Raw genomic sequence first — 115,343 nt, forward strand, 5'->3', positions numbered from 1 at the left:
ACGTCCTGTAATTAATTTATGAGGGTAACCTTGATGGCCTACATCCCAAACAACTTTGTCAAAATCAAGGTCAAGAGTTTGATATAAAGCCAATGTCAACTCAACTACACCTAATCCAGGACCAAGATGTCCTCCACTAGTAGATACTACCTGAAGATGTCTTTCTCTAATTTGACAAGCAATTTCCTCTAATTGTGAAACTGTTAAGCCATGAAGTTGATTTGGATGACTTAACTCACTTAAAAGCATTTAATAAAAATTGGTATCTATATAATCTAAAACGCCGAGGTGCAAAATGAGTATTTTTTTTGAAATAGATCATGTAATGTTTTATTAGATTAATAATTAATGCTAAAAATATATATATGAATGATTATTTTGAAAAAATACTTCAAGCTGAAGTCTATGAAGTTGCAAAAAAAACACCACTTGAGAAAGCTTATAATTTAAGTAATACGCTTAATAATGAAGTTTTTCTAAAAAGAGAAGATCTTCAGGATGTATTTTCATTCAAAATAAGAGGTGCATATAACAAAATGAGCAAGCTCACTAATTCACAGCTTGCTCAGGGAGTAATTACTTCTAGTGCTGGTAATCATGCTCAAGGGGTTGCACTTAGTGCCCTTAAGTTAAATTGCCAAGCAACTATATTAATGCCCATTACCACACCTCTAGTAAAAGTTAATGCAGTAAAAAATTTAAAAGCAAAAGTTATATTATATGGCGATAACTATGATGAAACATACAAAGAGGCAATAAGGATAAGCCAAGAAAGAAATTTATGCTTTATTCATCCCTTTGATGATCCAGAAGTAATAGCAGGACAAGGAACTATAGCTATAGAACTTGAACAGCAGCTTAAGGAAAAACCTTATGCAATTTATATTGCTGTAGGTGGTGGTGGATTGATTTCAGGAATTTCTTTGTATATTAAAAAAATATGGCCTGAAGTAAAAATAATTGGCGTAGAACCAGAAGATGCTGACGCTATGACAAAATCCTTGGAAGAAGAAAAAATTGTGGAATTACCCTCTGTTGGTCAATTTGCAGATGGGGTTGCGGTTAAAAAGATTGGTAAAAATACTTTTAATATTGGTAGAAAATATATAGATAAGATGATTAGGGTTAATACTGACGAAATATGTGCTGCTATAAAAGATGTTTTTGAGGATACAAGATCAATACTAGAGCCCGCAGGTGCCTTATCAATAGCAGGAATGAAAAAAGATATTTTTAATTCGAACCATTCAAATAGAAAAATGGTTGCGATTGCATGTGGTGCAAATATGAATTTTGAGAGGCTTAGATTTGTAGCAGAAAGAGCAGAATTAGGAGAATGTAAAGAAGTAATGATGGCTGTTGAAATTCCTGAACGTGCTGGTAGTCTAATTGATTTTTGTAAGTTACTTGATAATAGAAATTTAACTGAATTTAGCTACAGGATGTCGAATTCTAAGAATGCACAGATTTTTGTAGGAGTTCAAGTCTATGGGTTAAATGATAAAAAAAATCTATTAAATGTATTTAGAAATTCTGAGTACTCATTTATTGACATAAGTGATGATGAATTATCTAAAAATCATCTCAGACATATGGTAGGTGGAAGATTACCAAAGGATTTTAAAGAAATGGATTATAGAAACTTTGTAGAACTTTTATACAGATTTGAGTTTCCTGAAAGGCCAGGCGCATTAATAAACTTCTTAAATAATATGAAATCTAATTGGTCTATAAGCGTATTTCACTACAGGAATTATGGAGCTGATGTAGGAAAAATTGTTATTGGAGTTTTGATTGATAAAAATGATATTTTAGAGTGGAATAATTTTGTAAGAATTTTAGGCTATAAATTCTGGGATGAAACTCAAAACGATACATATAGACTTTTCCTTGGTGCATCAGATTAAATTTAAGGTAAATTAGGAAAGATTTCGGTAATTAAAATCAATCAATCTGATCTAAATACCACGCCAATATCTGATATAGATCTAGTTACTAAAGTTGAAGCTGTTCTATATTTGAAAGGTAGACCAATAACAAAAAAAGATCTTTCAGAAATTACTAATTCTGATATAAATTCAATAAATGATGCAATTAAAGATCTAAAAAATAAATACTCTAATCCCAACTCAGCTATTGAATTAAATGCTGTTAATAACAGTTTTTCTCTCGAACTAAAATCTAGTCTTAATGAATTCGTCGATGATTTACTTCCTTCTGATTTAAAAACATCCGAATTAAGGACATTGGCAACTATTGCGATCAAAAAAAAGATCCTGCAATCGGACCTCATACTTCTTCGTGGTTCAGGTGCTTATGATCATATTAAAGAATTATTGGAAAAGAAATTCATCGTCAAACGTAAGCAAAAAGATGGTAGATCATATTGGCTATCATTATCAGAAAAGTTTTTTCAAACTTTTGCTGTAAGTAATGAATATCTCTCAAATATAGGAAGTGATAACAATAAGCAGCAATAATAAGTAAATGTTAGGATGTATTAAATTACGAGAAGATAATGTTATCTGAGATTTTTGCAGTTCTGGGTCAAACTTTATCAATTTATTCTTTCATATTGATAATAAGAATTTTACTTACATGGTTTCCAGGTATTGATTGGAGTAACGGTGTTTTATCTGCACTAACTTCTATCACAGATCCATATTTAAACATTTTTAGAGGGATTATCCCTCCAATAGGTGGATTTGATATTTCATCTTTGTTAGCTTTTTTACTTTTAAATGTTATTCAAAATTTAATTACAAATCTCCAGTATGCAAGCTTAGGTTATAGCTGAATTTATCTATCATCTCCAGAACCTCCTATTTTGCCTTTAGAAGCTCTTAATTTTAATTTTTCAAGGTTTTGTAATGCAACATCCTCTAAATTGAAATTTAATTCTGTACAAAGATTTGATAGATACCACAAAACATCTCCTAACTCTTTTTTTATACCTAATTTTGATTCGTTATCAAATATTCCATTTTTATCTCTTATAACCTTTTTCACTTTTTCCGCCACCTCACCAGCCTCTCCCACTAAACCAAGAGTTGGATAAATATTATTTGAACCTAAATCTGGATATTGTGCTGTTTCTCTAGCTTTTTTCTGATAAGTTTTAAAATCCATGACTTAAATAACTAACTTTGGGTATGGTAAATTTATTTATATCTAGCAATATTATCTATATATGTCGAATATTGATTTAAAAAGAAGAACAAAAATAGTGGCAACTATTGGCCCTGCAACTCAATCTGAAGAGATAATTACAAATTTAATTAAAGCTGGAGTAACAACATTCAGATTAAATTTCTCACATGGGGATCACAAAGATCATGCTGCAAGAATAAAAACCATAAGAGAAGTTTCAAAAAAGTTAGACATAGATATTGGAATATTACAAGATCTTCAAGGACCTAAAATAAGATTAGGGCGATTTAAAGATGGTCCAGTAAAAGTTAAAAAAGGTGATAAATTTACACTTACATCGAATGAAGTTGAGTGTACAAATACTATTGCAAATGTAACCTACGACAAACTTTCTGAAGAGGTTAGCGAAGGTAAAAGAATACTTTTAGATGATGGCAAAATAGAAATGATTGTAAAAAAAGTAGATATAAAGGCTAATCTTTTGGAGTGCCTCGTAACTGTAGGGGGGGTTCTTTCAAATAATAAAGGTGTAAACTTTCCAGATGTTCAATTATCAGTAAAAGCATTAACAGAAAAAGATAAAGAGGATTTACAGTTCGGTTTATCTGAAGGAGTTGATTGGATAGCCCTAAGTTTCGTAAGAAATCCATCCGATATAAACGAGATAAAACATTTAATTAACAAAAATGGTCATTCAACCCCAGTAGTCGCAAAAATAGAAAAATTTGAGGCAATTGATCAAATTGATACTGTTTTACCCTTATGTGATGGGGTTATGGTTGCAAGAGGTGATTTGGGAGTAGAAATGCCTGCTGAAGAAGTTCCTCTTTTGCAAAAGGAATTAATAAGAAAAGCTAATACATTAGGTATCCCAATAATTACAGCGACTCAAATGCTTGATTCTATGGCTGCGAATCCAAGACCAACTAGGGCCGAAGTTAGTGATGTCGCCAATGCAATTCTGGATGGTACAGATGCTGTAATGCTTTCAAACGAAACTGCAGTAGGTGATTATCCAGTAGAGGCAGTAGAAACGATGGCCACCATCGCGAGGAGAATTGAAAGGGATTATCCACTAAAAGCTATTGACAGCCACTTACCTAGTACTATCCCAAATGCCATTAGTGCAGCAGTAAGTAATATAGCTAGACAACTTGATGCAAGAGCAATAATTCCATTAACAAAATCAGGTTCTACAGCTCGAAATGTAAGTAAATTCAGACCACCAACACCTATCTTGGCTACTACTACAGAGAGGAGTGTAGCGAGAAGATTACAACTTGTTTGGGGAGTTACTCCCATAGTAGTTAACAATGATGAGAGAACAGCTAAAACTTTTAGTTTAGCTATGCAAATTGCACAGGAGATGGGGATCCTAAATCAAGGAGATTTAGTAGTACAAACTGCAGGCACATTAACTGGTATTAGCGGATCTACAGATTTAATAAAGGTCGGTATAGTAAGGAAGATTGTATCAAGAGGGATTTCAATAGGAGAAATCGGCGTTACAGGTAAAGCAAGAATAATAAAAAATAATCTTGATATGTCCTTAATTTGTCCAGGAGAAATAATATTTGTGCCAAAGGAATTAATGGAATATATCCCACTAAGTAAAAATATTGCTGGTATAGTTACCAATCAAAATGTAGATAATGTTTACGAATTGTACAACAAGAATAATAAAAAGATTTCTACAATTTGTAACTTAGAGAATTTAGATAATCATCAAATTAGCAATGGTGACCTTATTACATTGCAGCTTAATGAAGGTGTTGTATACATGGGCCAAATTGAAGATGATGATGATGCAATAGATAAATATAAATATGTCTAGAAATATCTCAATAAAAGAAGCCTTAGGAATGGCTACAAAAACCCTAGTATCGAACAAATTAAGAAGTTCGCTAACAATGCTGGGAATTATTATAGGAAATGCTTCTGTTATTACACTTGTTGGACTTGGAAGAGGAGCTCAAACATTAGCAAAAAACCAATTAAGTAATTTAGGTGCGAATGTTTTATTCATTGTGCCTGGAAATAATGATACAAGAAGGAGAGGTATTTCATTTCCTAAAAACCTTGTTTTAGAAGATGCAATAGCAATAAGTAATCAAGTCCCAACAGTTAAAAAAGTAGCCCCTCAAATATCTGCTAACGAAATTGTGCAATCAAATTCTAAAAGCCTAAATATATCAATTGCAGGAATTACTCCTGAATTTCTTGAGGTAAGGAGCTTCGAAGTAGACAAGGGAAGATTCATATCACAAAGTGATGTCAATAGTGCAAGAAGTTATGTTGTAATAGGTCCTGATCTAAAAGACGAATTTTTCATAGATAAATCTTCCTCACTTGGAAAAAAAATCAGAATTAAAGATCATACTTATGAAATTATCGGAATCTTAAAACCAAAAGGTGCTGTCTTTGGAAGTAATCAAGACAAAAATGCTTATATTCCATTAACCACTATGGTGAATCGGATTACCGGGAAAGATCCCACATTTGGTGTTAGTTTAAGCTTCATTAGTGTGGAAGCTATAAATAAAAAAGCGACCAGTGCAGCTAAATTTCAAATCACTAACCTATTAAGGCAAAGACATAAAATAATAAGAGACGATGACTTTGCCGTTAGATCACAAGAAGATGCATTAAATATAGTAACTAACATTACAAGTGGATTAACTTTTTTATTGGCAGGCATTGGAGCAGTATCATTAGTAGTTGGAGGAATAGGAATCATGAATATTATGCTCGTTTCTGTTAGTGAAAGGACTGAAGAAATTGGACTTAGAAAGGCAATAGGAGCTAAACAGTCAGACATATTAGTTCAATTTTTAATTGAAGCATTGATTTTATCAACAATTGGAGGATTAATAGGAACAACAACTGGATTATCAGGTGTTTTTCTTTTATCTTTGACAACACCTCTTCCTGCATCTGTAGGAATTACCACAACTTTTTCTACCATGATCATTTCAGGATCTATAGGTTTAATTTTTGGAGTTTTACCTGCAAAAAGAGCCTCAAAATTAGATCCAATTGTTGCATTGAGAAGTTTATAAATTAATTAATAATCATGCTCAATTTTTATAAATTAATTGAGATACTGGTAACTCTTCAATCACTTGTAATAGCAACAATGCTACCTATTTATATTCCCTTACAATTTATCGACAAATCTAGTAATAACTTTGAGTTACCAATAACATGGCAAGTTCCAACTATAATACTATTAACACTTATTTTTCATAAAAAAGTTGTTTTCATAGCATTTTCTATATACATATTTTTAGGATTATTTATTGCTCCAGTCTTTCATCAGGGAGGTTCAATAGGATATTTGCTCACTCCAAATTTTGGTTATTTATTGGGTATGTATCCATTAATCAAAATAATTGATAATTTAAATACTAAAAATAAAATACATTTTGGCAACTTTATAACAAATGGTTTTATTGCGATAAGTGCGATGCATTTAACTGGAATATTTTACAACTTTATACAAATTATATTTTACAGTGAATATAATTTATTTTTATATAATTTAGGGAAATACTCCGCAGGTAAAATTGGGTATCATTTTATAATGCTTTTTCCACTTTTAATACTTATTAAACCTATAGAAGGTTTAAAACGTGACAAATAATGATTAATAAAATACAAACAAAATTATATTTTTTATCCTTAAGTTTTTTTATTGTTCTAATAGATCAATTTACAAAATATTTAATGTTTTATAATAAACAACTATTTATAAATAAAGATTTTCTTTTATTCAAATTAGACTTTGTAAAAAATTACGGGGCAGCATTTAACATTTTTAATGGTAGTAGAATATTTTTATCTTTAATAAGTATTTTTTTTTCAATATTACTTATTTATTTAATAGTTCGTAAAAATACCTTAAACTTAATTGACCTATATTCTTATAGCTTTATTCTTGGTGGAACTATTGGTAATGGTATAGATAGGATATATAAAGGTTTTGTGGTTGATTTTATAAATTTAAATATTATAAATTTTCCAGTATTTAATATTGCTGATATATCAATTAATATTGGTTTTATTTTTTTACTGTATACAGTTTTTAAAAATAATCGATAAAATGAATTACTTTAAATTAAAGTATACAAAGTATATTTTATTAATAATATTTCTATATATTTTATTTTCGATATTTGTAAGAATAGTAAATATTTATACCCTTTTATTTTTAATAATAATTATTTATATATTTTATAATATTGATAAAAAATTATTTAAAAAAATAGTTTATAAAGTTTTATATAAAAATAAAAAAAATACACTTTCATTCAAAAATACTTATGGTGCTGCCAAGATAAGTTTGGAAGGAGTAGAGAAAATTAATAAAAAAATCAACGATAAAGTAAAAGTTGAATTGTTAAATTACCAAAAAAATAAACTAGAGTCCCAATTAAAAACAGGAGATTATAATGTCACTCTTTTTGGAGCAGGTTCCTCCGGGAAAACATCTATAGCTAGATCTTTATTGAAAAATATTGTCGGACAAACTTCAGCAAAAATAGGTACAACAAAGCAAATTAATAGCTATAAAATTCGTATCCCAATCTTAAAAAGAAACATTAATATAGTGGATACTCCAGGTTTATTTGAGCCATCTAAACTAGGAGAAGAAAGAGAAAAAGAAACGATTATACAAGCATCAAATTCTGACTTGGTTCTTTTTGTGTTAGATCAGGACATAAATAAATACGAAAATTTTTTAATTAAAGAATTATTAAAATTAAGAAAAAAAATAATAATAGTTCTAAATAAATGTGATTTGAGATCTAGAGATGAAAATAACATCATCAAAGAAAATATAATTTCTATAACTTCCGCTAGAAAAAATAAAATTTCAGTTGTTAAAACAATTGCAGTACCTCAAGGATCTCCCTATATAAATTCAGATGCTTTAAATTTAGTTCCAGAGGTAGGAAGTTTATTTAGAGAAATAATTGAAACGCTCGATAATAATGGTGAAGAGTTATTGTCGGATAATATTCTATTTCGCTCAAATAAGTTAGGTATTAAAAGTAAAAATTTCGTCCAAGAACAAAGATATTTAATGTCAAATAAAGTTATTAATAAATATATGTGGATAACAGGAGGTGTGATACTAGTTAATCCACTACCAGCTGTTGATTTCCTTACTACTACCTCAGTAAACCTTCAAATGATAATGGAATTATCAAAAATATATGAAATAAAGCTTACAAAAAAAGATGCAAAAGATTTAGCGACTTCATTGCTAAGCGCATTGGCTAAACAAGGAATACTAAAAGGGGGACTCGCCATACTATCTCCTGTTTTATCTACAAGCTTAACTAAAATAATATTATCTAAATCTATACAATCAGTTACAGCAGGCTGGTTAATAAGAATAGTAGGACTAAGTTTGATTGAATATTTTAAAAATGGTCAAGATTGGGGAGATGGAGGAATTCAAGAAGTAGTAGATAAGATCTATAGAATAAGTAAGAGAGAGGACATCTTAAACAAATTCGTAAAAGAAGCTATTTCAAAAATTGAAATGAAAAAATATTTTAAATCAAATAAAAGGTTGCCTCCATTTACTACGTAAAATTGGATAATTGATCATTAAGATATGTTCTGAAATCAAAAATAGTTATTAAGAGTAAATAAGCAATACAAATAGCTATAGATAAAAACCCTGTTATAATTGCAATAATTTTTTGTCTACCCATATTCACTATTTAAGCATTTAAAAGTCTCAAAAGTTCCTCAATATGAGATTCTTCTGTATTGTAATTTCCCATGACAACCCGTAAAAAATATTTATCTTTAAATTTTGGTCTAGAAAGCATAAAATTATTTTTAATTAGTTCATTAACTTTAGTTTGAGTCCATGCATCAGAGTCTTTTGGCTCAAGTTTCTTAGGTAAGAATGAGACAATATGAAGAGGACCTGAATATATATCAAATTTATTGTTACTAATATTTTTTATAAAAAAATCTTTTCTTTTAATTGAAGACTTTAATATATTTTCTATTCCATTAAGACCTAAAAAGCGTAAACCAAGCCATAGTTTGATAACCTCTGCAGGTCTAGAACCTTGTATGCCTATCTCTCCTCTATTTAAAATATTTTCTCTTGATGATATGTAAGGTAGTCCAGTATTAAAAGTATTTTCTAAAGTATTCATATTTGATACTAATAACAAAGATGAAGTCTTTGTAATACCAATAATTTTTTGTGGATTTATCGTTATCGAATTAGCTTGATTAATATTATTTAGACCTTCTACTGGGATAGAAGTTATAGCAAAAATCCCTCCAATTGAACCATCAATATGTAACCATATATTTCTTTTTTTACAGATTTCACTAATTTCTTTAATAGGATCAATGGCTCCTCTTACAGTTGTTCCAAGGGTGGCAACAATAGCAAATATTTTTTTATTTTCTATTGAACATTTATCTAAAGACTTTCTGAGATCGTTTATATCCATTCGACCTTGATTATCAGTTTTAATCCTGACAAGATTCGCTGTATCAAGACCCATTACTCTTATACATTTAACGAAGGAAGAATGAGCATCTTCACTAACAAGTAATACAGAATTAGGATTTGTACCTAATCCAGCATTATTTCTAGCTGCTATAAGTGCATTCAGATTACTTAATGTACCTCCGCTAGCAGCTATACCACCTGAGAAATCATTAAACCCTATTTTTTTGGCAAACCATTTGCATAATGCTTCCTCAAGCAAAGTTACACTTGGTGATAACTCGTAAGCGAGAAGATTATTATTTAAACCAGCAGCAATTAAATCTCCCAATATAGAGAAAATTAAAGGTGGGGGATCAAGGTGAGCTAGTGAGCCGGGATGAACAGGATTAAATGAATTTTTCAAAAGAGATTCAATCTCTGAAAACAAATCTTCTTCAGAGTTACCATCCTCCGCAGGCATAATGCACTTGAAGCTCTCATCAAAAGGTAAAGGACCATTTTTATCAGCTTTAGAGAACCAGTCGCAGAGAGATTGACTTGCTCTATTAAGAAGAGTAATCAATTTGTCATTAGTCCCTAAATATGAGGGAAAATATATATCTTTTTTATTAATTAAATCTTCAGCCATCAGATAAAATATCTATTAATAATTCTATTCTCAATATTGGTAAATGAGATATATTTTTGAAAATGGAAATAGTAATGAAGATCAACAAAGAAAAACAAATAATTCAAAATACACTTTTTGGATGAATTCGATATTAAGAAGATCCAAAGAAATTGGAAAAGTTGAGCTGCCAATCTGTTCAATAATTTTAGATGAGGGAGGAAGATGTATTGGGAGAGGGGTTAACAGGAGGAATATAAATAAAGACCCATTGGGTCATGCTGAGATAATGGCACTTAGGCAGGCATCTCTAATAAAAAATGATTGGAGATTTAATGAATGTACTATAATCACAAATTTAGAACCTTGTACTATGTGTTCATCTGCTCTTATTCAAGCGCGGATGGGTAAAGTTATTTTTGGGGCTTACGATAAGAAAAGAGGTGGATTGGGTGGCTCAATTGACCTTTCAAAACATGAAAGTGCTCATCACAAAATGGAAATAATTGGAGGTATCCTAGAAGAAGAATGTAGTCAAATTTTACAGATTTGGTTCAAAAAGCTGAGGACTCAAAAATAGAAAATTTCTTTAACTCTGTATCAAATAGGTTTAATAATCTATCAACATTCTCCTCACATGAATTAAAACCCATTAGCCCTACACGCCACACCTTACCGGATAATTCTCCAAGTCCATTTCCTATTTCAATTCCAAAGTTTCTTAAGAGATGATTTCTAAAACCATCCCCATCAACTGCTGGAGGTATTTTAACTGTTGTTAAAGTTGGCAATCTATAATCCTCTGATACATGTAATTCCATGCCAAGACTTTCTAAGCCATTCCAAAGTTTCTTTGCATTAGTATTGTGTCTATTCCAAACATTTTCTAAACCCTCATTAGCAATTAATCTTAAACCTTCACGAATAGCAAAATTCATATTTACTGGGGCAGTATGATGGTAAACACGATCAGAACCCCAATACTTATTTAATAGAGATAAATCTAAATACCAGTTAGGTACTTTTGTTTTTCTTGAACTTAGTTTTTCTTCAGCTCTTTTATTCATTGTAAAAGGGCTTAATCCTGGTGGACAACTTAATCCCTTTTGACTACAGCTGTATGCTAAATCAATTTTTCATTCGTCAATCAATAATTCTAATGCGCCAAGTGAAGTAACTGCATCAACTAAAAACAAGCAATTATTTTTTCTACATATATCCCCAATACCATCAAGAGGTTGTAAGACACCACTTGATGTTTCAGCATGGACGATAGCAAAAATAGCTGGTTTTTTAGTCTCTATTTCATACTTAATCTCCTCATAAGTAAAAGCCTCACCCCATGATTTTTCAATAACGGAAACTTGAGCTTTATATCTTGTTGCCATATCAACTAATCTATCTCCAAAATATCCTTTTTTAGCAATAAGAATTTTTTCGCCTTCTTCAATAAAATTAGCTATTGAAGCTTCCATCGCTGCACTGCCAGTGCCACTCATTGGGAGTGTAAGACGATTATTGCACTGCCAGGTATACCTTAAAAGTTGCTGTACGTCAGACATCAATGAGATATATGCTTCATCTAAATGACCAATAGGATTCAAAGAAAGAGCGCTTAATACTTCTGGATGTGCATTTGAAGGTCCAGGTCCTAATAAAAGTCTAGAAGGAACATAAGTCTTTGAAAAATGAGATAAATTCTCTTCATTTAAAGCCGAAATAAGTTTTGCTTCTGTCAAAGCATTAGATCCAATTACTTTTAAATTAGACTAATATCGCCTCATAAGCGATATTTATTTAAAGAAATTCATTCAATTTAAATATTTAGGTAAACAATTATTAAACTTATGACTTGAAATACTAAAAGAAGACATCAAGTCTTAAGAAAAGTTACCGTTGATACATAACAAGAATCATCAAGTTATTAATTTCATATAAGGTATTACAAAATTATGTCTAAATCTCCTCAAGATGTTTTAAGTCAAATTAAAGACGAAGGAATTGAACTCATCGATTTAAAATTTACTGATATTCATGGAAAATGGCAGCATTTAACTCTTACATCAGACATGATAGAGGAGGATTCTTTTACAGAAGGCTTGGCATTTGATGGTTCATCAATAAGAGGTTGGAAAGCAATTAATGCCTCGGATATGTCAATGGTGCCCGACGCAAGTACAGCATGGATAGATCCTTTTTATAAACACAAAACTCTAAGTATGATTTGCTCTATTAAAGAGCCAAGAAGCGGAGAGCCTTATGATAGGTGTCCAAGATCTTTAGCTCAAAAGGCATTAAAATATCTAGACTCCACAGGTATTGCAGATACTGCATTCTTTGGACCAGAACCAGAATTCTTTTTATTCGATGATGTTAGATATGACTCTAAAGAAGGAGGTTGTTTTTATAGTGTAGATACTATTGAAGCGCCATGGAATACTGGGAGAATTGAAGAAGGGGGAAACTTAGGATACAAAATACAATATAAAGAAGGATATTTTCCAGTAGCTCCAAATGATACTGCGCAAGATATCAGATCAGAGATGCTTCTTCTTATGGGTGAATTAGGTATCCCTACCGAAAAACATCACCATGAAGTTGCTGGTGCCGGTCAACACGAACTTGGAATGAAATTTGATTCGTTAATAAATGCTGCTGATAACGTTATGACTTATAAATACGTTGTCAGAAATGTTGCAAAAAAATATGGTAAAACAGCAACATTTATGCCCAAGCCTGTTTTTAACGACAACGGAACAGGAATGCATGTTCATCAAAGTTTATGGAAGAGTGGACAGCCACTTTTCTTTGGTGAAGGTTCATATGCAAATTTATCTCAAACAGCAAGATGGTACATCGGAGGCATACTTAAACATGCACCTTCATTCCTAGCATTTACTAACCCAACTACAAATAGTTATAAACGATTGGTTCCAGGATTCGAAGCACCTGTGAATCTAGTTTATTCTGAGGGTAATAGATCAGCCGCGGTAAGAATACCTTTAACAGGTCCAAGCCCTAAAGCTAAAAGATTAGAATTTAGATCAGGTGACGCACTTGCAAATCCTTACTTAGCATTCTCTGTAATGATGCTTGCTGGTATTGATGGAATTAAAAATCAAATTGATCCTGGTGATGGAGTAGATGTAGATTTGTTTGAACTTCCAGCTGATGAACTTGCAAAAATCGATACAGTACCTTCATCTCTAAATGACTCACTTAATGCGCTAAAAGCAGATAAGGATTATTTATTAGCTGGAGGAGTATTTACTGAAGATTTTATTGATAACTTTATCGATATAAAATACGAAGAGGTACAACAACTAAGACAAAGACCTCATCCCCATGAATTCTTCATGTACTACGATGCATAATTTAAAGAACTAATTAGTTTAAATTAATCAATTTGAGAAATATCACAAAAATATTCTCAAATTGATTTTTTTTTTGTTGGAATATATATATATAAAATCAAAAATGGCTAGAGAATCTATTTCAAAAATTGCATATAAAACTCTACAACAAAGTAAAAGCATTGCAGGTTTCGCTCACAAGCAGATCAGTTCAAGATTAATGAATTTTATTCTTCCCGATTCAAATCTTGAAAATTTTGATATAGATCGGGATCTTCTAATGAAAATCCAAAATTCTATGGATATCTTAAGAGAAGAAGATTGGAATGATGCAGAAAAAAATATGTATCCAAAAAAATTATTGTTTGACGAACCATGGCTTAGATATCTAACTCAATATCCTAAAATTTGGCTCGATATGCCCAATACATGGGATAGACGCAGAAAACAAAACTTTGATGATCTTCCAAAATCAATTGATAAAGATAATTATCCTCAATATTACTTGAGAAATTTTCATCATCAAACAGATGGTTATTTGTCTGATTTTTCAGCTAGCATTTATGACCTACAAGTAGAGATACTTTTCAATGGAAGTGCCGACTCAATGAGGAGAAGAATAATTAAGCCAATAAAAGAAGGACTTGAAATTTTTAGCGATAGAAAAAAAAGTTCTATAAAAATACTTGATGTGGCTACAGGATCAGGAAGAACATTAAAACAATTAAGAGCTGCATTTCCTAAAGAAGAAATTACAGGAATTGATTTATCTGATTCATACTTAAAAGAAGCAAGTAGATATATTTCAGATTTAGATGGAGATTTAATTCAGTTAATAAAAGGTAATGCTGAGGAATTACCTTTTGAAAATGATAGTTTTCAATGTATTTCTTGTGTTTACTTATTTCATGAATTACCTAGAACAATTAGGGCTAAAGTATTAAATGAATTTTTTAGAGTTCTTGAACCTGGGGGAATACTAGTTTTAGCTGATTCAATTCAAATAAGTGATTCACCTGACTTTACATCCGTTATGGAAAGCTTCTATAAATCTTTTCATGAGCCTTTTTATTGTGATTATATAAAAGAGGATCTAGATCATAAAATAAGTGATGTAGGGTTTAAAGATGTAAAATCAAATTCCTTTTTTATGACTAAAGTATGGTCTGCTATAAAGTAAATAAAAACTCTTATGACCTTTTGGGATAAAGATACTATTCAACTTGTTCAAAGTCTTAATGACAAATTAAGAATTGATCATTCTAAATGGCATAAAGATAAAGGAAACAAATATAAACGATCTGCAGAACTGATTTCGGCTGGATTATGCCACTTAATTGTTTCTTGTAATGAGAAGGAAACTATTGAGTATATAGAAGAAAGTATTAAATGGTTAAAAGATATTAACGTAGATAAACCTTGTCCTAGTAAAAATCACCTTTTTAAAGCCAACTGAAGCCTATTACCTTTACTACTCCATCTAATGTCATCAAAACATTGATTAATGATATATAGGCCACGGCCATTTACACTACTTATTTTTTTTGGTAATTTGTAGTCTCTTTTTTTTATTTCTAAACCATTACCTTGATCTTGAATTTGCCAAACACACCAATTAGGAGTAATTATTCTTCTTACTCTAATATTTTTATTAGGATCTAATTTATTTCCATGTTTAACTGCGTTAACTAAAGCTTCATGTAAACCAAGTTTTATAAGATAGCTTGATTGAGAATTTTTGATAGGTTCTAATAATTGATCGACAAATTCATTTAACTGTAATGATGATTCGAATTCGTAGTTTGACCAATTAATCTTTGGTCTTTTAAAAAATTTTTTTAAAATATTTTTGCCCCGAATTAAGGACATAATAATATTTTGGTACTTTCTTAATATTAACTTATTAAATACCTCAATTTAAAGAATATTTTTATGTCTCTCTGAAATAGCAGGATGTCGTAGTATAGAGTCCATAAGTCTTACTCCTCTTAGTTGATTTATTAAAGGCATATGTCCATCAGGAGCATCCAATGACCAAAGAAAAGATCCTGGATATCTAGTCCATAAACCCTCTTTTTTCCAACCTATTTTCGGCCACAATAATTCATATTTTTTCCCTACTGATTTTAATATCTTTGCCTGAATTGAGAATCCAAATCTACCAGTAGAATAAATAGTCCATAATCTATCGATTGTTTGTAGATCTTTACCTGACATGTTCTTAACTTCACTATAGAAAACATATCCACGTTTCTCAGCTAATTTACCAGCTAATTTCCTTAAGTAGGAACTTGTTAATCTATCTGCCTCCTCAAATTTTTGCTCAACCAACATCAATTGCAAATCCTTATAATTAATTTCAATATCTGAATATGTACTGAACCAATTATTGAATTTAGAGTTTTCAAAGAATTCAGGTTTAAATTTTTTTAAAACTTGCAATATCCAACCAGCAGCCCAGTCATCGCCTTCATCATCAAAGATATCAAAAAGTGAAGGCCCAAGTTTAAAAATATTTTCTACTTCAGATTCGATTTGAGATAATAAATTTATTCTTTTTCTTTGATTAGAATCTACAAATTTTTTGATCAGGTCTAATGTAGCATTACTATAGTTATCTTGTTCTTTGTTAATCATTTTAAAAAATCAATCAAAAAATAAAAACTATCCATGTATTTCAAAAGAGAAGAACTAGAGAAATTTAGAAGTTTTAAAGGACCACTTATAGATGTTAGGAGTCCAGGTGAATATTATAAAGGACACTTGCCTAATTCTATTAACATTCCACTATTTGATAATGATGAGAGATCAATAATTGGCACGATTTATAAAAAAGAAGGAAGAAAAAAAGCTGTGATAGAAGGATTAAAATTTCTTGAAAAAAAAATAGAATTACTTCTTGATAATTTTTTCATGAGTATTGACTCTTATAAAACTATTACTAAAAAAAATAATAATGCTTTATATATCAGAATATATTGCTCAAGAGGAGGTATGAGGTCACAAAGTATTGCTTGGTTACTAGAAAAATTTAAATTAAATGTCGTTACATTAAATGGGGGATACAAAATATATAGGAGATGGGTATTAGATAGTTTTTTGAAAAAGTTGAACATTGTAGTTATTGGCGGAAAAACAGGGACAGGGAAGACAAGATTATTATCATTACTTGAAAAAAATAATTATCAAACTATTGATCTTGAAGGATTAGCTTGTCATAGAGGAAGTACATTTGGAGCTTTAGGAATGAAAGAGCAACCTTCAAATGAACAATTTGAAAATATGATTTCAGAGAAATTAAATTCTTTTAGATGTTCAAATTATATTTTTGTAGAAGCTGAAAGTGCAAATATAGGTAAATGCAAAATCCCACATGAATTCTTCAATCAGATGAAAAATTCTAGGAGAATTGAAATTTTAAGAAGCGAATCTAACAGGTTAGATGAGTTGATAGATACTTATAGTGTTTATAAGAAAGATGAACTACAAGAATCTGTATTAAGGATTAAAAAAAGATTAGGACCGCAAAGAACAAAAATAGCTCTTGAATCAATTCAAAGTGAGAAATGGGAATTAGTTTGCAGATCAGTTCTAGATTATTACGATAAGTGTTATGAATATGAGAAGGTTGGCAAAACAAATGTAAAGATATTAGATTTGACCGACAAAAAATATGATGAAAGTATCTTAGAGTTAATTAATAATGTTTTATGAAAAAATTACAAACGAATGTGAAAAATATTTCCTAAGATAGGAAATTATTAATCGAATATTATGACTGCAAATAAGACAGCAAAAATACAATTTTATGAAGGAACTGATGAACCAATAGTCCCTGAAATAAGACTAACTAGGAGTAAGGACGGCACCACCGGCCAAGCTTTATTTTTGTTCGAAAAACCTCAGGCATTATCTTCAATTACAGATGGGGAAATCACAGGTATGCGTATGATTGACTCTGAAGGTCAAATACTAACTAGGGAAGTTAAAGTAAAGTTTGTTGACGGAGAACCAATATTTTTAGAAGCAGTATACATTTGGAAGAACACATCTGACTTTGATAGATTTATGAGATTTGCAAATAGTTATGCCAAATCAAATGGATTAGGATATTCTGAAAAGAGGTAAAAAATTTTGAAAATTGAGTAGTGCATCATATTTCAAGTTAGTAGTAATTTTAATCACTTCGTTAGTATTATGGACTCTAAGAGATTTTCTCCTCTTAATAATTTGTTCCTTAGTGATATCAAATATTGTATGTAATTTATGTAATCAAATACAGAAGGGGTTGAAAATTCCCCGAACGCTTTCATTGTTTCTTGTCTTAACTTTTATATCAGTAATAGTATTTACTATTTTTATTCTTGTATTGCCTCCATTTATAAAAGAATTCAATGAAATATTAGTTGATATTCCAAATGGTTTATCAAAAATAAATATTTTGATCAATACAAATCTGAACAAATTAAATAATTTATTTTATGGCGAACAATCAGAAAATGTTATAGACATTTTCAGTCTTATAAATAATGTAGTAACCATTCCAGAGGCCTCTACCATTGCAAAAGCTATTCAAGAAAGTTTTAAAAATTTAATCAACATAGCGGGGAATCTGGGTTCAGGTCTTTTGAAATTAATTTTCGTATTAGCAGTGAGTTTAATGATTTCTATTGAACCAAAACAATATAAAGAAAATATACTTCTATTAATTCCAAAAAATTATCGCAACAAATTTAGAAATATTCTGGAAAAATGCAATACCGCATTAGCTAATTGGACCTTTTCTGTGGTCATAAGCTCATTATCAGTAGGTCTATTATCATTAATAGTTCTGTCTATATTAGATGTCAAATATGTTGTCTCAAATGCTTTAATAGCAATGGTTCTTAATATTATTCCAAATATAGGTCCAGTTATTAGTGGTATATTTCCAATCTCAATTGCACTACTAGATAATTTTTGGAAACCACTGGCGGTTTTTGGAGCATATGTAATCATTCAAAATATTGAAAGCTATATAATAATGCCATCTATAATGAAGAAAAAAGCAAACATACTTCCTGGTCTAACATTAATTTCACAATTTGGATTCACCTTCATTTTTGGTCCTTTAGGCTTAATTCTATCTCTTCCATTAGCTGTAATAATACAGGTTATAATCAAAGAATCACTTAAAGATATTTAAAAACTACTTAATTATTTTTTTATATAAATATGGATATGAAAGAAGAATAAAGAAGGCCAAGGGATGTTTACCAATAGCAAAATATAATGAGCTAAAAGTAAAATGATCAAATAATATTCTTATCTCAGTAGAAAGATCTATAAAAACTAAAGAAAATAAAATTATCAAATAGTAATTTAATTTCATAAAACTAGAAAGTTAGGCTTTGTCTTTCAGCAACAAAGATGGAGCTAATAAAATACTTGAATAGCTTCCAACTATAATTCCTAAAGATAAGGCCAAAGAAAACCAAAATAGTGAGTAAGATCCAAATAAAATTATGCTTAATAAAGGGAAAAGAGTTGTAATACTAGTAAATGTTGTTCTCCTAAATGATTCGTTAACTGATAATTGAATAGTTTCGTTATAACCTTCATTCTTTAATTTTAAATTCTCACGAATCCTATCAAATATAACGACAGTATCATTTACAGAATAACCGGCAATAGTTAACAATGACACAGCAAATAAACTATTTACCTCGACAGATAAAATAACTCCAAGCCAGGAAAAAATGCCGAAAACAATTACTAAATCATGGAATAAAGCTAACAATGCAAATAATGCATATTTTTTATCAAATCTAATTGTTATATATAAAGATATTGCAAATAAAGAAACTAATAATGATGTAACGCAATTAGTAAGTAATCTTTTACCAAGCTTTGGACCTATTAATCTTGAATCCTTACTTTCATAATTTAGAGGACCAACTATATTATCAAGATTATTAATAAGATTATTTGATTCTTCGATACTCAAATAAGGGGTTCTTATTGAAATTAATTTATTATTATTTTGGAATTGTAATTTAATATTATTTAATACGTTTTTATTTTTAGAGATCTCTCTTAACTTTTCTAAAACTGAATCAGGGGAGAAATTAGAACATTCTTCTTCACAAACTCTCTCTATTCTTAATTCATTTCCCCCAACAAAATCCATCCCTAAATTTATAGGTTTCTTATAAGAAGTATTAAAAGTAGAATAAAAAATCCCTAAAAGACTCAACAAAATAAGAACAGTTGAGAAACCAATTATTTTTCTTTTATTTTTTATAAGTTCAAGTTTGTATTTCATGGGAAGATTAGTAATAAAAATTTAGTTTGAAAAATTATTCCTTGGCAGATAGAGATTTTTTTGTCTTAAAGATTGATATGTTGTAAAAAATCGCAAAATAGTTTTGGAACAATTTAATGATGTAAACAAGCTTATTAAGACTCCAATACCTAATGTTGCAGCAAAACCTTTAACAAAATTAGTTCCTAATAAAAACAATACAAAACAACTAAGAAGAGTTGTAATATGGCCATCAACTATGGATGAATTAGCTCTTTGAAAACCACTATCAATAGATCTTGTAAGAGTATTACCATCATATAATTCTTCTCTAATTCTCTCAAATATTAAAATATTTGCATCAACAGCCATACCAATGCTAAGTATAAGCCCAGATATTCCAGGTAAAGTTAAAGTTACCGGAATCAAAGAATATAGGGCTAAGTTAAAGAAACCATAAAGTACTAGAGAAAGAACTGAAACAAAACCTAAAATTCTATAATTAAAAATCATAAATATACCAACAAAAATTAATCCACTAATAGCTGCATAAAGACTTTTTAAAATATTATTAGATCCCAAAAGAGCCCCTATAGTGTTAGTTTCTACTATTTCAATTGGCAATGGCAATGAACCTCCCTTAAGTTGAACTTCTAATTCTCTAGCATTTTCAGCACTAAAATTACCACTTATTGTTGCTGATCCCCCTGTAATCCCAGTATTAGCAAATTGACTACCAACACTTGCTTCACTTATTGATTCGCCATCTAGAACGATAGCCAGTAGTTGATTAGTGCCAGCAATTGACTTTGTAATTTCTGCAAACTTTTCACCTCCTGAATTACTAAAAGTTAATAAAACTTCCCAATTATTATTTGTTTGTTCTTGTCTCCTACCTGCGTTAATAAGATCTTTACCAGATAAATCAGTTTTAATAAATAAATTTGTAATTTCTTTATCAACATACTTTTTGATTTCAATTAACTTCTCATATAAATCTTTACTAGTAGATGTGTAATTTAATTCTTGCTCTTTCTCTTTAAGATCATCCTGAATAACTTTTAAGAAATTATCATCATTTTGACTTTTTTCTGCAGAGGAATATTGTTCAATTAATTCTTTAATATTCAATCTCTGTAGTTGTAGGGTTTTTAAATCTGTAGATGTTCCTTTTTTTTGAGTTCTAAATTCTAATAAAGCAGTCTTACCTAATACCCTTGAAGCAACTAATGGATTTTGTTCTCCAGGTAATTCTAATATCAATTGATCACCACCTAAGGTTTGCAAGTTAGACTCAGAAACTCCTAAATTATTAACGCGTTTATCTATAACCGAATTAACTGCTTCAAGTTCATCCCTTGTTACCTTCCCTTCTTCTTTAATAATTTGTAGTGTAAGTTGAGAACCTCCTTTTAAGTCCAATCCCAGCTGCAAGGGATAATTTATTAATAGATAAACGGACAAAGTAAATAGAAATAAAATAAAGAAAAGCCAACCTTGCCTTCTTTTCATTATCTATATACTCCCACTAATTAAATCTTCAACTTTTTCAACTATTTGATGTGGTTGGATTATTGTCAAATTCTCAAGATTTCCATTATAAGGAGTTGGAATATCTTGACTAGATAATCTAATTGGTCGAGCATCAAGATCATCGAAGCACTCTTCTGTTATCAAGGCAATTAATTCTGCACCAATACCTCCAGTCTTCATACATTCTTCAACAATAATTACTTTATTTGTTTTTCTTATTGATTTTGAGATGGTTTCCATATCAAATGGTTTTAAACTTATTAAATCGATCAACTCAACATCTATTCCTTTTTTTTCTAATTCTTCAACAGCTTTAAGGCAGTGATGTCTCATTCTTGAATAAGTCAACAAAGTAATATCTTTACCTTCTTTCACAACGTCAGCCTGATCTAGAGCGCAAGTGTAATCTCCCTCAGGTAATTCTTCAGACAAATTGTATAGAAGAACATGTTCGAAAAATAGAACCGGATTATCATCTCTTATAGCTGCTTTCATTAATCCTTTAGCATTTGTAGGTGTACTGCATGCAACAATCTTTATGCCAGGAACTGCATGAAAATACGCTTCAAGTCTTTGACTATGCTCAGCACCAAGTTGGCGACCAACTCCTCCAGGTCCTCGAACTACTGCTGGTATTTTATAATTTCCTCCACTTGTATATCTAAGCATACCCATATTATTTGATATCTGATTAAAAGCTAAAAGCAAAAAACCCATATTCATTCCTTCTACTATTGGTCTTAAGCCAGTCATTGCTGCACCAACAGCCATACCCGTAAAACTATTCTCTGCAATTGGAGTATCTAAGACTCTTAACTCTCCATATTTTTCATATAAATCCTTAGTTACCTTATAAGATCCTCCATATTGACCAACATCTTCCCCCATAACGCAAACATTTACATCATTTGCCATTTCTTCATCTATTGCCTCTTTCAAAGCATTAAATAATAATGTTCCAGCCACAATTAATTACCTAATTAATCACATATATAATTTTACCACTTTGAATAATTCAACCACCTTCAGCAAAGGTTATAAGTAGTAATATTGACAAAATCATTCCTGGTGAAAGCAAAAGTACTAAAAGTCCTAGATCATGTAAAGACATTCAAATAACTTATTTTCTTAATGATATTCGCAATTCAACTTTTCTTCAGAAAAAAACTGCGAATAAATACAATAAAAAGTCCTATACCTATAAAAGCAAAAGAAAAAGTTAGCAAAAAAGATAATCCAATTATTAAGGTATTAATACTTGAAGTAATATTTTGAACAATTTCTGATGAATTGGATGGTTTATGTATTGAAAAATAAATTGCAATTTTGTTACTTACAAAATAAAAAAATATAAATAATAAAAAACTGGTTAATGATCCAACAATAAAATTTAATGGTCCTTTTTCAGGAATATTTTTTTCAATATTCTCATTACTATTATCAGCCACAATAAATTTTTGTTTAAAAAAATTTAAATGAATGTTATTCCCTTTTTAAGGAAAGTGCAAACCCATGAATCGTAACCATTATCTTTAAATAATTTATAATTTGCATTTAATTCTTTTTTAGCAGTTTCAACATCTTTAAAAAGTGCAAAGCATGTTGGACCTGATCCACTCATTGAAAATGTAAGACTATTCTCTAATTTAGAAAGTAAATATAATGCCTGCTTTACAGAATCATTGTCATTTTCAACAACTACCTGCAAATCATTTTTTATAGTTAAATGTTGATTATCAAAATTTAAGTTATTTAAACCATTATCTCTTAAATTTTTTCTTATGTTCTCAATCATTTCTATATTAGTAAGATATTGATCACAAAATCTTTTACTATATTTTTTATAAGTTTCAGCAGTAGATACTGATATATTTGGATTTTTTAAAAGAATTACTCCATATTCGAAGTTTAAATCTAATTTCTCTAAAATTTCCCCTCTCCCAAAACATAATTGAATACCACCATTTATAAAAAAGGGAATATCAGATCCTAAAGTTGATGCTAATGAAGTTAATGTTTGTTGATTTAAGTTCAAATCCCATAACTTATTAAGACCAATTAATGTTGCTGCTGCATTACTGGATCCACCGGCTAATCCGGCACCAATTGGAATATTTTTTCTTAAAAATATATTTGCACCAAAATCTATATTTGATTTTTTCTTTAATAGATTTGCGGATTTAACAATCAAGTTATCGCTAGATAAACTTAAATCATTACAATCTGATTCAAGTTTAATTAAACCTTCATTATTAATTTGAAATTCTAAATAATCAGAAAGATCAATATTTTGCATAATCATTGCCAACTCATGGAATCCATCCTCCCTTTTACCAATAACTTCAAGGTGCAAATTAATTTTGGCGGGAGATTTTATAATAATTTTCGTTTTAGCTATATCTTGCATATATTTAAATTTTTATTTTTTAATTTTAATACAATTCTCTGCAAGCTTAATCCATTGATCAATTGAAATATCTTGTGGTCTTAAATTAAAACAAACTTTTGAAGTTTCAGATAATTCATTTATCTCTTCATTTGAAAGTATTGAATTAAGAGTATTTCTAAGCATTTTTCTTCTTGAATTAAATGAAATTCTGAGAAGTTTATCTATATATTTTTCTAAACCAATATCTAATCTCAAATCGTTTTTAATTGGTTCGAAAACTACTAAAGAAGAAAAAACTTTTGGAGGCGGACTAAATGATGAAGGCGGTACATCGCAAATTCTTTTAATTTTTGATAGAAGTTGCATTCTTATACTAAGAGCACCAGCATTGGGACTACCTTCTTTTGACAAAATCCTATCTACAACATCTTTCTGCATTAAAAAAATTATTTTTTCGTAATTATAGTTTCTTACAATGCCCAATCGCCCTATAAAAATATCCAAAATTGGGCCAGTTATATTGTAAGGAATATTTGCAATTACTTTTGTAACCTTTATATTAATCGAATCTAAATTTACAGAAAGAATATCTCCCTGCTGAAGTGAAAACTTATCATTATTATTGAATTTATCATTTAGTAAATTTATTAAATCTTTATCTAATTCAATTGCATGTAATTTTTTAATTTCTGAATCTAATAACTTAGATGTTAAAGCTCCTTTACCTGGACCAATTTCTAAAATAAAGTCATTTTGATTAAGAACAGCAATTTCCTTAATTTTTTCTAATATTTTTTTATTTACCAACCAATGTTGTCCAAATCTTTTTTTTTGATGATAGTTTTTAGAATTCATCTAAAAGATAAATAATATGTTTAAATTAAATATGATCTTATTTAATACTTATATCATGAGTTTATCAAAAAAAAATTTAGATAAACTCAATAAATTTAAAAAAAATAAAAATTTAAATAATGAAAGTAAAGATATAAATAATTACACAAATAGACACAACAATGATAATTTAATCCCGAATCCACTTAAGTCAGAAGATCCCAATAAAATTTTTTATTCGTTAATTGATAATTCAGAATCTTTAGAAGAGACTTCAAACGTTAATAATTCACTAAGAAAAAGTGAGCTTAATCAAATTAATATGAATTCTAGAAAAGCTAATTTTTCTAAGAAATTAACAACCGAAGAGGAACTATATGATGAATTTAATTATCTTCTTGACGAATAATTTGTTTTAATATTTACTTATGCTTCAGAGTAATAGATTAACAATTTATGCTATCGGCAAAATAAAGAAACTTTGGATTAGAGATGGAATTAATCAATACAAAAAAAGAATGCCTGAACTTGTCATTAATGAGTTAAAGACTTTTAATTTAAATAATCTTAGATCCAATAATAATATTATTATCTGCCTAACTGAAGAAGGAAAACAATTTAATTCAGTTGAACTATCTTCTTTTCTTTTAAGTTTTAAAAATAAAAAAATTAGTTTCTTAATTGGTGATACTGATGGGATTAGCTCAGATATAAAACGAAAATCCGATCTTCTACTAAGTCTCTCTCCTTTAACTTTTCCTCATGAATTAGCTAGATTAATTTTACTTGAGCAAATCTATAGGGCTATTTCCATATCTACTAACTCCCCCTACCATCGTTCTTAATAAGATTATATTTAACCTAAAATTAATATATAAAACTTTAACAACCAACCAATCCCTAGGTTTTATTATATAGTACATATATACTATTAATTGAAGCCTTGGATTTTTCTGATTCAACCACTAAAAAGTTTAAAGTCCCCTTGTTAACTGATTCAGTATCTGCAGGATTCCCTTCTCCTGCAGATGACTATACAGAAGAAAGTATTGATTTAAATGAACATTTAATATCTAATCCGTTTAGCACCTTTTTTCTTAGGGTTAAAGGTGACTCAATGATAAATGCAGGAATTAAAGATAAAGATTTAATAATAGTAGACAAGAGTTTAACTGCCAGGCCAGGGAATATTATCATTGCGATGATAGACGGGGAGTTTACAATAAAAAGATTATCTATAAAAAATAATGAATTATATTTAAAAGCAGAGAATCATAATTACCCTGATTTTAGATTTAAAAACCATATTGATGTACAGATATGGGGGGTTGTTATTTATTCAATACATAGCTATTTATGAGGATTTCAAGTATTGAGGCAATAGCTCTAATAGATGCTAATAACTTTTACGCGTCGTGTGAACAAACTATTAATCCTCATTTAAGAAATAAACCAGTAGTAATTTTATCTAATAATGACGGATGTATCATTGCGAGAAGTCCTGAAGCACGTGCTTTAAAAATCAAAATGGGAACTCCATATTTTAAGGTCAAAGAAAGATTAAATAAATTAGATGTAGCAGTTCTAAGCTCAAACTACTCGCTTTACGGCGATATGAGTAGAAGACTAATGAATCTAATAAAAAACCAATGTGAACAGATAGAAATTTATTCCATTGATGAAGCATTTATCTCTATTTCTAGACCTAATGATAAAAATCTATATCCTTGGGCAAGAAGCGTAAGATCATTAATATATCAGAATCTAGGAATTACCATAACTATAGGAATAGGAGAAAATAAAGTAAGAGCAAAAATTGCAAATAAATTAGCTAAAAATATTGATTCCTCCGCTGGAATATTTGATTTAGCTGAAACCAAAAATGAGAATAATTATTTGAAAAAAATTGCTGTAGATAAGATCTGGGGAGTCGGTAAACAAACCTCTAGTTGGTTACAAAGTAAAGGTATTAAAAATGCAAGAGAATTAAGAGATATAGAAGAAAATGAAATCATTAAGAAACTAGGTATTGTAGGGAAAAGATTGCAATTAGAACTGAAAGGTCATAAGTGTCTACCTATAGAAAAAAATAAAAAATCAAAAAAAGAAATTCAGGTAAGCAGAAGTTTCAGCACTCCTATCACAAAATTAGAAGACTTAACTCAAGCACTGGCGACTTACGCAATAAAAGCGTCTGAAAAGATGCGAAGTCAAAATTTACAATCATCTAATATTAGAGTATTTGCCAGAACCAGTAAATATTCAAGTCAAAATTACCAACGCAGTGCTCATAGACAACTTATAAATGCAACAGACGACACAAACAACATTTTAAAAATAGTAGTCGAACTATCTAAAGAAATTTATAATCCCGAATATAAATTTTCAAAAGCTGGTGTTTTAATGCAAGATTTAACAAATAGCGAATATTTACAGCAATCGGTTATCAATTACAAATCTCAAAAAGACCTAAAAAAATCAACAAGTCTTATGAAAACGATTGATTTCTTAAATAAAAGATTTAATAAAAATGCAATTACATGGGCGATCACAAAAAAGCAACAAAGTTGGTCGATGAATAAGAATTTCTTAAGTCGCTCATCAACAACCGACATCAGGCAGATACCAACTATATTAAAGTAAAAAAATAAAATGGAATTTATTATATTTTTAAGCAAAATAGACAAAGAGATTCTTGATTTATTGATAAAAGCAAATTACATGGTTGAAGAAAATAAAGTTGAGTGTCTATTAAACAGAAAGATAAAAGGACTACACAAATTTGAAGAAAATAAAATCATAATATGTACTGAAAATGCAAAAAGGAAAACAAATTATAGAGATAAGAATCAACAACCAAATAAAGATAACTTCAAAACAGAAAGAGCAATAAGAAAAGCATTAAGACACGAGGCAACTCATGCGATACAAAAATGTAATGACAATAAAACAATAGGGGATATAAAAAAATTAGAAAGCAAATTGCATCAAAGTAAAAGAAAAGCATTAGAGTTCTCTAGTTCAAATTTTTCTGGGACTTATGCGAAAGAAGTAGAAGCTTATGTTCTTGAAGATAAACCCAAAAAAGTTAAAAACTTGATTAAAAAATACTGCCTATAAATTAAAATTTTTTATATTAACTAGCCATGAAATTGCCACAACGTTGTTTATCTAAAAAATTAATATGTTGCCTTTCTAAGTAATATAATTCCTGAAATTTTATCGCATCTGAGTTTAAATCCTTAAAAAGTTCATCTATCTCTTTATTTGTATTTGAAGAACCTGAAGAAGGATTATCAATTAAAATAGATATACAATTTTCTAAAGTTTTTAATCTTTGAGATCCCCAAGATTCGATTAAGTGTCTACATCTTTTAAGAGAATTATATTTCTCAAGAAGTGATAATGTTCCTAGTAAATTATCCTTAGGATTACTCAGCAATGTTAAAAACAACTCATTTGGATTAATAAAAATATTAATTTTATTTGATAATTCAAGATTATTGAGAGCTAAGTAATCAGGCAGAAGTGAAATTAAGTTAATAGAAGAAAAATCTTTTTGAAGATTTTGACTATTGGATTGTTTTAAATCATTTAAATAATTTAAACCCAAATTATTTTGTTCAATTTTTGAAATAGCTTCCCATAAACTTTGAATATAACTAGTATTAAAACCATTAATATCTCTTTTAAGAAATTCATCACGAATAAATTGCCTGAGATCTGGACAATGTAAATAATAAAAAATTATTTCCGATTCATTTTTCTCCCTTCGGGATATTTCATTTGGTTGTTCAAATTTTTTTGATCTACCATGCCAACGAAATCCCTTTACTTGATTTCTTAAATCTTGTTCAAACTGTATTGCTAACCTAGCTTGTCCCTTACTTAATTGTTCGGACACTTTTTGTAGATAATGGGTTCTGGTTGATGATTGAGGTAATTTACTCAACAATTTTACCAATGACGAAATAACACTCTGGAAAATTTCAGACTTAGTTAAATCTTTATCTTTAAAGATCTGATCAATCTCCCAATCAATCCAATAGGATGAATTATCAATTAAATTAAAGTAATCTTCAGGCGTATGACTATTCAAATATTCGTCAGGATCTTTAAAATCTCTTAGTTTAAGTATCTTAAGATTAATTTGATCATGAAGGGATAGACTCTCGACTTCTTTAATTACTCTTTTTGTAGCTAAAATTCCTGCATTATCAGAATCAAAATTCAAAATTATATTTTTATTATCCGTACATCTACAAAGTTGAGAAATTTGATACTTATTTAATGCGGTACCGAGAGAAGCTACTGAATTAGTAATACCCTTTGAATGAAGTGAAATCACATCAAAGTAGCCTTCAACAATAATAGCTTTATCTCTTTTCCTAATATTGCTAGAAGCTTTTTCGAATGCAAACAACATTTTACCCTTTTCAAATATCTCCGATTCAGGAGAATTAAGATATTTGGGTTCCTGTCCATCAAGAGACCTTCCACCAAAAGCAACTACTCTTCCCTGCATATCATGTATTGGAACAATTAATCTATTTCTAAAACGATCATAAATCTTGTCAGAATTATCTTTAGAAATTGCAAGGCCTGAAGCTAAAATAAGTTTGATAGGAAATTTTTCTACCTTGGATAGATAGTTGAATAAATCATTCCATGAATTTGGGGCAAAACCTAATTCAAAGTTATCAATAATCTTATTACTCAAGTTTCTCTTTGATGTTAAATATTGCATAGCTTCAATACCAAGAGAATTATTTAATTGAGACTTAAACCAATTTTTAGTGACTCTTAATATTTTATAAAGTTCTTCTTTTCTAGATAATTGTTTTTTATAAGCCTCTACTTGGGGACCCTCTAGATTTTCAACATTAATATTATTTTTTTTAGCGAGAGAAAGTACAACATCTGAAAAATTTGCACGAGTAAATTCCATTAAAAATTTAATAGAATTACCACCGGCACCACAAGAAAAACAATAATAGAACTGTTTACTAGGTGATACTGTCATAGATGGCTTAGTATCATCATGAAAAGGGCAAATCCCAACAAATTCCTTGCCTTTCTTCTTAAGAACAATATGCTCAGATATAACATCCACAATATCCGCCTTTTCCTTAACCTCTTGAATAGTTCTTGGGTGTATAGAATGAACCATTGAGATTTTTATCAAAATTAGATAATGATTTATTTGTTATAGTTCAAAATCAAATAAGAATCTACTTAATTTCACAATAAAGCTATTTTTTAAATGATAAATATCGCCGTATTAGAAAAAAAATTTAATTCTTTAAATAAGTTTAATTTGGTATTAGCTTCATTCTTCTTTAGTTTGATGACATTGTGCGTAAAAAATATTGATAAAAGGATACCTATTTATGAATTAGTTTTTTTCCGATCATTGTTAAGTTTAATGATTACATTGTTCATAATTAATCTAAAAAATATAAATCCTTGGGGCAATAATAGACCATTACTTATCTTGAGAGGTGTTTTAGGAACATTAGCCTTAGTTTGTATTTTTTATGCAATAAGAAATATGCCACTTAGTATATCTACAGTTATTCAGTACACATATCCTATATTTATATCTATATTTGCTGGCATATTTATAAACGAAAAAATAACTCGCAATATAATTTTTGCATTAATTATTGGATGGATTGGAATATTTGTAATATTAAATCCAAGCCAATTATCAAATATAAGCGTTGAAATTGAAAAAATTTCGATTTCGATAGCATTTCTTGGAGCAATCTTCACTGCTTTGGCGTACGTTACAGTTAAAAAACTTTCATTCACTGAAAATGTTTATGTAATCATTGAATATTTTCCACTTGTTTCTTTTATAACATTATTGCCAATTGTTTTAATCAACTGGGTTACCCCAAATTGGAGTGAATTAGTTTGGATAATTGGCATTGGCTTATTTACTCAATTAGGTCAAACTTTCTTGACTATAGGATTAAAAAATTTACCTGCTTCTGAAGCTTCAACAATTAATTATTTACAAGTTTTATTCGGTTCAATTTGGGGGATTTTGTTTTTTAGTGAAATAATAAACATCAATTTCCTATTTGGAGCTTCTTTAGTTTTATTAGGAACTATCATATCTACTACCAAAATAATTAAAAAGACTTAGAATAACAACAGAGTAAAAAATAGTGTGAAATTTTTCTATTTAGCTTTTTTATTTTGTTTTTCTCCAATTCTTCATGTTAATGCCGGCACACCAAAGTCAGTAACATGTACAAGATCTGAATATAGAGAAGAATATATTCCTGGCACGAAATCAAACCCAGGTTACGTAAAAAGTTATGAAGTTGATGTCGTAGTGCCCTGCGGAGGTCATAATCAAGCTGAGAAAATAGATGATAATGATTGTAGTGAAGGTTCACTTATAGGAGGTATTCTAGGAGCTGGAATAGCACTTTCCTCATCTAGAGGAAAAGATAGATTGTGGGCCGTACCTGCCGGCGGGACAGCAGGGGCACTAATTGGATGCCAGGTGGATGGTGGTTAATTGATAAGTTGGATAAATGGAGAATTAGTTGAGTTTTGGCAAATTAATCAAAAATTTTTTGTATTAATAAATTGTCAAGGATTAGGATACGAAATCCAAATTTTAGAAACTTTCTTTCTCAAATTAAAAACAAATCAAATAACTAATAAAAACATTATTCTTTGGATAAAACATATCAAGAAAGAAGATTCCGATTTATTATTTGGTTTCATATCTAAGGATCAGAAGAATATTTTCATTGAAATATTAAATATCAGAGGAATAGGGTCACAAATTGGTATGAGCTTATTAAATAAATTTTCAATTAAAGAACTAGTAAATGCAATTAATAGTCAAAATAAAAAATTAATTTGTTCTGTGCCCGGCATAGGTCAAAAAATGTCTGAAAGGTTGATTTTAGAATTAAAAAGTAAATTTAAAAATAAATTACAACTAGATGAAGAAAAAAGTAAAAATGAATTTCAAATCAATGATTCTGAAATAAATAAAATGTTGCCTGACCTTGAATTAACATTAAAGTCTTTAAATTACACCAAAAGTGAAATTAAAAGTATTTTGCCAATTATTTTCAAAGAAACAGATATTCTTTCTAAAAAAGAAAAGAATAAATCATTTGAGAATTTATTAAAGTTAGCTATGAATTATTTAGATAATGAAGGTAGTAATATAGACAGATAACGTAGTAATATGATTTAAGGAAAAAAATTTTTTATGTCATTAGATACAGCAGAAAAACAGAAGCTTATTGAAAACCATCAAGTACACGCAACTGATACGGGTTCAGTTGAAGTTCAGGTTGCAATGCTAACTAAAAGAATTTCTAAATTAAGTGACCACCTCCAAGGAAACATCCATGATTTCGCTTCAAGGCAAGGATTATTAAAAATGATTGGTAAAAGGAAAAGATTACTATCTTACTTAAAAGACAAAAACGTTCAGAAATATCAAGAACTAGTAAAGAAAATTGGAATCAGAGGATGATCTCAATTAATGAAAAAAAAGCAATCTAAAAAAAAGACACAAAATAAAAAGAAAAAAATCTATTCTGAGACAAATGCTTTCGCTAATCTAGATAAAACTCCTATTCCTGTAACCAAACCAAAGCGATCATCAAGTGGAATACCTAAATATGTTGCTGATAGAATGGCAAGAAGAATATTTTTTACAGCTGGAATACCAACAATATTAGGAATGTCTGTTTTTGTTGTTAGCTATATTATCGTTACAAGAAATATTGCTGAAATTCCTCCTTCCTCAACCATTGCAATTTCAGCAATTTTTTTCTTGTTAGGTCTAGCAGGATTGAGTTTTGGAATATTATCAGCTAGTTGGGATAAAGAGCCTGGATCTTTTTTTGGTATTGAAAATATCCCAATGAACATACAACGTGCAAAAGCTGCCTTTAAACCTGCAACTCAAAATTTTGAGGATAAAAGTTAATCTAGGAAACTAAAGATTTCAAATTAACTTGGAATGATTTATCTTCTAATAATTTGCAAGCTCCTTGAATATCTCCAATACAGAATTGTTCACCAAATTTAACGTAGGTTACACTATTTTTATTTCTAACTGCAGCTAAAACTGGAATCTTGATTCCGCATCTACCTTTATCTGGTTTAAATTTAATTAAACAGTCTCTCAAAGTATTTTGTACCTTTACATCTGATGCTTGAGAACTTTCAAGATTAATAATTAGCAATTTAAGGTTATCGATTTCTCTGCAATCATCAATTATTAATTGAGTCTTATCACTTTTTTTATCAATTGTTCCCCATACCAGTAACCTTGTATCAGTCAGAAGAAATTCTGATAATCTGACATAGGTTTTTGGGAAAACTATTGCTTCGCAACTTCCAGAAAGATCTTCTAGCTGTACTATAGCCATCCTATCTCCTTTTCTAGTTGTAATTTGCTTCAAATCAGGGATCATTCCAACTAAAGAGACTTTGGTTCTATCTTTTGTTTCTTCTAACTGCGAAATGCTTATAGGAGATATAAGTTTTGCTGGCTTAGTTAAATGCTTTAGAGGATGATCAGATAAATAAAAGCCCAGTAGCTGTTTTTCTAACTTTAACTTCTCAATAAGTGAATAATCATCAACCTTTGCTAACTGTGAATCTGAAAAAGCAACATTAGAAAATTCTTCTTTAGAATCAAATAGATTTCCTTGCCCCGATAACCTATCACGATTTCTTGAAGAGGCCCACTCAATAACATGTTCGAGATCTGACAATAACTGAGCTCTATTATTATCATTTGAAAACTCATCTAGTGCTCCACAATGAATTAAAGATTCAAGACTTCTTTTGTTAAGAACATTAGTAGGTAAACGATCGCACAAATCGGATAATGATTTAAAACTACCAAAATTATTACGATTTTCAATTATATTTCTTATTGCAGAATCTCCTAAATTCTTAATTGCAGATAGCCCGAATAAAATCTGATTATTCTTAATAGTAAAATCAACCCCAGAAAAATTAATGCTTGGTGAAATAACTTCTATACCCATGGAATAACAATTAGAAATATATCTTTGCATCTTGTCGCTGGAGCCAGAATTTACGCTTAAGAGGGCTGCCATATATGCAACAGGAAAATGAGCCTTTAAAAATGCAGTTTGATAAGTTACAGCACCATAAGCAGTTGAGTGACTTTTGTTAAAACAATATTCTGCGAATAAAACCATTTGATCAAAAAGATCATTTGCTAATTTTTCATTTACACCTTTCTTCATAGAACCGTCCACAAAAATATTCCTATGCTTTACCATCTCAGATACTTTCTTTTTCCCCATTGCTCTTCGAAGTAAATCGGCATCCCCTAAAGAATAACCGGCTAAATCTTGAGCAATTTTCATGATTTGCTCTTGGTAAACCATAATCCCATAGGTTTCAGTGAGAATTGACTTAATAAAAGGATGAGGAAAATCAACCTTTTCGTTACCATTTTTTCGATTTATAAATTTAGGGATAAGGCCTGCATCAAGAGGACCAGGTCTATAAAGAGCCAATATGGACGAAATATCCTCTAGAGAATTAGGTTTGAAATCCTTAACGACCTGTTTCATACCTGAAGATTCAAGTTGAAAAATACCTTCAAGATCTCCTCTCCCTATAAGATCAAAGGTTTTACAATCATTTTGAGGTAACTCATCAATATTTAATTTCTTTCCAGTAGATTGATTAATAAGAGAAACTGTTTTTTCAATCATCGTAAGATTTTTAAGACCCAAGAAATCCATTTTCAATAATCCAAGTGATTCGATATCGTCCATAGAGTATTGGGTTATTATTTGTCCTTCATTATTTCTTTGAAGAGGTACAAGTTCGTCAAGAGGATCTGATGCTATAACAACTCCAGCAGCATGAACTCCATATGTTTTATTAGTTCCTTCAATTCTTAAAGCCAAATCAACCCATTTTTTCACCCTATTATCATTAATATATTTTTCTCGAAACTCTTGGCTAGGAGAATTCTTATCAATCATTTCATTTAATTTATGGGGTTTCCCTCTTACAACCGGTATTAACTTAGCCAATTTATCCGCCTCTCCATACGGTATATCAAGAACCCTTGCAACATCTTTTAAAACCGCCTTTGAAGTCATCTTATTGAAAGTAATTATTTGCGCAACTTTATCCTCTCCATAACGATTAGTAACATAATCTATGACTTCATTTCTCCTATCAATACAAAAATCAGTGTCAATATCTGGCATTGACTTTCTCGCTGGATTTAAAAATCTCTCAAACAACAATCCATGCTCAACAGGATCTATATTTGTAATTTGGAGAGCATAAGCTACTAGTGAGCCTGCTGCAGAACCTCTACCTGGTCCTACAGGGATAGAGTTATCTCTAGCAAATTTGATGTAGTCCCAAACAACCAAAAAATAATCTGGGAAGCCCATATCTTTAATAATTTTTAATTCGGAAGATAGTCTTTTTTTGTAGTTCTCATCAACCTCTGTAAGATCATTTTTTTTAAGTCTTTTTAAAAGGCCTTTATTAGATAAATTTGTAAGGAAAGAAAATGAATCTGTATCTTCATTAAGAGGGAATTTTGGCATTCTATAATTACCAAACAAATCAAATACTTCAACTTTTTGAGAAATTTCTACTGTATTGTTTACAGCCTCAATAATTGATTCATCATCAATATGATCTTTAAAAAGTTCAAGCATTTCATTTTCACTTTTAATATATTCTGTACCTGTATATCTCAATCTTTTTTCATCACTTATTAGCTTTCCTGTTAATACACAAAGCAAAGCGTCATGTGCTTCAACATCCATACTTGTTAAGTAGTGGGCGTCGTTGGTGGCGATAACTTTTATTTGGTGCTTCTTCCCAATTTTTATTAATTCAACATTAACAATTCTATCCTCAATCGAGCCATGATCTTGTATTTCTAGATAAAAGTCATCTGCAAATAATTTTTTATACCAAAGAGCTATATCCTCTGCTACGTCCAATCTACCTTTTAATATAGCCTGAGGAATCTCTCCACCAAGACAAGCTGTAGAAACTATGAGACCATCACTATATTTGCTTAAAAGAGATTTATCAATACATGGTCTAGAGAAAATGCCTCGACCTCTCATCCCATTTAGGTGACTTATTGTTGTTAACTTTACTAGATTCTTATAACCTGTATAATTTTTTGCTAAAACCACTAAATGATATCTTTTTTCTTTTTTTGGTTGAGGATCATCAATAGAACCATTAATCACGTACATTTCATTACCAATAATAGGCTTTATACCTTTCTCTTTACACTTCTTGACCAAATCAAGAACTCCATACATAACTCCATGATCAGTAAGAGCTATCGATTCCATCCCAAGATCAAAAGCCCTATCTACAATTTTGGAAATTTGACTGGCACCATCAAGTAAGCTGTAGTCACTATGATTATGAAGTGAAACGAAACCCATAATGAATCAATTTATATATATAAGATAGAGAAAATTTCTAAAAGATCTATATTTTGTGATTACAAATTAATTATTAATACAAATTTAAAATAAAGGATTGTTCTTAATTACCTGAGCATCAATTTCAAAGATATTTGCAGCATTCAATATTCTATCTTCTTCTAATACATTGCCTATTAATTGCATTCCAATAGGTAATCCTTTTGTATCAAAACCACAAGGAATACTTATTGCTGGGAGGCCTGCTAAATTAGCAGGAACAGTTAATAGATCAGACAAATACATTGAAAGTGGATCATTTACAAAATCTCCCTTCAAAAAAGCAGTGGTTGGGCAAGTTGGAGTTAATAAAATATCAACTTTCTTAAAAGCGTTTTCAAAATCTTTTCTTATAAGTGTCCTAACTTTTTGTGCCTTCTTATAATAGGCATCACTGTATCCAGCAGACAAAGCGTAAGTACCTATCAAAATTCTTCTTTGTACCTCATCTCCAAAACCTTCAGCTCTACTTTTTGAAGTCATATCTATAAGATTTGAACCTTCATTCGATCTATAGCCATATTTAACTCCATCATATCTAGCTAAATTTGCGGAGGCTTCAGATGGTGCAATGACATAATATGTCGCAATTCCATCGTTAAATCTAGGACAATCAACTTCGATAATTTCTGCTCCTAAAGATTGGAATCTATCAATTCCAGAAAGAACAGATTCCTTAACTTCTGGATTAAGCCCTGGGTGCTCAAAACATTCTTTAATGATTCCAATTTTTAAACCCTTTATAGATTTATTTAAGTCAGTCAAATAATTTGGTACTGGCTTATCAAGACTTGTTGAGTCAAAGGGGTCTTTACCAGATATTGAATAAAGAATTTCAGCCGCATCTGAGACAGTATTTGTAATTGGGCCAATTTGATCAAGAGAGCTAGCAAATGCTACTAGCCCCCATCTGCTAACTCTGCCATAAGTAGGTTTAAGACCTACGACGCCACAAAAAGAAGCTGGTTGTCTTATTGATCCTCCTGTATCGGAACCTATAGCCGCTGCACAAAATCCAGCTGCAACTGAAGCAGCACTACCTCCAGAACTGCCTCCAGGCACTCTATTAATATCCCAAGGATTTGAAGTAACACCAAATACGGAAGTTTCCGTTGAACTACCCATTGCAAATTCATCTAAATTTGTTTTTCCTAAACAAATTCCTCCTGAAGACCATAATTTACTTGAAGCTGTAGCTTCATATGGTGCAACAAAGTTTTTGAGCATTTTACTTGCACAAGTGGTTGCCACACCTTTAGTGCAAATATTATCCTTAATCGCTATTGGCATCCCCGCGAGAGCAGGAAGTTTTTCATTATTTTGAATTAATTTATCAATGTTCTCTGCTTGCGCGATAGCATTATCTTTTGTGGTACAAATATATGAGTTAATTTCAGGATCTTTATGATCGATTTTGGTAAAGATATCATTAATTAATTCCTTAACAGAAGCATTATTACTGATAATTTCTTTTCTTAAAGAATTAAAATTCATTTGTTAATTTCTTAAAAATTTATCAAATAGTTAATGGTTCTTCTTTTTTGCAACGTACTAAACTGTGTTTAATATTTTCATATCCTTCATCTGAAAGATCTTTAATAAAAGAAGGCATATTTTGTTTTAAACTACGTTTAGTAATAAATGGGCCGAACCAGTAGATACTACTAGGTTGATCTGTCTCAATTTTAGCCCACCAAGCTAAACCGAGTTTGTTTCCAAAGTTTCTAATCAATTTTTTTGGCCTATTGAGCCATCAATTCTTGTTAAATTCTATACAATTTTGTAGTGAAAGTTCAATAAATTTTTATTAATCATATAAATGTATTGAAACAACAACATTTTAGTGTTCTTTAAAAACAGTCCTTATTAACAATAAAATTATTTACCTGTCAAGTGAAATAGGGCTATGGCGGCCGCCACAGAGGCATTTAAACTTGAAGTCTTACCTTTAAGAGGAATACTTAATATGAAATCGCATTTTTTTTGTGTAAGCAAAGAAATACCATTATTTTCAGAGCCAACTACAACTACCAAAGGTGCTTTTTCTTGAAAATTTGATATAGATATTTGACCATCTCCTGATAAGCCAACAACAAGAAAACCATTTTTCTTAAGTTCCTCAAGTGCTCTATTTAAGTTAACAACTCTACTAACATGAAGGTGTTCTAAGGCTCCTGCAGCAACCTTGGCGACTGTTCCAGTCAATCCTGCAGACCTTCTTTGAGGAATAATTAAACCCTTGCAATCAAATGCTTCCGCTGATCTTATTATCGCACCAACATTATGAGGATCGGTTATACCGTCTAATGCGACTATTAAAGGATTTGGGCAATTGTGTTTCGAAAAATCAATTAATTGTTCTAGGGATATTGTTTTAGAGCATGCTAACTGCAATGCGACTCCTTGATGTGAAGCACCATAAGTCAATTGCGAAAGTCTGTTCCAAGAAACTTCTTCAATAAGAACTCCTTTTGATTTAAAATCCTTAAGCAAAATATAGAATTTGTCTGAAGAAAAAATTTCCGAAGTACACCAAATCCTATTAATAGCTCTATCACTACTAAGAGTCTCATAAACCGAATGTTTACCCCATATCCAATCATCAAAATTTCTCTTATTGGAAATCTCATTATGCATTTCTGAATTTTTAATAGGAAATTCTGTATTAGATTTAAATCTTGGATTTCTTCTCTTTACAGAGGAAAAAGTATTATTTTCATCATCTTTTTTAAAATTTTCTTGTTTCTTATTTTTAGCGGAATTTTTCAAAAATTTATCATTTTTTTCTGAACGATTTGTATTTTTTGAGTAATAACCAAAATCTGATTTTTTTTTGTACTCTTTATTATTTTTTCCGCGAAATTTATTTGAGGAGTTTTTCATAGATTCAGTTCATTTTTAATTCTAAATATTCAAAAAGTGTTGATAATCTTTGAGGATCTTTTAAAAATAGCCAGCCAATAAGAGTTTCAAAACCAGTTGCTCTTGAGTATATGATTGGGTCTGAAGATTTTGGATATCTCTTTGTTTTATTTCTAGCACGCCTAATTAGATCAATTTCATTTGAATTTAATAAATGTTCAATTTGACTTAATGCTTTTGACTGAGATTTTGCTTTTACTTCGTTTACTACAGATAAATGGAGGTCTTTAGATTTTAAAGGAAAATGAACATGCCTAAGTCTTTGGTGGAGCTCCCAAACCGAATCTCCAAGCCAAGCAAGTTGAATAACACCAATTTCATCAGGAGATCCATGTGGAACTAAGTTTTGAATCCAATAATTCAATTTTTTAAGAAATTTAATGCATCTTCAAGACTAGACTTTAAATTGAGAAAATCACCTAAACGAACAAGTTTAATTGTTTGAGCAACTCTGGAATTGCCAACAACAGAAAAACCTAGCTTTAATTTTTTGCTTTCTTTAGCAGTCTGAACAAGAGCTCCAAGACCGGAAGAATCGACAAAATCAATTTTTGTGAGATCAATAACATATGAAAGATCATTTTCTAAATTTTTATTAACGAAAGTCTTAAATTGTTTTTCTGAAAAGGCATCAAGTTGACCCTTAAAAGTAAAAACAATAATATTTGTTTTTACATCTATGTTTCCTCTTAGAGAAACCGTTAGCTTCTGGAAATCTTCTATGATCAAATCCCTCCATTAATTAATTTATTAAATGTAATTATCAAATCAAAAGAAAACAATATGTCAACATCTTTCTAACATTAGAGAAACAAATTTTTTAAATAAATAATCTGAGTCATGTGGGCCAGGCCCTGCTTCTGGATGATATTGAACACTAAAAATTGGCTTATTATAAACTTCCAAACCAGCGACTGTATTATCATTAAGGTTGTAATGGGTTATTTTAACTTTGTCTTTTGAGAGAGAATTAGGATCAATAGCAAAACCATGATTTTGACTCGTTATTTCAATTTTATTATTTTCACCGCAAGGATGATTTAAACCACGATGTCCAAAAGGTAATTTATAAGTTGAACCACCTAGTGCCAATCCAAATATTTGGTGGCCAAGGCAAATACCAAACATAGGAATTTCACCATATTCAATAAGTGATTTAGCTAAGTTTATGCCTTCAGATACAGAAGAGGGATCACCTGGACCATTTGAGAAAAAGATACCATCTGGCTTTTTAGAGAGAACATCTTTCAGAGAAGATTGAGAAGGCAAAACCAAAACTTCACAACCATGCGAAACAAGTCTATTTAGAATTGAATTCTTAATTCCAAAATCAATTGCTACTATTTTTAATTTTTTAGACGATTCAGTATGTCTTTTTCTTATGTCAAAATTTGTTTGTGTATAGTCTTTCCATAAATAATGTTGCTTAGTTGAAACTACTTTTGATAAATTTAACCCCTCCATTTTTGGCGTGTTATTAATTATCTTTAAACAACTTTCTAGAGTTTTATCTTCAGAAGTAATAACTCCATTCATTGAACCACTAGATCTTAATATTTTTACAAGAGCTCTCGTATCAATTCCATGTAGGCCTATGATATTCTTTTCAATTAACCATTGATTAAAATTCTTTTTAGATCTCCAATTGCTGTTGTTAGACGAAAAATTTCTAACAATTATGCCTTTAACATTAATATTAGATTCTGAATCTTCAAAATTGATGCCAGTATTTCCAATCTCTGGATAAGTAAATGTTAATATCTGTCCGTAATAACTTGGATCAGTAATAACTTCTTGATATCCAGTCATTCCTGTATTAAAGACTATTTCACCAATAGCTGTACCTGAAGCACCAAAATAAAATCCAGGAAATATAATTCCATTACTTAAAACTAATTTCGCGTTTTTCTTATATGGGTTAATCATCAAGTTGAAATTAAAATTCGGATAAATAATTTTTTAGGAGTAAAAACTTTTTCCAAGGATCTCCTTGATTAATTGAAAATAAAGCTTTATTAAACCCCTCATTTAAATCATCCTCAATACCTGCCACCCAAAGCACTAAAGCAGTATTCAAGGCAACAACATCAATATGAGATTTTTGTCCAGAACCATTTAAAACAGACTTTAATATTTCCTCATTAGAATCAAGCTCAGAAACCACAAGCTTTTCGTTAGAAATATTTTCATGCTTAAAATCTGAAATATTAACTTCTGAAAACCTTAATTCACCATTCTGAACAAACACTAATTTATTTTTACCTTGAAGCGAGGCCTCATCAAGGCCACCCGAACCGTGAACGACTATTGCTCTATTCATTCCCATTTTTAAAAGAGCACTTCCCATCGGTTTTAAGAGATCTTCAGAAGCAACACCCAAAACTTGTGCATTGGGTCTTAAAGGATTTACCAATGGTCCAAGTTGATTAAATATTGTCCTTATTCCAAGGGTCTTTCTTAATGGAGCAAGTTTTATTAATGATTTATGCCAAACAGGTGCAAACAAAAAAGTTATTCCAATTTCACTCACGGCTGTGATTACTTTTTCTAATGAACAATTTAAATTCAAACCAAGATTTAATAAAACATCGGCAGAGCCAACTTTCCCACTAGCACTTTTATTTCCGTGTTTTGCAATTTTTACTCCACAAGATGCAGCTACAAATGCTACTGCAGTTGAAATATTAAATGTATTAGCTCCATCACCCCCTGTTCCACAAGTATCTACCAAATACAAATTTGGTCTTGCTACTGGCAATTCGCAAACATTTAAGAGTTCCTCAGCCATAGAACTTAGTTCAACACCTGTAGAACTCTTTGCTCTCAAAGCACTCAAAAAAGCTCCTGTTTCAACATCTGAGATTTCATCATTAAGCCATCTTTGCATTAAAGATCTAGAGGCTAATTCATCAAGATGCATTCCCTCCAACAAATTATTTAGGATTTCAGAGTTTGATAGATTAGAAGACATTTATTTATGGAAGAAAAATTATGCAGATAAAATTTAATTTGAGGTATCAAAACCTGAGCCCACTAAATCTTTATTTGTATTAGAAGGCCTGAAACTTTTTTGCCAAATATTTTTTGTTTTTGAAAAAAGTTCATTTTTAGTGATCTTCCAAAAATTTAAAATTTTTTCAATATCGTTTTTAATTTCAATTTCTCCTGGGAAATTGGTATAACGATTTATTAATCTAGCTAAATTAATGAAGTCAAGATCTTCTGGTGTATTTTTTGTGATAAGGGAATCTATAATGTTTTTGTCTGTTTCATGTAATGGATGAGTTTGCTCGTTACCCATAAATAAATATTGAATCATTTATAAAATTAGCTCACATATTCAAAAATGAAACATTATCTTAATCATATCGGCAAAATAAAATGAAAAATTTAAAGATAAAAGTCATATCTAAATACCTAAGACCTTACAAAAAAGAATTTCTATATGGAGCTTTAGCTCTCTTATTAGTAAATATATTGAGTGTTGTAATACCCTTAGAAGTAAAAAATATAATTGACCAATTACAAAATGGGTTTTCTTCGGATTTTGTTATTACTAAATCTTTATGGTTAATATTTTTAGCAACTTGTATGGGTTTAATAAGATTATTTTCAAGACAGATTGTCTTCGGCATAGGTAGAAAAGTAGAAGTAAATCTGCGTCAAAAACTTTTTGACCATTTACTTATTCAAGATCCAGAATGGATTCAAAAAAAAGGTAGTGGAGACATTATTAGTAGAGCTACAAGTGATGTTGAAAACATAAGAAGACTTTTAGGTTTTACAGTTTTAAGCTTATGCAACATTGTCTTAGCTTATTCATTCACTATTCCTTCAATGTTTTCGATAAATAAAACATTAACAATTTCAGCTTTAATGATATTTCCATTAATCCTTGGAATTGTAAGTCTATTTGGCGGGAGGATGGTTAAACAAAGAAAAGCTCAACAAGAATCATTATCAAAACTTAGTGATTTAATACAAGAAGATCTTTCTGGTATAAGTGCCATTAAAATTTATGCCCAAGAGAATGCTGAGAAAAAAGAATTTAACATTTATAATAATGATTATCGAAATTCTGCGATAAAACTTGCAAGAACTGCGAGTACTCTATTCCCTTTGCTACAAGGGATTTCCTCAATTTCATTATTGATTTTATTATCATTAGGAACTTTTCAATTAGAGAGTGGATTTATTTCGATAGGTGGTTTAGTAGCTTTAATTCTATACGTAGAAAGACTGGTCTTCCCAACAGCTCTATTAGGTTTTACCTTAAATACTTTTCAACTTGGGCAAGTAAGTTTAGATCGTGTGGAAGAAATCTTTCAGAACAACCCAAATATTGTAGATAGAGCAGAAACTAAATTTTTAAAAAGAAAGGTCAAAGGATTATTAGAAGCAAAAAATTTAACAATAAAGTATCCAGGATCAAAATTTAACTCATTAAATAGTCTCAATTTTAAAATTTATCCTGGAGAACTTATTGCTATTGTTGGCCCAGTAGGTTGTGGGAAAACAACACTAGCAAAGTCTCTTGGAAGGACTATTGAAATTCCAGATAATCAATTATTTCTTGATGAAATTGATGTAAAAACTTTAAAATTAAGCGATCTTAGAAAAAATATTTCAATCGTTCCTCAAGAAGCATTCTTATTTACTTCTACAATCTCAGAAAACCTAAGTTTTGGAGAACCCAAAGCCTCTAAATATTTAGTTAAAGAAAGTGCTACAAAAGCAGGATTAATTGATGATATCAATAGTTTTCCTCAAAGATTTAAAACTATTGTTGGTGAAAGAGGTATTACATTAAGTGGTGGACAAAGGCAAAGAACTGCACTAGGAAGAGCACTACTTGTTAATTCTCCTATTGTTGTTCTTGATGATGCTTTAGCGAGTGTAGATAATAAAACAGCAGCAAGAATAATAGATGAAATGAGTGATAGAAGTAATAAAACAATCATAATGATTAGTCACCAACTTTCTGTTGCAGCTACCTGTGATAGGGTTTTAGTAATGGACCAAGGAGAAATAGTACAAGAAGGGGCTCATAAAGATTTAGTAAAAGTTAATGGGCTATATAAACAACTTTGGGAAAGAGAACTAGCTACCAGAATTGTTAAGAGCTAAAAGTAATATTTTTTACTTATAATAAATATTTAAATTATGTTTAAATTTCTAAAAAACATTATGAATAATGAGGTGGTAAATTCAACTAATGATGCTTATTTTTTACATAGAGTATTAAAAACAGATATCAAAAAAGATCCTAATCTAGAAGAAGATGAAATAATTTTTGGATGTGGTTGTTTCTGGGGAGCTGAAAAATGTTTTTGGAAACTTCCTGGAGTTGTCACGACTTCTGTAGGTTATGCTGGAGGTAAAAAAAACAATCCAACTTATTATGAAGTATGTTCAGGCTTAACTGGTCATTCGGAAGTTGTAAGAGTTATATGGGATAAAAGGGAATTAGATGTAAGTGATTTATTAAAAATGTTTTGGGAATGTCATGACCCTACTCAAAAAAACAGGCAAGGTAATGATATGGGAACCCAATATAGATCAGCAATATACTACAAAAATGAAAATAATACCAAAACTATTTTAGCCAGTAAGGAACAATATCAAAAGGAACTAAGCAAAAAAAATCTTGGTTTAATTGAAACGGAAATAAAAATGATTGATTCATATTTTTATGCGGAACAATATCATCAACAATATCTTGCATCAGCTGGAAGCAGACAGTACTGTTCCGCTTCACCTACAAAAGTTAAGTTAGGAGTTTTTACTGGAAGCAACTATAAATTAGAAGACCATATATGGGAAAACTTTAATTGGGAAGTTGACAAGTGTGTATTGAGATCTGATAACAATCCTATAAAGAATAACATTTAAATCAATCTAATCTTTATAGTAAAGATACGGGGCGTAGCGCAGTTTGGTAGCGCACCACTTTGGGGTAGTGGGGGTCGTGGGTTCAAATCCCGCCGTTCCGATTACTTATCGTCTTCATTTATAAGCGATTTGTATAGTTTATATGAACTTATGCCTACTGCTATGAATGTAAAAGAAGAAAAAAAAGCTAAAACCAATATAGTAAGATTTGACACTTCCACTTCACCTAATTGGAAAGATATAAAAATGTTCATTAGAAAGAATTTTTTTTAAAACCTTAACACAATTGCAAAAAAATTTTTTCATCCAATTATAAATTTAAAAGAATTACGATACCAAAAATTACTCGATAGATTATAAATATTTTCAACCCATTTGAAGAAAAATACTTTAATAGGAAATCTATTGCCAATAAAGATGACAAAAATGTAGTAGTGAGACCAACAAAAAGAGGAAGAAAGCCTATTGAAAAAAAATCATTAAAAGAAGAAATAAACTCAACAATCGCAGCAAGAGAAATAGCTGGCATCCCCAAAAGAAAAGAAAATTTCGCAGCATCTCCCCTTTCCCATCCTGATATTAAAGCGCTAGAAATAGTGATCCCCGATCGTGAAACACCAGGGAAAATTGCAAATGCTTGAAAGAAACCTATTAAAAAACTATTTGAATAATTATGGTTTTTAATATTAATAGAACCTCTTTTTGAACTATCTGCCAAATACATAAAAAAAGCCATTAGAAATGAGACTAATGCTATTGATAAATTTGAACGCAGAACGTTTTCAAAAAAAGAAGGGATAAATATTTTTATACTCCCACCAAGCAAAACAATTGGTATAGTTCCAATCAAAATAGACCTTAATAATCTTTCATGTAAGAAATATTCAAGAATTTTTTTGGAAGATTGGCTTCTGAGATTAAAAAAATCATTCCTAAAATACCAAGCTATGGCTAGAACACTTCCAAGTTGAATAGTTGCGGACAAAGATGCTCCAGGATCATCAATACCTAAAAAAAGAGATATAACTTTTAAATGAGCCGTACTACTTACAGGGATAAATTCCGTCAACCCTTGAATTAATCCATATAAAACAAATTTTAAATATTCCAAAAATTATTAAATTACCTAATTTATTAATAGCAATTTACATTTAAAAATTAAAAGGTAGTATGGAAAAATGAAAAAAAAATCTATCTTAATATTATTGTTTCTTTTTTCCTTAATCTTTTCTGGTTCTGCGAAAGCTAACTATTGGTTAATAATTGGAACATATAGACAAGGGCCAGGAGGAAGACCAGAGGTTAGTGGAATAACAAGTCCTTCATTACATTCTATTCCCATTAAAGATTTAGATACCTGTAATAAGGCGGGCGAAAAAATTACTAATGAAATATACAAACCTGTTTGGCAATTTGATAGTAGATGGACCTGTGTATTTGGAGGTGATTAAGAATAAAGTTACCTCTTAACATCGTGAGCACAGCCATCACCTTTATAATTTTCACTCTCGTAAAAATCATTTTTTGTCCCAAAATAAACAGTTAATAAAACAAAAGGTAAACTTAATATAAATAAAATAGTTGTTAGATCCATAATGTTAACTTATTAAAAGGTTATGAAAAATTACAATTTGTTGATTAACTAATGTTTAATAATCTGTTGGTCCTTTAATACCAAGATAAAAGAAAGCTCCTAAACCAACTAAAAGTAACACTCCGGCGATAGCTGCAGAAGGTACAAAACCTCCTATTGCAAAGGAAGAAAAATAATACATCTATAAAACTAAAACTAGTTTGATAATATCAATAAAAACTAGGTATTTGTAAAAAATTTTGACTCGAAGACAATTAGAAAATATCTGTTCTATGCAACTAAAGTTGAATCTTCGTTATCAGCCGAAATTCTTATTCTCTCTTCCAACTTAGGACCATATAATTCATTTCCCCAGATTTCAACTCTTGAATCATTTGGTGCCATAAAAGTAAGAATGTCAGTTGGAAATAAAACTCTCTCTAAGAAAAAATTTGATGGACCAATACATCTCAAGACAACCATCCTACAGCTTTCATTTTTGTAAGAAAACTCAACCATCTCTTAACAGCAAAAATATCTACAATTAAACACTACTGAGAGCTGAAAAAAATGTATAAAAAATTACTGAAAAAAAAGAAATTTAAAAAATTGCTAGAAATTCAATCCAGCCTCAACTAAATTTCTTTGTTGATCAATTAATAAAAGCGCGTAGGATTTTATAACATCAAAACTTTTATGAGGAATTGAGACATTAAGCATTCTCAAGAAATTAGATAAATTTTCATCTTTAAGGGCATTACCTTTCTTTAAAAACATTTCTTTTTCCTGATTTGATTTCCATATATTCATATATTCAATCTTCAAGGGCTTTAAGTGCCAAATATTATCTATTAAAGTCCAAACATCTAAATATTCGTTTAGGTTTTTTTGAATTTTTAATACATAAGATGATTCATGAAGACTCAAATTTGTTTTATTTATGGGTCGATCAGTTATGTCATTAGAATAGGGTCTTATTCCCAAAAACCATCCCTCAAGAATTAATAAATCAGGATTTTCTAATCTCCAATGAGATCTATCACCTAAACCATTTCTTAAAGATTTATCAAAAACTGGTACATTTAATTCTCCATTCATCTTCCAATTTAATAATTTTTCATGCATTAATTTTACAGAGTGACTACCAGGAAACCCTCTTGAAACATTCCAAGGGTTATTCTTAATTGCTAATTTCATTTCATTCGATGGGAGATAAAAATCGTCAATTGAAATAACCGCAATTTTAAAGTTTAATTTTAACGATATAGCTTCGAGCCATTTACCTAATGTTGTTTTACCGGTACCAGGTAAAGCTGAGATTCCAATAATTTTTCTATCAGAAAAATTATTTTGAAATTTATAAGCCTGAGATAAAAGAGGTAATGCCAAACCCCAAATCCAATCATCATTTACTTTATTGCTCCAATATTGATCAATTGAAAGAATATTTCTTTTATTATTCCAAAAATTGAACCAATCATCCAAGGATTCCCAACCAATATCAATAATTAATTTTTCAAATTTATCAAGAGGAAAATTAATATCTAAATCTTTCATCTTTCTAACTTAGTTCTCGCTTATTTATCAATTTATTAATTTCATTTTTCCAACCATATCCATTTGGTTCAGAAGCTAAAGTAAATTCCAAATCTTCTAATTGAGCTAGTAAATTTAAGTTAGGTCCATCTTTTCCAGGAATAACAATTTTAATATCTGAGTTTAAAAGTAGAGGTAAATCATTTGGAGAATCGCCTAAACCTATTATTTCAATATTTTGAACATTTGAATATTCTTTAAGTACATTAATTGCTTTACCTTTATTCGATTTTGTCGATAATAAGTGACTCATTCTATTTCCTTTAAAAATATCAACATTGAATTTTTTACAACAGATATTAATTTTCTCTTCTAAGTAACTTGGCGGATTTAAAAAAGGCATGCTCCAGTGCCTATCACGCATTAAGTTCAATGAGTTCCCTTCTAAACCTGTAAGCTGAGTGGCTTCTTGATTGGTGAGATTATTAAGAGGAGTAAGTTTATAATCGATTTCACCAGAAATAAAATTTAAGATTTCCTCAAGAGATTCGTATTTCATTCCAAGAATAATTTCTCCATTTACTCTTTTAAGAGATTCACCATATATTGCTGCACCATTTTCAACAATATAAGGATCTGTCAAGTTAAGTTCCTTTCTAATAACTTTTACTTCAGAAGCAGTTTTGCTTGTACAAAGAATTACGGGGATAGATAATTTTTGTAGTTTTTTAATAGTTTCTTTAGCAGGTGATAAATCATATGAGTGATCCATTAAAGTACCATCTACATCACTTACTACCCAAATAGAAGAATTTTCTATCATTTTTATAAAGCACCAAGCCAAATTACTTGAAAAGGATCAAGGCTAATATTTTTGCAATTGTATTTAGTGGATGTTAAAAAATCATGGGTATTGAAATCATTATCAATTATTTTTGGTAAATCATTATCATTCAATTGATAATTAATTTTATTTTCAGTCATATTGTGGATTGCAAAAACTGACTCAGGACCATTACCTCTCTTGATTACAACAATATCACTTCTACTTTTAGACAAGCATTTCATTTGTGAACAAGGGTGAAATTGCTTTAATTTTGATCTGACATCCATAGCATTGCGGAGATATTTTAAGTTTTTATTAGCGTTAGATTCAGGATTACTTAAAACGGCTAAAAGATTTTCTGCTTTAAACTTTTCTCTATTAAGGTCTCTTCTTTGACCTGTCATAGAAAAACTTTTGATATCATTTTCTGAAGCTAGTAATGCTGGCAAATAAAATGCAGGGACCCCTTTCAGAGACATTACTAATAATTGACTCAAAATAAATCTCTCATATTGAAATCTTTTAGCATCTCTACTGGAGTCTTCCATTGCGCTCCACCAACTAATATTCAATTCATAAGGTTTATCATCACCATTTGATAAACGTCTATGACTTACTAATCCGCCTCTTTTCTCACAATTAATTAATAAATCTTTAATTCTCTGCTCATTCATTAAACCCTCAAGAGCTCTTAACCCAACACCATCGTGCGATGCAGTGAAATTAAATAAAGTAGTACCTTCAGGTAATATGGGCCAATCAAAAATCCATGAGTTTAGAATATCAGCTCTTGAAGTAATAATTGCCTCTAAAAGAAGGGGAGGCAATGGGAAATTGTATGCCATATGGGCTTCATCATCAGAAATCAGATAAGACAGATTCTCCTTTTGGGGAACATTAGTTTCAGTTATTAAAACTCCCTCATCAAGAAGATTATTTAAAAAAACTCTTAAGAGTTTTACTATAGAATGCGCTTTAGGCAAATGTAAGCATGTTGTACCTGATTCCTTCCAAATAAAACCTACAGCATCAAGTCTTAACCATTTAATTCCATTAGATAAATAATTAATAATTAAATTTAAGAACTCAAGAGTCATTTTTGGATTATGCCAATTCAAATCAATTTGATCTGGACCAAAAGTTGTCCAAACTTGTTTAGGGCCATCTTCAGTATTTATTTGAGAAAACAAGGAGGAACTTCTTGGTCTAACTACATTAGACCAGTCAAGATTTTGTTTTGGTGAAAAAACATTTGATATGCCCGGTTCTTGGCATTTAATAAATTGTTGAACCCATGGATGAGATGATGAAACATGGTTTAGGACTAAATCAGCCATCAAATCATGATTTTTAGAAATACTTTTGAGATCATCCCAATCACCAAATTTTTCTTCTAAGGAATCATAACTTGAGACTGCAAAACCTCCATCACTTGTAGATTTCAAAAAAGGAAGAATATGTACAACTTTAGAAAGACTGCCAAAATGTTTACTTAACAATTCATTAAGAGTTGTTAATGTTGCCTCGCCATTTTTATAAATACTATCTGCATAAGTTATCAAAACCGAATGAGATTCATTCCAGCTTTCCTTATCTCTTTTTTCTTCATAAGCAGATTTCTCTGAGAAATCATCTAAAATCTGTAATAATTGATTTGAAATAAAATTAATTTCTTCTGTAGTATTATTTGAATAAATTGTTTTTAGCAATTTATCAATCTTTAATCTATCTATTTTTTTCTCTGAATCAATTTGCTTCACTTTGAAAAATCAACGAAGTATTAATACTATTCTGCACATCAATTAGAAAATGGACTTTCAACAAGGGTTAATCACAACAATACATGAATATGGAGTTACGAGAAATTTACTTAAAGAATTAAACAAAAGTCTTAAAAAAAGATCAACTAGCATTTTAATACCTTGCTTATATGAGGAGTTTGAGCGTCCAGCATTAAAAGACATAAGAGAAGTTTTAAAAGACCTTACAGGCTTAAATGAATTAGTTATTGCTCTTTCTGCAAAAACTGTTGAGCAAGTTAATGCAGCAAAATCATTTTTTGACTCAATGCCATTTCCAGTTCATGTTCAATGGACTAATTCTCCATCTGTAATAGAATTATTAAAAAGCCAAGAAAAAAATGGGTTAGAACTTTTAGGAACTCCAGGTAAAGGATGGGCTGTCTGGCAAGGTATAGGAGTTGCGACAAGAAAATCAGAAGTTGTTGCTCTTTTTGATGCTGACATAAGAACTTTTAGTTCTTTGTATCCTTCAAGAATGATACTTCCACTTCTGGATGAATCATATGGAATATCATATGTAAAAGCTTTTTACAGCAGGTTATCCTTAGAGACCAATCAATTACAAGGTAGAGCAACAAGATTATTTGTGGGTCCCTTATTGGCAAGTCTTGAGCAATTAGTAGGAAAGGGGCCCTTTCTACAATATCTTCAATCATTTAGATATCCATTAGCAGGTGAATTTGCCTTTACTAAAGATCTTGCTATGAATTTACGAATTCCTTGTGACTGGGGTTTAGAGATAGGTTTATTATCAGAGGTATATAGAAACGTAAGAACCTCCAAAATAGCCCAAGTTGACCTAGGTTTGTTTGATCATAAACATAAGAATATTGGCGATTCTTCTAAAGAAGGATTACAAAAAATGTGTAAAGAAATACTTTCAAGTGTTTTAAGAGGTCTGATGGAGCATCAAGCAGAGACTTTAACGAGTACTCAGCTAGCAACATTAGAAGTTCTTTACAAAAGAGTTGGAGAAGATCGGGTAAAACAATTTGGACTAGATTCAGCAGTTAATCAACTTCCATACGATAGGCATGAAGAAGAGCTATCAGTACAAAAATTTGCGAAACTATTACGACCTGCTACAGAAGATTACTTAGCTTGTCCCACGACACAGCAGTTACCAAGTTGGTCAAGAGTTCTATCTTGTGAGAACAAACTGCAAGAAGATTTGGCAATTGCTGGGTCACAAGACATAAAAACAACTAAAAAAGAATTAATTAAAAACTTTTAAAGTAAAAAGTACCTTTGAGCCATTGGGACTTCATCAAGAGGTTCACAAGTAAGAAGTTCCCCATCAGAAAAAACTTCATAAGTTTGAGGATCAACTGAAATATTTGGTAGTTTACTATTAAGTTTTAAGTATGATTTATTGATATTTCTGGTATTTTCTACAGCAATACATTTCTTTTGTAAGCCTAATTTATTTGGAATATTTTGATCAATTGAATTTTTACTTAAAAAGGTAAAAGAACTCTTAATTAGAGATTGTCCGAAACTTGCAAACATTTGTCTACCATGAACAGGTCCTGGAGTAGGAATTGAAGCATTTGCATCACCCATTTGGGACCAAACTATAGATCCTCCTTTAATAACTAATTCAGGCTTTACCGCAAAAAAGGAAGGTTTCCACAATGCCAAATCAGCAATTTTACCCTTTTCTATAGACCCAACATGTTTATTAATACCATGAGCTATTGCAGGATTAATTGTGACTTTAGAAATATATCTCTTTACTCTGTAATTATCGTTTCTATCAGAATCCTGCGATAGAGGTCCCCTTTGAACTTTCATTTTATGGGCGGTTTGAAAAGTTCTTGTAATTACTTCACCAACTCTTCCCATGGCTTGAGAATCACTAGCAATAATTGAAAAAGCACCTATATCATGCAAGATATCCTCAGCTGCAATAGTCTCTCTTCTGATCCTTGATTCAGCAAATGCAATATCTTCCGGAATTTTTGAATCTAAATGATGACAAACCATTAACATATCAAGATGTTCTTCTAATGTATTCCTGGTATAAGGTCTTGTTGGATTAGTACTACTTGGAAGAACATTTTTTTCTCCACAAATTTTAATAATGTCTGGCGCATGACCTCCACCTGCTCCTTCGGTATGAAAGGTATGAATAGTTCTTCCTGCAATGGCTTTGATGGTGTCTTCAACAAAGCCTGCCTCATTCAAAGTATCAGTATGAATACATACTTGTACGTCAAACTTATCTGCAACATTAAGACAAGAATTTATTGTAGAGGGAGTCGTTCCCCAATCCTCATGAAGCTTCAATCCACATGCACCAGCTTCAACCTGATCAATAAGATTGGTCTCGTTTGTTGAGTTTCCTTTTCCAAAAAAACCTAAATTCATGGGAAATGCTTCTGCAGATTGAAGCATTCTTGAAATATGAAAAGAACCCGGAGTACAAGTAGTTGCATTTGTGCCAGTTGCAGGTCCAGTTCCTCCTCCCAACATGGTTGTGATTCCTGAGGCTAGTGCTGTCTCAATTTGTTGGGGACAGATAAAGTGAATATGGGTATCTATTGAACCCGCAGTAAGTATATGCCCCTCTCCAGCTATTACTTCTGTCGATGCACCAATAATAATATCAACATTGTCCTGGATATCAGGATTACCAGCCTTACCAATTTCAAAAATCATTCCATCCTTTATACCCACATCAGCCTTAATTATTCCCCACCAATCTACGATCAAAGCATTAGTTATTACCGTATCTACAGCTCCATCTGCTCTTCTTACTTGAGACTGTCCCATCCCATCTCGAATAACTTTACCTCCACCGAATTTAACTTCATCTCCGTACGTAGTTAAATCCTTTTCTACTTCTATAAAAAGTTGGGTATCAGCAAGCCTTACTCTATCTCCGGTAGTGGGTCCGTAAGTTTGCGCATAAGTATTTCTGTCAATTTTATAGGACATAGTTTTAAGTATCTAAAGAACCGTTAACCAACGAATTAAAACCATATGCCATTCTTAAACCCTTATATGGAACTAATTTAACATCAGTTGTATCTCCAGGTTCAAATCTAATTGCTGTTCCTGCAGGAATGTCAAGACGCATACCATATGTTAATTCTCGATCAAAAATTAAAGCTTTATTAGCTTCAAAAAAATGATAGTGAGATCCAATTTGCACAGGTCTATCTCCAGAATTAGAAACTCTTACTGTTTTAACTTCCTTTCCAAGATTTAATTCGATTTCACCTTGTTCAGGAATTATTTCTCCGGGAATTAAATTACTCATAACTAGTTAATCGGATTGTGAATAGTAACTAACTTTGTCCCATCAGGGAAAACTGCTTCAATTTGGACTTCATCAACCATTTCAGGAATGCCCTCCATAACTTGTGATTTTGAAAGCCAGGTAGTTCCCTCTGACATTAATTGACTTACACTTTTTCCATCTCGAGCTCCTTCAAGAACTTGAAAACTCAAAAAAGCTATTGTTTCAGGATAATTAAGCTTAAGACCTCGACTAAGCCTTCTTTCAGCTAAGAGCGCAGCAGAAAAAATCAATAATTTATCCTTTTCTTGAGGTGAAAGATGCATAATAAAAAATTAATCTATAAATTTTTAAAAAAGGTTCTTTCTGAACATAATTAATAATTCATAGAATCTTGTAAAGGCCATACACCTTGATATTTTGGCTCACAAAAACCACAAAGAGACCTAATTTGTTTCCAAATACAAAAAAAACATTCCCTAGCATCTTGAGAAGAACTCCCTAGGAATCTTACAGAGATTCCATTTTCAAGGATTCCAATAGATAAATTATTATCTGTTTCATTGAAAATCATTTTTATATTTCCCACAAGATTATTTATTTTTGACTTGGAAAAATCTTTTTCGCAAATCCAAATTAAGGATCCAAAAACAGGCATGTAATCCATACCTGATTTGGCCACATAACTTGACTTAGATAATTCAATCTGATCAACATATTCCCAATCATCGTATAACTCATTATTTCTCATAATTTCTAATTTAGACCTAAAAACTCCCCTCTCAATAGATTCTCCGGATGAAGATCTTCCAAGTCTTATTAAATCGGTAAATAAAAAACTTGAAGTTTCTGAGATAGATACTTTAAACTTTTGATCATATAAACCATTTGCAAAGATAATTGTTTCTTGGGGGAGATATTCCAAATGAGAATTGTCAAGAATCTTTATTAAATTTTTTTGCTTTGAAAAAGTTCCTTTTGGATTAATTTTAGATATCCCAACAGATCCATATACTTTCTGAGCTGAAGAAGTAGTCAACAATACCTTAGAGTTTTTTTCAAGATTTACCTCAAATTCAAGTAAATCACCTCCAACCAATCCCCCTGCAGTATGAAGAACAGGTAAAATGCACCTGCCCTCCTGATCATGAGTAGCCTTTAATAACTTGTAAGGAGAAGTTGATTTAGATTTAAAGATTGTTTTATCAACATTTCCTAAACTTGTTTTATTATTGAAAAAATTTAAGAAACAATTGCCTTCCCAAGAAGTTTTAATCATAAATTGTTTTCTTTAATCACTAAGTTAAAGTAACCAAAAATTTTGATTATGAGAATGAATAAACAAATAGTTGTAACTGATTGGATTAAAGAAAAACCTCGATTAGGGTCATTTTTAAAACTTACCCTAAGTTCAGATGAAAGAAGACTCTTACGAGGTAAAAGATTGACTGATTGTGATCAAGAAATAATCTTACAATTACCAAGAGAGGGCATATTAAATGATGGAGATATTCTTTCAACTAATGAGTCCAATTTTTATATAGAGATAATTGCCCAAACAGAAAATTTACTTGAAATAAGTTCAAATTCTAAAATTGAACTTATTAAGACTGCTTATCATCTAGGAAATAGGCATGTAGAAGTAGAAATTACAGAAGACATTCTTCTAACAAAAAGTGATTACGTAATTGAAAATATGATTAAAAATTTTAATGTTGATATCGTGTATACCCAGAAAAAATTTTTTCCGGAAAGAGGTGCCCATAGTCATGAGTAAAAGTCACTTATTAAAATATTTATTAATAAGCCCTAACTTACCAGTTGGAGGATTTTGTTATTCGGAGGGATTGGAGAGTTACCTAAATACCAAAGATTTAAAAGACTCAAATTCGATAAAAGAATTAATTATTAGTGAACTAGAAATTGGCCAGATTAGACTAGATGCAAGACTATTATTAGATTTTTTTGATATTTTTAAAGAGTTAAACGAAGGGAAAAATTTTAAAAGTAATTTGCAAAAGCTATTGAGTTTGGATAAATGGATCCTCTCATCAAAAGACTGTATCGAAATGAGAGAACAACAAACTCAAATGGCAAAATCTCTCTTCGATCTAAACAAAGAATTTGGATTTGAATATCTATATAAAAAAAATAAAAAAAACTCCTGGCCATTTGCGTGGAGTTGGGCTTGTTATTGTTTTGAAATTACGAAGTTAGAAATGGTTGAGAATTTTTTCTACGCATGGAGTTCAAACCAACTTAGTGCAGCATTAAGAATTATTCCTATTGGTTCGACAAAAGCACAATTAATTCAGAGAGATTTATTAGAAATAATTTCAAAAGTTTCTAAAGAAATTATGGACAAAGAAATTGATGACATCTATTTTGGCAATGTAGGTTTAGCAATGGCACAACAAAATCACAATGACCTTTATACAAAACTTTTTAGAAATTAATTTATGAGCAGTAAATTGAGAGTAGGAGTTGCTGGGCCTGTAGGTTCTGGAAAAACTGCATTAGTAGAGACTCTATGCACAAGAATGAAAAAAAATTATGAGATAGCAGTTGTCACCAACGATATTTACACCAAAGAAGATGCTAAATTTCTTATAAATAAAAAAGTATTAGAAGAAGGAAGGATTATTGGAGTAGAAACAGGAGGTTGTCCTCATACAGCCATAAGAGAGGATTGTTCTCTAAATAAAAATGCAGTTTTTGAATTAGAAAATAAATACAATCCTTTAGATTTTATTTTTGTAGAAAGTGGAGGTGATAATTTAGCATCTAGTTTTAGTCCCGAACTTGTAGATTTATCAATATATGTTATTGATGTATCGGCAGGAGACAAAATTCCTAGAAAAGGAGGACCAGGGATAACAAGATCAGATTTATTGTTAATAAACAAAATTGACTTGGCAGATATGGTTGGTGCAGATTTAAATATTATGAAAAGTGATACGGAATTTATGAGAAAAGGGAAACCCTGGTTTTTTACAAACCTCAGTAGCGGCAGTGGTGCTGATGAAATAATTCGATTTTTAGAATCACATATACCCCGCAATCGAAAATAGAAAAATAATTATTTGTTATATATTGGATTCAACAAAAAGTTACGACTGATACAAAACATATTGCCACTCGTTAATAACTTTTATTTTATCCCCCTAATGAGGGTCAATTACCTAATTTATCCTAATTCATGAGAATTTCAAGGCGTATTTTGGCAGGATTAGCTACTGCCTCACTTGCGGTTACAGCAACTTCATGTGGTGGAGGTGGAACCTCCGGAAGTTTCGACGACACAGTAACGGTTGGTATTTTACATTCGTTATCTGGAACAATGGCGATTTCTGAATCAACCCTAGTTGATACAGAAAAAATGGCTATTGAAGAGATAAATGCTGCTGGTGGTGTAAAAGTTGGCGGCAAAAGCTACAAGATAGAATACATAGTTGAAGATGGCGCATCAGATTGGCCAACTTTTGCTGAAAAATCCAAGAAACTTATAGACCAAGACGGAGTTCCTGTCGTATTTGGTGGTTGGACATCTGCGAGTAGAAAAGCAATGCTTCCAGTTTACGAATCAAAGGATGCTTTCCTTTACTACCCCATTCAATATGAAGCCCAAGAATGTTCTAACAACATTTTCTATACAGGAGCAACCCCAAACCAACAGTCAGAACCTGCTACAGATTTCATGTATAAGCGTTCTCCCGCAGCTGGTGGAGATTTCTTCCTTGTAGGTTCAGATTATGTTTTCCCAAGAACTTCCAACACAATTACAAAAGCTCAGGTAAAACAATTAGGAGGTAAAGTTGTTGGCGAAGATTACCTTCCATTAGGAAATACTGAAGTTGCTCCAATTATCTCAAAAATCAAAAAGGCACTGCCTGAAGGTGGAATAATCATCAACACACTTAATGGTGATCAGAACGTTGCATTCTTTAAACAAATTCAAGACGCAGGTATCACTCCTTCAAGCGGTTACTACGTAATGAACTATTCAATTGCGGAAGAAGAGATTAGTACAATTGGTCCTGAGTTCCTAGAAGGTCATTACGGTGCTTGGAACTACATGATGTCAATCGATACTCCTGCATCTAAGAAATTCGCTCAAAATTTCAAGAAAAGATGGGGAGCTGATCGTGTGGTAGCTGATCCTCAAGAATCAGCCTATAACATGGTTTATTTATGGAAACAGGCAGTTGAAGATGCTGGAACTTTTGACGACAACGCAGTAAGGGAAGCCTTAGTTGGACAAAAGTTTGATGCTCCACAAGGCCCTGTTGAAGTTATGCCTAATCACCACTTATCTCAAACAGTAAGAATTGGACAGATTAATGCAGAGGGTGGATTTACAATCCTTGAAGAGACAGGAGTTGTTCTTCCCCAAGCATGGAACCAAAAGCATCCAAGTTCAAAAGGATTTGCATGTGATTGGACAGATCCTTCAAAAGGAGAAAAGTATAAGCTTTAATCTAATTAAAACCTATACTCTTAAATAAAAGGAGGTTAACACCTCCTTTTATTTTATATAATCAAATATTTTATTTTCTAAATTGGAGTTACTTCTAGACAGTCTTTTTAATGGTGTTGCAATCGGATCTGTACTTCTTGTTGCTGCCTTGGGTCTGGCAATTGTTTTTGGTCTGATGGGTGTAATAAATCTTGCCCATGGAGAACTTATGATGCTTGGGGCTTACACAACATACGTAACACAATTAATTTTCAAATTGCCTTTATTAAAACCTTTCTACAATTCGTACATAATAGTTTCAATTTTCCTTGCTTTTATTGTTAGTGGAGTAGTAGGCATACTCCTGGAAAAAACTATAATAAGAAAGCTTTATGGAAGTCCGCTAGAAACACTTCTTGCAACTTGGGGTGTAAGCTTAATTCTTCAACAATTTGTAAGAAGTGTACCTTTAGCTTATGGGACTGGTCTGGTTATAAGTCTTTTAATAGGTTTATTCCTACCGACAACATTCTCATCAAAAATAAAAGAATCAATAAATTTCAAATATTTTAAATTTAGTTCTTGGATATTTGCTGCTTTAACTGGGGTCCTGACAGGAAGCTTAATCTCGTCATCTGTCAGCAAACTTAGTAGAGCAAGCGCTCGAAATGTTGATGTAACAGCACCCGCATGGATGAGAGGTCAAGTAGAAATTTTTGGCACTGCCTTTCCTAAAACAAGATTAATGATAATTGTCATTACTTTAATATCTGTAATCGCAATAACATTATTTCTTAATCAAAGTGCCTGGGGGATGCGTATAAGAGCCGTTACCCAGAACCGACAAATGAGTGATTGTCTTGGTATCTCTACTGAAAAAGTGGATATAATTACTTTTGGAATTGGATCTGGCTTAGCAGGAGTTGCCGGGGTAGCAGTATCTCTTTTAGGTTCTGTAGGACCAAATGTTGGAGGAAACTATATAGTTGGTTGTTTTATGGTTGTAGTGCTGGGAGGAGTGGGTAATTTATTAGGAACAGTATTTGCTTCATTTGGAATAGGAATAATGACTGATTTAATTGGAGCTGGAAGGCTCTTATCAATATGGCCAGATATGCCTTTACCTTTATCAAACACAATCAACTTTTTTGCGACAACAAGCATGGCAAGAGTAATGATATTTGCACTAATCGTTATATTTTTACAATTTAAACCTACAGGTTTATTTCCTCAAAAAGGAAGGATGGTTGAAAACTAATGTCCTTAAATAAAATTAAATTAGATAAAAAAATAGTATTGTCATTTTGGATAATATTAATAGCCTTAATTATTGCAGCACCAACTCTACTTCCTGTTTTTAGACTAAATCTTCTAGGTAGATACTTATCCTTATCCATAGTTGCACTTGGTGTTGATCTTATCTGGGGATATACAGGTTTACTAAGTCTTGGACAAGGGATATTTTTTGCACTAGGTGGATATTGTGCAGCAATGTATTTGCAAATAACCAGCTCTTCTGAATTTCCAAATAATATTCCTGAATTTTTTGCCTTATATGGTGTTGAAAAATTACCTTTTTTCTGGGAACCTTTTAGATCGCCTGTTTTTACCTTCTTCGCAATCTGGATAATTCCAGCATTAGTTGCTGGTTTAATTGGATTTCTTGTTTTCAGGAATAGAATTAAAGGTGTATATTTTTCTATACTTACCCAAGCTTCTCTTCTTGTATTCTTTAATTTCTTTAATGGTCAACAAAAACTTATAAATGGAACAAATGGATTAAAAACAGATGTAACACAACTATTTGGTCAGATGGTAGGTTCTGAATACATGCAAAGATTGTTCTTTTGGATAACTGCCATCCTAGTAATAGCAGCGTGGTTTTTTGCAAAGTGGGTAGTTAAAGGTAGATTTGGCAATATTCTTATAGGAATTCGAGATGATGAACCAAGAGTTAGGTTTACAGGATATAATCCAGTGATATTCAAGACTATAATATTTTCGATTGCTGGAGGTCTCGCTGGAATTTCGGGAGCTCTATATACTGTTCAATCAGGAATAGTATCACCTCAATTTATGACAGTTCCCTTTTCCATAGAAATGGTTATATGGGTTGCAGTTGGAGGGAGAGGAACTTTATTAGGAGCGATACTTGGAGCAGTTTTCATCAACTATGCAAAAAGTCTTGTAAGTGAAGCTTTACCCGCTAGCTGGATGTTTATTCAAGGAGGGTTGTTTATTTTAGTTGTAACAGCACTGCCAGAAGGAGTTTTAGGATGGATTCAAGGAGATGGTCCTAGGAATCTTCTTCAAAGATTTGGTTTAAAAAGGAAGATTGAAACCTATCCAAGCTTAGAAATTAACAATAAGAGGGGGAATAATGAATAATATAGATCTTCTAAATTTAATTGATATTACTGTTAGTTTCGAGGGTTTTTTAGCTCTAAACAAACTTAATTTAAATTTAAAGAAAGGAGAATTAAGAGCTGTAATAGGACCCAACGGCGCAGGTAAAACAACATTTCTTGATGTAATAACTGGAAAGGTTAAGCCAACAAAAGGTGAAGTGATTTTTAAAGGTAAATCTCTAGTAGGTAAAAGGGAGCACAAAATAGCCAGACTAGGAGTTGGAAGAAAGTTTCAAAGTCCAAGAATCTTTGAAAATCTAACAGTTAAAGAAAATCTTGAAATATCGGTGACAACTCCTAAAAGTCCTTTAAACCTCATAAATAAAAGTATTAAGGATGAGCAGCTTAATGAGATTGAACGTCTTATGAAGATTGTTAATTTAGCTCAAAAAGTTGATTCTAAAGCTGGATCTTTATCTCATGGCCAAAAACAATGGCTTGAGATAGCAATGTTAGTAGGACAGAAGCCAGATTTAATGTTGGTAGATGAACCTGTTGCTGGTTTAACTGATGAAGAAACTGATCTAACAGCTGATTTATTAAAATCTTTATCGGGAGAAAATACCGTAGTAGTAATTGATCACGATATGGAATTCATAAGAAGACTTGATAGTAATGTTTCAGTATTAAATCAGGGCACTGTATTATGTGAGGGAACGATGGAAACCATACAAAAAGACAAAAAAGTTATTGATGTTTATTTAGGAAGACCTGAGGACTAGTTATGGAAAATTTACTCGAAATAAAATCGTTAAATACTTATTATGGCGAGAGTCATATTCTTAGGGATGTAGATTTAAATGTTAAATCAGGAGAAATGGTTTGTTTGATTGGAAGAAATGGAGTTGGCAAAACAACTTTATTGAAATCACTTATTGGATTGTTAAAACAAAGAAAAGGTGATATTTATTTGATTGGCGAAAATATCAATAGAAAAGCTCCTCATCAGAGGGCGAGAAAAGGAATGGCTTACGTTCCTCAAGGGAGAGAAATCATTCCATATCTATCAGTTGAAGAGAATCTCATGCTAGGAATGGAGTCTCTGCCAGGAGGATTATCTAAGAACAAGAAAATAGATCCATTTATTTATGATCTCTTCCCAATCCTAAAAGATTTTCTACAAAGGAGAGGAGGAGATCTTAGTGGAGGACAACAACAGCAACTAGCTATTGCAAGAGCATTACTGGGAAAACCTCAACTGCTATTACTTGACGAGCCAACGGAAGGTATTCAGCCAAATATAGTTTTAGATATCGAAAATGCAATCAATCAGATAATTAGAGATACAGGAATAGGTGTTTTATTAGTAGAACAACACTTACATTTTGTCAGGCAAGCCAACAGATATTATGCGATGCAACGAGGAGGTATTGTTGCCAGCGGAAATACTAGTGACTTGAGTCAAGCAGTTATTGATAAGTTCTTAAGCGTTTAAGTAAATATTTTATATTAAAAATATTTTAATCATTTTTCGCATCTTATAAGGTCTATACTGTTTGGATGCTCATTTATAAACTTATTAAATTCCATTGCTAGTGTTCTAGCCTCGTAAGCGTCAAAAGCATAAAAACAATTTTCTATTCTTATATTTTGAAAATCACGGTAATGGACTGTATATGGCTTCAACATGTTAATTTTGTTCATTTTAATTTGCTAAAAAGCAATTAACTCATATCTCAACCATGCATATGATCATAAATTTTAAGCACATCTTTTGTGGTTATCAAAATATATTGACTTAACTTATGTATTTAAAGATACTTAACTTATGTATTTAAAGATACTTAACTTATGTATTTAAAGATACTTAAGTAACCTAAAAATTATTTATTTTTTTTTTGAATCTTGTTTTTTACCCTCTATTAAAAAAACAAATTTTGATAAGATAGAGCCAAAAACTGGAACCCAAAACCTTTCATAAAAAAATTTCATAAAAAATTAAGCAGCTAATGATTCGTTATCTTCAATTTCAGTTTTATTTATAAACTTCAAATCTATAGAATTAAATAAATGTTGCATAAGTAAAAAATCAAGTTCCCCTTTCAACAAACTAACATCTGATGAAAGTAGATCATCAACAAAATCATCAAAAGTATCTGAAAGAGGAATCACGACTAAAGTTTTATTTTTGCCATTATCCTCGCATAAAAAATAAAAGTCAACAAATTTGAATATTAATTTTTAAATTATTGAAAATTAATTTATTGAGACTAAAAATTTAAATGATAAATATTAACAAGCAAAATAATATATTTAATATCAAGCTAAGGGTCTTTGAATTAAATTTCATTTATATCGCTTTTCTTAATTTTATATCTATCGTTATTAGGATTATCAAAATGACAACACAAGTATTTGACTAAAAAGAAATTTAAAGAAATCATTATCAAACCATTTAATTCATTTATAGCAAGACTTTTAATGTGCCAATTGGAAAAGAATCACTTAAAAAGTTTTTAGGAAATAAATTTATGAAAGAAATCAAATTTGATATTATAAAGAGTTAATTTTTAAAAATTATTTTTTAATTAGCTCAAAGTAACCATTTTTATTTAATAAGTACTTATCAAACCAAAGGCTTAATAGATTATCTAATCCTATTCCATTCATTTTATTTATTTGAGAAGTCTTATAGTCTGAAAGTGCAAGCAATAAATACGGAAAAATCATATCAGAAACCCCTTTTGGAAGTTTTTCTAAAGGAACTCCATGTGCTCTATCCCATAAAATTTGCATATCCTGAGAGAATAAAGAACTCCAATAAGAAAAATTACAATATAGTTTTTCTGGAGGAAGTAGATTTACAGATAAAACTGGAAGAGAAGAATTCATAGGAAAAGATATTTTATTAATAAATTGAATTTAGGTTTTGGGAAATGGCGATAAATAATTTCTAATACACAAATCTCCCATAAATACAAATCCAATGTAACGCACAGTGCATTACTTAACAACACTTTTTATCTGTTGTATTTATCCATCATTTCCTGAAATTTAAGGAATGATAAAAACTGTTTATAAGTTTTCAAGTCAAAAGCCTCCTGATTTGCTTCAGTTAAATGGGTTGATTTACCAGTATTAAAATAATTTCCTAATTTAGTATCAATTGATAGTTTTGGATTATCTATAAAGTCAGCAGAATTATCAGATAAGGTTTCTTTATCAGAAGAATTCATTTGATATGATTGAGTTACTTTGCCATTTTTTTTATTAAATATCCCTCGTATAGAAAGTGCTTCCTCCACTAAAATACTTACTATTTTTGAATTACTTAAATTGTTCTCAATGCTCAAATTATCAATTATTTTCATAACATCTTCCCTAGGAATAAAACCAACTCTTTTTTTCTTGGTAGGCATTTAAAAATTAATTAAAGTTCAGCACTTGACTGTCATAAGTGTTGCACTATATTCACTATAAGTCAATTAAATGCTTATGATTTTACCAACTACCTTACTTTTAGTAGCCCTTGGATATCTTTTCTACACCTCAAAAAAAGAACTTTCCCTGGATCATCATGACCCTATAGAAAACCAAAAAGAGAATGATGATTTGTATAAAGATTTAGAGGATCTATTTATTTAAAATATATACATTTATAATAAAGAACTTTGTTTGTTGACTAAAGATATACAAAATTTAAAACATAATTAGAATGATAATAAATATTTATAATCAATGACTGTCCATCAAGATTACGAAATAAAAATCAATCTTAATGAATTGATTGAGAAGAGAATTCCATGTTGTGATTTACTTCATCCAGATCATTGTCTAACAGAAAAACAAGTCTCTGAAATTGCACACGATATTCGTATGGATTTAAATTTGCATGATCTTTACAAGCAAGTTGATCAACACATTTTGAATTATGTAAATGCAGCTGGTATTGATAACAAAGATCACTGGGTTGAACCTAATCTTCCAGATTTGGATAGAGATTTAAAAGAAGAAGTTGGTATAGAATTTGATTAATCTTTTTTTTTTACAAATGAAATTAATATATGTATTTTTTTTCTAAATCATCTATTAATTTATAAATACTTTTAGCTGATCTCTTTCTTTTTTTTAAAATTTTAAAAACTATAAACCCAATTAATACTGCAAAAATAGGTGTGAAAATAATAATTTCATAATTCATAACCATCAAACAGAAGCATATTATTTAAATTATTAAAAAGTCTGAATCAATAAAATAGGTACTTTATACAAAAATACTTCACTATAAACAATTAAGAATTTTTATAAAAATGTGAAAGATTTAAAAATTTTTTTTAAATTATGTAGAAATAAACTTTAATTAAATAGAGATAATGATTAATTATTTTGCCTTAACAGCAACTGAGATCGGAATCGGTAAAATAGAGTTAACCGTTATTGGAGCAGTAATTTTAATTTTTCCAATTTTGTTTGTTTATGCATCTAAAAACCTTGATGCTAAAGGAGTTTTTGAATGGATGATGGAGAAACCTAATGATTGGATAGGAAAAAAATAAGACTTTAAAAATTTACATTCCTCTAATTAAATTTTAAATTTTCTAAACTACTAATAGCAAAATCATAAATCTGGCATTTATTTTCTAAATCATTAACTATTGAATTTTTTAGTAGTGAATAGTCTACGAACTTATTGAGTTTATTATTTTTAAATTCCTTATTAGTCTCTCCGATAGCAAATGCCAAAGCTCCTTCATAAGAAATACCGAATTTGGAAGTGTTGCAGTAAGTTCTAGTGAACTTATTAGAAATCTTCTTAGTATACTTTTCAAGATTTTTAGAGGAAGTATCTAATGAATAAACTGGACTGCTAAAAAGAAGAAGCAAAGTTAAAATGAATATCGCAAAAACTCTTTTGATCATAATATTTCATGAATTGCAAGTTTAATATAGTTTAGAATTTAATTTTGAAGACAATTTTTATTAAAAATATAAAAAATTAAAAATTTTTTAACCATATCAGATTTTTCAGATTTTGGAAGATAAAAAATCCCTAAACGAATATTTTAAAGCTTGAATTTTTTTTGGTAGTTTTTTTAAAAAACGCCTTAATACTTTTGGCATTATGAAAGATCCGCATCAATAATTAATAGATAACAAAAAGTACTTTGTTATTCAACAACTAATTATCCAATTACAAATAAATTAATTATTAAATAAATGGATTAGGCTATGGAAATGTGTTTGAAACTGATTTATTGTTTAATTAAGTATTAAATACAAAATTAATATGGCATTACCAGAACTTGTTTATGCCCCCATAGATGGCGGAACAATACATAGATATGAAATTAGTGGTGGCAAGAGAAAATTCTTAAGATTTATAGGTTGTTATTTGGGCCAGTGCAACTTTCACAAAAATATTGATGATGCTATTGATTACATAAAAAATTTGAAAGAATCACAAAAGATACAAAAAACATGAAATAAAGATACATAAATACGACAGTGACTCAATATTTTTCAAGAACTATATAATTATTGCTACAAATAATAGAGAATTTTCTTTTTATAAGAAATTGATTATTTACTTGGGTTATAGTTCCGAAAGATAAACAGTCAATTAAAAAAGAAATTAATTTATGGAAAACAGACAAATTAATTTTTTTAAATCAAAAGACTTTAATACCGTTCTTAAGCCATTTAAAGAAGGAACGGTGGTAAAAATTGACTCGTTAGATATTAGAGAAAATCAGAATGAATTAAAAATAGGTTTATTTGGTTGGTATGCAATTTGTCCTTCAAAAGAACTAAAAAAAAATAAGCTACATTATTTTTCACTCTATGATGAACCTCTCGTTCTTTATAGAGATGAGAATGAAAATGTTAGATGCATTAAAAATATTTGTCCACACAGGGGAGCATCCTTTTTTGGGGGGAACTTATCAGATGGAGTATTAACCTGTCCATATCATGGTGCCAAATTCACATCTAGTGGAAGTTGTCAAAATCTCGATAGGATAACATGCAGTCATATAGTTGATAACAATTACGATAACTACGCCAAAAGAATTCACTTATCTCAATACAAAGCATTAGAAAAGAATGAATATGTTTTTGTACATTTTTCTAAAAAACCAGATACTGATTTAAAAAATATAAGTGAAGATTCACCCATAAGTAACTACGAATTATCAGATAATGGTTTTTTACATGATGATTATGTGTCTGAGGAGGTATTAGTTGACTTTAAATGTGATTGGTCAAGAATAATTGAAAATCACTTAGATATCCTTCATCTTTTTTGGGTTCATGGCGATACAATCCCAGATAAAGATGTTAATAAAAACGTACTAGTTAGTTTTAACCAGAAAATTAATGTTTCTCCCAATCACATTGAAAGTATCTATTACTATAAGAATGATCCTAGAAAAGAATTTATTCGGATAAAATACATCCCACCAGGAAGGATATTAATTTATAAAGGGGATCCTTCTCTAGCTAGATATTTACAAGTCTTAGATCATATTCCACTAGGGAATAACAAAGCCAGAGTAATAGTAAGGCACTACAGGAAATTTTTGAGAAATAAATTACTTAATAATCTCTTGTTATTTAAAGAGACTCAACGGAAGATTTTTTATAAGATATTTGATGAGGATTATATGATATTAAAAACGCAAACGTATAATCACAATATGGGATTTATAAGTAAAGATGAAATTAAATTATTGGGAGAAGACAGAATAATAAATTATTTTTGGAAATGGTACAAGAAATCTGAAGATAGAGATAAACCATGGAAAAATATTAATAATGCCCAAAATCTTGATGTATACGACAAAGTTATATTGAAATACCCTCCAGAGATAAAAAAATTAGAAATCAAAAATAATATAGATATTATTAGAAAAACATTTTTAAGATTCGCTGCGCCATTTATAATTTTTATATTAATAATATAAATTATGAAGCAAGTAAATAGACCTTCATGGTTGAATTGGCTTTATCTTTTTATATTTATTTTAAGCTCAATTCAATTGATTATATTTTGGGGAAGTAAGTTTAGTGGTCAATAAGTTTTGGTTTGAGGCGAGAAATATAAATTGTTTTAAGGATGGTTTTAGAGTAATTAAAGATTTAAATTTAAAGATAGCCTACTCAGAGAACGTAATATTAATTGGACCAAACGGTTCAGGGAAATCATCTTTAATAGAAGTAATTAATAGAAACATATACCCAGTTATAACGAATGAATCAAAACTTAAAATATTTAACAAGGAACTAATAAATTTATGGGAACTAAGAAAAAGAATAAGTACCGTTAATAATGATATTAAAAATAGAATAAATCCAAATCTTAAAATTATTGATGTAATTTTAAGTGGACTATATGGAAGATATTGTTATATACAAAATAAATCTGAAAAAGATATAAGTAAGGTGGAAAAAATCATGAAAAATATGAATATATCAAATTTATCAAATAAAAAATTTTCCTATTTGTCAGATGGAGAAAAACAAATATCTATTATTGCAAGAGCATTAATAAAAACTCCAGACATATTAATCCTTGATGAGCCAATTGCAAATTTAGATTATAAATCAAAGTATTTTGTAATTGACAAGATTGATGAACTATCAAAATTAGATACAAAAATATTATGTGTAACTCACAATATTTCAATGATTACGAAGATTTATGATAGGGTCATAATGCTAAAAGGTGGTGAAATAATTGCTGATGGGAATCAAAATAAAGTTATTAATAGTGAAAATCTAAATAAGCTATATGGGATTGATATAGAAATAATTAAAAATAATGGACTTTGGACTATAAACAGATTATCTAAATAATAATAATAAAAATGACTATCCCGATAGCGAGATATAATAAATTTTTTCTTTTTAAAAATGATGAAGATTTATTTTTAAATGAAGAAGATCCACACCGAGAGCACACTATTTTACCTCCTAAAGATCGATCTGAGACGAATGCAGAACTTCCACAATTAAAACAGACTCTATTTAGGTTCATCTAAAAAATGATTTTTAATAATTCTATTTAGATTATATTCTTTAAAAACTATGTAAAGAAAGAATTCAAAATATCTTATGATAATGAGAATCTATTGCAATAAGTTTTTTTTTAGTGCATAATTGATAATAATTCTCATTATCATATTTTAACTAATGAATTTCCATAGTTATGGAGAATCTCCTACAAAGTCTGTAAGAATAATAACTGGGCAATCCGTTTTAATAGATCCTTCATCGAGACCTAAGGGGACATGCTTAGAAGTTGAAAGTGGAATAGCTAGAGTTTATTGTCCATGTGAAGAAACTGAAGGAATGACTCTTGCTTTTTTGCAATCAGGTGATCAATTAAGGACAGACCTCTTGTGTAGCGAAGGTGTCTGTGTTGAAGCTTTAACAGATTTGTCTTTTCATAGCAATGTAAATATTGATGAGAATATTGGTTTCGATGCAGTAAATGAATGGACGTTGCAACTCCTTAGGATTAGACACTTAGGAAATGCAGAACAGCGATTACAAGCCTTGTTTTCAATACTAGTAAATCGTCTAGGTAGAAGATGTGGTCAATGGTGTGAGTTACCTTTTAGATTAACTCATGAAAGAATTGGCGAATTAATAGGTTCTACACGAGTAACATCTACAAGATTAATTTCGAAATTAAGATCATCTGAGTTATTAGTAGCTCCAATTGGCACCCAGACAGTAAGTGTTGCTCCTTCCTTTATTGAAACATCACCACTTTAGAAAATGAATCAATCACAAACACTTACTAACAGCTTGTTAATGGAAATTGATGTATTATCAAATAGACTCAGAAACATAAAACAATCTTTTATAACTACTCACAATAAATCTTTGAAAGAGAGGTTAATTTCTGAAAACGAAAATATTTTTAAAAGAGTAAATGAAATTTATAAAATTGCTGAGCTCTTAGATAAAAAAAACATGGAAAAAACAAACTTTTCAAATTTACTTTTTGAAATATCAAAAAGGACATTGAATGAAAATAAATTTGAAAGTAATTTATTTTTTCTTTAAATCACTATCTATTAATAAGATTGCCGAAGGTTGATTTGAAGCAAACTTTACCTTGCCCAGTATGTTGGCAAATTCATCTTCTGATTGTGTTTGAGCTTCTATAATTGGATCTAAGAATACGTTAGTTCTTGTATCTGAAATTCTTTCTGATATGGAATAAAGTTGTTGTAGAGATGAAGTTAAATCAGCCTCCATATTAAAAGAATAAGAAATGAGCTCCTCTATAGAACCCCATGTTTGAACGGGTGCAGGAATTTCATCTAATTTTACGCTTTGTCCTCTTGCGATTAAGTAATCTGCAAATTTCTGAGCATGTTCCATTTCACCTTGTGATTCACTAAGAAAATGAGAGGCAAATCCATTTAAATCACGTTCTTGAAACCATAGATAAATAGAAAAATATTGAACATTGGCATATCTTTCCATTGTTAGATGTTCAAAAATGTTATCCAACAAACTTTTGTCTATCGGTTGAGCAACAGCTCTTCCAGATGGACCGAAATTAACTAATTTTTTTGTTTTTAAGTTATTTTCATTCATTTTCAGATAAGTATCTAAGAAAATAATACAACATTTTGTATAAATTAGTAATTAATAAATCCTTTAAATTAAATTAAATAATATGATAATGAAAATCACTCGCAATACTATAAATGAATTTAGAGTATAGTTTTTCTGAACTGCTTTTAACTAATAAAATATATAAAAATAAAAAAAAGAAATGTAAAAAGAAAAAATGCTCTAATTGGAAGGGAGGGAAGTGTAATTGCCTATAAATAAATTCTATATATATACCTTATGCGCTCCAGGATATAAAAAATAATAACTATTTTTATTTATAGAAAGTAAACATTTATCACCATTATTTAGGAGATTATTAATATCAGTTCTAACCCGCAATATGTTTCCATTAATAGTTACTTTATATATAAGAAATTCTCCAAGAAATTCTTTAGATATTACATTCGCATTTCCAGATTTTGATCTTTTAATTGAAATAAATTTAGGCGAAATTGACATACTTTTAATATTTGAATTTTGTAAAACCCCTGAACTATTTATTTCACCTAAACAAGACATATATGAATTACCATTTTTTTGAAGATTAATAATATTATTACCCAAAATAAAACTACTAACAAATAGTGTCTTGGGATTGTTTAGAAGGTTAATTGGTGTATCAATCTGATGTATTTTTCCTTCATTCATGACGGCAACTTTATCGCAAATTGACATTGCCTCTTCCGGATCATGAGTAACCATCAATCCACTTGCATTACAACCATTTAGGATATTTGGGAGTTCACTTCTTAATTTTAGTTTGACATGCATATCAAGACTACAAAATGGTTCATCTAATAAAATAAAATTAGTACCAGGAGCAAGAGCTCTCGCAATTGCTAGTCTTTGTTTTTGGCCTCCAGATAATTCATGTGGGTATCTTCCAATAAAGCTATCAAGACCTACAACATTTAATAAATAGTCAACTCTAGATCTATCTTTTTTGTTTTTTAAGCCAAAAATTACATTTTCCAAAACGGTTAAATGAGGGAAAAGTGCATAGTCTTGAAAAACCATACCAATATTTCTTTTCTCAGGACTAAGAATTTTTTTTCCACTTGAAATTTCCTTATCATTTAGAGAAATCCTCCCTTTAGAGGGATATTCGAACCCCGCGATTAATCTTAAAAGAGTAGTTTTTCCGCAACCAGAAGGGCCAAGCAACCCTAACAATTCGCCATTTTCAATTGTCAGGTTAATTGCGTTTAATATCCAATTTGAACATTCTCGCTTATCATATTTATGATGCAAATCATCAATTATTAACGCCTCATTTTTCACTAAGATCTTCTTATTCAAATATATTAAGTTAGCAGAAAATATTCACCTAAAATATTCCTTGTATAATTTTATACACCGTTTAATTTTCAAATTTAATGAGAAAGTCCGAAAGAGCAGAAATAATACGCAAGGAACTCAAAAAGCTATATCCATCGCCTCCAATACCCCTTAATCATACAAATGCATATACACTTCTAGTCGCCGTAGTTTTAAGTGCTCAATCAACAGATAAGAAGGTTAATGAATTAACAAAAAGCTTATTTAAGGTTGCAGATAATCCAGAAAAGATGATCACGCTAGGTATTAATGGCATTTACAAACACATAAAGTTTTTAGGTCTATCTAATCAAAAATCAAAGAACATTTATAACTTATCTAAATTACTGATTGAGAAACATAATTGTAGGGTCCCAGATTCTTTTGAGAAGCTTGAATCTCTTCCAGGGGTAGGTCATAAAACAGCATCAGTTGTAATGTCTCAAGTGTTTAAAATACCGTCATTCCCAGTAGATACTCACATACACAGGTTGGCACAAAGATGGGGGCTTTCAAATGGAGATAGCGTAGTTCAAACAGAAAAAGACCTTAAAAAAATATTTCCTATTAATGATTGGAATACCTTACATTTGCAAATAATCTTTTATGGCAGAGAATATTGCACAGCAAGAGGCTGTGATGGAACAAAATGTTCTTTATGTCGAACTCTTTATCCCAAAAGAAAAAAGAAATTTATATGTAAAAAGGCTTAAGAAATTTATATAATATTTAAATTAATTTTTTAATCATGAAAATAGCAATTACTGGTGCATCTGGGAAAACAGGTTATAGAATTTCCGAAGAAGCAGTTAAGAAAGGATATAAAGTAAGACAAATCATTAGAAAGAATTCAAAAGTCTCAGCAGGACTAGAGAGTTTGGAAACAATTAGGGTTTCATTAGACAAAAAAGGTGAACTTGATAAAGCTTTAAAAGATATTGATGCTTTGATAATTGCGACTGGAGCGAGAGCATCAATAGATTTAACTGGTCCTGCAAAGGTTGATGCATTAGGTGTATACAGGCAATTAGAGAGTTGCAAAAGAGTTGGTATTAAAAGAGTTATTTTAGTTAGTTCCCTTTGTACTGGTAAATTATTTCACCCATTAAACCTATTTGGTTTAATTCTTATTTGGAAGAAATTAGGTGAAAACTTTCTACGAAATTCAAATTTTGAATGGACTATTATTAGACCTGGTGGATTAAAGGAAAATGAAGATATTAAATCAGAAAATATAAATTATTCAAAGGAGGATACTCAAATTAATGGATCAATCCCAAGAAGATTAGTTGCGCAATGTTGTATAGATTCCTTAAAAAACAAAGAATCCATAAATAAGTTAATAGAAGTTACAAGTTCTAATGATAATAAAAAGATATCTTTTAAAAAAGCTATGCAAATGATTTAAAAGATGTAAATATATAAATTAAAACTATGAAAATAAATCCCAAAATTGACGCATTACAATTAATGCTTACTGATTTAAGAACTAGAAATGAGCCAATAAGGCATAAAGCTGCATTCAAAGGCTGTCAACCAGAATTTCAAAGTCTTGTATCAAGATTAATAAAGCAGTTAGAGGACGAATTAGTTGCTGAAAAACTTCTTAATCGAGATAGTTAAAAAATTGATTACTTAAATGAACTTAAGTTATCTAATTTTGCTTGTTCAGAAAGTTCATCATATCCTCCAAAAAATTTATTATCCAAAAATATTTGAGGGAAAGTATTATGGCTACTTTGTGCCATTATTTTTTGAAAGCTTTCATCATTTTCTATTAAAGAAACTTCATGAGGAATAGATAAAGAATTAAGCAACCTAATTGCTCTTTTAGACCAAGGACAACCCTTTAAAATATATGCTTTTACCCGTGATTCATTTTTTAATAAATCATTACTTGAGATATTAATAATTTTTTGTTCAAAAGAAAGTAATAATATATCAGTACCTTTTTTTACAATACATCCCTCCTCAAGATGCCCACCAAAGACATTACATCCCTCATCTGCAAAACTCAAATGTAAATGAACATCTCCATTATTAAAATGTCCATTTAAAGAAACGATCTCTAGATTTCCCTCAAATTTATTTATCTCCTGATTTCCTGGGCATTGAATACAAACTTTTCTAAGATTACCAACCACTCCAGAAACATACCCGTATAAATTATTTGATAAAGAATATTCTTTAATTGAATTTATCAAATCAGATTCTGGAAATAGCTTTAGGCTATGAGGCTGCATTAGATATTAAGGAATAATTTTGTAATATAAAACATCATCATTCATAAAGCGAAGTTGAGTTTATAATCTTTAGGATTCAGATTTGAATTAAATTTTAGAATCTAGCATTAATAACCATTTAAAATTTTTACTAAAAATTTAAGCTTGTTGAGAGTGTAATATATTTTTTATATACAAAAACTAATTTGTTATTAAGAAAAAATCTTAAAAATTTGGCATTGAATATTCCCAACTTATTATCGATATCTCGCCTTTTCCTTGTATTTCCATTAATACTTTTTTTAGAAATTAACAGACCTTTTTATGTCTTTATATTGATTATTATTGGAGGATTGACTGATTATTTTGACGGGTTAATTGCAAGGAAATTTAATCTTAAAACCAGATTAGGAGCTATCCTTGATCCCTTAAGCGATAAAGTATTCTATTTAATTCCTTTAACCTTCCTTTGTAAAAATAATTACATACCTTTCTGGTCTTTGTCATTAATTTTATTTAGAGAATTAATTATCTCTAGCCTAAGGAACTCTACAAAAGACGGTTTACCAGCATCTATGTTAGGTAAATATAAAACATTTTTCTTTTTTATTTCAGTAATTACCTTCTTTACACCATTAAAAATTAGCTTATTGAATAATTTGGCTTTAATTTTTTATTGGTTAGGATTCATCCTAACTTTTATGACTTTATTAGGCTATTTAAGAATTAAAAAGAATATTATCTGAATTCTCATCAAACTGCTCACTCTTTTTATTATTAAAATCATTCACAAAACTATCCTTTAAACCATTAAGTAAATCAAAAGTTGGCACCCACTCCAAATCACGTTTTATCTTAGAGATATCAGTCTGATAATGATTTAATCTAATTGGAAATCCCTTTCGAGATTTAGGATCTAATTTTTGATAATCAAATGTTCTTAAAGAAATCTCATTTTGGTTTAATCCAAGAACATTCGCGCATAAATAAATTAAACCCTTTATTGTTACTCCTTTTTCACCTGAACAGTTGTAAATATTATTTTTTGAATTTTCAAAATTTACGCACCTAATCATTACATCAGTTAAATCAGAAACATGGCCTAGCTGAGTAATTAAAGACCCGTCACCAGGGATTGGTATAGATTTTTTAGTAAATAACCTTTCAAAAAACCAATTTTCAATTTTATTATAATTTCCTGGTCCATAAATATAAGTAGGTCTAAAACTTGTGAAAGGAATTTTTTGGTTTTTTAACCAATTTTCTGTCTCAAACTTTCCTTTGTGCCTACTATCTGGATCAATTGGGTCAACTTCGGACAAGGGTAGTTCACAATTATCTTTATAAACACCTGCAGAGCTGACATATATATATCTCTGGAAAGAGTTATCTAAATTTCCTAAAAGAAGTTTGGTTTGTTCTAACTCTCGTCCAGAAATATCATAAACAACATCATACTTTCTATTTCTTAGCTTGACGATATCTTCTGAATTATTTCTATCACCCTTAATTAAATTTGTTTTTTCAGGATTACTTTTATTACCTCTTGTGAAAATATCAATATCATAATTTTTACTTAATAACTTTCCAACCAAAGATTTGCCAACAAATCTAGTGCCACCCATTACAAGAATTTTCATATTCAAATAATATTTAACTGAAGTAGTAATCTTAAATAGAATTACATATTGAATAGTACTACTAATAAGTAATTAAAGTAAGGATGATTCTATGGACCTAATACCAGCAATTGATTTAATGAATGGTAAGTGTGTAAGGCTTTTTAAAGGCGACTTTAATAAAAGAAAAGACTTTACCAAAGAGCCTCATGAGCAAGCTAAATTTTGGGAAAGAGAAGGGGCTAAATATTTACATATAGTTGATTTGGATGCCGCAAAAACTGGGTTACCAACAAACGACAAATCAATAAAAAAGATTGCAAAAACAGTTAATATACCTATTCAAATAGGTGGGGGGATAAGGTCTCAAGAAAGGATAGAACAATTATTTTCTTATGGTATTGAGAAAGTTATCATGGGAACCTCTGCAATAGAAAATAAAGAACTAGTTAAAGACTTATCAAATAAATTTCCTGGAAGGATAATTGTTGGGATAGATGCCAAAGATGGAAAAGTTAGTACAAGGGGATGGCTTGAGCAATCTAATATTTTTGCCACAGATCTAGTAAAGGAGTTTTCTTCATTTAAAATAGCTAGTTTTATTGTTACAGATATAAATACAGATGGGACATTAGAAGGAACAAATGAAGAATTCATAAAAAGCATACTCGAAATTACAGATATTCCAGTAATAGCCTCAGGAGGTGTTGGTTCAATTTCTGATTTATTATCGTTAATAAAATTTGAAAACTCTGGACTCTTTGGAGTGATTGTAGGTAAAGCTCTATATGAAAATAAATTCACGATCAACGAAGCGAATAATATATTCTCATCAGAGAGATTAAATGACTTTGATTTAAACAGAAATTACTACGCTTAAAAGAGTATAAAAATTGATTTAAGGCTGGTGTTCGCAGTAATTGTTAGTTAATTTTGTATAAGAGATAAGAAATCTAGTCTTGGAATTAATTACAAAAAAATCGATATTGATTATTGCTCCAAGCTTAATAGCAGAATCTTTATCGCTTAAGTTAACATCAATAGACCAAAATTTAGACATTAATTTTAAAAATGGAATAGGTGATAAAACTCCGGATTTAGTAATATGGAATGTTCTTAATTTCCAATCAGAAGATCTTTTAAGGTTAGAATTATTAAAATTAAGAGAAAGATATAATGAGTCAAAATTTCTTATAATTCTCTCTGGCGAACTTCTTTATGAATCAAATAACCCTCCATCGTTAAATACTGAAGGTTTTCTTTTAAATCCCAGTGCAGAAAAAGTTCTTGAATCTATTAATACCATTTTAAATGGAGGAAGGGTATTTGATATTGGAAATAATTCCCGTGTTCAATTAAACAAAAATAAACCTCTGTCTTTTAGTCAAAAAATTCTAACTTCAGGCCTTAAACAAATAGATTCTGAAATTAATTATATATTCAAATATGTAAACTCTGATTCAACACCAGAATTTTATAAATTCATTTTAAAAGGAAGATTAAGAGAACTTATTACTGCAAAATCTTTTCTAATTTTCTTATGGGGTAATTCACTAGAACTTTATACAGAGGCAGTTTACACTGAAAACAAAATTAATCTTGAAAATAAGAGCACTGTATTCATCAAAGATAAAAACACCACAGAAATATGGAATTTAATTTTAGATAGACTAAAAGAAAGGTATAGCTCAACTAACTTACAAGTTGAATTTAATAATTCATCAATAATTCTTTCTGGGATAAAGAAAGAATTCATTTCAAGACTAATTTGCAAAATGTTAGATGAGCTAGATAATTTAGTAAAAAATATTAAGGAAAACTATAAAGAGAAAGATTTTAAAGATGATTTAAATTCTCTTATAAAAGAACTTAAAGTCAATACAATTTCAAATATTACAGACAGTTATTTTAGATTAAAAAAAGAAGGCAAGTCTGTTTCAATAAATGATTTTATTTATAGTGAAGTAAGTTGCGAAGAGATAGATAGAGAATCGCATGAATCAATAATGTTTATTGAGCCAATTATTAAAAATGAAGCTCTTGACTATGATGGAAAATTACTCCTTCTATATGAAACAGAATCGTTTTTGATACTTGAAAATATAATCTCAAATTGGACAATAAGGAACTGTAATTTATTAGCTTCAGAAATCTTTAATATTTGTTCTTCTTGGCCTGAATTAAGGACTGTACTTATAAATCCTGAATTACAATCGACAAGAAATTTTGAAAGATTTAGAAATAATATTAATAACTATAATCGCTGGCATGACTATATTTATATGCCTATCTATTTGTATGAGAGTAAACGAGAATATATTGATATTATCGATAAAAAATTTACTCGATACTTCAAAAATGAAAATAGGGAGAAAGAATTAGAGAATCTAGAATGGCTACAAAAACAAGTTACATTGTTAGTTGAGATAAGAGATGCCGTAGCACCTCAGTTAGAAGTTGTTGTAAAATATATCGGTAATCTTTTCGTAACTTTCCTTACAAAGGTCGTTGGCAAAGCTATCGGTTTAGTTGGGAAAGGAATCCTTCAAGGATTAGGAAGGTCAAGTTCAAAGTAAGTTTTTAAACTTTAATGAAAATAGTTCAATGGATCCTAATAGCATTAATTTTCTTAAGTCCATATAAAGCAAATGCCTCCAGAGATTCTGACAGTTACGATGGCAACATCTTTCCTATATACGCAGGTAATGGGGCTATAGTTCCTCCCCAGACAACTCTTCAGGAATCATTAAAAAATAAAAGAGTTGCAGTTTTATTTTTTTATCTTGACGACAGTTCAGATAGTAAAGCTATGGCTCCGATAATTTCTGGTTTAGATTTGATATGGAGAAATAATATAGATATCATTGCTCTAACTACAGATGAATTACAGGATAAAGAAAAGTCTGATCTTAGAAATCAACCTAATTATTATTGGAACGGATTAATTCCACAAACCATTATTTTAAATAGTGATGGAGAAGTGCAATATGATAAAAATGGAATGGTTAACATAGATGAATTAAACAAAGTTATAGGAGATTTAATAGGAATTGAAATAAATGATACGGAATTTTCTGTAGAAAGTTTTAATGAATACAACAGTATCATTTCTGAAAAAAAATATAACAACAAAAATTAATTTAGAAAAATGATATTAATAAATATCCTCTTAGTTCTTTTAATTTTTTTAACTCTTTCAGATTTATATATTAAAAACTCACCAAAATCAAAGTTAAATCTGGTACCTATAAATTACAAAATTAAAAAAAAGGATGGTTTAAACGAATTAATTATTGATTTAAAAATAACTAATAAAAGTAAAACCAAAGAGACGATGGTATCTAATATAAATTTTGAATTAGATTTTTTTAAAAATAAAGGTAACGAATATTGCCAAAATTTAAACTATCAAGAAGATATTTATATATATGAAAATAATAAAATTAAGAATTTAAATAATTATTGGCCAACAACAATTATCAAGTCAAATGCAGAATTATTTGTAAGAATCATATATAAATTTAGGAATGATAATTTTAGAAAAAAAATAAAATATCTATGGTTAAAAGTATTTTGGGAGAACTATGGACATTTTGGTATTTCAAATAATAAGGATTGTTTTTTAATTAATTTAGATGGCCAAAAACAAAAGCCGAAAGAAGTTTTTGAAATTCCTTTAAATAATAAATACAAAGCTTTTGCTATTAAAACTCATTTACTTGGTTGCTTCGATAACCCAGTAAATACTGTGATTGAATACAGCAAAGGAATTGTAGAAAAAAATGATATTTTAACAATCGGTGAGAGTCCGCTAGCGATTATGCAAAATAGATATATTTCCCCTCAAAATTTAAAATATAGTTTATTTTCGAAAGCTTTATGTTATTTTTTTCACCCTACAAGCAGTCTCGCAACAGCTTGCGGCATGCAATTATTAATAAATAGAATCGGAGTCACAAGAATAACCTTTGCACTATTTGTTGGATTTCTCTTCAAATTAGTTGGTATTAAGGGTATGTTTTATAGGCTAACTGGTTCAGAATCATCTCTCATTGATGATATAAGCGGTACAGTTAAACCCTACGACAAGAGTATAGTTTTGGGTCCTCTCAATCCGGAGTTATTTTGTAGAGAGGTCTCGAAGCATCTGAATATAAATGTTGCTGTAGTAGATGTTAATGATCTTGGAGGTGTGAAAGTGTTAGCTAGTTCAAATAAAGCAGTAAATAAAATACTCAAAAGAAACTTAATTTCTAATCCGGCTGGCAATGGAGATGAAAAAACCCCTATAGTATTAATAAGAGAAAAAAAGTAAATGAAAAAAGATACCTCTTATTCTTTTCGATCTAAAAAAGGAATGGAAGTAACTTTTGAAGAACTTCATATAAGACACATTAACCTTTTAATAGATATCAAAAATAAGGAATTGAATAATTGGTTTTTAAAGATGGCAATTATAAACACCTTTGATGACTTAAAAATTTTTTTAAATAACCTTAAGAAAAATAAAAATAAATGCATAATTGCTATATATGGAAACGAAATTATTGGTTATTTGAATATTTTTCCTTTAAACAAAAAAGAGACTTGCTTAAAAATATCTAAGCCCAAGTTGATTAACAACAAGTGTCCTTTAACAGATAAACAATTAACTTTAGGATTGATAAAAAAATCTATCTCAATAAAAGACATCAAAACTTCAAGTTGGATAATTAACGCTGATATAAATAATGTTGACCTCATATCAACCTCCAGAGAATTAGGCTTTCAACCGTTAGGAGAAATAATACTTTGGGATGGTTCTGATCTAAATAAATCTATAAAGCAAAATACCAATGCTTATGCATTAATTAATGAATTCCAAAACATTAATAAACAAAATATATTAAAAATACTTAATTTCATAAGATCAAATCAATCTCCCTTAATAAGAAATATTTTAGATTTTGATCAAGACGATATTCTTAAAAGAAATAACTCTAAAAGTGGTGCCTTAATATATGAAAATTCAGTTTTATGTACCATTTTTAAAGATATAAATTATCAAAACGAAGAAATTTATACTTTAACTATAAGTAGATATTGGGATAAGAGGTTCAATTCTATATTAAAAGAATTTATAAAAAGATTTTTTGAAAAATCACCTATTTCATATTTAAAAACCTACAAAGAAAATTCTGAATTAAATCTTTTTCTCGAGGAATGTAATCTTAAAGAAAAAAATCAAGAAATAATTCTTATCAGGAACACAATAGTTAAGAATGAAGCCAAACAAGTAAATATAATAAATCAATCTTTAGAATCAATCTTTGAAAAATTAAGTCCACAAGGTAATCCATATCCATCTCCTTTTCCATTAAAAACAAAGTGAAATTTTGCAAACCCAAACCCAAGTCAATTTTGAGTTTGGATATAGGTACCAAAAGAATAGGTTTAGCTTATTGTGATCCCCTATGTATAACATCAAATATACTTCCAGCAGTAAAACGTTTTGAAAATAATCAAGAGATTAAAATCATCAGAAATTATATAAATGAATATAATTTAACTGGATTTATTGTGGGTATTCCACTAGATGAGAGAGGTCAAATGACCACTCAAGCTATTGACTGTAAAAATTACGGTCAATTACTTTCAAATGAATTAAAGCTTCCATTTTCTTACGTCAACGAACATAGTTCAACTTGGGAATCTTCAAATAGATTTGGAATAAAAAAAGATAAGTCAGGATTGATTGATAGTTTTTCAGCAAAAATAATACTTGAACAATGGATCGAAGAAGGTCCTGAATTAGAAGAATTAGCTGGTAAACGTCAGATAAAATATTAATATTAATATTAAGTAGGATAGATTATTTTAAATGAAAGAAGCCAACTCAAATGATACTTATGAAGCTCAGACAATTATTTTAAAAGATAGCTGTGGGAGAGAGTTATTTTGCTTTCTAGAGCAAATTGTTGAAGTTGAAGAGAAAGAATATGGCTTGTTAACCCCTGTAGATACCCCTGTATGTTTATTCAAAATTAATAGTGAAGAAGATATTCAAGAAATTATTGATTTAGATGAAGATGACGAGATTCTTAAAAATGCAGATTCAGTCTTACAAGAACATAACTTAAAGCTTATAAGATCAGCTTCAACATTAACTGTTTCTGGTGATCTAGATGAGCCAATATATGACGAGTTAGAGGAAGATTATATTGATGAAGATGAGGAGGAATTTGATCATTTAGTAAGTTTTAATGTGAAGGATGATAAATATGAGATCCTAATGCCTGTTTTTCCGTACTTCATTTTAGGAGAACTTAAAGATGAAGGTGCTTATCTTCTAGATAAAGATGATGAAGAAAGGATTGGACCATTAGTTGAAGCAGAATACGAGAAAACTCTAGCTTAAGGAATGAACTCTCTCATCAAAGTAGGTTGGGATTCGAATTTACCAATATATATGATTTCTCAATCTGAGTTGCAAAAAAAAGGGATTAATTCTTTATTGCTTGACGTTGATGGGACTCTTGTAAATAGAAAATCAAATATGATCCCAAAAGCTGTAAAAAATTGGATCATTGAATCTAAAAAACTTTTCTCCTTATATCTAATAAGTAATAATCCATCAAAAAAAAGAATCGCAAAAATAGCAAAAGAATTAAATTTAAGGTATAAATACAATGCATCAAAACCAAGAAAAAAAGTAACTTTGTCTGTTATCAAAGAAATTGGTAGAGAGCCAAAAAGTATTGCCATTATTGGCGACAGAATTTTTACAGATATTATTGTTGGGAATAGATGTGATATAAAAACAATATTAGTTAAGAGATTAAATAGAGATGGCTTGCCCATAAAATTTAATTTAACTTTGACAATAGAAAAATTTATTTCTGATTTTATAAAATGAAAATTTGGGTTATAAAAATTGGTACTAGTATTTTAAGAGGAACAGAGGAAACATCTACAGAAGAAGTTATTGAAAACCTTTCTAGAACCTTTACAAGTTTTCTTTCAAAAGGAAACAAGATAATTTTAGTAACTAGTGGAGCCGTTGGATTAGGTTGCCAAAAGTTAAATATTAAAACAAGACCAAATGATTTAAGTACCCTTCAAGCTACTGCAGCAGTGGGTCAAGTAAATTTAATGTCCTTATACGATAAAGTATTTAATAAATTAGGTCTTAATATTGCTCAAATTTTAATAACTAAAGCTGATTTCAATTCACGAGAATCCTTTAATAACGCTTCTAAAACTTTAAAAAGATTAATCGATTTGAATGTTATTCCAATAGTAAATGAAAATGATACCGTAGCAAATGAAGAGCTTAAATACGGAGATAATGATACCCTCTCTGCTTTAGTTGCCTTGGCTATAAATGCTAACAAGCTTATTTTATTAACCGATATTGAAAATCTATACTCAAAAGATCCACGTAACAATAAAGATGCGCAACCTATTAAAGAAGTTCACAATAGTGAATTAAAGGAAATTAAAGATAAAAATATTCAAAACTCAAATAATGAATGGGGAACAGGAGGAATTTCTACAAAATTAATTTCTGCAGAAATAGCAACAAAAGGAGGAGTCGAAGTCCAACTAGTTGATGGAACTAATAAAAAAAACTTAATTGAAATATTTAATGATAATAAAATTGGAACTTTATTTTATCCAGTAGAAAAACCTATTGGAAACAAAAAAAGTTGGCTTTCACATGCAATTCAAACAGTAGGGAAAATTACTTTAGATGATGGGGCTTCTTTTGCAATAAAAAAAAAAGGTGCCTCACTCTTAGCGGTTGGTGTTAAGAATGTAGAAGGAAACTTTACGATTAATCAGGCAGTTAAAATCGTAAATACAAATGATAAAGAAGTTGCAAAAGGTTTAGTATCAATAAGTAGCGACAAATTAAGAAGTATCTTAAATAATAAAGAAAATAACAACTCCTCGATAATTGTCGTTCATAGAGACGTTCTTGCTCTCTCTTAGAAAAAAATTTAAACTGAAAAATGCTTTTAAGTGATTTAGTTGATCTAATAAAAAAAGGAAATTCAAATTTTATTAGTGCCAATATTTTCGAAGATTTAAATATAGATGATGCTGCCTCATTAGATTCTGCAGTTAATCATCAAATATCTTTTTTAGAAGAAAATAATATTCTTAAAGAAAAATTAGATCAAACTAAAGCATCAGCAATAATAACTACTAACAACGATGAAATCGTTAGTGCCCTAAAAAAACTCAATATATCAAACATAATCGTTAAAAATCCAAGAATTGCATTTGCAGAAGTATTGGATTGTTTATATAAAACTATCAATTTCAAACCAGGAATTCATGCTTCAGCAGTTATAGATAAAACAGCAATAATTGGAGCAGATTGCCATATTGGACCTAATGTCTATATTGGAGAAAATACTGTAATTGGAAACAATAATCATATTCTTCCTGGATCATCAATTTTAGGCAATGTTCGAATAGGAAATAATAATATAATTCATCCAAATTGTGTTATTTACGAAAATACCACTTTAAAAAATAATTGTGTAATTAATTCAAATTCTGTTATTGGATCAGAGGGATTTGGTTTTATTCCTGAAAATGGCAAATGGGTAAAGATGCCGCAAAAAGGTGGTGTAAAAATAATGAGTTTTGTAGAAATTGGAACTAATTGTTGTATTGATAGACCTGCAGTTGGATTTACTTTTATTGATGAGGGAACAAAGTTGGATAATTTAATACAAATAGGTCATGGCGTAAAAATTGGAAAGAATTGTGCATTTGCAGCTCAAGTCGGTATCGCTGGAGGAGCAAATATTGGAGATGGTGTTATTTTGGCAGGGCAAGTAGGAGTTAATAATAGAGTAAAAGTTGGTAATAATGTCATTGCGAGTTCAAAATGCGGAATCCATTGTGACGTAGAAGATGGCAAGGTAATTAGTGGTTTCCCCGCGATGGAAAATAAATCATGGCTAAGGAGTTCAAGTATTTTTAAAAAATTACCAGAATTAGCAAAAAAACTTAGACAATTAGACAAGCAATAATTTATTGTTCTATTAAACAAAAATTTAAATGAAGAAATATAAGATTGTTTTATTGTCAGGAGACGGAATTGGACCAGAGATTTCAGAAGTTTCAAAAAAAGTTTTAAAAAAGCTTTCAAAAAATCATGATTTCGATATTGAGATTATTGAAAAATTATTTGGAGGGATAGCATATGAAAAATATGGTACTCCTGCTCCAGATGAGACACTAGATCAATGCAAAAAAAGTGATGCAGTACTTTTAGCATGTGTTGGAGATATTAAATATGATTCTCTTGCAAGAGAATTAAGGCCAGAAAGTGGGTTACTAAAGTTAAGATCTGCCCTAAACCTTTTCGCAAATATCAGGCCTGTCAAAATAAGAAAATCTCTCTTGGAAGCAAGTACATTAAAAAAAGAAATCGTTGAACATGTAGATCTTATTGTTGTAAGAGAATTAATAGGAGGAATTTATTTTGGAAAACCAAGAGGACATATAACAAATACAAAAATCCCAAAAGCTTTCAATACGATGGTTTATGATTCGACCGAAATAGAAAGAATAACTGAAATAGCAATAAAAATTGCTAACCAAAGAAATAAAAAAATATGTTCTGTTGACAAATCAAACGTTCTTGAGGTTAGTCAATTGTGGAGAGATACAGTTTTAAATATCACCTCAAAAGATAAAAATATATCTCTAAGCAATATGTACGTTGATAATGCAGCAATGCAATTAGTTAGAGATCCTGGTCAATTTGATGTGATTTTAACAAGTAATTTATTTGGAGATATTTTAAGCGATTTAGCCGCAATGTTAACTGGTTCTATTGGTATGCTTCCATCTGCTTCTCTAAACAATAATGGCCCGGGAGTTTTTGAACCTGTTCATGGCTCGGCTCCTGATATAGCTGGCAAAAATATAGCGAATCCAATAGCAATGCTTTTATCTGCTTCCATGATGTTAAAAATTGGATTAAACGAAGAAGAAGCTGCAGAAAATTTAGAAACTGCCATTGATAAAGTTTTATCAAAAGGATTTAGAACAGCAGATTTAGCTAATGGGTCTTCTGAAGTTTTATCTTGCAGTGAAATCGGAGATAAAATAATGGATGAAATTTAAAAAAAAATTAATAAATAAAAAAATATTTTTAAGTAAAACATAAAGTTGGCATATGACCTGTCAGAATCATGAGATATTGTTTTTAAAAAATGTCAAAACGTCATCCAGTAGTCGCTGTAACAGGATCTTCAGGAGCAGGAACAAGTACAGTAAAAAGAGCCTTTGAGCATATATTTGCCAGAGAAGATATTGTTCCCGCAGTTGTAGAAGGTGATAGTTACCACAGATTTGAAAGAATGCCTATGAAAAAAGCTATGGCAGACGCACTTGCAAAAGGTGAAAATTTCTCTCATTTTGGTCCAGAGGCTAATCTTTTTGACAAGTTAGAAGAACTTTTTAAAATCTATGGTGAAACTGGAGGAGGAAAGAAAAGATATTATCTACATAGTCTTGAAGAAGCAGAAGAACATAATACAAGACTTGGGACATCCCTAGAACCTGGTCAATTTACTCCATGGGAAGATATTCCTGAGGGGACAGACGTACTTTTTTATGAAGGTTTGCATGGCGGGGTAGAAGGTGATGGATACAATGTGGCATCTTATGCTGATTTACTTGTTGGCGTTGTTCCAATAACAAATTTAGAGTGGATTCAAAAAATCCATAGAGATAACGCAGAAAGAGGTTACTCAGCGGAAACCATTGTAGATACGATATTAAGAAGAATGCCTGATTATATAAATCACATCTGCCCACAATTCAGCAAAACCGATATTAATTTCCAAAGAATTCCCACAATTGATACTTCAAATCCTTTCATATGCAGAAATATCCCAACTCCTGATGAGAGCTTTGTGATCATACATTTCAGAAAAGGGGCAAGAGAGAAATGGGGTATTGATTTTCAATACTTGCTTGGAATGATTAACGATTCATTTATGTCAAGTCCAACAAGTATCGTTGTAAATGGTGGAAAAATGGGATTCGCAATGGAACTAATTCTCACTCCAATAATTCATAAAATGATTGAGGAGAAAAATAAATAATATTTAATTTTGGATTATCAACTCAAATCATTTTATTTTTTACTTTTAAGAGTTTTTAATCTAGAGGATTTCAAATTTTTATATAACTTTCTTGATAAAAGTACCTAATTTAGATTTAAATAGAAAAAACAGAAAACATTGTGTCATTAATCGACTGGTTTGCCGCAAGGCGTAAAGATCAATTTGTTGGGAAAGTTTCGCAAGATACTGATGAGGGAGATGGTTTGTGGGTTAAATGTTCAGAATGTTCGCAAGTAGCCTATAGAAAAGACCTCATTTCAAATTTCAATGTTTGTAGTAATTGTGGACACCACAATAGGATTAATAGCGATGAAAGGATAAATATAATTGCTGACAAAAACTCATTCGAGGAGTTTGATAGTTCGCTAAGTCCTACAGATCCTTTAGGTTTTAAAGATAGAAGAGCGTATGCTGATCGAATTAAAGAAAGTCAAGCAGGTACAGGTTTAAGAGATGGAGTCGTAACAGGTATCTGTTCTGTAAATTCAATGCCTTTAGCATTAGCTGTTATGGATTTTCGATTTATGGGAGGATCCATGGGTTCAGTTGTTGGTGAAAAAATTACAAGGATAATTGAGAAAGCAACTTTAGAAAATTTTCCAATTCTTATTGTTTGCGCATCAGGCGGGGCAAGGATGCAAGAGGGTATGTTAAGTCTTATGCAAATGGCAAAAATATCTGGAGCACTAAAAAAACATAAAGAAAAAAATCTTCTTTATATGCCCTTGTTAACTCATCCAACCACTGGAGGGGTAACAGCAAGCTTTGCAATGTTAGGTGATTTAATTTTGGCGGAACCCAAAGCTCTTATTGGTTTTGCTGGAAGAAGGGTTATAGAACAAACATTAAGAGAAAAATTACCCGATAATTTTCAAACAGCTGAATATCTGCTTGAGCATGGTTTTGTTGATGTAATAGTTAAAAGGAAAGATCTCAAGGATACTTTGACTAAAATTTTAAAAATTCATGGTGTAAAAGAACTTGCAAAAGCAAATATATAAAATGAGAATTATTTCAAATTTCTTTTATTTTTCTTTAAGCCTTTTATTTTTTATTTTAAATTTTGCCTCTTATTCATTTGCGATCGGAAATGTTGATTGGGTTCTCCTTAAAGAGAATGATGATGGGAAGGAATGGCTTGATAAAGGCAGTATTAAGTTGCTTTCAAATGGTGAAATAAGTGTCTTAACAAAGTTCTTCAAAAATCCAACTAATTCTGATGATGATGGAGAGTTATCACTTTATGTAATGAGAATTAATTGCGATGAAAAAAAGTTTAAAGATACATCCATAAATGGAATACCTCAATTCAATTCAAAATGGCAAACTTCCAATAATGATGAACTAATAGATGTAGTTATTGAAAATAGCTGTTCAGAGTTTATAAATGAATAATAATGAATACTAAAAATAAAAAATTAAAAATAGCAATAGCTGGACTAGGGTTTGGTAAAAAAGTTCATTTAGAGGCATTAAAAGAGTCTAATTATTTTACTCCTGTAGCTATTTACCATTATGAGAAAAAGCAAAAATCTATATTAGAAAAAGAAACGGGTTTAGATTTTTTTCATGATTGGGAAGATTTAGTTAAATCTCCAGAAATTGATGGAGTTATCATTGCTACCCCTCCTGAATCCAGATATAAATTAGCAAAAAGGGCGCTAGAGAATAACAAAAATTTGCTCCTAGAAAAACCCGTTTCAATATCGTCTTCTGAAATAGAAGAGCTTCAGAGAATATCTTTGATTAATAATTTAAGCGTATGTGTTGATTTTGAATACAGAGCAGTGCCCCTTTTTCTTCAAACAAAAAAACTTATTGATGAAAATATTTTAGGAAAAATATATTTAGTCAAATTAGATTGGTTAATGGGGAGCAGATCCGATCCTAAAAGAGCTTGGAATTGGTATTCTTTGGAAGAAAAAGGTGGAGGAGTTATTGGCGCCTTAGGTACTCATGCATTCGACATGTTGAATTGGTTTTTCGGAGAATCAATAAATGTATCCGGTAAGTTAGCAACATCAATCAAAAAAAGACCTTTACCTAATTCATCTGATTTAAATGATGTTACGAGTGAAGATGTATGTTTAGCCAGTATAGAAATATCAAACTACAGCTCGAATCTTATTCCATGTCAGGTATCTTTATCATCAATCTCTAAAAATGGTAGAGGATTTAGTTTGGAAATATATGGAAGCGAAGGTTCACTTATTCTTAAAAGCGAAAACCAAAAAGATTATGTACATGGTTTTAATTTGAAATATTCAAACAACGAAAATAAAATACAAAATCTAACTGCAGATCCAAGTTTTAATTTTGAAAAAACATGGACTGATGGGAGATTAGCTCCAGTTTTGAGAATTCAAAATTTATGGGCTCAGAGTATAATTAATGGAACACCTGTGATCCCAGGCTTATGTGAGGGACTTGCTAGTCATAAAGTTTGCGAAGCAATAAGAGAATCTTCGAAAAGTGGATTAACTATCAAAATTTAAGGCTTTACATTTATAAGTAGCAATTATCACCCGATAAAGTATTGGATTGATTTTATTTTTTTTTCATATTCTGGAAAAATCAATTGAACTGAATTATTAAAGAATGGCTTTAAATTATTACAAAAATGAGCTTAAAGAAAATGCTCAATTACTAGCTTCTAAAGGAAAAGGGATATTAGCGGTAGATGAATCCACTAAAACAGTAGGTAAAAGACTCGCTGGAATTGGCGTTGAGAATACTGAAGACAATAGGAAGGCATATAGAGGAATGCTTTTTACTACAGAAGGTCTTGGTAAATATATAAGTGGAGCAATCCTCTTCGAAGAAACTCTTTATCAGAATCACCAAGATGGTGAATCAATGGTTAAAAAACTAAATGATTTAGGTATTATTCCAGGAATAAAGGTAGATAAAGGCCTAAATCCACTTCCAGGAGCAGGAGATGTAGAAACTTTTTGCTCTGGCTTAGATGGGTTAGTTGAAAGAGCAGCAAAATATTATGAACAAGGTGCAAGATTTGCAAAGTGGAGAGCAGTTCTGCAAATTACAAATGATGGTTGCCCTTCAAAAATATCAATTCAAGAGAATGCTTGGGGATTAGCAAGGTATGCAAGATCAGTTCAAGAATCAGGCTTGGTACCAATTATTGAACCCGAAATCTTAATGGACGGCGACCATACTATTGAAAAAACTGCTGAAGTTCAAGAAGAGGTAATAAAGCAGGTTTATATTGCCTGTCAAGCAAATGGGGTTTTTCTAGAAGGCACTCTATTAAAACCTTCTATGACTGTTAATGGAGCAGATTGTCCAACAAAAGCTGATCCTATGAAAGTTGCTGAAATGACAATTAGAACTATGGAAAGATGCGTTCCTGCATCTGTTCCAGGAATAGTTTTCTTATCAGGAGGTTTAAGCGAAGAAGCTGCTTCTGTTTATTTAAATAATATGAATACTCTTTACAGGAAAGCTTTATGGAATATTTCATTTTCATATGGAAGAGCATTACAACACTCATGCTTAAAGGCCTGGAAAGGAAGCGATGTTGAAGGAGGTCAAAAAGCATTAAGAGCAAGAGCTCAAGCAAACTCTGAAGCTTCAAAAGGTGTCTATGTGGCAGGATCACAACCTTCATCTGATGAGCAATTGTTTGTAGCAGGCTACACTTACTAATTAAAAAAATCCTAAAAATATACTCTGGGTCATAAAATTAGTTTCCTTAATTTAGTATTTTGTATATCTAATGACGTGACATTTGATACCTCTTTATACTAAACTCTCGGAAACATATGCTTTATGTAGCATTTAACTTATTTTAATTATGGCCCTCGTTCCACTAAGACTACTTTTAGATCACGCTGCTGAGAATGGTTACGGTATTCCAGCTTTCAATGTTAATAACCTTGAGCAAGTTCAAGCAATCATGGAAGCTGCATATGAAACTGATAGTCCTGTAATCCTCCAAGCTTCAAGAGGTGCAAGAAATTATGCTGGAGAAATTTTCCTACGTCATCTAATCCTTGCTGCTACAGAAACATATCCTAATATTCCAGTGGTAATGCACCAAGACCATGGTAATGAGCCATCAACATGTTATTCAGCAGCAATAAATGGTTTCACATCAGTAATGATGGATGGTTCTCTAGAGGCAGATGCAAAAACACCCGCTAGTTACGAATATAATGTAGCAGTTACTAAAAAAGTAGTAGATTTTGCTCATTCAGTTGGGGTTAGTGTTGAAGGAGAATTAGGTTGCTTAGGTTCATTAGAAACGGGGAAAGGTGAAGCAGAAGATGGTCATGGATTTGAAGGTGAACTTTCTACAGATATGCTTTTGACTGATCCTGAAGAAGCGGCAGATTTTGTTGCTAAAACAAAAGTTGATGCATTAGCAATTGCTATAGGTACAAGTCATGGTGCTTATAAATTTACAAGGAAACCTACAGGAGAAGTTCTTGCAATAAGCAGAATTGCTGAAATTCATAAAGCACTTCCAAATACCCATCTTGTAATGCATGGATCTAGCTCAGTTCCTCAAGAATGGTTGGATATCATTAACAAATATGGTGGTGAAATTCCTCAAACATATGGTGTTCCTGTTGAAGAGATTCAAGAGGGAATAAGAAATGGAGTTAGGAAAGTCAACATTGATACTGATAACAGACTTGCTTTCACTGCCGCAGTTAGAGAGGCAGCATTTGCTGATAAAGCAAACTTTGACCCAAGACATTTCAACAAGCCTGCTAGAAAATATATGAAGCAAGTTTGTCTTGATAGATACAAGCAGTTCTGGTGCGAAGGTCAAGCAAGTAAGATCAAGCAAAACAGTACCAATTACTTTGCTGATCTTTATGCTAAAGGTGATTTAGATCCAAAAGTAAAAGCTACTGTTTAATTTCTTCCCAAATTAAATAAAAAAAAAGACCTCCAAAATTGGGGGTCTTTTTTATTTCAATATTAATGATTTTAATGTAAAGAGACCATCAGTCCCACCAATTGTCTCGTCACATGCGCGCTCTGGATGAGGCATTAAACCTAGAACATTTCCCTTTTCATTAGTTATACCTGCAATATCGAATGAGGATCCATTAGGATTATTTTTATATCTCAAAGCAATCAATTCATTATCTACAAGTTTTTTTAAAGTATCAGAATCACAATGATATCTTCCTTCCCCATGCGCTATTGGCAACTTAATAGTTTGTTTTTTACCTCCATTATTAAACCAACCTCCTTTTGAAGAAATGATATCAAGTTCAACATCATCACAGATGAAATTAAGATTTTTATTTGCAGTAAGGGCACCAGGCAAAAAGCCTGATTCTGTCAAAATTTGAAACCCATTACAAATTCCTAAAACTCTTTTTCCGCTTTTAACAAACTCATCCAAGGCATTTATTAATGGAGAGAATCTTGCAATTGCCCCGCATCTTAAATAATCACCATAGCTAAATCCTCCAGGTAAAACTATTGCATCTACATCGCGTAAATCTGAAGACTCATGCCACAAAAATTTTGTTCTTATGTCTAAACAACCCTCCAATGCCCATGAAACATCACGATCACAATTAGAACCAGGAAAGACAACAACTCCTACAGTAAAATTATCCATCTTATAATTTTTTTAGTGAATACTCATAATCTTCAATAACAGTATTTGCGAATAACCTATCACACAATAAATCAATTTTTTCTCTCACCTCGTTTTCACCATTACCTTCTATTTTTACCTCAATCATTTTTCCTATACGTAATGATTTTATTCCCTCGGCTCCAAGTTTTATAGAAGCAGATTTGGTAGCTTCCCCTGCTGGATCTAAAACTGAGGGTCTTAGTCTTACAAAAACTTTTACAGCAAATTGGTCCAATTAAAAATTAATTTCTACTAGAAGATTAGTTTAAATTTTAATAAAAAGTACTATTGATTAATAAACAAATATTTTTACATTAAGGTTCTGTGAGTTATTAGATGTTTATGTAACCTCTACCAAAACAAACTAAGCAAGTTCTTCTTGAATTTTCATGAGTTTTAAAGTTTCCTGCCCCACCGCATTTTGAACATTTTATTTTATCAATTGATGTAACTTCGTCATGGATTATTTGTTTTAATACAATTTTTGGATTTTCCATCTTGGGCTGTCAACTGATTTAGTATCCCGGCAGCTAACTATAATGTCAAATTGCTATTTTTGGTTCACTTAAAATCTTAAATTTCTCTTTAATTTTTCTATTGAAAGTTTTTATAGATTTTTCATCAAAGGAAATTATTACTAATTCAAGTCCAGCATTATCATTTGGTCTCCAAGAATTGTCTGGAGCTTCTTCAAACCAAGTATTAATTTTCTTTCCAACAATTTGTATTTGTAAAGGCAATGATTTGTTTGGTATCCAAATACGCCCTTTTATTCGAAGAATATTTAATTCATCCAAGATTTTTGACATCTCCTTTTCAAAGTCATTTTTTTCAAGGAAATAATTTAATTTAATTGAATCTGATACAAGTTCAACATGATTATGGTCATGTTCTTCAGTTAAAAATTTTTTATAAGTCTCTTTTTTAAAATTAAAATCAAATAGATATTTCAAATCAATTTTGCCATTCTTGGATTTAAGGACTGGTGTAGATGAGTTCAGACTTCCTTGAATTTTATTTTTTACAACGTCAAACTGATCGTCATTTAAGATATCTGATCTAGAGACTAAAACGATATCAGAAACTTCTAGTTGCTCCTCAAATAGTTCGTCTATAGTGGCGTTGTGATCAATTTTATCTGTTTCATTATATTGTTTTGTAATTTTATTTAAATCATTAATTGGTGAACCGTTAAGCATTGATTCTCCATTAACGATACCAACAACAACATCAAGGTAAATGGAAGACCTAATCTCAGGCCAGTTAAGTGCTTGAATTAAGGGCATTGGTAGTGCCAAGCCACTTGTTTCAATAATTATTGATTCGATAGGAGGATTAAATTCTAGGAGAGCTTTTATTGATGGAACAAAATCATCTTGAACAGTACAACATAAACATCCATTGTTTAATTCGATTACACAGTCGTCTTCAGATTCATCACATTTATCACAACTTTTAATCAAATCACCATCAATTCCAACATCACCAAATTCATTAATTATTAAACCAAATTTTTTATTACTCTCTTTTAATAGATATCTTAGAAAAGTTGTTTTACCTGAACCAAGAAATCCCGAAACAACTATAACTGGAATTTTTTTTTTCATCTTTGATGATTAACAACCTAAACTATATTCTGTACTCTCTCCTGTAGAACTATTTGTGCCATTAGCAATCGCACATAATTGTTTTTGTTGTGTACGACTAAGAACAGCATCAGTAAAATCTGCACCATCTATTTTTGCTCCTTCAAAATTACTCTCCATTAATAAAGCATTTGTAAAATTAACATCCGAAAGATCTGCATCAGTAAAATCTGTTGCATAAGCTAGTGCATCTCTTAAATTGGCTCCATTAAACTTTGAATTTTGCAATTTACTATTATTGAACACCGCGCCTTCTAAATTACTTTCACTGAAATTAAACCCATTCAAATCAAACTTAACATATTCGTTACCGCTTAAATCTTGACCATGCATATCTGGCTCTAAATTAAGGTCTTGCTGGTTTCTAATTTCAGGAGGTCTTTTAGCCCATGCAGAATTTACAGAATTAAAAAATAAAATCCCAACGAACAAAAAAGAAATTAATGCATTCTTTAGTGAAGGGAAAACAATTGATTTAATCATAATAAAACTGTATTTTAGAACTTAAGTATTTAAAGTTTGTAAGACTATCTTAAAGGAAAATATATGGCAATGTCACTAAAGGTTATTGTTCCTCCTCATCCGTTAATAAAACATTGGCTTTCAATATTGCGAGAAAAAAATACTCCAAATATTTTGTACTCAACAGGATATGAACAATTAGGAAAATGGCTTACATATGAAGCATTACGTAATTGGCTGCCATATAAAAAAGAGATAGTAAATACTGATTATGGGGACTCAGATGGATTCTTTATTAATAATGATTATCCAATAAAAGTGCTCGCAATTTTGCCAGAAGGTTTATCTCTTTGGTTTGGATCTAAAGAGGTAATTCCTAATGCAACTCTTTCATTAGGAGAACTTCCTAAAACTATTGAACCAAATGAAGGAGTTATTTTTTATTCGGAACAAATAACTACAAAATCGGCAACATTAGAAACTTTAATAAAATTAAAGGAATTAGGAGTTGATTCCAATAGGATTTTGTTAATAACTGCTATTTGCTCAAATAAAGGGTTAAATGAAATTGCGAAATTGTTCCCTAACCAGGTAATTTACACCTCTTGCATAGATGAGGAAGACGAAAACCTAAAATCATTAGTACCTGGAATTGGGAATCCTTTATTGCGTTTGAGTACTATATTTCAAGATAAGAACTAATATAGAATATAGGAGCAAATATTTTACCAATGTCTGAATACAGAGATTCGTCTTCAAATAATCTTTTATCATTAATAAGTGGAGCTTTTATTGGAGCAGCAGGATTAGCTTGGTGGTTAATATCCGAAGCAGACAAAAGAAAGGAGGAAAAAAAACAAAAAGCAATGATGTATTCCTCGAGGATTCAAGACGGCTCTGAAGCGATTGATTCAAATGAAAATATAAATGAAGTTGAAGGAGAGAATCTGGAGAAGAAAGTTGAGCAACTTAATTCTGCAATTGCTGATGTAAGGAGGCAACTTGAAGAGTTGGGGCAATAGAATAAAAAAGGTTCTCAAATAATATGAATAAACTCAGATCATCTGCAATAACCCAAGGTGTGCAAAGATCCCCTAACAGATCGATGTTAAGAGCTGTTGGATTTAATGATGAAGATTTTAATAAACCTATTATTGGAGTTGCAAATGGATACAGCACCATAACACCATGCAATATGGGTTTAAATAAGTTAGCTCTAAAGGCTGAAGAATCAATTAAAAGATCAGGTGGGATGCCTCAGATGTTTGGGACTATAACAGTAAGTGATGGCATTTCTATGGGAACAGAGGGCATGAAATATTCTCTAGTTTCAAGAGAAGTTATTGCTGATTCAATTGAGACAGCATGCAATGCGCAGAGTATGGATGGAGTACTTGCTATAGGTGGATGTGACAAAAACATGCCGGGTGCAATGATTGCAATTGCAAGAATGAATATTCCCTCAATTTTTATTTATGGAGGGACAATAAAGCCTGGGAAATTGCATGGAGAAGATCTTACTGTTGTTAGTGCATTTGAAGCTGTTGGACAATTAACATCAGGCAAAATTAATGAAGAAAGGCTAATCCAAGTTGAGAAAAATTGTATTCCTGGTGCTGGTAGCTGTGGAGGGATGTTTACAGCTAATACAATGTCTGCGGTTATTGAAGTATTAGGTTTAAGTCTTCCCCACAGTTCCACTATGGCTGCTGAAGATCTTGAAAAAGAACTAAGTGCAGATAAAAGTGCTGAGATATTAGTCTCTGCAATAGAAAAAGATATAAGACCTCTAGACCTAATGACTAAGAAAGCATTTGAAAATGCAATATCAGTTATTATGGCAATTGGCGGATCAACAAATGCGGTATTGCACATCTTAGCTATTGCGAATACTGCAGGAATAGATATCAATATTAATGATTTTGAGAGAATCAGACAAAAAGTACCCGTTATTTGTGACCTTAAACCGAGTGGTAAATATGTGACCGTGGATCTTCATAAGGCAGGCGGAATTCCACAAGTAATGAAAATACTTTTGAATGCAGGATTAATTCATGGCGATTGCAAAAACATTGAAGGCAAAACTATCTCAGAATACTTACAGAATATTCCAGATAAGCCTCCAACAAATCAAAATGTCATAAGAGATATAGATGACCCTCTTTATAAAAAAGGACATTTAGCGATATTAAAAGGTAACTTAGCGAGTGAAGGTTCTGTAGCCAAAATTAGCGGAGTAAAAAACCCCGTGTTAACAGGTCCAGCAAAGATTTTTGAAAGTGAAGAGGATTGTTTAAAATCGATATTAAATAACGATATAAAAGCTGGTGATGTTGTTGTTATTAGAAACGAAGGCCCTGTAGGAGGCCCAGGCATGAGAGAAATGTTAGCTCCAACATCTGCAATTGTTGGTCAAGGGCTAGGAGAGAAGGTAGCTTTAATTACCGATGGCAGATTTAGCGGTGGTACCTATGGTCTTGTTGTGGGTCACATAGCTCCAGAGGCAGCTGTTGGAGGAAATATTGCTCTAATAAAACAAGGTGATTTAATTACAGTAGATGCTGTAAAACAATTAATTGAAGTTGATTTATCAGACGAAGAATTAGAAAAAAGAAAAAAAGATTGGGTAAAACCTATACAAAAATACAAAAGAGGAATTCTTTCAAAATATTCGAGAATCGTAAGCACATCAAGTTTAGGGGCTGTTACTGATTTATAAATCAACTTAAGTTTTATTTTCTTAATCAATAAAACTTTTTATCCTATTTGCTAAATTTTCCAATCTAGCGCTGTATTTTGGTGAGTTGCATTTTTTCCCATTATTGCTATCCATCCATAATGTTTTAACTCCACACCATAATATTGGTTCATCAGGGAAATTAAGCTTAGAGATTACTAAAACTAACTCTTTATTTGATTTAAAAAGTTCTAATTCAAGATCATAAATTTCTATTCTTTTACCTTCTTTATCTCGACATAAGATATTAACTGTTAAATCAATATCTTCTTCTTCGAATTCGTATTCACCATTTATTTTTACGACAGAATGAACAAAAGGTTTATTTGTTAAATCTGCTGACTTAGCGATTAAGCTCTCTATATTTTTAGGTGGATTTTCAAATAACACTTATTGATTTAATTAAAACTTTTATTGAACCCTGTTTAAACTCATTATTAAGTAATCCATCATCACCAAACTTAGAGTGTAGTAGTTGTAATCTTTTGATTTTAGATGGCTTGAATTTAAATGGGAAACGTACTTTATTAGCTCTCACTGAAGGTTTTAGCTCACTAAAAGGAATTTGAACATTTGTTGTTCCAAATTTTTTTGTTGGGAATGATTTAATCCACCTGAGACCGCCTGGAATAAATTCCGTTAGTCCTAGTAAAGCATCTTCACAAGCGACAGCGAATTTAAAAGTTCTTCCTTGTCCATCAATATTTAATTCAAAGGATGAATACTCAGATAAATTTAAAGAAGGTTTATATATAGACGATCTACAACTAACAAATCCTCCTGCTTTCTCGACAATATTACCCTTTAATATCAAACCAGAATTTGAAAGTTCACAAAAAGCTGAACTTGATCCGCCCATAACGGTATCATTTAATGTTTTCCAACCATCGAAATCCCTTTTCTGGAATAAAAATTTTTTCTTACTCATTTAATAATTCTAATTATTTTTAGACTTTAACTAAATTTCTAATTCTTTTGCTGATTCTTGATCACAAAATATTGAAATTTGATTAATAGATTTTATTAATTTTGATGGCGTTCTATCCAGAGGCTCCTTTTCATCTAATAACCTCTCAAGAGCAATTCTTTTATTGGCTCCACTAACCAAAAATACTATCTTTGATGAAGCTGAAAGTACCTTTGGCGTTAATGAAATTCTTTTTAATCCTTTACCTTCATTAAAAATCACAAGATCATCTACATTATTATTTTTTTGATAAGGGAATAGTGAAGCTGTATGACCATCGTCTCCAAGACCTAATAAAGTTAAATCAAAGGAGGGAGGGTTTGATCCGCATTTTTCAAATAATTTTGCAATAAATTGATTTTTTGTAGCTTCATCATCAGCATTTAAATCATTGAAAATTTCATAAAAAAAAGCTTTAGATCCAAAATTAGTTAACAATGAATTTTTCAACATTAACGAGTTACTTAATTCTGAATTTGGATCGACACATCTTTCATCTCCTAAAAAGACATCAACCATATCCCATCTAAGATCACTATTAGATAAGAGGTGATACACAGATTTAGGCGTTGAACCTCCACTCACACAAAATTTAAACCTGCCTTTCTTTTTTAAAGTATGAATAATGAGACTTTCAATAAACTTAAAAACCGCTGTTGATAGTTCTAACTTGTCTTTATATATCTTTATGGTGTATCCATTTGTGACCTTTTCAATCATTTCACCCATTCAGTATGAAAACTACCTTCCTTATCAATTCTTTCATATGTATGAGAGCCAAAACAGTCTCTCATTGCTTGAACAAGATTCTGAGGAAGTCTATTGGTTCTGTAACTATTCAAATAATCTAAAGTACTAGATAGACATGGTACTGGTATACCAGCTTTTGTGGATAGAGAAACTACTTTAGCTAAGTTATCTAATCTAGTACCAATTTCATTATTGAACCAATCATCAAAAATTAAATTTTTTAGATTAGGGTCTTTGTTATAAGCATCTTGAATTTTACTTAATAATTTTGATCTAATTATGCAACCACCTTTCCATATTTGAGCAATTGACGGCATATTCAAACCATAGTTATAAACTGCAGATGCTTCTCTTAAAATATCCATACCTTGGGCATAGCTAGCAATTGTGGCAAGAACTATAGCATCAAACAAAGGTTTCATTCCATCTGATATATTTCCTAAATCAAAATCCTCTATCTGTTTAGATGGAATAGTTTTTTCAATCTCACTACGTTGCTCTTTTAGAGAACTCATTACTCTTGCATTTAACGATGCATAAATAGTTGGGACTGATACCCCAAGTTCTAAAGCACTTACAACAGTCCATAACCCAGTACCTTTCTGTCCAGCTTTATCTAATATTTTTTCCACGATATCATCTCCAGTTATCTCATCTTTTGTATTTAGACAAATCTCTGTTATCTCTACAAGATAAGAAGATAATTCATCAGTATTATTCCAAATACCAAATACCTCTGACATCTGCTTTCCATTCATGCCTTTGACTCTTTTCATAAGGTCATAAGCTTCTGCGAGTATTTGTTCAATACCATATTCGATTCCGTTATGAACAGTTTTTACAAAATGACCTGAGCCTCCTGGTCCAACATATGCAACACATGGTCCGTCTTCAACTTTGGCAGCCATTTTTGTTAATAAGCTTTCTATTGCATCATATGAAGCCTTAGTCCCGCCAGGCATCATGCTTGGGCCTTCTAAAGCTCCTTTGGCACCTCCAGAGACTCCCATTCCAATGTATCCAAAACTTTTACTTTCAAGAGTATTAACTCTTCTTTCTGTATCTTTAAATTGAGAGTTCCCGCCATCTATTAATAGATCTCCTTCCTCGAGATATCCAGAAATATTATCAATAACAGCATCTGTTGCGGGTCCAGCTTTTACCATCATTAGAATTCTTCTAGGCCTCTCTAGCTTATTAACAAATTCTTGAAGAGTTTCAGCTCCCTCTATATTCTTTCCAAGGCCACGACCTTGTAAAAATTCTTCAGTTTTTGAGTAAGTTCTATTAAAAACTACACTAGAAAATCCATTTCTCTCTGCGTTAAGAACTAAATTTTCGCCCATAACACCAAGACCTATTAAACCAAAATGTGCCTTGGACATAAAAAATTAAAAAACTCAATAAATATAGTGTGCATGCAACTCAACAAAATTGCTCAAAAAAAATACTTATGTCAGCGAAAAATGATCGAAAGATTTAAATAACAGTTCCGTTTGCAATAGTTGCATTTTTAACTACTACTACGATTCCATTTCTAATATAGAAGCCTAATTCTGGCTTATCGGCTTCTTCTACTCGATCTTTATTAATAATCACTACATTATCACCAATTCTTGTATTCTTATCAAGAATTGCTCTTTTTACAGTAGTTCCTTCACCTACTCCAAGAGGCGTTCCTCCTCCTTTTCTTAATTCAATCCTCTCTTCAGGTGATTCAAAGAAATCGGCACCCATAACAAGAGTATCCTCAAGAACCGAATCACTTTCAATCCTGCTTCTTACACCTAAAACACAGTGTAAAATACTACATGACTTCAAGATTGTACCTTCACAAACTATTGAATCAGTAATTTGAGCATCTACAAGCTTGGAAGGTGGAAGAAATCTAGGTCTTGTATAAATTGGAAACTTTTCATCATAAAAACTAAATGGAGGTTTTGGTTGCTCAGTCAATGCAAGGTTTGACTCAAAGAATGCTCCAATGGTACCGATATCTTCCCAATAATCATCGAATACATAACTTTTAAGAGTATCGCCCCTATTTAGGGCTTCAGGAATTATATCTTTACCAAAATCCGTATAACTAGGAAATTTATTTAGAAGATCAAAAAGAGTATTTCTGCTAAAAACGTAAATACCCATTGAGGCTAGATAAGGTTTTTTGGCAGCTGAATCCTTACTCAGACCAAATTTTGAAGTATCTACTGCCATTGCCTTCAACTTCTCTCCAGTGGGTTTTTCACTAAATTCTTTGATATTTCCTACATCATCCGTTCTCATGAGGCCAAAACCTTCTGCTTGAGCTTCGTCAACAGGCAAAGCTGCAACAGTTAAATCAGCACCATTATCTCTATGATGTTGAACAAATAAACTGTAGTCCATTCTGTATAGTTGATCACCTGACAATATTAAATATTCATCAACATCCCACTCTTGAAATAACCATTGGTATTTTCTTACGGCATCAGCGGTACCTTCAAACCATTTCGGGCTATCAGGAGTCTGTTGCGCGGCTAAAACCTCCACAAATCCTTGACCAAAAGGGCCATTTAAATTATAAGTTCTTCCAATATGTCTATTTAAAGATGCACTATTGAACTGGGTCAATACGTACATTTTTTCGATGCCTGAATTTATACAATTACTAATTGGAATATCTATTAAACGATACTTACCTGCCAATGGCACAGCAGGTTTAGCCCTCATTTTTGTTAGAGGGTAAAGTCTAGAACCTTTTCCTCCTCCGAGGATTATAGCCAACACACGCTTCATTCAATCTAATGGAGGTATATATACAACTATTTAAAGTAACTGATTATGGGCATATTTAGAAATACAAATGGTCAGTTTACAAAGGTATTTCGATAAATCACTGGAAAAACTTAATATAATTAGGGAAAAATTAGTTATTTTTATCCTCCTCTACCAAAGAAAATAGTTTTTCAATGATTTTCAAAGAAACTTGTCTTTCTTCTCTTGATTGAGGACTTCTCAACTTGGTAACAGGAGTATGGAGTATTTTATTAATAATTCCTTTAGTCAGAGCTTCTACAACTTTTCTTTCTCTAGCAGAAAAATCTGGACCCATCCTGCTTAGTGCTTTTTGCAATTCCTCTTTTCTAATTAACTCCAAATCTGATCTGAGTTTATTAATTACTGGAACCGCCTCTAAACTTGCCCACCATTCAAGAAAAATGATCCTTTCTTCTTCTACTAAAGATTCTGCTTCCTTCGCTATTTTCTGTCTAAATTCTTGATTTCTTGATACGACCTCTTGTAAATCATCCACATCAAATGATTTTATAAATTCATGTTGTTTTACATCATTAGATATATTTCTCGGTACACCAATATCAATGAATTTAAGTTTATTATTCAAATTTAATTTTTCAATTTTAGCAAGATCAATTATTGGCTCTTCAGACGCTGTACTAGTAAAAACAAGAGAAGATATTGAAATGTTTTCATCTAATTCGTTTAACCCTTTACAAACGATTTCTAAGTCGGGGAAGTCTACTGCAAGATTCAATGCTCTATCAATATTTCTATTTACAAGAATAAGTTTATGACATCCTTTTGATTTTAAATGAGTTATTAAAAGCCTACTCATTCGTCCTGCCCCAACTACAAGAACCTTCTCTGATTCCAAGCTCACAAGAGTATCAAGCCCCTTTTCTTGCCCAATTTTCAATTGAGCGAGTTCTACCGCTGCTGAACTGATTGAAACTGCTCCAGTACCTAAATTTGTTTCAGATCTAACTTTTTTACCTGTACTAACAGATTGGGTTAAAAGTCTATTAAGAATAGGTCCAGTAGATTGATTCTCTTGACCTAATCTCATCATTTTTTTCACTTGAGAGAGGATTTGCCCTTCACCTAAAACGAGGCTATCGAGTCCTGCAGAAACTTTCATTAAATGTAAAACTGCATCTTCTTGTCTAAAACAAAAAAGATGAGGATTTAAATCTTCAAAAACAATTCCGGAATAATCTGCTATAAATTCTTTTATTGATGAAATACCAGTATTTTTATCCTTTACCAGCGCATAAATTTCTAGCCTATTGCAAGTACTTAAAATTGACACCTCTAACACATCAGAGAAAGATCTTAATGCTTCCAATGATTCTGTTATAGATTGGTCAGGAATACTTAACTTCTCACGCACTTCGACAGGTGCCGTGCGATGACTTAGTCCGACGACAACAATATGCATAAAATTAAAAGTGAATTTTTAAAGGCTGATACTCTTAGCACCATCTTTTATATGGACAGTATTTGTGAATCTTGCAGTACTATCTAATGTACTTATTACTAGACTGCTTGTTCTAACACAATCCCTCTCAAATTTGACTCCGTCAAATAATAATCCATCAGTTATTCCACTTCCAGCAAAAACAACATTTTCTCCCGATGCCAATTCGTTGGCTTCATAGATTTTGTCTATATCTGTTATTCCCATTTCATTTAGACGTTTTATATTCCCTTCTTTTGTGTAATCAGCCCATTCAGAAGTTTGAGCAATTGCTGGATCATAAACAAGTTGACCTTGAAAATGTCCACCTAGAGCTCTCATTGCGGCAGCCGAAATAACACCTTCTGGAGCTGCACCTATACCCATCAAGCAATGTGTTCCAGTCCCTGCAAAACCACATGCAATCGCAGCTTGAACGTCGCCATCAGAAATTGGTTGTACTTTTGCACCACATCCACGAATCTCTTTAATTAAATCTTTATGCCTTGTTCTATCCATTACAACAACAGTTAATTCATCAATAGAAAGATCCAAGCAATCGCTAAGAATTTTCAAGTTTTCAGTAGCCGAATTTCTAATATCAACTTTCCCTTTAGCAGCAGGAGGAGCTGCTAATTTGTTCATATAAAAATCAGGTGCATTAAAAAGACCGCCGGTATCTGAAGCTGCCAAAACGGCCATAGAACCTCTTTGATTATTTGCACAAAGATTAGTTCCTTCACAAGGATCTACTGCAAAATCAACCCCGGGTCCACTTCCACTCCCTACCTCTTCACCTATATAAAGCATAGGTGCTTCATCTCTTTCGCCTTCTCCAATAACAATTTTCCCTTTCATTTCAATTTTGCCCATTCGTAATCTCATTGCTTCGACAGCTGCAGCATCAGCTTCATCTTTTTGACCAAGTCCTGTTAGTTTTGCTGAGGCAATTGCTGCCTGCTCAACAACTTCGAGAATTTCTTGAATTAGAGTTTGATTCACAATTAAATTTTTGAGGATTTTCAATAATGTTTTGAGTATGATCTCATATAAAACGTCATTTTTTATGAGAATTATTATGCTAGTAAGCTTTTTTTAACTCTTTACAGCTGTTACTTTATCAGGCCATGACTTGAAATTAGGAATAAACAACTAAATATAGTATCTTTATTAAATATTTTAAAAATTAAATGACTGAGTCAAATCAAACAAATTTAGCTGGTGTTAATAGACCAATTCAAATAATTCCTTCAGTTTTACCAGCAGATTGGGCAAATATGGGGGCATGTGTGAAAGAGCTCGAGGAAGCTAGGGTAGATAGAATTCAATTTGACGTAATGGATGGAAATTTCGTACCAAATCTTACATTCGGTCCTGAAATGATTGCTGCATGCAGGAAATATTGCAATGTCCCTTTTGAAACGCAATTAATGGTAAGCCAATACAATTGCGAAACAATGCTTGAATCTTATGTAAAAGCTACAAAAGGGGCAAATGGTGAACCAGGAGTAGTAATAGCTCATGCCGAAGCAAATATTCATTTACATAGAGTTCTTGGAAGAATTAGAGACTTAGGAGGATCTCCTTCCGTTGCATTAAATCCTCATACTCCATTTGAAATGATAGAAAATATTATGGACATGGTTGATCATGTTTTAGTTATGACAGTCAACCCTGGCTTTGGAGGACAAGCTTATATTCCAACAATGCTTAATAAAATCAGAAAAATTAGAAACTTTATTATTGAAAAAAATCTAAATGTTGACATTGAAGTTGATGGAGGCATAAAAGCAAATTGGACTATTTCACAATGTGCCCATGCTGGTGCTAATTGTTTTATTGCAGGCAGTGGAATGTTTGCTTACCCAACATTAAAAGAGGGATGTGATGACTTGAGGAAAGTTGCTCAAGAAGCGCAAAAAGGAAAAGTGCTATCTGAACCTCAATAAATATTCTGCATGATTAACATTTTATCCAAATATCCAGCCATAACTATGTAAACCTATACCTAAGAAATTAACACCCAAGTAACATACTAAAACCACCAAAAAACCTGTAGTTGCTAATATTGCGGGTCTTCTTCCTTGCCAACCCTTACTTATTCGCATATGTAGATAAGCAGCATAAAACAACCATGAGATAAATGCCCATGTTTCTTTTGGGTCCCAGCTCCACCAAGTGCCCCAAGCCTCATTAGCCCAAACAGCACCTGAAATTAAACCGAGAGTCAAAAGAACAAAACCTATCAATATAGAGCGATAACTTAGCGTATCTAGTTCTTCTGAATGAGAAAATTCGATAGGATCAACCAAATCATTTAAAGGAAAATTATTAGAAATCTTAAAACCTCCTATCCCTGTAGAGCTACTTCTAATTTGAAGGGGTGTATTTTTATTAACAAATAAAACAGAAGCTGAAAGTAATGAACCAATTATTAAGGCTGCATAACTAAGCATTACAACACTAACATGCATCACTAACCAACTAGATCTTAAAGCTGGAACCAAATTTGACGATAATTTCAAATCGTCAGGCAAAACAAAACAAGCAAAAGCCACCGTAAGTAACTCAATAGGTATGGCAATTGATGGAATTATTGGTGATTGGTATTCCCTCTCTATTAGTAATTGTCCCATTGTGATGCCCCAAGTTAAGAAATAAAGAGATTCATACAAATTGCTAATTGGGAAGTGTCCAGAAATCGACCACCTAAAAAGTAATTGCAATGTTATAAATAAATTCACTAAAATAGTAAGAAGTTTTACCGTGAAAGAGGACTTTTTTCTGAAAACTGCACTAAGAGATATTGGTAGATTTACTAATAATATGTAAAACACTAAAAGTCCCAATACTGAAACTGGGTCATATATTAAATTTTTAAATAGGTTACTAAGTAACATGTCAAACTCTTATCTAGATTTAATATTCAACAACAAATAAATAATAATTTAAATCATTCTTATATGAGTAAATCTTTAATAATTAAGTTTGAATTTATTATGCAACAAATTTCAAAGTTTGAAATTTTCTCCTAAGTAATACCTCTTGACTATTGGATTATCTGCTAGTTCACTAGATGTTCCGTAAGCTAAAATTTTTCCTTCACTTAGTACATAAGACTTGTTTGTAATTAAAAGGGTTTCCCTAACATTATGGTCTGTAATAAGAATCCCAACCCCATTACCACTCAATTTAAGAATGAGTTTCTTTAAATCATTAACAGCTAGAGGATCTATCCCAGCAAAAGGTTCGTCTAATAAAAGAAATTTAGGCCCTTTTCTGCCTATTGTAAGAGCTCTTGCTATTTCACACCTCCTCCTCTCTCCCCCTGAAAGTTGATAACCATAATTATCTACAAAATTATTCAAATTAAATTCATTAATTAATTGTTCCCTTCTATTTCTAATTGCCGCTCGACTATAAGTTGAATTCTGCAAAGCCAAATCTATATTGTCCTTAACAGTAAGGTCTCTAAATATACTCGCCTCCTGTGTTAAATAACCCAACCCAAGTTTTGATCTAATTGGTAGCGGAAGATTAGTTATGTTTCTTCCATTTAGTGAAATTTCACCTCTATCAGGTCTAATGTTCCCAACGGCAAGATTAAAAGTAGTCGTTTTCCCTGCACCATTAGGTCCCATCAAACCAACAACCTCTCCTGGATTAACAGTTATAGAAACATCCTTTACGATTAATCTTCCCTTAATTGAAAGGGATACATTTTGAATTTTCAAGTTCATTTTCTTTGAAATCTTTTAGTAAATTTATTTTCTTGAAAAAATAATGAGATAGAAAACAATAATGCAATCAAAGAGAAAGATATATTCATATTCATCAAAGAGGTTTCAAAAAAGGCTTATCGTTCTCATCTAATAACTCTTTGTATTGTAATTTCCTCAATAAATTTTCCAAACTTAGAGAAAAGGATTCAAGATCAATACCTAAATTAATCTTAGTTCTAGTTTTTATTCTACCTAAGCCCTCTCCAAGCAAAATAGTCGCTCCATTTAAGTTGCCCTTACTTAAGTGAAACTGCGATACGGACACTTGTAAAATACCCTGTATGACTTGTCTTTCTTCACCATCTAAAGAATTCCAAATTTCTTCAAAAGCGTCATGAGCCTCGTACCATTTTTGATTGTTAAATAGATCTAAAGCCGTAAAAAGGGAATCTCTAAAACTTTTGGTAGTTTCTTCATTCATAAAATCAATTTTTAATATTTTTCTTCTTATTTATTTTTCTCATTCTAATTGAATCAGGTGTTACCTCGAGCATTTCGTCTGGGCCGATATATTCAAGGGCTCTTTCAAGAGTAATATCAACAGGAGACTGCAAGGTATCAAGTTCTTCAGCGCCTGCAGACCTCATATTAGTCAACTGCTTAGTTTTACATATATTTAACTCAAGATCTTGAGGACGATTATTCTCTCCAATTATCATACCTTTGTAAACTTTGACTCCAGGCTTAATGAAATAAACCCCCCTATCTTCAGCATTCTTCAATGCATAAAATGTTGCCACACCTTCCTCAAAAGCTATAAGAACCCCATTCCTACGTGTCTCAAAATCTCCTGTTTTAGGTTTATATTCATGAAAAGAGTGGCTCATGATCCCTTCACCTCTTGTTATCCGAACAAATTCCCCACGAAATCCTATTAATCCTCTAGATGGCACAAGAAATTCTAATTGCGTTCTGCCATCTGAACTTGTCTGCATGTTTTTCATCTCTGCCTTTCTCGATCCAAGTTTTTCTATACATGAACCAACAGAAACTTCTGGTACATCTAAAACCAAAGTTTCTATAGGCTCACATTCAACATTATCAATTTCTCTGAAAATTACTTGAGGTTGCGAGATTTGAAACTCAAATCCCTCTCTTCTCATTGTTTCTATCAAAATACCTAAATGTAATTCTCCTCTCCCCGAAACCGAAAACCTATCAGGAGAATCAGTCTCTTCAACCCTTAAGGCAACATTTGTCAAAAGTTCCCTTTCTAATCTATTTTTCAATTGTCTACTGGTAACAAATTTTCCTTCTTTACCAGCGAATGGGGAATCATTTACAACAAAAGTCATATTTAAGGTAGGTTCATCGACTTTTATTAATGGAAGAGGGTGAGGCGAATCTGGACATGCTATAGTCTCGCCAATATTGACGTCATCAAAGCCAGAAACAGCAACAATATCTCCTGCGAATGCTTCATTTATATCAATTCTCTGTAATCCTTCGAATCCTAGTAGCTTACTAACCTTTCCTTTAATAGTTTTTCCATTCTCTTTAATTAAACTAGCTTGTTGACCATTTTTTATTTTTCCATTATGAATTTTTCCAATTACAATTCTGCCTAAGAAGTCAGAATAATCCAAAGTAGTTATTTGAAGCTGTAGAGGCTTATTTGAGTCGCCTACTGGTGGTGGAACATGCCTTATGATTGCTTCAAAAAGAGGCATCATATTGTCACTATTTGCCTCCATCTCTTCCTTTGCGTAACCAGATAGGCCGCTCCCAAAAAGATAAGGGAAATCACATTGATCATCGTCAGCTCCTAGTTCTAGAAACAAATCAAGGACTTTATCAATGGCTATTTCTGGTACTACTCTTGGTCTATCGATTTTATTTACAAAGACTATTGGCCTAAGTCCTTTCTCTAATGCTTTTTTTAAGACAAATCTTGTTTGTGGCATTGGCCCCTCATTTGCATCAACAATAAGCAAACAACCATCAACCATGCCTAAAACCCTTTCGACTTCACCGCCAAAATCCGCATGTCCTGGTGTATCTATAATATTAATTCTGGTGTCTTTATAGTTAACGGCAGTATTTTTTGAGAGTATTGTTATTCCTCTTTCTCTTTCGAGATCATTTGAATCCATTACGCATGTTGGAATAACTTCATTGTCCCTAAATATTCCTGATTGAGATAACAATGCATCAACAAGGGTTGTCTTTCCATGATCTACATGAGCAATAATTGCAACATTCCTAATTTCTTTTATCGAAGATGACATTTATAAAATTTATATAAATAGTAAATTGACTTTATTAAGGCTAACTCAAAGAATGCTTTTTATGAAAATTTTCTCCTTAAGACTTTGAAAAACATAATTTTTAATGAATTATTTAATTTACAAATTAGATTTATAATTTTCTATTTGAAACTTCAAAAACTTTTAAGGCTTCAATTGAGCCCTCATATCTCCAATGCCAAGGTTCGTAATCTATATATTCGTTGTTTTTGTTGAAAGACAACTTAAAGTGGAACTTTGCTGCATTCTTTATTAACCATCTAAAGGCCTCAGTATTTTCGAATTCGATCTCAAAATCTGTTTCTCTTTTAGTAGCATCACCAATATCAATCGCAAAACCAGTACTATGTTCAGAATATCCTGGGGGGGCTGAGACTCTAGCTCTTTCTGCCGCCTCTTGATTTCTAATAGATTTTAAGGAATAAAAGATATCATTTTGCAAATTTATAGATCTAAAACCACTCAAAAATACTAAATATATACCATCATTTTTTGCTTCTTCTCTCATCTTGAGTAATGATTCACGCATATCAATATGAACTTCAATATGAGGCTCAATTAAAACAAGTTTCTCCTTAGGAATCTCCTCATAAGGTAGATGACCCAAAATTCTATGGTCTTGATTTCTCTCAGCCTGAGAATTGAAATTTGTAAAAGAACCTAGTTCTATATTCCCCTTCAATCGCAATATAGCGATAGAAAAAAGGAGGAAAAGAAGTGGAGAAAATATTAGTAATTTTTTAAATAATATTGAATTTGAATTATTTAAGTAAGTTCTTTTAGCGAGCGGTATATCATATTGATCTATCTCTTTGTTTTGTTCCAATATATGTATGTTGAATTTGGAAAACATATTTCGATATTAACTATTATTTTAAGAAATGCACTTTTATAAGCAAAAAAGATGTAGTTTTTATATACAGTATTATTTTTTTTACATATGTTGAGGGTAGCTGTTATTGGAGGAGGTCCAAGTGGTTCATGTGCTGCAGAAATACTTGCTAAAGCTGGGATAGAAACCTGGCTATTCGAGAGAAAACTAGATAATGCAAAACCATGTGGAGGAGCTATTCCACTTTGTATGGTAGAAGAATTTGACTTACCTGAGTCAATTATTGATAGAAAAGTAAGGCATATGAGAATGATATCCCCATCAAATAGAGAGGTAGATATTAGCTTAGATAGAGTTTACGGTAAAAGCGATAATGAGTTTATTGGGATGTGCAGAAGAGAAGTTATGGATGCCTTTATGCGCAACAGAGCATCTGATCTTGGCGCCACGCTAGTAAATGGATTAGTTACTTCTATTGATACTGGCGAAAATAATCAAGGACCATACAAACTCTCATATTCAGATTTTACTAATGGAGACAAAAAAGGAGAGCTAAAGGAGCTTACTGTTGACCTTCTTGTAGGAGCGGATGGAGCAAATAGTAGAGTTGCAAAAGCAATGGATGCAGGAGATTACAAAGTTGCTATTGCATTTCAGGAAAGAATAAAATTACCTAAAGAAGAAATGAGTTACTACGAAGATCTTGCCGAAATGTACGTTGGTACAGATGTTTCTCCTGATTTTTATGGGTGGGTATTTCCTAAATATGATCATGTTGCTGTGGGCACTGGAACTATGCAAAAGAATCAGTCATTAATTAAAGGACTTCAAGAGGGAGTAAGAAATAGAGCAAAGAAAAGACTTGTTAATGGCGAGGTAATCAAGGTAGAGGCGCATCCTATTCCAGAGCATCCAAGACCAAGGAGGGTCGTCGGAAGGATGGCATTGGTTGGTGATGCAGCCGGTTATGTCACAAAAAGCTCGGGAGAGGGAATTTATTTTGCGGCAAAGAGCGGGCGAATGTGTGCAGAAGAAATTGTTGAGGCATCAAAAAACGGTCAAGTGGTTCCATCAGAAAAAGATTTAAAAAACTATCTTAAAAAGTGGGATAAAAAATATGGCACAACTTATAAGGTTCTAGAAATTCTTCAAAATATTTTCTATAGAAACGATTCTGCAAGAGAAGCTTTTGTTGAGATGTGTGATGACATGGATGTACAAAGACTTACTTTTGATAGTTACTTATACAAAAAAGTTGTCTCAATGAAGCCATTACAGCAGCTTAAAATCACAATGCTTACACTTGGCTCGATCTTAAGAGGAAAAGCCTTAGCACCTCTAAAGTACAAACCCGTTGACAGTGCTGTTAGGGAAAATAAAGAGGTAGAAAAAATGCTAGAAAATTATTCAATAAAGGGAGGCATTAAAGTTAAGAGTTCAAAAGTGTAAAGTCGGCTATTTTAAGAGAATAATTTCTAATTAAGCTCAACAAATTGAGTCTATTATTTCTTACTTTTAAATTCTCTGACATTATTAGGACTCCCTTTTCATTATCAAATAAATCCTCGATAGTGTTTACATTAATCTCAAACAAATTAAGAAGTTCTAAATAATTGCAATAACCTTCCGAAAAAATCTTTTCTAATTCTCCAATAAATTCAAAAACTTTCAATTCGCAATCTTTTTCAAAAAGTTTTGTGTTTACATAATCTCTTGTTGAGAGAACGTCTCTTGAAAGATCACTTTTATTAGCTAATTTGCTTACCCTTGTAATTACTTTCTGGATTTCAACAAAATTATCCTTTTCGTTAAAAGTCATAATTGATTTAATCCTATTTTTAAGATCAACAATATTCAATACTCTTTTTTGAGATAATTCATCAGAAGAACAAACGGCCTTTATTAATTCTTTACTTAGTGATATTTCTTCAAGATGACTGACAATTCTTTGAACTAAAAATTGATTTAAATCATTAAATATTGTTTCCCTTGAAAAGTTTAAATTCGGAAATGTGATTTCCCAAAAATCAATAAGTTCGTTAAATAATTTATCTAAAGGTAAATGAAGTTCATAATCCCAAATTATTTTGATCACTCCATTCAAATTTCTTCTTAAAGCATAAGGATCAGATGATCCACTGGGACGTTTCCCAGAAATAAATATACTTATTAAAGTTTCGACCTTATCTGCTATAGAAACTATTGCACCATATTTTGTGGAGGGCAAAGCATCTTTATAAAAAGAAGGTAAATAATGTTCAGCGACAGCCAAGCAAACATCCTCACTAAATCCCTCATATTTAAGATATTTACCACCCATTATTCCTTGCAGCTCAGGGAATTCGAAAACAATTTCGCTACATAAGTCGTTTTTACAGTATTTAGCGGCTTCTATTATTTTTTTTTCTTCTAGAGACTTATCATTTAAAAATATAAGAATTTTTTTAGTAACTTCCTCTATCCTTTCTACCCTCTGAAAAATATTTCCAAGTCCTTTCAAATAGGAAACAGATTTAAGCTTTTCATTTCTTTCGATTGAAGCAACTTTTTTGTCACTTTCTACGAAAAATTTTGCATCTGAAAACCTTGCCCTCAATACTTTCTCATTACCTTTGGCAATTATATTATTTGATTCTTCAAGACCATTTGAAATAACGCAGAAAGTTGTACTAATATTTTTTTCAGAGCTTAAATCTAGTTTAGAAAAACTTTTGTTTTTCAATAAAAGAGGAACGTATCTTTGATGACTTTTCATGACTGTTGAGAGAACTTCAACCGGAAGATCAAGAAATTCATCACTAAATTTACCAATAATTAAGTCTGGCCATTCAACTAAATCGGTTAGTTCATTAAGTAAGCCTTCTGAAAGGTCAGGTTTCAGATTTAAAGATTTAGATGCCTGATTTATTAAACTTTCAATTTTTTCTTTTCTATCTTTTCGAATAGCTATTACTCTTTTTCGTTTCAATAATTCAAAAAAATCATCAGGATTCTGAACTTCTAAAACTTCATTGATTACCCTGTGACTTTTTGTTTTATTACTTATTTTGATCTTTGGATCACATTCATCAAATTCAAAATCAAGAATTTCATCATTATAAATAGAGGCGATCCATCTAATAGGTCTTGAAAATTTTATGTTCCCAGCCCCCCATTTCATAAATCGAGGGCCTTGAAGACTCTTTACTAATTTTGGAATAATCGAAGACAAAGAAATTTTTGTTGATAGTCCTTTCTCAATTTTCTTTCCAAATACAAAATCACCCTTTTCTGTATTTCTTATTTCTAACTCACCTACATCTATATCTAAGCTATTAGCAAATCCTAAAGCAGCATTAGTAGGACATCCATTTAAATAAGCTGAATTTGCTTTAGGTCCTTTTCTTTCTATTATTTTATCTTCCGCATAATCAACTAAACCTTCGAGAAGTAGAACTATCCGCCTTGGTGTGGAGGTAACAACTATATGTTCGTATTTGATTAACTTTTTATCCAATTCAAACTCTATTAGAGATTTAAATTGATCTAAAACAGAATGAGAAAATTTTGCAGGCAACTCTTCGGTTCCAATCTCAAGTAAATATTTAGACAAGAAAAAAATATAACTTCTAATAATATAATTTACTACCAGTTAAATAAGCTTTTCGCTAATGTATAAAAAGAGATATGTTTTGGTCCGTTGATCAAAGTTGAGAAAGTAAAAAAGAAGAAAAATCCTGCCAAAGAAGAAACAGTTTGTTTGGCAAATGGATTAGAAGTGTCTAAATTTGAAAATTTCAAGAAAAGCAGCCAATTTCTTAAGGAACCTCTTGCTACAGAACTAAATAATGAAAGCGATCACTTTACCAATGATGCAGTACAGTTATTAAAATTTCATGGTAGTTATCAACAAGATAACAGGGAAAATAGAAGGCCGGGCAAAAGTAAAGATTGGCAAATGATGCTTAGGTTAAGAAATCCGGGCGGTGAAGTCCCTGGGAAATTATTTTTAGCGTTAGATGAATTATCTGAGAAACTAGGTAATGGAACACTAAGGGCCACCACAAGACAAGCCTTTCAAATGCATGGAATTAGAAAGGAGAACCTAAAGGAAGTAATCCAAACAATAGTAAATTCAATGGGCTCCACATTAGCTGCATGTGGAGACATAAATAGAAACGTTATGGCCCCTGCGGCTCCATTTGATTCACCAGAATATAAAGTTGCAAGAGCATTGGCAAAAAAAGTTGCAGATCTTCTCACCCCAATGGCAGGCCAAGGCACCTTTTTAGAGCTTTGGGCTGATGGAGATTTAGAGTACACCATAAAGCCTGACAAAGATATTGAAGAAATTAGGAAGCTCCAATTCAAAGATAATGTTTTTAGTGGGATAAAAGATGAGCCTCTTTATGGTTCAACTTATTTACCGAGAAAATTTAAATGTGCCGTGACAGTTCCTGGGGACAATTCTGTAGATCTTCTTACCAATGACATAGGAATAGTTGCTTTTACTTCTAAAGATGGAAACTTAGAAGGGTGCAACTTCTATGTTGGAGGCGGTATGGGTCGCACACATAATAATGAAGAGACCTTTGCCAGAATTGCAGATCCACTTGGATATGTTGAAGAGCCTGATGTCTATGAATTAATACAAAGCATTGTGGCTATTCAAAGAGATTATGGTGATAGAAAATCAAGAAAAAATTCGAGAATGAAATATCTTCTTCATAGAAAAGGTATTAAATGGTTCAAGAAGATACTTTTTGAAAAGTATTTCAAAAAAGAAATTAAAAAAATCAGAAAAGAACCGGATAAAGTTCTTATTGATTATCTAGGTTGGCATAAACAAAATAAAACCTCCTATTTTGTAGGTTTACCTTTATTATCAGGAAGATTATTTGGAGAGAAGAAAACTACCATAACAAGTATCGTTAAAAAATATAATTTAGATTTAAGACTCACTCCCAATCAAGATATTTTACTTTGTAATATCGCTTATATAAACAAAGACAAAATTCAACAATCTCTATCAAAAATTGGATACGAAAATTTAGATAACATTAATGAAATACAAAGACACGCTTTAGCTTGTCCTGCTTTACCACTTTGTGGCCTTGCGATGACTGAAGCTGAAAGAATATTACCTGATGTATTAAAAAGGATTGAAAATTTACTATTAGATCTAAAAATACAAAAGACAATATTATTCAGAATGACAGGATGTCCGAATGGATGCACCAGGCCTTATATGGCCGAATTAGCACTTGTTGGAAGTGGCCAAAACAAATACCAATTATGGTTAGGGGGAAGTAAAAATCTACAAAGGCTGGCTAAACCATTCTTACAAAGAATGGAACTTAACGATTTAGAAAAAACTCTTCAACCATTATTTGATAATT

Annotated in this window: 130 protein-coding genes, 1 tRNA gene and 1 pseudogene (2 of these 132 cut by a window edge); 74 read left to right on the top strand and 58 right to left on the bottom strand. The window is 30.9% G+C overall.

The window, feature by feature from the left end; all coding sequences use genetic code 11:
* Positions 1-249, bottom strand: partial view of a 1-deoxy-D-xylulose-5-phosphate synthase gene (locus tag JJ842_00675; protein MBO6970425.1) — the beginning only. It extends 1,641 nt beyond the left edge of the window; only the first 249 of its 1,890 coding nucleotides appear in the window; its start codon is at positions 247-249; the stop codon falls past the left edge of the window.
* Between the two features lie 116 nt (positions 250-365).
* Here JJ842_00675 and ilvA point away from each other — a divergent pair, with 116 nt between their 5' ends.
* The 3 genes from ilvA (at position 366) to JJ842_00690 (ending at position 2,797) form a co-directional block, all read left to right on the top strand.
* Positions 366-1,907 (top strand): threonine ammonia-lyase, biosynthetic, encoded by a 1,542-nt coding sequence (gene ilvA, locus JJ842_00680; protein ID MBO6970426.1) that lies wholly within the window; start codon positions 366-368, stop codon positions 1,905-1,907.
* A 66-nt stretch (positions 1,908-1,973) separates the two neighbouring features.
* Positions 1,974-2,480 (top strand): SMC-Scp complex subunit ScpB, encoded by a 507-nt coding sequence (scpB, locus tag JJ842_00685; GenBank protein ID MBO6970427.1) that lies wholly within the window; start codon positions 1,974-1,976, stop codon positions 2,478-2,480.
* Between the two features lie 38 nt (positions 2,481-2,518).
* Complete coding sequence (locus tag JJ842_00690) at positions 2,519-2,797, top strand: YggT family protein (protein MBO6970428.1); 279 nt, start codon at positions 2,519-2,521, stop codon at positions 2,795-2,797.
* Positions 2,798-2,799: 2 nt separating this feature from the next.
* Here JJ842_00690 and JJ842_00695 read toward each other — a convergent pair whose 3' ends face one another.
* Positions 2,800-3,129 carry a nucleoside triphosphate pyrophosphohydrolase family protein gene (locus JJ842_00695; protein MBO6970429.1) on the bottom strand — a complete coding sequence of 110 codons (330 nt, stop codon included), beginning with the start codon at positions 3,127-3,129 and terminating at the stop codon, positions 2,800-2,802.
* A 61-nt stretch (positions 3,130-3,190) separates the two neighbouring features.
* On the opposite strand from JJ842_00695, the gene pyk reads away from it, so the two are divergent.
* The 5 genes from pyk to JJ842_00720 are packed head-to-tail and all read left to right on the top strand — an operon-like array spanning position 3,191 to position 8,752.
* Positions 3,191-4,984, top strand: a complete 1,794-nt coding sequence (pyk, locus tag JJ842_00700) for a pyruvate kinase (GenBank protein MBO6970430.1) — start codon at positions 3,191-3,193, stop codon at positions 4,982-4,984.
* Positions 4,977-6,209 carry an ABC transporter permease gene (locus tag JJ842_00705; GenBank protein ID MBO6970431.1) on the top strand — a complete coding sequence of 411 codons (1,233 nt, stop codon included), beginning with the start codon at positions 4,977-4,979 and terminating at the stop codon, positions 6,207-6,209. The genes pyk and JJ842_00705 overlap by 8 nt, the downstream gene beginning before the upstream one ends.
* Positions 6,210-6,223: 14 nt before the next feature.
* Positions 6,224-6,793 (top strand): biotin transporter BioY, encoded by a 570-nt coding sequence (locus JJ842_00710; GenBank protein MBO6970432.1) that lies wholly within the window; start codon positions 6,224-6,226, stop codon positions 6,791-6,793.
* Positions 6,793-7,251, top strand: a complete 459-nt coding sequence (locus JJ842_00715) for a signal peptidase II (GenBank protein ID MBO6970433.1) — start codon at positions 6,793-6,795, stop codon at positions 7,249-7,251. The genes JJ842_00710 and JJ842_00715 overlap by 1 nt, the downstream gene beginning before the upstream one ends.
* Before the next feature lies 1 nt (position 7,252).
* Positions 7,253-8,752 carry a GTP-binding protein gene (locus tag JJ842_00720; protein MBO6970434.1) on the top strand — a complete coding sequence of 500 codons (1,500 nt, stop codon included), beginning with the start codon at positions 7,253-7,255 and terminating at the stop codon, positions 8,750-8,752.
* Between the two features lie 133 nt (positions 8,753-8,885).
* On the opposite strand, the gene JJ842_00725 is transcribed toward JJ842_00720, so the two are convergent.
* Positions 8,886-10,271: an aminotransferase class V-fold PLP-dependent enzyme gene (locus JJ842_00725; GenBank protein ID MBO6970435.1), complete on the bottom strand. Its 1,386-nt coding sequence runs from the start codon at positions 10,269-10,271 to the stop codon at positions 8,886-8,888.
* Between the two features lie 43 nt (positions 10,272-10,314).
* On the opposite strand from JJ842_00725, the gene JJ842_00730 reads away from it, so the two are divergent.
* The gene (locus JJ842_00730) at positions 10,315-10,830 is read left to right on the top strand and encodes a nucleoside deaminase (GenBank protein ID MBO6970436.1); all 516 of its coding nucleotides are present in this window, start codon (positions 10,315-10,317) and stop codon (positions 10,828-10,830) included.
* Here JJ842_00730 and JJ842_00735 read toward each other — a convergent pair.
* Positions 10,805-11,989, bottom strand: a pseudogene (locus tag JJ842_00735) (alanine--glyoxylate aminotransferase family protein). The gene JJ842_00730 and the pseudogene JJ842_00735 overlap by 26 nt on opposite strands.
* Positions 11,990-12,202: 213 nt before the next feature.
* Here JJ842_00735 and glnA point away from each other — a divergent pair.
* From glnA to JJ842_00750, 3 genes are all read left to right on the top strand, one after another.
* On the top strand, positions 12,203-13,624 hold the full coding sequence (glnA, locus tag JJ842_00740; protein MBO6970437.1) for a type I glutamate--ammonia ligase: 1,422 nt from the start codon (positions 12,203-12,205) through the stop codon (positions 13,622-13,624).
* 103 nt (positions 13,625-13,727) lie between these two features.
* Positions 13,728-14,783 (top strand): methyltransferase domain-containing protein, encoded by a 1,056-nt coding sequence (locus tag JJ842_00745; GenBank protein ID MBO6970438.1) that lies wholly within the window; start codon positions 13,728-13,730, stop codon positions 14,781-14,783.
* A gap of 12 nt (positions 14,784-14,795) precedes the next feature.
* Positions 14,796-15,059: a hypothetical protein gene (locus JJ842_00750; protein MBO6970439.1), complete on the top strand. Its 264-nt coding sequence runs from the start codon at positions 14,796-14,798 to the stop codon at positions 15,057-15,059.
* On the opposite strand, the gene JJ842_00755 is transcribed toward JJ842_00750, so the two are convergent.
* Entirely contained in the window at positions 15,038-15,472 is a 435-nt protein-coding gene (locus JJ842_00755) for an ATP-binding protein (protein MBO6970440.1), read from the bottom strand. The genes JJ842_00750 and JJ842_00755 overlap by 22 nt on opposite strands.
* Positions 15,473-15,520: 48 nt before the next feature.
* Positions 15,521-16,240, bottom strand: coding sequence for a GUN4 domain-containing protein (locus tag JJ842_00760; GenBank protein ID MBO6970441.1), 720 nt, complete (start codon positions 16,238-16,240; stop codon positions 15,521-15,523).
* A gap of 33 nt (positions 16,241-16,273) precedes the next feature.
* Between JJ842_00760 and mnmH the strand changes: the two genes are divergently transcribed.
* From mnmH to JJ842_00775, 3 genes are read left to right on the top strand one after another with little or no spacing between them, the layout of a single operon-like run.
* On the top strand, positions 16,274-17,317 hold the full coding sequence (gene mnmH / locus JJ842_00765; protein MBO6970442.1) for a tRNA 2-selenouridine(34) synthase MnmH: 1,044 nt from the start codon (positions 16,274-16,276) through the stop codon (positions 17,315-17,317).
* 60 nt (positions 17,318-17,377) lie between these two features.
* Entirely contained in the window at positions 17,378-17,731 is a 354-nt protein-coding gene (gene psb28, locus JJ842_00770; GenBank protein ID MBO6970443.1) for a photosystem II reaction center protein Psb28, read from the top strand.
* A 13-nt stretch (positions 17,732-17,744) separates the two neighbouring features.
* Positions 17,745-18,788, top strand: a complete 1,044-nt coding sequence (locus JJ842_00775; protein MBO6970444.1) for an AI-2E family transporter — start codon at positions 17,745-17,747, stop codon at positions 18,786-18,788.
* A gap of 198 nt (positions 18,789-18,986) precedes the next feature.
* On the opposite strand, the gene secF is transcribed toward JJ842_00775, so the two are convergent.
* The 6 genes from secF to rsmA form a co-directional block, all read right to left on the bottom strand.
* Complete coding sequence (gene secF, locus JJ842_00780; GenBank protein ID MBO6970445.1) at positions 18,987-19,907, bottom strand: protein translocase subunit SecF; 921 nt, start codon at positions 19,905-19,907, stop codon at positions 18,987-18,989.
* 21 nt (positions 19,908-19,928) lie between these two features.
* Complete coding sequence (gene secD / locus JJ842_00785) at positions 19,929-21,398, bottom strand: protein translocase subunit SecD (protein ID MBO6970446.1); 1,470 nt, start codon at positions 21,396-21,398, stop codon at positions 19,929-19,931.
* A gap of 3 nt (positions 21,399-21,401) precedes the next feature.
* Positions 21,402-22,385 carry an alpha-ketoacid dehydrogenase subunit beta gene (locus JJ842_00790; GenBank protein MBO6970447.1) on the bottom strand — a complete coding sequence of 328 codons (984 nt, stop codon included), beginning with the start codon at positions 22,383-22,385 and terminating at the stop codon, positions 21,402-21,404.
* A 179-nt stretch (positions 22,386-22,564) separates the two neighbouring features.
* A complete protein-coding gene (locus tag JJ842_00795) occupies positions 22,565-22,867 on the bottom strand; it encodes a DUF3082 domain-containing protein (protein MBO6970448.1) in 303 nt (100 codons plus the stop codon).
* A 23-nt stretch (positions 22,868-22,890) separates the two neighbouring features.
* Positions 22,891-23,826 carry a 4-(cytidine 5'-diphospho)-2-C-methyl-D-erythritol kinase gene (locus tag JJ842_00800; GenBank protein MBO6970449.1) on the bottom strand — a complete coding sequence of 312 codons (936 nt, stop codon included), beginning with the start codon at positions 23,824-23,826 and terminating at the stop codon, positions 22,891-22,893.
* 12 nt (positions 23,827-23,838) lie between these two features.
* Complete coding sequence (rsmA, locus tag JJ842_00805) at positions 23,839-24,663, bottom strand: 16S rRNA (adenine(1518)-N(6)/adenine(1519)-N(6))-dimethyltransferase RsmA (protein ID MBO6970450.1); 825 nt, start codon at positions 24,661-24,663, stop codon at positions 23,839-23,841.
* Positions 24,664-24,718: 55 nt separating this feature from the next.
* Between rsmA and JJ842_00810 the strand changes: the two genes are divergently transcribed.
* The 5 genes from JJ842_00810 to JJ842_00830 all read left to right on the top strand — a co-directional run bounded on the left by JJ842_00810 (position 24,719) and on the right by JJ842_00830 (position 27,762).
* Positions 24,719-25,051 (top strand): hypothetical protein, encoded by a 333-nt coding sequence (locus tag JJ842_00810; protein ID MBO6970451.1) that lies wholly within the window; start codon positions 24,719-24,721, stop codon positions 25,049-25,051.
* A 19-nt stretch (positions 25,052-25,070) separates the two neighbouring features.
* Positions 25,071-25,487: a 23S rRNA (pseudouridine(1915)-N(3))-methyltransferase RlmH gene (locus tag JJ842_00815; GenBank protein MBO6970452.1), complete on the top strand. Its 417-nt coding sequence runs from the start codon at positions 25,071-25,073 to the stop codon at positions 25,485-25,487.
* A gap of 98 nt (positions 25,488-25,585) precedes the next feature.
* Complete coding sequence (gene umuD / locus JJ842_00820; protein MBO6970453.1) at positions 25,586-26,002, top strand: translesion error-prone DNA polymerase V autoproteolytic subunit; 417 nt, start codon at positions 25,586-25,588, stop codon at positions 26,000-26,002.
* Positions 25,999-27,285, top strand: coding sequence for a Y-family DNA polymerase (locus JJ842_00825; GenBank protein MBO6970454.1), 1,287 nt, complete (start codon positions 25,999-26,001; stop codon positions 27,283-27,285). The genes umuD and JJ842_00825 overlap by 4 nt, the downstream gene beginning before the upstream one ends.
* A 9-nt stretch (positions 27,286-27,294) precedes the next feature.
* On the top strand, positions 27,295-27,762 hold the full coding sequence (locus JJ842_00830) for a serine hydroxymethyltransferase (GenBank protein ID MBO6970455.1): 468 nt from the start codon (positions 27,295-27,297) through the stop codon (positions 27,760-27,762).
* 16 nt (positions 27,763-27,778) lie between these two features.
* Here the strand turns inward: JJ842_00830 and JJ842_00835 are convergent, their stop codons facing one another.
* The gene (locus JJ842_00835) at positions 27,779-29,812 is read right to left on the bottom strand and encodes a DNA primase (GenBank protein MBO6970456.1); all 2,034 of its coding nucleotides are present in this window, start codon (positions 29,810-29,812) and stop codon (positions 27,779-27,781) included.
* Between the two features lie 93 nt (positions 29,813-29,905).
* On the opposite strand from JJ842_00835, the gene JJ842_00840 reads away from it, so the two are divergent.
* From JJ842_00840 to JJ842_00860, 5 genes are read left to right on the top strand one after another with little or no spacing between them, the layout of a single operon-like run.
* On the top strand, positions 29,906-30,796 hold the full coding sequence (locus JJ842_00840; protein ID MBO6970457.1) for a DMT family transporter: 891 nt from the start codon (positions 29,906-29,908) through the stop codon (positions 30,794-30,796).
* A gap of 24 nt (positions 30,797-30,820) precedes the next feature.
* A complete protein-coding gene (locus tag JJ842_00845) occupies positions 30,821-31,177 on the top strand; it encodes a glycine zipper 2TM domain-containing protein (GenBank protein ID MBO6970458.1) in 357 nt (118 codons plus the stop codon).
* The gene (gene ruvA, locus JJ842_00850; protein ID MBO6970459.1) at positions 31,178-31,855 is read left to right on the top strand and encodes a Holliday junction branch migration protein RuvA; all 678 of its coding nucleotides are present in this window, start codon (positions 31,178-31,180) and stop codon (positions 31,853-31,855) included.
* A gap of 33 nt (positions 31,856-31,888) precedes the next feature.
* Positions 31,889-32,158 carry a 30S ribosomal protein S15 gene (gene rpsO, locus JJ842_00855; GenBank protein MBO6970460.1) on the top strand — a complete coding sequence of 90 codons (270 nt, stop codon included), beginning with the start codon at positions 31,889-31,891 and terminating at the stop codon, positions 32,156-32,158.
* A 9-nt stretch (positions 32,159-32,167) separates the two neighbouring features.
* Complete coding sequence (locus JJ842_00860; protein MBO6970461.1) at positions 32,168-32,617, top strand: PAM68 family protein; 450 nt, start codon at positions 32,168-32,170, stop codon at positions 32,615-32,617.
* 1 nt (position 32,618) lies between these two features.
* Here the strand turns inward: JJ842_00860 and JJ842_00865 are convergent, their stop codons facing one another.
* The 9 genes from JJ842_00865 to JJ842_00905 all read right to left on the bottom strand — a co-directional run bounded on the left by JJ842_00865 (position 32,619) and on the right by JJ842_00905 (position 42,378).
* Positions 32,619-36,116: a DNA polymerase III subunit alpha gene (locus tag JJ842_00865; GenBank protein ID MBO6970462.1), complete on the bottom strand. Its 3,498-nt coding sequence runs from the start codon at positions 36,114-36,116 to the stop codon at positions 32,619-32,621.
* 84 nt (positions 36,117-36,200) lie between these two features.
* Complete coding sequence (gene gatA / locus JJ842_00870; GenBank protein ID MBO6970463.1) at positions 36,201-37,649, bottom strand: Asp-tRNA(Asn)/Glu-tRNA(Gln) amidotransferase subunit GatA; 1,449 nt, start codon at positions 37,647-37,649, stop codon at positions 36,201-36,203.
* Between the two features lie 22 nt (positions 37,650-37,671).
* Complete coding sequence (locus tag JJ842_00875; protein ID MBO6970464.1) at positions 37,672-37,887, bottom strand: DUF1816 domain-containing protein; 216 nt, start codon at positions 37,885-37,887, stop codon at positions 37,672-37,674.
* A gap of 146 nt (positions 37,888-38,033) precedes the next feature.
* Positions 38,034-39,038, bottom strand: a complete 1,005-nt coding sequence (rlmB, locus tag JJ842_00880) for a 23S rRNA (guanosine(2251)-2'-O)-methyltransferase RlmB (GenBank protein MBO6970465.1) — start codon at positions 39,036-39,038, stop codon at positions 38,034-38,036.
* A gap of 4 nt (positions 39,039-39,042) precedes the next feature.
* A complete protein-coding gene (locus JJ842_00885; protein ID MBO6970466.1) occupies positions 39,043-39,441 on the bottom strand; it encodes a ribonuclease III in 399 nt (132 codons plus the stop codon).
* Positions 39,438-39,806: an anti-sigma factor antagonist gene (locus JJ842_00890; protein MBO6970467.1), complete on the bottom strand. Its 369-nt coding sequence runs from the start codon at positions 39,804-39,806 to the stop codon at positions 39,438-39,440. The genes JJ842_00885 and JJ842_00890 overlap by 4 nt, the downstream gene beginning before the upstream one ends.
* 57 nt (positions 39,807-39,863) lie before the next feature.
* Entirely contained in the window at positions 39,864-41,003 is a 1,140-nt protein-coding gene (gene carA / locus JJ842_00895) for a glutamine-hydrolyzing carbamoyl-phosphate synthase small subunit (protein MBO6970468.1), read from the bottom strand.
* Between the two features lie 10 nt (positions 41,004-41,013).
* Positions 41,014-42,048, bottom strand: a complete 1,035-nt coding sequence (gene trpD, locus JJ842_00900; protein ID MBO6970469.1) for an anthranilate phosphoribosyltransferase — start codon at positions 42,046-42,048, stop codon at positions 41,014-41,016.
* A 33-nt stretch (positions 42,049-42,081) separates the two neighbouring features.
* Positions 42,082-42,378, bottom strand: coding sequence for a DUF3288 family protein (locus JJ842_00905; protein ID MBO6970470.1), 297 nt, complete (start codon positions 42,376-42,378; stop codon positions 42,082-42,084).
* A gap of 80 nt (positions 42,379-42,458) precedes the next feature.
* Here JJ842_00905 and JJ842_00910 point away from each other — a divergent pair, with 80 nt between their 5' ends.
* The 3 genes from JJ842_00910 to JJ842_00920 all read left to right on the top strand — a co-directional run bounded on the left by JJ842_00910 (position 42,459) and on the right by JJ842_00920 (position 45,070).
* A complete protein-coding gene (locus JJ842_00910; protein MBO6970471.1) occupies positions 42,459-44,204 on the top strand; it encodes an ABC transporter ATP-binding protein in 1,746 nt (581 codons plus the stop codon).
* A gap of 36 nt (positions 44,205-44,240) precedes the next feature.
* Positions 44,241-44,969: a peptide-methionine (S)-S-oxide reductase MsrA gene (gene msrA, locus JJ842_00915; GenBank protein MBO6970472.1), complete on the top strand. Its 729-nt coding sequence runs from the start codon at positions 44,241-44,243 to the stop codon at positions 44,967-44,969.
* A 27-nt stretch (positions 44,970-44,996) separates the two neighbouring features.
* Positions 44,997-45,070: transfer RNA gene (locus JJ842_00920), tRNA-Pro, on the top strand.
* 209 nt (positions 45,071-45,279) lie between these two features.
* On the opposite strand, the gene JJ842_00925 is transcribed toward JJ842_00920, so the two are convergent.
* On the bottom strand, positions 45,280-46,080 hold the full coding sequence (locus JJ842_00925) for an undecaprenyl-diphosphate phosphatase (GenBank protein MBO6970473.1): 801 nt from the start codon (positions 46,078-46,080) through the stop codon (positions 45,280-45,282).
* Between the two features lie 67 nt (positions 46,081-46,147).
* Here JJ842_00925 and JJ842_00930 point away from each other — a divergent pair, with 67 nt between their 5' ends.
* Positions 46,148-46,420 carry a hypothetical protein gene (locus JJ842_00930; protein ID MBO6970474.1) on the top strand — a complete coding sequence of 91 codons (273 nt, stop codon included), beginning with the start codon at positions 46,148-46,150 and terminating at the stop codon, positions 46,418-46,420.
* Between the two features lie 413 nt (positions 46,421-46,833).
* Here the strand turns inward: JJ842_00930 and JJ842_00935 are convergent, their stop codons facing one another.
* The 4 genes from JJ842_00935 to JJ842_00950 all read right to left on the bottom strand — a co-directional run bounded on the left by JJ842_00935 (position 46,834) and on the right by JJ842_00950 (position 50,664).
* Positions 46,834-47,061, bottom strand: coding sequence for a DUF1830 domain-containing protein (locus JJ842_00935; protein MBO6970475.1), 228 nt, complete (start codon positions 47,059-47,061; stop codon positions 46,834-46,836).
* A 93-nt stretch (positions 47,062-47,154) separates the two neighbouring features.
* Positions 47,155-48,099, bottom strand: a complete 945-nt coding sequence (locus JJ842_00940) for a kinase (GenBank protein ID MBO6970476.1) — start codon at positions 48,097-48,099, stop codon at positions 47,155-47,157.
* 4 nt (positions 48,100-48,103) lie between these two features.
* A complete protein-coding gene (locus JJ842_00945; protein ID MBO6970477.1) occupies positions 48,104-48,901 on the bottom strand; it encodes a mannosyl-3-phosphoglycerate phosphatase-related protein in 798 nt (265 codons plus the stop codon).
* Positions 48,902-48,903: 2 nt separating this feature from the next.
* Positions 48,904-50,664: a sugar phosphorylase gene (locus JJ842_00950; protein MBO6970478.1), complete on the bottom strand. Its 1,761-nt coding sequence runs from the start codon at positions 50,662-50,664 to the stop codon at positions 48,904-48,906.
* 49 nt (positions 50,665-50,713) lie between these two features.
* Here JJ842_00950 and JJ842_00955 point away from each other — a divergent pair, with 49 nt between their 5' ends.
* On the top strand, positions 50,714-51,940 hold the full coding sequence (locus JJ842_00955; GenBank protein MBO6970479.1) for a glycosyl transferase: 1,227 nt from the start codon (positions 50,714-50,716) through the stop codon (positions 51,938-51,940).
* On the opposite strand, the gene ureC is transcribed toward JJ842_00955, so the two are convergent.
* From ureC to JJ842_00975, 4 genes are read right to left on the bottom strand one after another with little or no spacing between them, the layout of a single operon-like run.
* Positions 51,937-53,646, bottom strand: a complete 1,710-nt coding sequence (gene ureC, locus JJ842_00960; protein MBO6970480.1) for an urease subunit alpha — start codon at positions 53,644-53,646, stop codon at positions 51,937-51,939. The genes JJ842_00955 and ureC overlap by 4 nt on opposite strands.
* 4 nt (positions 53,647-53,650) lie before the next feature.
* Positions 53,651-53,971 (bottom strand): urease subunit beta, encoded by a 321-nt coding sequence (locus JJ842_00965; protein MBO6970481.1) that lies wholly within the window; start codon positions 53,969-53,971, stop codon positions 53,651-53,653.
* 2 nt (positions 53,972-53,973) lie between these two features.
* Entirely contained in the window at positions 53,974-54,276 is a 303-nt protein-coding gene (locus tag JJ842_00970) for an urease subunit gamma (GenBank protein ID MBO6970482.1), read from the bottom strand.
* 50 nt (positions 54,277-54,326) lie between these two features.
* The gene (locus JJ842_00975; protein ID MBO6970483.1) at positions 54,327-55,229 is read right to left on the bottom strand and encodes an urease accessory protein UreD; all 903 of its coding nucleotides are present in this window, start codon (positions 55,227-55,229) and stop codon (positions 54,327-54,329) included.
* 48 nt (positions 55,230-55,277) lie between these two features.
* Here JJ842_00975 and ureE point away from each other — a divergent pair, with 48 nt between their 5' ends.
* The 8 genes from ureE to urtE all read left to right on the top strand — a co-directional run bounded on the left by ureE (position 55,278) and on the right by urtE (position 62,249).
* Entirely contained in the window at positions 55,278-55,727 is a 450-nt protein-coding gene (gene ureE / locus JJ842_00980) for an urease accessory protein UreE (GenBank protein MBO6970484.1), read from the top strand.
* Positions 55,720-56,406, top strand: a complete 687-nt coding sequence (locus tag JJ842_00985) for an urease accessory protein UreF (protein ID MBO6970485.1) — start codon at positions 55,720-55,722, stop codon at positions 56,404-56,406. The genes ureE and JJ842_00985 overlap by 8 nt, the downstream gene beginning before the upstream one ends.
* A 3-nt stretch (positions 56,407-56,409) precedes the next feature.
* Complete coding sequence (gene ureG, locus JJ842_00990) at positions 56,410-57,021, top strand: urease accessory protein UreG (GenBank protein MBO6970486.1); 612 nt, start codon at positions 56,410-56,412, stop codon at positions 57,019-57,021.
* A 128-nt stretch (positions 57,022-57,149) separates the two neighbouring features.
* Complete coding sequence (gene urtA, locus JJ842_00995) at positions 57,150-58,427, top strand: urea ABC transporter substrate-binding protein (protein ID MBO6970487.1); 1,278 nt, start codon at positions 57,150-57,152, stop codon at positions 58,425-58,427.
* 82 nt (positions 58,428-58,509) lie between these two features.
* Positions 58,510-59,664, top strand: a complete 1,155-nt coding sequence (locus JJ842_01000) for a branched-chain amino acid ABC transporter permease (protein ID MBO6970488.1) — start codon at positions 58,510-58,512, stop codon at positions 59,662-59,664.
* A complete protein-coding gene (gene urtC / locus JJ842_01005; GenBank protein ID MBO6970489.1) occupies positions 59,664-60,794 on the top strand; it encodes an urea ABC transporter permease subunit UrtC in 1,131 nt (376 codons plus the stop codon). Before JJ842_01000 ends, urtC begins: the two co-directional genes overlap by 1 nt.
* The gene (gene urtD / locus JJ842_01010) at positions 60,787-61,536 is read left to right on the top strand and encodes an urea ABC transporter ATP-binding protein UrtD (GenBank protein ID MBO6970490.1); all 750 of its coding nucleotides are present in this window, start codon (positions 60,787-60,789) and stop codon (positions 61,534-61,536) included. The genes urtC and urtD overlap by 8 nt, the downstream gene beginning before the upstream one ends.
* Positions 61,537-61,538: 2 nt before the next feature.
* Positions 61,539-62,249 carry an urea ABC transporter ATP-binding subunit UrtE gene (gene urtE, locus JJ842_01015; protein MBO6970491.1) on the top strand — a complete coding sequence of 237 codons (711 nt, stop codon included), beginning with the start codon at positions 61,539-61,541 and terminating at the stop codon, positions 62,247-62,249.
* 29 nt (positions 62,250-62,278) lie between these two features.
* Here the strand turns inward: urtE and JJ842_01020 are convergent, their stop codons facing one another.
* The 4 genes from JJ842_01020 to JJ842_01035 form a co-directional block, all read right to left on the bottom strand.
* Positions 62,279-62,458 (bottom strand): hypothetical protein, encoded by a 180-nt coding sequence (locus tag JJ842_01020; protein ID MBO6970492.1) that lies wholly within the window; start codon positions 62,456-62,458, stop codon positions 62,279-62,281.
* Between the two features lie 294 nt (positions 62,459-62,752).
* Entirely contained in the window at positions 62,753-62,926 is a 174-nt protein-coding gene (locus tag JJ842_01025) for a hypothetical protein (protein MBO6970493.1), read from the bottom strand.
* A gap of 405 nt (positions 62,927-63,331) precedes the next feature.
* On the bottom strand, positions 63,332-63,646 hold the full coding sequence (locus tag JJ842_01030; protein MBO6970494.1) for a hypothetical protein: 315 nt from the start codon (positions 63,644-63,646) through the stop codon (positions 63,332-63,334).
* 128 nt (positions 63,647-63,774) lie between these two features.
* A complete protein-coding gene (locus JJ842_01035) occupies positions 63,775-64,173 on the bottom strand; it encodes a hypothetical protein (protein MBO6970495.1) in 399 nt (132 codons plus the stop codon).
* Positions 64,174-64,249: 76 nt separating this feature from the next.
* Here JJ842_01035 and JJ842_01040 point away from each other — a divergent pair, with 76 nt between their 5' ends.
* From JJ842_01040 to JJ842_01050, 3 genes are all read left to right on the top strand, one after another.
* Positions 64,250-64,399, top strand: coding sequence for a hypothetical protein (locus JJ842_01040; GenBank protein ID MBO6970496.1), 150 nt, complete (start codon positions 64,250-64,252; stop codon positions 64,397-64,399).
* Positions 64,400-64,492: 93 nt separating this feature from the next.
* A complete protein-coding gene (locus JJ842_01045) occupies positions 64,493-64,789 on the top strand; it encodes a hypothetical protein (protein MBO6970497.1) in 297 nt (98 codons plus the stop codon).
* A gap of 338 nt (positions 64,790-65,127) precedes the next feature.
* Positions 65,128-65,310, top strand: a complete 183-nt coding sequence (locus JJ842_01050) for a hypothetical protein (protein ID MBO6970498.1) — start codon at positions 65,128-65,130, stop codon at positions 65,308-65,310.
* Positions 65,311-65,332: 22 nt separating this feature from the next.
* On the opposite strand, the gene JJ842_01055 is transcribed toward JJ842_01050, so the two are convergent.
* Complete coding sequence (locus JJ842_01055) at positions 65,333-65,674, bottom strand: RNA-binding protein (protein ID MBO6970499.1); 342 nt, start codon at positions 65,672-65,674, stop codon at positions 65,333-65,335.
* A 367-nt stretch (positions 65,675-66,041) separates the two neighbouring features.
* Here JJ842_01055 and JJ842_01060 point away from each other — a divergent pair, with 367 nt between their 5' ends.
* The 6 genes from JJ842_01060 to JJ842_01085 all read left to right on the top strand — a co-directional run bounded on the left by JJ842_01060 (position 66,042) and on the right by JJ842_01085 (position 69,826).
* Positions 66,042-66,236, top strand: coding sequence for a hypothetical protein (locus JJ842_01060; protein ID MBO6970500.1), 195 nt, complete (start codon positions 66,042-66,044; stop codon positions 66,234-66,236).
* 157 nt (positions 66,237-66,393) lie between these two features.
* Positions 66,394-67,716 (top strand): aromatic ring-hydroxylating dioxygenase subunit alpha, encoded by a 1,323-nt coding sequence (locus JJ842_01065; protein ID MBO6970501.1) that lies wholly within the window; start codon positions 66,394-66,396, stop codon positions 67,714-67,716.
* Positions 67,717-67,819: 103 nt separating this feature from the next.
* Complete coding sequence (locus tag JJ842_01070) at positions 67,820-68,608, top strand: ABC transporter ATP-binding protein (protein MBO6970502.1); 789 nt, start codon at positions 67,820-67,822, stop codon at positions 68,606-68,608.
* 11 nt (positions 68,609-68,619) lie between these two features.
* The gene (locus JJ842_01075; GenBank protein MBO6970503.1) at positions 68,620-68,793 is read left to right on the top strand and encodes a hypothetical protein; all 174 of its coding nucleotides are present in this window, start codon (positions 68,620-68,622) and stop codon (positions 68,791-68,793) included.
* 151 nt (positions 68,794-68,944) lie between these two features.
* A complete protein-coding gene (locus JJ842_01080) occupies positions 68,945-69,532 on the top strand; it encodes a Crp/Fnr family transcriptional regulator (protein ID MBO6970504.1) in 588 nt (195 codons plus the stop codon).
* A gap of 3 nt (positions 69,533-69,535) precedes the next feature.
* Positions 69,536-69,826 (top strand): hypothetical protein, encoded by a 291-nt coding sequence (locus JJ842_01085; protein MBO6970505.1) that lies wholly within the window; start codon positions 69,536-69,538, stop codon positions 69,824-69,826.
* On the opposite strand, the gene JJ842_01090 is transcribed toward JJ842_01085, so the two are convergent.
* Complete coding sequence (locus tag JJ842_01090; GenBank protein MBO6970506.1) at positions 69,812-70,366, bottom strand: ferritin; 555 nt, start codon at positions 70,364-70,366, stop codon at positions 69,812-69,814. The genes JJ842_01085 and JJ842_01090 overlap by 15 nt on opposite strands.
* Positions 70,367-70,609: 243 nt before the next feature.
* Positions 70,610-71,668, bottom strand: coding sequence for an ABC transporter ATP-binding protein (locus tag JJ842_01095; protein MBO6970507.1), 1,059 nt, complete (start codon positions 71,666-71,668; stop codon positions 70,610-70,612).
* 95 nt (positions 71,669-71,763) lie between these two features.
* Here JJ842_01095 and nth point away from each other — a divergent pair, with 95 nt between their 5' ends.
* Genes nth through JJ842_01110 form a run of 3 tightly spaced genes read left to right on the top strand, consistent with a single transcriptional unit; the run spans position 71,764 to position 73,327 of the window.
* Positions 71,764-72,417: an endonuclease III gene (gene nth, locus JJ842_01100; GenBank protein ID MBO6970508.1), complete on the top strand. Its 654-nt coding sequence runs from the start codon at positions 71,764-71,766 to the stop codon at positions 72,415-72,417.
* Positions 72,418-72,452: 35 nt separating this feature from the next.
* Positions 72,453-73,112, top strand: a complete 660-nt coding sequence (locus JJ842_01105) for an SDR family oxidoreductase (protein MBO6970509.1) — start codon at positions 72,453-72,455, stop codon at positions 73,110-73,112.
* Positions 73,113-73,138: 26 nt separating this feature from the next.
* On the top strand, positions 73,139-73,327 hold the full coding sequence (locus JJ842_01110) for a hypothetical protein (protein ID MBO6970510.1): 189 nt from the start codon (positions 73,139-73,141) through the stop codon (positions 73,325-73,327).
* An 8-nt stretch (positions 73,328-73,335) separates the two neighbouring features.
* On the opposite strand, the gene JJ842_01115 is transcribed toward JJ842_01110, so the two are convergent.
* Positions 73,336-73,947: a DUF296 domain-containing protein gene (locus JJ842_01115; GenBank protein MBO6970511.1), complete on the bottom strand. Its 612-nt coding sequence runs from the start codon at positions 73,945-73,947 to the stop codon at positions 73,336-73,338.
* 185 nt (positions 73,948-74,132) lie between these two features.
* Here JJ842_01115 and pgsA point away from each other — a divergent pair, with 185 nt between their 5' ends.
* The gene (gene pgsA, locus JJ842_01120) at positions 74,133-74,672 is read left to right on the top strand and encodes a CDP-diacylglycerol--glycerol-3-phosphate 3-phosphatidyltransferase (GenBank protein MBO6970512.1); all 540 of its coding nucleotides are present in this window, start codon (positions 74,133-74,135) and stop codon (positions 74,670-74,672) included.
* On the opposite strand, the gene JJ842_01125 is transcribed toward pgsA, so the two are convergent.
* Positions 74,646-75,566: an NAD-dependent epimerase/dehydratase family protein gene (locus JJ842_01125; protein ID MBO6970513.1), complete on the bottom strand. Its 921-nt coding sequence runs from the start codon at positions 75,564-75,566 to the stop codon at positions 74,646-74,648. The two genes, pgsA and JJ842_01125, sit on opposite strands and share 27 nt — an antisense overlap.
* Positions 75,567-75,657: 91 nt before the next feature.
* Between JJ842_01125 and hisA the strand changes: the two genes are divergently transcribed.
* The 17 genes from hisA to JJ842_01210 all read left to right on the top strand — a co-directional run bounded on the left by hisA (position 75,658) and on the right by JJ842_01210 (position 91,571).
* Positions 75,658-76,425, top strand: coding sequence for a 1-(5-phosphoribosyl)-5-[(5-phosphoribosylamino)methylideneamino]imidazole-4-carboxamide isomerase (gene hisA / locus JJ842_01130; protein MBO6970514.1), 768 nt, complete (start codon positions 75,658-75,660; stop codon positions 76,423-76,425).
* 79 nt (positions 76,426-76,504) lie between these two features.
* On the top strand, positions 76,505-78,121 hold the full coding sequence (locus JJ842_01135; protein ID MBO6970515.1) for a DUF3685 domain-containing protein: 1,617 nt from the start codon (positions 76,505-76,507) through the stop codon (positions 78,119-78,121).
* Positions 78,122-78,135: 14 nt separating this feature from the next.
* Positions 78,136-78,684, top strand: coding sequence for a thylakoid membrane photosystem I accumulation factor (locus JJ842_01140; protein MBO6970516.1), 549 nt, complete (start codon positions 78,136-78,138; stop codon positions 78,682-78,684).
* A 9-nt stretch (positions 78,685-78,693) separates the two neighbouring features.
* Positions 78,694-79,860 (top strand): hypothetical protein, encoded by a 1,167-nt coding sequence (locus JJ842_01145; GenBank protein MBO6970517.1) that lies wholly within the window; start codon positions 78,694-78,696, stop codon positions 79,858-79,860.
* A complete protein-coding gene (locus JJ842_01150) occupies positions 79,861-80,916 on the top strand; it encodes a hypothetical protein (GenBank protein MBO6970518.1) in 1,056 nt (351 codons plus the stop codon). It begins immediately after the preceding gene.
* Positions 80,913-81,374 carry a Holliday junction resolvase RuvX gene (gene ruvX, locus JJ842_01155; GenBank protein ID MBO6970519.1) on the top strand — a complete coding sequence of 154 codons (462 nt, stop codon included), beginning with the start codon at positions 80,913-80,915 and terminating at the stop codon, positions 81,372-81,374. The genes JJ842_01150 and ruvX overlap by 4 nt, the downstream gene beginning before the upstream one ends.
* Before the next feature lie 31 nt (positions 81,375-81,405).
* Positions 81,406-81,942, top strand: coding sequence for a DUF3727 domain-containing protein (locus JJ842_01160; GenBank protein MBO6970520.1), 537 nt, complete (start codon positions 81,406-81,408; stop codon positions 81,940-81,942).
* Between the two features lie 3 nt (positions 81,943-81,945).
* A complete protein-coding gene (locus tag JJ842_01165) occupies positions 81,946-82,440 on the top strand; it encodes a YqeG family HAD IIIA-type phosphatase (GenBank protein MBO6970521.1) in 495 nt (164 codons plus the stop codon).
* The gene (proB, locus tag JJ842_01170; protein MBO6970522.1) at positions 82,437-83,519 is read left to right on the top strand and encodes a glutamate 5-kinase; all 1,083 of its coding nucleotides are present in this window, start codon (positions 82,437-82,439) and stop codon (positions 83,517-83,519) included. Before JJ842_01165 ends, proB begins: the two co-directional genes overlap by 4 nt.
* Positions 83,520-83,539: 20 nt before the next feature.
* Positions 83,540-84,574, top strand: a complete 1,035-nt coding sequence (gene lpxD, locus JJ842_01175) for a UDP-3-O-(3-hydroxymyristoyl)glucosamine N-acyltransferase (protein ID MBO6970523.1) — start codon at positions 83,540-83,542, stop codon at positions 84,572-84,574.
* Between the two features lie 28 nt (positions 84,575-84,602).
* Positions 84,603-85,676: a 3-isopropylmalate dehydrogenase gene (leuB, locus tag JJ842_01180; GenBank protein ID MBO6970524.1), complete on the top strand. Its 1,074-nt coding sequence runs from the start codon at positions 84,603-84,605 to the stop codon at positions 85,674-85,676.
* Positions 85,677-85,765: 89 nt separating this feature from the next.
* Positions 85,766-86,662, top strand: a complete 897-nt coding sequence (locus JJ842_01185) for a phosphoribulokinase (protein ID MBO6970525.1) — start codon at positions 85,766-85,768, stop codon at positions 86,660-86,662.
* Between the two features lie 140 nt (positions 86,663-86,802).
* Complete coding sequence (locus JJ842_01190; protein MBO6970526.1) at positions 86,803-87,684, top strand: acetyl-CoA carboxylase carboxyltransferase subunit beta; 882 nt, start codon at positions 86,803-86,805, stop codon at positions 87,682-87,684.
* A gap of 1 nt (position 87,685) precedes the next feature.
* Entirely contained in the window at positions 87,686-88,078 is a 393-nt protein-coding gene (locus JJ842_01195) for a hypothetical protein (GenBank protein MBO6970527.1), read from the top strand.
* 2 nt (positions 88,079-88,080) lie between these two features.
* Positions 88,081-89,178 carry a Gfo/Idh/MocA family oxidoreductase gene (locus JJ842_01200; GenBank protein MBO6970528.1) on the top strand — a complete coding sequence of 366 codons (1,098 nt, stop codon included), beginning with the start codon at positions 88,081-88,083 and terminating at the stop codon, positions 89,176-89,178.
* A 103-nt stretch (positions 89,179-89,281) separates the two neighbouring features.
* Entirely contained in the window at positions 89,282-90,349 is a 1,068-nt protein-coding gene (locus JJ842_01205) for a fructose-bisphosphate aldolase class I (protein MBO6970529.1), read from the top strand.
* A gap of 148 nt (positions 90,350-90,497) precedes the next feature.
* Positions 90,498-91,571: a fructose-bisphosphate aldolase class II gene (locus JJ842_01210; protein MBO6970530.1), complete on the top strand. Its 1,074-nt coding sequence runs from the start codon at positions 90,498-90,500 to the stop codon at positions 91,569-91,571.
* Between the two features lie 51 nt (positions 91,572-91,622).
* Here JJ842_01210 and purQ read toward each other — a convergent pair whose 3' ends face one another.
* From purQ to JJ842_01235, 5 genes are all read right to left on the bottom strand, one after another.
* Positions 91,623-92,288 carry a phosphoribosylformylglycinamidine synthase subunit PurQ gene (gene purQ, locus JJ842_01215; GenBank protein ID MBO6970531.1) on the bottom strand — a complete coding sequence of 222 codons (666 nt, stop codon included), beginning with the start codon at positions 92,286-92,288 and terminating at the stop codon, positions 91,623-91,625.
* Position 92,289: 1 nt separating this feature from the next.
* Positions 92,290-92,544, bottom strand: coding sequence for a phosphoribosylformylglycinamidine synthase subunit PurS (purS, locus tag JJ842_01220; protein MBO6970532.1), 255 nt, complete (start codon positions 92,542-92,544; stop codon positions 92,290-92,292).
* A 97-nt stretch (positions 92,545-92,641) separates the two neighbouring features.
* Positions 92,642-92,806 carry a hypothetical protein gene (locus JJ842_01225; protein MBO6970533.1) on the bottom strand — a complete coding sequence of 55 codons (165 nt, stop codon included), beginning with the start codon at positions 92,804-92,806 and terminating at the stop codon, positions 92,642-92,644.
* Positions 92,807-92,851: 45 nt separating this feature from the next.
* A complete protein-coding gene (locus JJ842_01230; GenBank protein ID MBO6970534.1) occupies positions 92,852-93,916 on the bottom strand; it encodes a GTP-binding protein in 1,065 nt (354 codons plus the stop codon).
* Positions 93,917-93,925: 9 nt separating this feature from the next.
* Positions 93,926-94,438, bottom strand: coding sequence for a pentapeptide repeat-containing protein (locus JJ842_01235; protein ID MBO6970535.1), 513 nt, complete (start codon positions 94,436-94,438; stop codon positions 93,926-93,928).
* A gap of 63 nt (positions 94,439-94,501) precedes the next feature.
* On the opposite strand from JJ842_01235, the gene JJ842_01240 reads away from it, so the two are divergent.
* The 3 genes from JJ842_01240 to ilvD are packed head-to-tail and all read left to right on the top strand — an operon-like array spanning position 94,502 to position 97,136.
* A complete protein-coding gene (locus JJ842_01240; protein MBO6970536.1) occupies positions 94,502-95,119 on the top strand; it encodes a uracil phosphoribosyltransferase in 618 nt (205 codons plus the stop codon).
* Between the two features lie 29 nt (positions 95,120-95,148).
* A complete protein-coding gene (locus JJ842_01245; protein ID MBO6970537.1) occupies positions 95,149-95,439 on the top strand; it encodes a hypothetical protein in 291 nt (96 codons plus the stop codon).
* Between the two features lie 23 nt (positions 95,440-95,462).
* Complete coding sequence (gene ilvD / locus JJ842_01250) at positions 95,463-97,136, top strand: dihydroxy-acid dehydratase (GenBank protein MBO6970538.1); 1,674 nt, start codon at positions 95,463-95,465, stop codon at positions 97,134-97,136.
* Positions 97,137-97,157: 21 nt separating this feature from the next.
* On the opposite strand, the gene JJ842_01255 is transcribed toward ilvD, so the two are convergent.
* The 7 genes from JJ842_01255 to glpX all read right to left on the bottom strand — a co-directional run bounded on the left by JJ842_01255 (position 97,158) and on the right by glpX (position 104,107).
* Positions 97,158-97,544, bottom strand: a complete 387-nt coding sequence (locus JJ842_01255; protein ID MBO6970539.1) for a coat-like protein — start codon at positions 97,542-97,544, stop codon at positions 97,158-97,160.
* Entirely contained in the window at positions 97,534-98,082 is a 549-nt protein-coding gene (locus JJ842_01260; protein MBO6970540.1) for a CIA30 family protein, read from the bottom strand. The genes JJ842_01255 and JJ842_01260 overlap by 11 nt, the downstream gene beginning before the upstream one ends.
* 30 nt (positions 98,083-98,112) lie before the next feature.
* Complete coding sequence (gene pgl, locus JJ842_01265; protein MBO6970541.1) at positions 98,113-98,850, bottom strand: 6-phosphogluconolactonase; 738 nt, start codon at positions 98,848-98,850, stop codon at positions 98,113-98,115.
* Positions 98,838-100,256 (bottom strand): NADP-dependent phosphogluconate dehydrogenase, encoded by a 1,419-nt coding sequence (gndA, locus tag JJ842_01270; protein ID MBO6970542.1) that lies wholly within the window; start codon positions 100,254-100,256, stop codon positions 98,838-98,840. The genes pgl and gndA overlap by 13 nt, the downstream gene beginning before the upstream one ends.
* A 94-nt stretch (positions 100,257-100,350) precedes the next feature.
* Entirely contained in the window at positions 100,351-101,646 is a 1,296-nt protein-coding gene (locus JJ842_01275; GenBank protein ID MBO6970543.1) for a glucose-1-phosphate adenylyltransferase, read from the bottom strand.
* 130 nt (positions 101,647-101,776) lie between these two features.
* Positions 101,777-103,087: a glutamyl-tRNA reductase gene (locus JJ842_01280; GenBank protein ID MBO6970544.1), complete on the bottom strand. Its 1,311-nt coding sequence runs from the start codon at positions 103,085-103,087 to the stop codon at positions 101,777-101,779.
* A gap of 18 nt (positions 103,088-103,105) precedes the next feature.
* Positions 103,106-104,107: a class II fructose-bisphosphatase gene (glpX, locus tag JJ842_01285; GenBank protein MBO6970545.1), complete on the bottom strand. Its 1,002-nt coding sequence runs from the start codon at positions 104,105-104,107 to the stop codon at positions 103,106-103,108.
* Positions 104,108-104,295: 188 nt separating this feature from the next.
* On the opposite strand from glpX, the gene rpe reads away from it, so the two are divergent.
* On the top strand, positions 104,296-105,054 hold the full coding sequence (gene rpe / locus JJ842_01290) for a ribulose-phosphate 3-epimerase (GenBank protein MBO6970546.1): 759 nt from the start codon (positions 104,296-104,298) through the stop codon (positions 105,052-105,054).
* Positions 105,055-105,075: 21 nt separating this feature from the next.
* Here the strand turns inward: rpe and ccsB are convergent, their stop codons facing one another.
* The 5 genes from ccsB to JJ842_01315 all read right to left on the bottom strand — a co-directional run bounded on the left by ccsB (position 105,076) and on the right by JJ842_01315 (position 109,959).
* Complete coding sequence (ccsB, locus tag JJ842_01295; protein MBO6970547.1) at positions 105,076-106,005, bottom strand: c-type cytochrome biogenesis protein CcsB; 930 nt, start codon at positions 106,003-106,005, stop codon at positions 105,076-105,078.
* Between the two features lie 111 nt (positions 106,006-106,116).
* Complete coding sequence (gene lptB / locus JJ842_01300; GenBank protein ID MBO6970548.1) at positions 106,117-106,845, bottom strand: LPS export ABC transporter ATP-binding protein; 729 nt, start codon at positions 106,843-106,845, stop codon at positions 106,117-106,119.
* Positions 106,846-106,939: 94 nt separating this feature from the next.
* Positions 106,940-107,308, bottom strand: a complete 369-nt coding sequence (locus tag JJ842_01305; GenBank protein ID MBO6970549.1) for a DUF309 domain-containing protein — start codon at positions 107,306-107,308, stop codon at positions 106,940-106,942.
* Positions 107,309-107,312: 4 nt separating this feature from the next.
* Positions 107,313-109,115, bottom strand: coding sequence for a translational GTPase TypA (gene typA, locus JJ842_01310; GenBank protein MBO6970550.1), 1,803 nt, complete (start codon positions 109,113-109,115; stop codon positions 107,313-107,315).
* A gap of 130 nt (positions 109,116-109,245) precedes the next feature.
* Positions 109,246-109,959: a D-alanyl-D-alanine carboxypeptidase family protein gene (locus JJ842_01315; GenBank protein ID MBO6970551.1), complete on the bottom strand. Its 714-nt coding sequence runs from the start codon at positions 109,957-109,959 to the stop codon at positions 109,246-109,248.
* Positions 109,960-110,073: 114 nt separating this feature from the next.
* On the opposite strand from JJ842_01315, the gene chlP reads away from it, so the two are divergent.
* On the top strand, positions 110,074-111,414 hold the full coding sequence (gene chlP, locus JJ842_01320) for a geranylgeranyl reductase (GenBank protein MBO6970552.1): 1,341 nt from the start codon (positions 110,074-110,076) through the stop codon (positions 111,412-111,414).
* Here the strand turns inward: chlP and JJ842_01325 are convergent.
* A complete protein-coding gene (locus tag JJ842_01325; protein ID MBO6970553.1) occupies positions 111,395-113,557 on the bottom strand; it encodes a glycine--tRNA ligase subunit beta in 2,163 nt (720 codons plus the stop codon). The genes chlP and JJ842_01325 overlap by 20 nt on opposite strands.
* An 87-nt stretch (positions 113,558-113,644) precedes the next feature.
* Here JJ842_01325 and JJ842_01330 point away from each other — a divergent pair, with 87 nt between their 5' ends.
* Positions 113,645-115,343: the 5' portion of an NADPH-dependent assimilatory sulfite reductase hemoprotein subunit gene (locus JJ842_01330; GenBank protein MBO6970554.1), read on the top strand. Its footprint extends 89 nt past the window's final position; only the first 1,699 of its 1,788 coding nucleotides appear in the window; it begins with the start codon at positions 113,645-113,647; its stop codon lies off the right edge, out of view.

Source organism: Prochlorococcus marinus CUG1433 (assembly GCA_017644425.1).
Lineage (GTDB): Bacteria > Cyanobacteriota > Cyanobacteriia > PCC-6307 > Cyanobiaceae > Prochlorococcus_A > Prochlorococcus_A marinus_U.

What these genes read in the sequence shown, in the direction of transcription:
- ilvA (MBO6970426.1), top strand. Translation starts at nt 366, where the DNA reads ATGAATGATTATTTTGAAAAAATACTTCAAGCTGAAGTCTATGAAGTT.
- JJ842_00690 (MBO6970428.1), top strand. Translation starts at nt 2,519, where the DNA reads ATGTTATCTGAGATTTTTGCAGTTCTGGGTCAAACTTTATCAATTTAT.
- JJ842_00695 (MBO6970429.1), bottom strand. Translation starts at nt 3,129, where the DNA reads ATGGATTTTAAAACTTATCAGAAAAAAGCTAGAGAAACAGCACAATAT.
- pyk (MBO6970430.1), top strand. Translation starts at nt 3,191, where the DNA reads ATGTCGAATATTGATTTAAAAAGAAGAACAAAAATAGTGGCAACTATT.
- JJ842_00705 (MBO6970431.1), top strand. Translation starts at nt 4,977, where the DNA reads ATGTCTAGAAATATCTCAATAAAAGAAGCCTTAGGAATGGCTACAAAA.
- JJ842_00710 (MBO6970432.1), top strand. Translation starts at nt 6,224, where the DNA reads ATGCTCAATTTTTATAAATTAATTGAGATACTGGTAACTCTTCAATCA.
- JJ842_00715 (MBO6970433.1), top strand. Translation starts at nt 6,793, where the DNA reads ATGATTAATAAAATACAAACAAAATTATATTTTTTATCCTTAAGTTTT.
- JJ842_00720 (MBO6970434.1), top strand. Translation starts at nt 7,253, where the DNA reads ATGAATTACTTTAAATTAAAGTATACAAAGTATATTTTATTAATAATA.
- JJ842_00725 (MBO6970435.1), bottom strand. Translation starts at nt 10,271, where the DNA reads ATGGCTGAAGATTTAATTAATAAAAAAGATATATATTTTCCCTCATAT.
- JJ842_00730 (MBO6970436.1), top strand. Translation starts at nt 10,315, where the DNA reads ATGAGATATATTTTTGAAAATGGAAATAGTAATGAAGATCAACAAAGA.
- glnA (MBO6970437.1), top strand. Translation starts at nt 12,203, where the DNA reads ATGTCTAAATCTCCTCAAGATGTTTTAAGTCAAATTAAAGACGAAGGA.
- JJ842_00745 (MBO6970438.1), top strand. Translation starts at nt 13,728, where the DNA reads ATGGCTAGAGAATCTATTTCAAAAATTGCATATAAAACTCTACAACAA.
- JJ842_00750 (MBO6970439.1), top strand. Translation starts at nt 14,796, where the DNA reads ATGACCTTTTGGGATAAAGATACTATTCAACTTGTTCAAAGTCTTAAT.
- JJ842_00755 (MBO6970440.1), bottom strand. Translation starts at nt 15,472, where the DNA reads ATGTCCTTAATTCGGGGCAAAAATATTTTAAAAAAATTTTTTAAAAGA.
- JJ842_00760 (MBO6970441.1), bottom strand. Translation starts at nt 16,240, where the DNA reads ATGATTAACAAAGAACAAGATAACTATAGTAATGCTACATTAGACCTG.
- mnmH (MBO6970442.1), top strand. Translation starts at nt 16,274, where the DNA reads ATGTATTTCAAAAGAGAAGAACTAGAGAAATTTAGAAGTTTTAAAGGA.
- psb28 (MBO6970443.1), top strand. Translation starts at nt 17,378, where the DNA reads ATGACTGCAAATAAGACAGCAAAAATACAATTTTATGAAGGAACTGAT.
- secF (MBO6970445.1), bottom strand. Translation starts at nt 19,907, where the DNA reads ATGAAATACAAACTTGAACTTATAAAAAATAAAAGAAAAATAATTGGT.
- secD (MBO6970446.1), bottom strand. Translation starts at nt 21,398, where the DNA reads ATGAAAAGAAGGCAAGGTTGGCTTTTCTTTATTTTATTTCTATTTACT.
- JJ842_00800 (MBO6970449.1), bottom strand. Translation starts at nt 23,826, where the DNA reads ATGCAAGATATAGCTAAAACGAAAATTATTATAAAATCTCCCGCCAAA.
- rsmA (MBO6970450.1), bottom strand. Translation starts at nt 24,663, where the DNA reads ATGAATTCTAAAAACTATCATCAAAAAAAAAGATTTGGACAACATTGG.
- JJ842_00810 (MBO6970451.1), top strand. Translation starts at nt 24,719, where the DNA reads ATGAGTTTATCAAAAAAAAATTTAGATAAACTCAATAAATTTAAAAAA.
- JJ842_00815 (MBO6970452.1), top strand. Translation starts at nt 25,071, where the DNA reads ATGCTTCAGAGTAATAGATTAACAATTTATGCTATCGGCAAAATAAAG.
- JJ842_00825 (MBO6970454.1), top strand. Translation starts at nt 25,999, where the DNA reads ATGAGGATTTCAAGTATTGAGGCAATAGCTCTAATAGATGCTAATAAC.
- JJ842_00830 (MBO6970455.1), top strand. Translation starts at nt 27,295, where the DNA reads ATGGAATTTATTATATTTTTAAGCAAAATAGACAAAGAGATTCTTGAT.
- JJ842_00835 (MBO6970456.1), bottom strand. Translation starts at nt 29,812, where the DNA reads ATGGTTCATTCTATACACCCAAGAACTATTCAAGAGGTTAAGGAAAAG.
- JJ842_00840 (MBO6970457.1), top strand. Translation starts at nt 29,906, where the DNA reads ATGATAAATATCGCCGTATTAGAAAAAAAATTTAATTCTTTAAATAAG.
- rpsO (MBO6970460.1), top strand. Translation starts at nt 31,889, where the DNA reads ATGTCATTAGATACAGCAGAAAAACAGAAGCTTATTGAAAACCATCAA.
- JJ842_00860 (MBO6970461.1), top strand. Translation starts at nt 32,168, where the DNA reads ATGAAAAAAAAGCAATCTAAAAAAAAGACACAAAATAAAAAGAAAAAA.
- JJ842_00865 (MBO6970462.1), bottom strand. Translation starts at nt 36,116, where the DNA reads ATGGGTTTCGTTTCACTTCATAATCATAGTGACTACAGCTTACTTGAT.
- gatA (MBO6970463.1), bottom strand. Translation starts at nt 37,649, where the DNA reads ATGAATTTTAATTCTTTAAGAAAAGAAATTATCAGTAATAATGCTTCT.
- rlmB (MBO6970465.1), bottom strand. Translation starts at nt 39,038, where the DNA reads ATGAAAAACTCCTCAAATAAATTTCGCGGAAAAAATAATAAAGAGTAC.
- carA (MBO6970468.1), bottom strand. Translation starts at nt 41,003, where the DNA reads ATGATTAACCCATATAAGAAAAACGCGAAATTAGTTTTAAGTAATGGA.
- trpD (MBO6970469.1), bottom strand. Translation starts at nt 42,048, where the DNA reads ATGTCTTCTAATCTATCAAACTCTGAAATCCTAAATAATTTGTTGGAG.
- JJ842_00905 (MBO6970470.1), bottom strand. Translation starts at nt 42,378, where the DNA reads ATGGGTAACGAGCAAACTCATCCATTACATGAAACAGACAAAAACATT.
- JJ842_00910 (MBO6970471.1), top strand. Translation starts at nt 42,459, where the DNA reads ATGAAAAATTTAAAGATAAAAGTCATATCTAAATACCTAAGACCTTAC.
- msrA (MBO6970472.1), top strand. Translation starts at nt 44,241, where the DNA reads ATGTTTAAATTTCTAAAAAACATTATGAATAATGAGGTGGTAAATTCA.
- JJ842_00930 (MBO6970474.1), top strand. Translation starts at nt 46,148, where the DNA reads ATGAAAAAAAAATCTATCTTAATATTATTGTTTCTTTTTTCCTTAATC.
- JJ842_00935 (MBO6970475.1), bottom strand. Translation starts at nt 47,061, where the DNA reads ATGGTTGAGTTTTCTTACAAAAATGAAAGCTGTAGGATGGTTGTCTTG.
- JJ842_00940 (MBO6970476.1), bottom strand. Translation starts at nt 48,099, where the DNA reads ATGAAAGATTTAGATATTAATTTTCCTCTTGATAAATTTGAAAAATTA.
- JJ842_00945 (MBO6970477.1), bottom strand. Translation starts at nt 48,901, where the DNA reads ATGATAGAAAATTCTTCTATTTGGGTAGTAAGTGATGTAGATGGTACT.
- JJ842_00955 (MBO6970479.1), top strand. Translation starts at nt 50,714, where the DNA reads ATGGACTTTCAACAAGGGTTAATCACAACAATACATGAATATGGAGTT.
- ureC (MBO6970480.1), bottom strand. Translation starts at nt 53,646, where the DNA reads ATGTCCTATAAAATTGACAGAAATACTTATGCGCAAACTTACGGACCC.
- JJ842_00965 (MBO6970481.1), bottom strand. Translation starts at nt 53,971, where the DNA reads ATGAGTAATTTAATTCCCGGAGAAATAATTCCTGAACAAGGTGAAATC.
- JJ842_00970 (MBO6970482.1), bottom strand. Translation starts at nt 54,276, where the DNA reads ATGCATCTTTCACCTCAAGAAAAGGATAAATTATTGATTTTTTCTGCT.
- JJ842_00975 (MBO6970483.1), bottom strand. Translation starts at nt 55,229, where the DNA reads ATGATTAAAACTTCTTGGGAAGGCAATTGTTTCTTAAATTTTTTCAAT.
- ureE (MBO6970484.1), top strand. Translation starts at nt 55,278, where the DNA reads ATGAGAATGAATAAACAAATAGTTGTAACTGATTGGATTAAAGAAAAA.
- JJ842_00985 (MBO6970485.1), top strand. Translation starts at nt 55,720, where the DNA reads ATGAGTAAAAGTCACTTATTAAAATATTTATTAATAAGCCCTAACTTA.
- ureG (MBO6970486.1), top strand. Translation starts at nt 56,410, where the DNA reads ATGAGCAGTAAATTGAGAGTAGGAGTTGCTGGGCCTGTAGGTTCTGGA.
- urtA (MBO6970487.1), top strand. Translation starts at nt 57,150, where the DNA reads ATGAGAATTTCAAGGCGTATTTTGGCAGGATTAGCTACTGCCTCACTT.
- urtC (MBO6970489.1), top strand. Translation starts at nt 59,664, where the DNA reads ATGTCCTTAAATAAAATTAAATTAGATAAAAAAATAGTATTGTCATTT.
- urtD (MBO6970490.1), top strand. Translation starts at nt 60,787, where the DNA reads ATGAATAATATAGATCTTCTAAATTTAATTGATATTACTGTTAGTTTC.
- urtE (MBO6970491.1), top strand. Translation starts at nt 61,539, where the DNA reads ATGGAAAATTTACTCGAAATAAAATCGTTAAATACTTATTATGGCGAG.
- JJ842_01020 (MBO6970492.1), bottom strand. Translation starts at nt 62,458, where the DNA reads ATGAACAAAATTAACATGTTGAAGCCATATACAGTCCATTACCGTGAT.
- JJ842_01030 (MBO6970494.1), bottom strand. Translation starts at nt 63,646, where the DNA reads ATGAATTCTTCTCTTCCAGTTTTATCTGTAAATCTACTTCCTCCAGAA.
- JJ842_01035 (MBO6970495.1), bottom strand. Translation starts at nt 64,173, where the DNA reads ATGCCTACCAAGAAAAAAAGAGTTGGTTTTATTCCTAGGGAAGATGTT.
- JJ842_01040 (MBO6970496.1), top strand. Translation starts at nt 64,250, where the DNA reads ATGATTTTACCAACTACCTTACTTTTAGTAGCCCTTGGATATCTTTTC.
- JJ842_01045 (MBO6970497.1), top strand. Translation starts at nt 64,493, where the DNA reads ATGACTGTCCATCAAGATTACGAAATAAAAATCAATCTTAATGAATTG.
- JJ842_01050 (MBO6970498.1), top strand. Translation starts at nt 65,128, where the DNA reads ATGATTAATTATTTTGCCTTAACAGCAACTGAGATCGGAATCGGTAAA.
- JJ842_01055 (MBO6970499.1), bottom strand. Translation starts at nt 65,674, where the DNA reads ATGATCAAAAGAGTTTTTGCGATATTCATTTTAACTTTGCTTCTTCTT.
- JJ842_01060 (MBO6970500.1), top strand. Translation starts at nt 66,042, where the DNA reads ATGGCATTACCAGAACTTGTTTATGCCCCCATAGATGGCGGAACAATA.
- JJ842_01065 (MBO6970501.1), top strand. Translation starts at nt 66,394, where the DNA reads ATGGAAAACAGACAAATTAATTTTTTTAAATCAAAAGACTTTAATACC.
- JJ842_01075 (MBO6970503.1), top strand. Translation starts at nt 68,620, where the DNA reads ATGACTATCCCGATAGCGAGATATAATAAATTTTTTCTTTTTAAAAAT.
- JJ842_01080 (MBO6970504.1), top strand. Translation starts at nt 68,945, where the DNA reads ATGAATTTCCATAGTTATGGAGAATCTCCTACAAAGTCTGTAAGAATA.
- JJ842_01085 (MBO6970505.1), top strand. Translation starts at nt 69,536, where the DNA reads ATGAATCAATCACAAACACTTACTAACAGCTTGTTAATGGAAATTGAT.
- JJ842_01090 (MBO6970506.1), bottom strand. Translation starts at nt 70,366, where the DNA reads ATGAATGAAAATAACTTAAAAACAAAAAAATTAGTTAATTTCGGTCCA.
- nth (MBO6970508.1), top strand. Translation starts at nt 71,764, where the DNA reads ATGAGAAAGTCCGAAAGAGCAGAAATAATACGCAAGGAACTCAAAAAG.
- JJ842_01105 (MBO6970509.1), top strand. Translation starts at nt 72,453, where the DNA reads ATGAAAATAGCAATTACTGGTGCATCTGGGAAAACAGGTTATAGAATT.
- JJ842_01110 (MBO6970510.1), top strand. Translation starts at nt 73,139, where the DNA reads ATGAAAATAAATCCCAAAATTGACGCATTACAATTAATGCTTACTGAT.
- JJ842_01115 (MBO6970511.1), bottom strand. Translation starts at nt 73,947, where the DNA reads ATGCAGCCTCATAGCCTAAAGCTATTTCCAGAATCTGATTTGATAAAT.
- JJ842_01125 (MBO6970513.1), bottom strand. Translation starts at nt 75,566, where the DNA reads ATGAAAATTCTTGTAATGGGTGGCACTAGATTTGTTGGCAAATCTTTG.
- hisA (MBO6970514.1), top strand. Translation starts at nt 75,658, where the DNA reads ATGGACCTAATACCAGCAATTGATTTAATGAATGGTAAGTGTGTAAGG.
- JJ842_01140 (MBO6970516.1), top strand. Translation starts at nt 78,136, where the DNA reads ATGAAAATAGTTCAATGGATCCTAATAGCATTAATTTTCTTAAGTCCA.
- JJ842_01145 (MBO6970517.1), top strand. Translation starts at nt 78,694, where the DNA reads ATGATATTAATAAATATCCTCTTAGTTCTTTTAATTTTTTTAACTCTT.
- JJ842_01150 (MBO6970518.1), top strand. Translation starts at nt 79,861, where the DNA reads ATGAAAAAAGATACCTCTTATTCTTTTCGATCTAAAAAAGGAATGGAA.
- JJ842_01160 (MBO6970520.1), top strand. Translation starts at nt 81,406, where the DNA reads ATGAAAGAAGCCAACTCAAATGATACTTATGAAGCTCAGACAATTATT.
- JJ842_01165 (MBO6970521.1), top strand. Translation starts at nt 81,946, where the DNA reads ATGAACTCTCTCATCAAAGTAGGTTGGGATTCGAATTTACCAATATAT.
- proB (MBO6970522.1), top strand. Translation starts at nt 82,437, where the DNA reads ATGAAAATTTGGGTTATAAAAATTGGTACTAGTATTTTAAGAGGAACA.
- lpxD (MBO6970523.1), top strand. Translation starts at nt 83,540, where the DNA reads ATGCTTTTAAGTGATTTAGTTGATCTAATAAAAAAAGGAAATTCAAAT.
- leuB (MBO6970524.1), top strand. Translation starts at nt 84,603, where the DNA reads ATGAAGAAATATAAGATTGTTTTATTGTCAGGAGACGGAATTGGACCA.
- JJ842_01185 (MBO6970525.1), top strand. Translation starts at nt 85,766, where the DNA reads ATGTCAAAACGTCATCCAGTAGTCGCTGTAACAGGATCTTCAGGAGCA.
- JJ842_01195 (MBO6970527.1), top strand. Translation starts at nt 87,686, where the DNA reads ATGAGAATTATTTCAAATTTCTTTTATTTTTCTTTAAGCCTTTTATTT.
- JJ842_01200 (MBO6970528.1), top strand. Translation starts at nt 88,081, where the DNA reads ATGAATACTAAAAATAAAAAATTAAAAATAGCAATAGCTGGACTAGGG.
- JJ842_01205 (MBO6970529.1), top strand. Translation starts at nt 89,282, where the DNA reads ATGGCTTTAAATTATTACAAAAATGAGCTTAAAGAAAATGCTCAATTA.
- JJ842_01210 (MBO6970530.1), top strand. Translation starts at nt 90,498, where the DNA reads ATGGCCCTCGTTCCACTAAGACTACTTTTAGATCACGCTGCTGAGAAT.
- purQ (MBO6970531.1), bottom strand. Translation starts at nt 92,288, where the DNA reads ATGGATAATTTTACTGTAGGAGTTGTTGTCTTTCCTGGTTCTAATTGT.
- JJ842_01225 (MBO6970533.1), bottom strand. Translation starts at nt 92,806, where the DNA reads ATGGAAAATCCAAAAATTGTATTAAAACAAATAATCCATGACGAAGTT.
- JJ842_01230 (MBO6970534.1), bottom strand. Translation starts at nt 93,916, where the DNA reads ATGAAAAAAAAAATTCCAGTTATAGTTGTTTCGGGATTTCTTGGTTCA.
- JJ842_01235 (MBO6970535.1), bottom strand. Translation starts at nt 94,438, where the DNA reads ATGATTAAATCAATTGTTTTCCCTTCACTAAAGAATGCATTAATTTCT.
- JJ842_01240 (MBO6970536.1), top strand. Translation starts at nt 94,502, where the DNA reads ATGGCAATGTCACTAAAGGTTATTGTTCCTCCTCATCCGTTAATAAAA.
- JJ842_01245 (MBO6970537.1), top strand. Translation starts at nt 95,149, where the DNA reads ATGTCTGAATACAGAGATTCGTCTTCAAATAATCTTTTATCATTAATA.
- ilvD (MBO6970538.1), top strand. Translation starts at nt 95,463, where the DNA reads ATGAATAAACTCAGATCATCTGCAATAACCCAAGGTGTGCAAAGATCC.
- JJ842_01260 (MBO6970540.1), bottom strand. Translation starts at nt 98,082, where the DNA reads ATGAGTAAGAAAAAATTTTTATTCCAGAAAAGGGATTTCGATGGTTGG.
- pgl (MBO6970541.1), bottom strand. Translation starts at nt 98,850, where the DNA reads ATGGGTGAAATGATTGAAAAGGTCACAAATGGATACACCATAAAGATA.
- gndA (MBO6970542.1), bottom strand. Translation starts at nt 100,256, where the DNA reads ATGTCCAAGGCACATTTTGGTTTAATAGGTCTTGGTGTTATGGGCGAA.
- JJ842_01275 (MBO6970543.1), bottom strand. Translation starts at nt 101,646, where the DNA reads ATGAAGCGTGTGTTGGCTATAATCCTCGGAGGAGGAAAAGGTTCTAGA.
- JJ842_01280 (MBO6970544.1), bottom strand. Translation starts at nt 103,087, where the DNA reads ATGCATATTGTTGTCGTCGGACTAAGTCATCGCACGGCACCTGTCGAA.
- rpe (MBO6970546.1), top strand. Translation starts at nt 104,296, where the DNA reads ATGACTGAGTCAAATCAAACAAATTTAGCTGGTGTTAATAGACCAATT.
- ccsB (MBO6970547.1), bottom strand. Translation starts at nt 106,005, where the DNA reads ATGTTACTTAGTAACCTATTTAAAAATTTAATATATGACCCAGTTTCA.
- lptB (MBO6970548.1), bottom strand. Translation starts at nt 106,845, where the DNA reads ATGAACTTGAAAATTCAAAATGTATCCCTTTCAATTAAGGGAAGATTA.
- JJ842_01305 (MBO6970549.1), bottom strand. Translation starts at nt 107,308, where the DNA reads ATGAATGAAGAAACTACCAAAAGTTTTAGAGATTCCCTTTTTACGGCT.
- typA (MBO6970550.1), bottom strand. Translation starts at nt 109,115, where the DNA reads ATGTCATCTTCGATAAAAGAAATTAGGAATGTTGCAATTATTGCTCAT.
- chlP (MBO6970552.1), top strand. Translation starts at nt 110,074, where the DNA reads ATGTTGAGGGTAGCTGTTATTGGAGGAGGTCCAAGTGGTTCATGTGCT.